This is a genomic window from Psychrobacter sp. NPDC078501 (assembly GCF_044900935.1).
In the GTDB taxonomy this organism is placed as follows: domain Bacteria; phylum Pseudomonadota; class Gammaproteobacteria; order Pseudomonadales; family Moraxellaceae; genus Psychrobacter.
Window position 1 is genome coordinate 1 of record NZ_JBJDOS010000001.1, and the last position, 115,343, is coordinate 115,343.

Annotated in this window: 90 protein-coding genes (1 of these 90 running past the window's edge); 46 read left to right on the forward strand and 44 right to left on the reverse strand. The window is 42.9% G+C overall.

All coding sequences use genetic code 11. From position 1 onward, the window contains the following. Nucleotides 1-60: 60 nt before the first annotated feature. Complete coding sequence (locus ACI2IW_RS00005) at nt 61-1,353, reverse strand: phosphatase PAP2 family protein (RefSeq protein ID WP_404692247.1); 1,293 nt, start codon at nt 1,351-1,353, stop codon at nt 61-63. Nucleotides 1,354-1,674: 321 nt separating this feature from the next. Between ACI2IW_RS00005 and ACI2IW_RS00010 the strand changes: the two genes are divergently transcribed. Next, on the forward strand, nt 1,675-2,691 hold the full coding sequence (locus ACI2IW_RS00010) for a bile acid:sodium symporter family protein (protein WP_404692248.1): 1,017 nt from the start codon (nt 1,675-1,677) through the stop codon (nt 2,689-2,691). Nucleotides 2,692-2,970: 279 nt separating this feature from the next. Here the strand turns inward: ACI2IW_RS00010 and ACI2IW_RS00015 are convergent, their stop codons facing one another. The 4 genes from ACI2IW_RS00015 to ACI2IW_RS00030 are packed head-to-tail and all read right to left on the reverse strand — an operon-like array spanning nt 2,971 to nt 6,932. Then, a complete protein-coding gene (locus ACI2IW_RS00015) occupies nt 2,971-3,765 on the reverse strand; it encodes an SDR family oxidoreductase (RefSeq protein WP_404692249.1) in 795 nt (264 codons plus the stop codon). Between the two features lie 26 nt (nt 3,766-3,791). Then, nucleotides 3,792-4,739, reverse strand: a complete 948-nt coding sequence (locus ACI2IW_RS00020; RefSeq protein WP_404692250.1) for an SDR family oxidoreductase — start codon at nt 4,737-4,739, stop codon at nt 3,792-3,794. Beyond that, nucleotides 4,732-5,619: a bile acid:sodium symporter family protein gene (locus ACI2IW_RS00025; RefSeq protein ID WP_379544243.1), complete on the reverse strand. Its 888-nt coding sequence runs from the start codon at nt 5,617-5,619 to the stop codon at nt 4,732-4,734. The genes ACI2IW_RS00020 and ACI2IW_RS00025 overlap by 8 nt, the downstream gene beginning before the upstream one ends. After that, complete coding sequence (locus ACI2IW_RS00030; RefSeq protein ID WP_404692251.1) at nt 5,616-6,932, reverse strand: flavin-containing monooxygenase; 1,317 nt, start codon at nt 6,930-6,932, stop codon at nt 5,616-5,618. Before ACI2IW_RS00030 ends, ACI2IW_RS00025 begins: the two co-directional genes overlap by 4 nt. A gap of 396 nt (nt 6,933-7,328) precedes the next feature. Here ACI2IW_RS00030 and ACI2IW_RS00035 point away from each other — a divergent pair, with 396 nt between their 5' ends. Together ACI2IW_RS00035 and ACI2IW_RS00040 are read left to right on the forward strand one after the other, a co-directional pair. Beyond that, nucleotides 7,329-9,638 (forward strand): TonB-dependent receptor, encoded by a 2,310-nt coding sequence (locus ACI2IW_RS00035; protein WP_404692252.1) that lies wholly within the window; start codon nt 7,329-7,331, stop codon nt 9,636-9,638. A 164-nt stretch (nt 9,639-9,802) separates the two neighbouring features. Continuing rightward, nucleotides 9,803-11,530: a multidrug ABC transporter permease/ATP-binding protein gene (locus tag ACI2IW_RS00040; RefSeq protein WP_404692588.1), complete on the forward strand. Its 1,728-nt coding sequence runs from the start codon at nt 9,803-9,805 to the stop codon at nt 11,528-11,530. Between the two features lie 169 nt (nt 11,531-11,699). On the opposite strand, the gene ACI2IW_RS00045 is transcribed toward ACI2IW_RS00040, so the two are convergent. Continuing rightward, a complete protein-coding gene (locus ACI2IW_RS00045; protein WP_404692253.1) occupies nt 11,700-13,205 on the reverse strand; it encodes a PepSY-associated TM helix domain-containing protein in 1,506 nt (501 codons plus the stop codon). 435 nt (nt 13,206-13,640) lie between these two features. Here ACI2IW_RS00045 and ACI2IW_RS00050 point away from each other — a divergent pair, with 435 nt between their 5' ends. Next, nucleotides 13,641-15,821, forward strand: coding sequence for a TonB-dependent siderophore receptor (locus ACI2IW_RS00050; RefSeq protein ID WP_404692254.1), 2,181 nt, complete (start codon nt 13,641-13,643; stop codon nt 15,819-15,821). A gap of 66 nt (nt 15,822-15,887) precedes the next feature. Continuing rightward, the gene (locus ACI2IW_RS00055; protein WP_371547316.1) at nt 15,888-16,634 is read left to right on the forward strand and encodes a siderophore-interacting protein; all 747 of its coding nucleotides are present in this window, start codon (nt 15,888-15,890) and stop codon (nt 16,632-16,634) included. A 67-nt stretch (nt 16,635-16,701) separates the two neighbouring features. Here ACI2IW_RS00055 and ACI2IW_RS00060 read toward each other — a convergent pair whose 3' ends face one another. From ACI2IW_RS00060 to hppD, 4 genes are all read right to left on the reverse strand, one after another. Next, nucleotides 16,702-18,105, reverse strand: a complete 1,404-nt coding sequence (locus ACI2IW_RS00060) for a Na+/H+ antiporter NhaC family protein (RefSeq protein WP_404692255.1) — start codon at nt 18,103-18,105, stop codon at nt 16,702-16,704. Between the two features lie 116 nt (nt 18,106-18,221). Next, nucleotides 18,222-18,563: a 4a-hydroxytetrahydrobiopterin dehydratase gene (locus ACI2IW_RS00065; protein ID WP_371547322.1), complete on the reverse strand. Its 342-nt coding sequence runs from the start codon at nt 18,561-18,563 to the stop codon at nt 18,222-18,224. A gap of 149 nt (nt 18,564-18,712) precedes the next feature. Beyond that, nucleotides 18,713-19,660 (reverse strand): phenylalanine 4-monooxygenase, encoded by a 948-nt coding sequence (phhA, locus tag ACI2IW_RS00070; RefSeq protein WP_371547324.1) that lies wholly within the window; start codon nt 19,658-19,660, stop codon nt 18,713-18,715. Between the two features lie 131 nt (nt 19,661-19,791). Then, nucleotides 19,792-20,892 (reverse strand): 4-hydroxyphenylpyruvate dioxygenase, encoded by a 1,101-nt coding sequence (gene hppD / locus ACI2IW_RS00075; protein ID WP_057759888.1) that lies wholly within the window; start codon nt 20,890-20,892, stop codon nt 19,792-19,794. A gap of 178 nt (nt 20,893-21,070) precedes the next feature. Between hppD and ACI2IW_RS00080 the strand changes: the two genes are divergently transcribed. The 5 genes from ACI2IW_RS00080 (at nt 21,071) to ACI2IW_RS00100 (ending at nt 26,897) form a co-directional block, all read left to right on the forward strand. Further along, a complete protein-coding gene (locus tag ACI2IW_RS00080) occupies nt 21,071-22,018 on the forward strand; it encodes a LysR family transcriptional regulator (RefSeq protein ID WP_371547326.1) in 948 nt (315 codons plus the stop codon). Between the two features lie 157 nt (nt 22,019-22,175). Then, entirely contained in the window at nt 22,176-23,372 is a 1,197-nt protein-coding gene (locus tag ACI2IW_RS00085; protein WP_057759885.1) for an amino acid aminotransferase, read from the forward strand. A gap of 311 nt (nt 23,373-23,683) precedes the next feature. Then, nucleotides 23,684-24,985, forward strand: coding sequence for a fumarylacetoacetase (fahA, locus tag ACI2IW_RS00090; RefSeq protein WP_404692256.1), 1,302 nt, complete (start codon nt 23,684-23,686; stop codon nt 24,983-24,985). Between the two features lie 146 nt (nt 24,986-25,131). Further along, on the forward strand, nt 25,132-25,707 hold the full coding sequence (locus ACI2IW_RS00095; protein ID WP_179797180.1) for a VOC family protein: 576 nt from the start codon (nt 25,132-25,134) through the stop codon (nt 25,705-25,707). A gap of 137 nt (nt 25,708-25,844) precedes the next feature. Then, a complete protein-coding gene (locus ACI2IW_RS00100; protein WP_371547333.1) occupies nt 25,845-26,897 on the forward strand; it encodes a TRAP transporter substrate-binding protein in 1,053 nt (350 codons plus the stop codon). A gap of 45 nt (nt 26,898-26,942) precedes the next feature. On the opposite strand, the gene ACI2IW_RS00105 is transcribed toward ACI2IW_RS00100, so the two are convergent. Beyond that, nucleotides 26,943-27,800: an IclR family transcriptional regulator gene (locus ACI2IW_RS00105; RefSeq protein ID WP_371547336.1), complete on the reverse strand. Its 858-nt coding sequence runs from the start codon at nt 27,798-27,800 to the stop codon at nt 26,943-26,945. A 157-nt stretch (nt 27,801-27,957) separates the two neighbouring features. Between ACI2IW_RS00105 and maiA the strand changes: the two genes are divergently transcribed. Together maiA and ACI2IW_RS00115 are read left to right on the forward strand one after the other, a co-directional pair. Then, nucleotides 27,958-28,608 (forward strand): maleylacetoacetate isomerase, encoded by a 651-nt coding sequence (gene maiA / locus ACI2IW_RS00110; RefSeq protein ID WP_371547385.1) that lies wholly within the window; start codon nt 27,958-27,960, stop codon nt 28,606-28,608. A gap of 339 nt (nt 28,609-28,947) precedes the next feature. Next, nucleotides 28,948-30,126, forward strand: coding sequence for a hypothetical protein (locus ACI2IW_RS00115; protein ID WP_371547338.1), 1,179 nt, complete (start codon nt 28,948-28,950; stop codon nt 30,124-30,126). Between the two features lie 171 nt (nt 30,127-30,297). Here the strand turns inward: ACI2IW_RS00115 and ACI2IW_RS00120 are convergent, their stop codons facing one another. From ACI2IW_RS00120 to ACI2IW_RS00130, 3 genes are all read right to left on the reverse strand, one after another. Beyond that, nucleotides 30,298-36,249 carry a YadA-like family protein gene (locus ACI2IW_RS00120; protein ID WP_371547339.1) on the reverse strand — a complete coding sequence of 1,984 codons (5,952 nt, stop codon included), beginning with the start codon at nt 36,247-36,249 and terminating at the stop codon, nt 30,298-30,300. A gap of 429 nt (nt 36,250-36,678) precedes the next feature. Then, nucleotides 36,679-38,307: a sensor histidine kinase gene (locus ACI2IW_RS00125; RefSeq protein WP_404692257.1), complete on the reverse strand. Its 1,629-nt coding sequence runs from the start codon at nt 38,305-38,307 to the stop codon at nt 36,679-36,681. 14 nt (nt 38,308-38,321) lie between these two features. Next, entirely contained in the window at nt 38,322-39,008 is a 687-nt protein-coding gene (locus tag ACI2IW_RS00130; RefSeq protein ID WP_057759848.1) for a response regulator transcription factor, read from the reverse strand. 374 nt (nt 39,009-39,382) lie between these two features. On the opposite strand from ACI2IW_RS00130, the gene ACI2IW_RS00135 reads away from it, so the two are divergent. Then, on the forward strand, nt 39,383-39,910 hold the full coding sequence (locus ACI2IW_RS00135) for a Spy/CpxP family protein refolding chaperone (RefSeq protein WP_227676836.1): 528 nt from the start codon (nt 39,383-39,385) through the stop codon (nt 39,908-39,910). A gap of 109 nt (nt 39,911-40,019) precedes the next feature. On the opposite strand, the gene ACI2IW_RS00140 is transcribed toward ACI2IW_RS00135, so the two are convergent. Genes ACI2IW_RS00140 through ACI2IW_RS00150 form a run of 3 tightly spaced genes read right to left on the reverse strand, consistent with a single transcriptional unit; the run spans nt 40,020 to nt 44,145 of the window. Next, nucleotides 40,020-40,373, reverse strand: coding sequence for a hypothetical protein (locus ACI2IW_RS00140; protein ID WP_404692258.1), 354 nt, complete (start codon nt 40,371-40,373; stop codon nt 40,020-40,022). Between the two features lie 48 nt (nt 40,374-40,421). Further along, complete coding sequence (locus tag ACI2IW_RS00145; RefSeq protein ID WP_404692259.1) at nt 40,422-42,014, reverse strand: hypothetical protein; 1,593 nt, start codon at nt 42,012-42,014, stop codon at nt 40,422-40,424. A gap of 55 nt (nt 42,015-42,069) precedes the next feature. After that, complete coding sequence (locus tag ACI2IW_RS00150; protein WP_404692260.1) at nt 42,070-44,145, reverse strand: hypothetical protein; 2,076 nt, start codon at nt 44,143-44,145, stop codon at nt 42,070-42,072. 339 nt (nt 44,146-44,484) lie between these two features. Here ACI2IW_RS00150 and ggt point away from each other — a divergent pair, with 339 nt between their 5' ends. The 5 genes from ggt to cysE all read left to right on the forward strand — a co-directional run bounded on the left by ggt (nt 44,485) and on the right by cysE (nt 52,892). Continuing rightward, nucleotides 44,485-46,443, forward strand: coding sequence for a gamma-glutamyltransferase (ggt, locus tag ACI2IW_RS00155; RefSeq protein ID WP_404692261.1), 1,959 nt, complete (start codon nt 44,485-44,487; stop codon nt 46,441-46,443). A 294-nt stretch (nt 46,444-46,737) separates the two neighbouring features. Further along, complete coding sequence (gene dnaE, locus ACI2IW_RS00160; RefSeq protein ID WP_404692262.1) at nt 46,738-50,457, forward strand: DNA polymerase III subunit alpha; 3,720 nt, start codon at nt 46,738-46,740, stop codon at nt 50,455-50,457. Between the two features lie 72 nt (nt 50,458-50,529). Then, complete coding sequence (locus tag ACI2IW_RS00165; RefSeq protein ID WP_057759831.1) at nt 50,530-50,910, forward strand: Hpt domain-containing protein; 381 nt, start codon at nt 50,530-50,532, stop codon at nt 50,908-50,910. Next, entirely contained in the window at nt 50,910-51,791 is an 882-nt protein-coding gene (locus tag ACI2IW_RS00170; RefSeq protein ID WP_404692263.1) for an RNA methyltransferase, read from the forward strand. The genes ACI2IW_RS00165 and ACI2IW_RS00170 overlap by 1 nt, the downstream gene beginning before the upstream one ends. Nucleotides 51,792-51,980: 189 nt before the next feature. After that, nucleotides 51,981-52,892 (forward strand): serine O-acetyltransferase, encoded by a 912-nt coding sequence (gene cysE, locus ACI2IW_RS00175; protein ID WP_404692264.1) that lies wholly within the window; start codon nt 51,981-51,983, stop codon nt 52,890-52,892. A 506-nt stretch (nt 52,893-53,398) separates the two neighbouring features. Here cysE and ACI2IW_RS00180 read toward each other — a convergent pair. The 7 genes from ACI2IW_RS00180 to pheA form a co-directional block, all read right to left on the reverse strand. Further along, nucleotides 53,399-53,842 (reverse strand): hypothetical protein, encoded by a 444-nt coding sequence (locus tag ACI2IW_RS00180; RefSeq protein ID WP_101211930.1) that lies wholly within the window; start codon nt 53,840-53,842, stop codon nt 53,399-53,401. A 408-nt stretch (nt 53,843-54,250) separates the two neighbouring features. Next, complete coding sequence (locus ACI2IW_RS00185) at nt 54,251-54,799, reverse strand: 2-amino-4-hydroxy-6-hydroxymethyldihydropteridine diphosphokinase (protein WP_404692265.1); 549 nt, start codon at nt 54,797-54,799, stop codon at nt 54,251-54,253. Beyond that, nucleotides 54,774-55,211, reverse strand: coding sequence for a dihydroneopterin aldolase (folB, locus tag ACI2IW_RS00190; RefSeq protein WP_404692266.1), 438 nt, complete (start codon nt 55,209-55,211; stop codon nt 54,774-54,776). Before folB ends, ACI2IW_RS00185 begins: the two co-directional genes overlap by 26 nt. 41 nt (nt 55,212-55,252) lie before the next feature. Next, a complete protein-coding gene (gene rarD, locus ACI2IW_RS00195; RefSeq protein ID WP_404692267.1) occupies nt 55,253-56,215 on the reverse strand; it encodes an EamA family transporter RarD in 963 nt (320 codons plus the stop codon). Nucleotides 56,216-56,410: 195 nt separating this feature from the next. After that, a complete protein-coding gene (locus ACI2IW_RS00200) occupies nt 56,411-58,744 on the reverse strand; it encodes a bifunctional prephenate dehydrogenase/3-phosphoshikimate 1-carboxyvinyltransferase (RefSeq protein WP_201547255.1) in 2,334 nt (777 codons plus the stop codon). Between the two features lie 110 nt (nt 58,745-58,854). Then, on the reverse strand, nt 58,855-59,997 hold the full coding sequence (gene hisC / locus ACI2IW_RS00205; RefSeq protein WP_404692268.1) for a histidinol-phosphate transaminase: 1,143 nt from the start codon (nt 59,995-59,997) through the stop codon (nt 58,855-58,857). A 105-nt stretch (nt 59,998-60,102) separates the two neighbouring features. Then, entirely contained in the window at nt 60,103-61,275 is a 1,173-nt protein-coding gene (gene pheA / locus ACI2IW_RS00210; RefSeq protein WP_102092477.1) for a prephenate dehydratase, read from the reverse strand. Nucleotides 61,276-61,750: 475 nt separating this feature from the next. On the opposite strand from pheA, the gene ACI2IW_RS00215 reads away from it, so the two are divergent. Together ACI2IW_RS00215 and ACI2IW_RS00220 are read left to right on the forward strand one after the other, a co-directional pair. Further along, nucleotides 61,751-62,695, forward strand: coding sequence for a transaldolase (locus tag ACI2IW_RS00215; protein ID WP_160021849.1), 945 nt, complete (start codon nt 61,751-61,753; stop codon nt 62,693-62,695). A gap of 110 nt (nt 62,696-62,805) precedes the next feature. Beyond that, nucleotides 62,806-63,273: a hypothetical protein gene (locus ACI2IW_RS00220; RefSeq protein ID WP_290175818.1), complete on the forward strand. Its 468-nt coding sequence runs from the start codon at nt 62,806-62,808 to the stop codon at nt 63,271-63,273. Nucleotides 63,274-63,423: 150 nt separating this feature from the next. Here ACI2IW_RS00220 and ACI2IW_RS00225 read toward each other — a convergent pair whose 3' ends face one another. Beyond that, on the reverse strand, nt 63,424-63,990 hold the full coding sequence (locus ACI2IW_RS00225) for an adenine phosphoribosyltransferase (RefSeq protein WP_101204455.1): 567 nt from the start codon (nt 63,988-63,990) through the stop codon (nt 63,424-63,426). Nucleotides 63,991-64,355: 365 nt separating this feature from the next. Between ACI2IW_RS00225 and ACI2IW_RS00230 the strand changes: the two genes are divergently transcribed. Then, nucleotides 64,356-64,520 carry a rubredoxin gene (locus ACI2IW_RS00230; RefSeq protein WP_057759803.1) on the forward strand — a complete coding sequence of 55 codons (165 nt, stop codon included), beginning with the start codon at nt 64,356-64,358 and terminating at the stop codon, nt 64,518-64,520. A 27-nt stretch (nt 64,521-64,547) separates the two neighbouring features. Next, nucleotides 64,548-65,597 carry an alpha/beta fold hydrolase gene (locus ACI2IW_RS00235; RefSeq protein WP_057759800.1) on the forward strand — a complete coding sequence of 350 codons (1,050 nt, stop codon included), beginning with the start codon at nt 64,548-64,550 and terminating at the stop codon, nt 65,595-65,597. Nucleotides 65,598-65,867: 270 nt separating this feature from the next. Here the strand turns inward: ACI2IW_RS00235 and ACI2IW_RS00240 are convergent, their stop codons facing one another. Then, the gene (locus ACI2IW_RS00240; RefSeq protein WP_296134036.1) at nt 65,868-66,890 is read right to left on the reverse strand and encodes a WG repeat-containing protein; all 1,023 of its coding nucleotides are present in this window, start codon (nt 66,888-66,890) and stop codon (nt 65,868-65,870) included. A gap of 481 nt (nt 66,891-67,371) precedes the next feature. Between ACI2IW_RS00240 and ACI2IW_RS00245 the strand changes: the two genes are divergently transcribed. Continuing rightward, the gene (locus ACI2IW_RS00245; protein WP_404692269.1) at nt 67,372-68,304 is read left to right on the forward strand and encodes a DMT family transporter; all 933 of its coding nucleotides are present in this window, start codon (nt 67,372-67,374) and stop codon (nt 68,302-68,304) included. Between the two features lie 151 nt (nt 68,305-68,455). On the opposite strand, the gene ACI2IW_RS00250 is transcribed toward ACI2IW_RS00245, so the two are convergent. Next, nucleotides 68,456-69,880 carry a solute carrier family 23 protein gene (locus ACI2IW_RS00250; protein ID WP_347162262.1) on the reverse strand — a complete coding sequence of 475 codons (1,425 nt, stop codon included), beginning with the start codon at nt 69,878-69,880 and terminating at the stop codon, nt 68,456-68,458. Nucleotides 69,881-70,475: 595 nt separating this feature from the next. Between ACI2IW_RS00250 and ACI2IW_RS00255 the strand changes: the two genes are divergently transcribed. Continuing rightward, complete coding sequence (locus tag ACI2IW_RS00255; protein WP_404692589.1) at nt 70,476-71,912, forward strand: L-serine ammonia-lyase; 1,437 nt, start codon at nt 70,476-70,478, stop codon at nt 71,910-71,912. Between the two features lie 126 nt (nt 71,913-72,038). Here the strand turns inward: ACI2IW_RS00255 and ACI2IW_RS00260 are convergent, their stop codons facing one another. From ACI2IW_RS00260 to xthA, 3 genes are all read right to left on the reverse strand, one after another. Further along, nucleotides 72,039-72,437, reverse strand: coding sequence for a DUF4377 domain-containing protein (locus ACI2IW_RS00260; RefSeq protein ID WP_057759787.1), 399 nt, complete (start codon nt 72,435-72,437; stop codon nt 72,039-72,041). A gap of 361 nt (nt 72,438-72,798) precedes the next feature. Next, nucleotides 72,799-74,022, reverse strand: coding sequence for a bifunctional glutamate N-acetyltransferase/amino-acid acetyltransferase ArgJ (gene argJ / locus ACI2IW_RS00265; protein WP_404692270.1), 1,224 nt, complete (start codon nt 74,020-74,022; stop codon nt 72,799-72,801). 191 nt (nt 74,023-74,213) lie between these two features. Continuing rightward, nucleotides 74,214-75,038, reverse strand: a complete 825-nt coding sequence (gene xthA / locus ACI2IW_RS00270) for an exodeoxyribonuclease III (RefSeq protein WP_404692271.1) — start codon at nt 75,036-75,038, stop codon at nt 74,214-74,216. Nucleotides 75,039-75,243: 205 nt separating this feature from the next. Here xthA and ACI2IW_RS00275 point away from each other — a divergent pair, with 205 nt between their 5' ends. The 5 genes from ACI2IW_RS00275 (at nt 75,244) to ACI2IW_RS00295 (ending at nt 82,089) form a co-directional block, all read left to right on the forward strand. Continuing rightward, nucleotides 75,244-75,828 carry a thioesterase family protein gene (locus ACI2IW_RS00275; protein ID WP_404692272.1) on the forward strand — a complete coding sequence of 195 codons (585 nt, stop codon included), beginning with the start codon at nt 75,244-75,246 and terminating at the stop codon, nt 75,826-75,828. A 9-nt stretch (nt 75,829-75,837) separates the two neighbouring features. After that, nucleotides 75,838-76,677 carry an ATP-binding cassette domain-containing protein gene (locus ACI2IW_RS00280; RefSeq protein WP_404692273.1) on the forward strand — a complete coding sequence of 280 codons (840 nt, stop codon included), beginning with the start codon at nt 75,838-75,840 and terminating at the stop codon, nt 76,675-76,677. A 134-nt stretch (nt 76,678-76,811) separates the two neighbouring features. After that, the gene (locus tag ACI2IW_RS00285) at nt 76,812-77,588 is read left to right on the forward strand and encodes an ABC transporter permease (RefSeq protein WP_404692274.1); all 777 of its coding nucleotides are present in this window, start codon (nt 76,812-76,814) and stop codon (nt 77,586-77,588) included. 460 nt (nt 77,589-78,048) lie between these two features. Then, nucleotides 78,049-79,746: an AMP-binding protein gene (locus tag ACI2IW_RS00290; protein WP_404692275.1), complete on the forward strand. Its 1,698-nt coding sequence runs from the start codon at nt 78,049-78,051 to the stop codon at nt 79,744-79,746. A gap of 642 nt (nt 79,747-80,388) precedes the next feature. Beyond that, the gene (locus tag ACI2IW_RS00295) at nt 80,389-82,089 is read left to right on the forward strand and encodes an AMP-binding protein (protein WP_404692276.1); all 1,701 of its coding nucleotides are present in this window, start codon (nt 80,389-80,391) and stop codon (nt 82,087-82,089) included. 91 nt (nt 82,090-82,180) lie between these two features. Here ACI2IW_RS00295 and ACI2IW_RS00300 read toward each other — a convergent pair whose 3' ends face one another. The 5 genes from ACI2IW_RS00300 to sohB all read right to left on the reverse strand — a co-directional run bounded on the left by ACI2IW_RS00300 (nt 82,181) and on the right by sohB (nt 87,977). Further along, on the reverse strand, nt 82,181-83,050 hold the full coding sequence (locus ACI2IW_RS00300; RefSeq protein ID WP_290175831.1) for an SDR family oxidoreductase: 870 nt from the start codon (nt 83,048-83,050) through the stop codon (nt 82,181-82,183). A 138-nt stretch (nt 83,051-83,188) separates the two neighbouring features. Next, nucleotides 83,189-83,953 (reverse strand): histidine phosphatase family protein, encoded by a 765-nt coding sequence (locus ACI2IW_RS00305; RefSeq protein WP_404692277.1) that lies wholly within the window; start codon nt 83,951-83,953, stop codon nt 83,189-83,191. A gap of 48 nt (nt 83,954-84,001) precedes the next feature. Further along, nucleotides 84,002-85,246: a phosphotransferase family protein gene (locus tag ACI2IW_RS00310; protein WP_165598620.1), complete on the reverse strand. Its 1,245-nt coding sequence runs from the start codon at nt 85,244-85,246 to the stop codon at nt 84,002-84,004. A gap of 241 nt (nt 85,247-85,487) precedes the next feature. Then, nucleotides 85,488-86,738 (reverse strand): acyl-CoA dehydrogenase family protein, encoded by a 1,251-nt coding sequence (locus tag ACI2IW_RS00315; RefSeq protein ID WP_227526716.1) that lies wholly within the window; start codon nt 86,736-86,738, stop codon nt 85,488-85,490. Between the two features lie 258 nt (nt 86,739-86,996). Continuing rightward, nucleotides 86,997-87,977: a protease SohB gene (gene sohB, locus ACI2IW_RS00320; RefSeq protein ID WP_404692278.1), complete on the reverse strand. Its 981-nt coding sequence runs from the start codon at nt 87,975-87,977 to the stop codon at nt 86,997-86,999. 374 nt (nt 87,978-88,351) lie between these two features. Between sohB and aspS the strand changes: the two genes are divergently transcribed. The 4 genes from aspS to ACI2IW_RS00340 all read left to right on the forward strand — a co-directional run bounded on the left by aspS (nt 88,352) and on the right by ACI2IW_RS00340 (nt 93,164). Then, a complete protein-coding gene (gene aspS / locus ACI2IW_RS00325; protein ID WP_404692590.1) occupies nt 88,352-90,178 on the forward strand; it encodes an aspartate--tRNA ligase in 1,827 nt (608 codons plus the stop codon). 67 nt (nt 90,179-90,245) lie between these two features. Then, nucleotides 90,246-91,277, forward strand: coding sequence for a lysophospholipid acyltransferase family protein (locus ACI2IW_RS00330; RefSeq protein ID WP_404692279.1), 1,032 nt, complete (start codon nt 90,246-90,248; stop codon nt 91,275-91,277). Nucleotides 91,278-91,493: 216 nt separating this feature from the next. Further along, on the forward strand, nt 91,494-92,210 hold the full coding sequence (locus tag ACI2IW_RS00335; RefSeq protein ID WP_201547463.1) for a glycosyltransferase: 717 nt from the start codon (nt 91,494-91,496) through the stop codon (nt 92,208-92,210). A 96-nt stretch (nt 92,211-92,306) separates the two neighbouring features. Beyond that, entirely contained in the window at nt 92,307-93,164 is an 858-nt protein-coding gene (locus tag ACI2IW_RS00340; RefSeq protein ID WP_404692280.1) for a hypothetical protein, read from the forward strand. A gap of 69 nt (nt 93,165-93,233) precedes the next feature. Here the strand turns inward: ACI2IW_RS00340 and ACI2IW_RS00345 are convergent, their stop codons facing one another. Further along, on the reverse strand, nt 93,234-94,391 hold the full coding sequence (locus ACI2IW_RS00345; protein ID WP_404692281.1) for a glycosyltransferase: 1,158 nt from the start codon (nt 94,389-94,391) through the stop codon (nt 93,234-93,236). 260 nt (nt 94,392-94,651) lie between these two features. On the opposite strand from ACI2IW_RS00345, the gene ACI2IW_RS00350 reads away from it, so the two are divergent. From ACI2IW_RS00350 to ACI2IW_RS00365, 4 genes are all read left to right on the forward strand, one after another. Further along, nucleotides 94,652-95,653 (forward strand): Stealth CR1 domain-containing protein, encoded by a 1,002-nt coding sequence (locus ACI2IW_RS00350; RefSeq protein WP_290175837.1) that lies wholly within the window; start codon nt 94,652-94,654, stop codon nt 95,651-95,653. Between the two features lie 100 nt (nt 95,654-95,753). Further along, nucleotides 95,754-96,920 carry a nucleotide sugar dehydrogenase gene (locus tag ACI2IW_RS00355; RefSeq protein WP_290175838.1) on the forward strand — a complete coding sequence of 389 codons (1,167 nt, stop codon included), beginning with the start codon at nt 95,754-95,756 and terminating at the stop codon, nt 96,918-96,920. Beyond that, nucleotides 96,920-97,933, forward strand: coding sequence for an NAD-dependent epimerase (locus tag ACI2IW_RS00360; RefSeq protein WP_404692282.1), 1,014 nt, complete (start codon nt 96,920-96,922; stop codon nt 97,931-97,933). The genes ACI2IW_RS00355 and ACI2IW_RS00360 overlap by 1 nt, the downstream gene beginning before the upstream one ends. A 93-nt stretch (nt 97,934-98,026) precedes the next feature. Then, the gene (locus tag ACI2IW_RS00365; protein WP_189584985.1) at nt 98,027-98,794 is read left to right on the forward strand and encodes a hypothetical protein; all 768 of its coding nucleotides are present in this window, start codon (nt 98,027-98,029) and stop codon (nt 98,792-98,794) included. Here the strand turns inward: ACI2IW_RS00365 and ACI2IW_RS00370 are convergent. The 5 genes from ACI2IW_RS00370 to glnE form a co-directional block, all read right to left on the reverse strand. Next, on the reverse strand, nt 98,791-99,891 hold the full coding sequence (locus tag ACI2IW_RS00370) for a glycosyltransferase (RefSeq protein ID WP_189584982.1): 1,101 nt from the start codon (nt 99,889-99,891) through the stop codon (nt 98,791-98,793). The genes ACI2IW_RS00365 and ACI2IW_RS00370 overlap by 4 nt on opposite strands. Nucleotides 99,892-99,955: 64 nt before the next feature. Next, on the reverse strand, nt 99,956-100,822 hold the full coding sequence (locus ACI2IW_RS00375; protein WP_102092193.1) for a glycosyltransferase: 867 nt from the start codon (nt 100,820-100,822) through the stop codon (nt 99,956-99,958). Nucleotides 100,823-100,925: 103 nt separating this feature from the next. Continuing rightward, nucleotides 100,926-101,762: a glycosyl transferase gene (locus ACI2IW_RS00380; protein WP_189584980.1), complete on the reverse strand. Its 837-nt coding sequence runs from the start codon at nt 101,760-101,762 to the stop codon at nt 100,926-100,928. 106 nt (nt 101,763-101,868) lie between these two features. Next, on the reverse strand, nt 101,869-102,798 hold the full coding sequence (locus tag ACI2IW_RS00385) for a branched-chain amino acid transaminase (protein ID WP_404692283.1): 930 nt from the start codon (nt 102,796-102,798) through the stop codon (nt 101,869-101,871). A gap of 376 nt (nt 102,799-103,174) precedes the next feature. Continuing rightward, nucleotides 103,175-106,039 (reverse strand): bifunctional [glutamate--ammonia ligase]-adenylyl-L-tyrosine phosphorylase/[glutamate--ammonia-ligase] adenylyltransferase, encoded by a 2,865-nt coding sequence (gene glnE / locus ACI2IW_RS00390; protein WP_404692284.1) that lies wholly within the window; start codon nt 106,037-106,039, stop codon nt 103,175-103,177. A 408-nt stretch (nt 106,040-106,447) separates the two neighbouring features. On the opposite strand from glnE, the gene tusD reads away from it, so the two are divergent. The 4 genes from tusD (at nt 106,448) to ACI2IW_RS00410 (ending at nt 108,037) form a co-directional block, all read left to right on the forward strand. Next, nucleotides 106,448-106,909 (forward strand): sulfurtransferase complex subunit TusD, encoded by a 462-nt coding sequence (gene tusD / locus ACI2IW_RS00395; RefSeq protein ID WP_404692285.1) that lies wholly within the window; start codon nt 106,448-106,450, stop codon nt 106,907-106,909. Between the two features lie 67 nt (nt 106,910-106,976). Beyond that, on the forward strand, nt 106,977-107,300 hold the full coding sequence (locus ACI2IW_RS00400) for a hypothetical protein (protein ID WP_101204423.1): 324 nt from the start codon (nt 106,977-106,979) through the stop codon (nt 107,298-107,300). A 54-nt stretch (nt 107,301-107,354) separates the two neighbouring features. Beyond that, nucleotides 107,355-107,684: a hypothetical protein gene (locus ACI2IW_RS00405; protein ID WP_404692286.1), complete on the forward strand. Its 330-nt coding sequence runs from the start codon at nt 107,355-107,357 to the stop codon at nt 107,682-107,684. Between the two features lie 8 nt (nt 107,685-107,692). Beyond that, on the forward strand, nt 107,693-108,037 hold the full coding sequence (locus tag ACI2IW_RS00410; protein ID WP_224737920.1) for a TusE/DsrC/DsvC family sulfur relay protein: 345 nt from the start codon (nt 107,693-107,695) through the stop codon (nt 108,035-108,037). A 135-nt stretch (nt 108,038-108,172) separates the two neighbouring features. Here the strand turns inward: ACI2IW_RS00410 and ACI2IW_RS00415 are convergent, their stop codons facing one another. Beyond that, nucleotides 108,173-108,733, reverse strand: a complete 561-nt coding sequence (locus ACI2IW_RS00415; protein WP_404692287.1) for a tRNA (cytidine(34)-2'-O)-methyltransferase — start codon at nt 108,731-108,733, stop codon at nt 108,173-108,175. Nucleotides 108,734-108,989: 256 nt separating this feature from the next. Between ACI2IW_RS00415 and ACI2IW_RS00420 the strand changes: the two genes are divergently transcribed. Beyond that, a complete protein-coding gene (locus ACI2IW_RS00420; RefSeq protein ID WP_057759705.1) occupies nt 108,990-109,130 on the forward strand; it encodes an entericidin A/B family lipoprotein in 141 nt (46 codons plus the stop codon). A gap of 101 nt (nt 109,131-109,231) precedes the next feature. Here the strand turns inward: ACI2IW_RS00420 and hemW are convergent, their stop codons facing one another. Together hemW and ACI2IW_RS00430 are read right to left on the reverse strand one after the other, a co-directional pair. Further along, nucleotides 109,232-110,536, reverse strand: a complete 1,305-nt coding sequence (gene hemW, locus ACI2IW_RS00425; protein ID WP_404692591.1) for a radical SAM family heme chaperone HemW — start codon at nt 110,534-110,536, stop codon at nt 109,232-109,234. Nucleotides 110,537-110,674: 138 nt separating this feature from the next. Continuing rightward, nucleotides 110,675-111,982 (reverse strand): RNA-guided endonuclease InsQ/TnpB family protein, encoded by a 1,308-nt coding sequence (locus ACI2IW_RS00430; RefSeq protein ID WP_372887704.1) that lies wholly within the window; start codon nt 111,980-111,982, stop codon nt 110,675-110,677. A 74-nt stretch (nt 111,983-112,056) separates the two neighbouring features. Between ACI2IW_RS00430 and tnpA the strand changes: the two genes are divergently transcribed. The 4 genes from tnpA to accB form a co-directional block, all read left to right on the forward strand. Further along, entirely contained in the window at nt 112,057-112,455 is a 399-nt protein-coding gene (gene tnpA, locus ACI2IW_RS00435; protein ID WP_372887702.1) for an IS200/IS605 family transposase, read from the forward strand. 158 nt (nt 112,456-112,613) lie between these two features. Continuing rightward, the gene (locus ACI2IW_RS00440; protein ID WP_201547304.1) at nt 112,614-113,093 is read left to right on the forward strand and encodes an EVE domain-containing protein; all 480 of its coding nucleotides are present in this window, start codon (nt 112,614-112,616) and stop codon (nt 113,091-113,093) included. A gap of 390 nt (nt 113,094-113,483) precedes the next feature. Continuing rightward, complete coding sequence (locus ACI2IW_RS00445; RefSeq protein ID WP_179797481.1) at nt 113,484-114,851, forward strand: MATE family efflux transporter; 1,368 nt, start codon at nt 113,484-113,486, stop codon at nt 114,849-114,851. A gap of 240 nt (nt 114,852-115,091) precedes the next feature. Further along, nucleotides 115,092-115,343, forward strand: the 5' portion of a protein-coding gene (gene accB, locus ACI2IW_RS00450; protein WP_102092842.1) for an acetyl-CoA carboxylase biotin carboxyl carrier protein. It continues 180 nt past the right edge of the window; 252 of the gene's 432 nt are visible here — the first part of the coding sequence; its start codon is at nt 115,092-115,094; the stop codon falls past the right edge of the window.

A 115,343-nucleotide genomic window follows, 5' to 3' on the forward strand; every position in this document is an offset into this window, starting at 1 on the left:
GACGTCTGCTTTGAATCGCTTTATGATTATGTTTGATGATCGTATAAGCAGGCATTTAATCTAAATGGCAGTTACACAGAATCTGGGATGGTCTCGTGTGATGAGGCTATCCTTTACCTGATCATCTTTTACCTGACTATCCTCTACCCAACTCTCATTATTAGCGGTTATCGCTTGTGTCTCTGCCGATTGTATCAACGCATCAATTTGTTTAAATAAATCAATATAGTCTTGGAGCAATACGTCATTTAATGGCTGCAAATCCAACAAAGGCAAATACAAATAATGAACTGTCGTACTCACGCTGCTATTAGCAGCTATTTTAAGATTATGGGTGTGGCTAGATATCTCAGCAGCTAAATCAACAACAATAATCTGATAATGAACTGAGTACGGTAGTTTTTCTGGCACAATCGACCGTTCTAGTAAATCGTAGCCAAACAACCAATAAGTTAAATGACTACTTAGATCCATCTGCATCAATCGAGCTGAAGCAACAACTTTGACCTTGTCATTAATAGCATACGGCGTGAGTGGATACTTTTGACTTTTGGAGAAAACTTTAAAATACCACTGCCCTAAAAGTGACATGCCATTGTAAATAATAATGATTGGCGCAAACTTAATCCGAGTATATACCGTGAGTCGACCGCTACTGCATTTTCGAAACCAACGTATATCCCGTATTGGCTTGTCCTGTTGATAAGCACAAGCCAACATTGTAAAACTGATCAACCAATATGAAGCAATAATAATGGCCAAATCTTCTACAACTTTAGACGCTATCATACTCATATTAGCAAAGTAAAACCCTGTCATCGCTATCAATAAGAATCCTATCACCCCCAGTGTCAGATGTTTAATCACCAGTGCATTACGGATTCGATTTGAGAGTATCATCACCAACACTGCCAATACTACCCCGCCGAACATATCTAACAAATGATGCTGATACGTCAACACTGTCGACAGTGCAATCAATGTACATATGCCAGTCAGCAACAATCGATAAGCCGCTGAACCCCATCTCTTTTTAGACGCTACAACATCCCATAATGATACGCCAAGCAACATGGCATAACTGACATGCAAAGATGGCAACTGATTAAATGGCTTGTCCACTAACTGCAAAAACTGATAGCCAAGCTGCGTCCAATCATCAGGTATCGAACGACTGAATGAGAAACGAGCAGGATAAAAATAGAAAATTAAACAGGCAAAAACGGTCGCCAAAATTAGACGATAGGACAGTAAAGATAACTGTATAGACGTACGTACTAAAAAAAAGCTCACCACAAATAAAACCAACGACCAGCTATAAGGAACAATCATAGCGGGAATGAAAGGAATCATGCTATCAAATGGCGTGGCGAGATTATAAATTTGCGATGGGTAGCGTGTATGTAAAGATACGCTATAAACAGTCGTTAAATTATAAAGCAAATAAAATATCGACAACGCAAGACATAGGTGTTTGAAGCGATTTAAATTTGATGGAGTTTGCAACACCTAGTACCTCGTTTGACTGTTGGATAAAAATTTCAAAAATATAATCATAGTTAAAGTTGTCATAATAGCAACTTATTGTTGGCTAAAAACCGCCCAAACCCATTGGAAATACAGTGAATTTGAACTTATACTTGACTATTTTCCGGACTTAGAAGGATTTGAGAAATGCAGTTTTTGAGGATGATAAGTCAGCAGTTGAGTCGATTTACGGCATTGGTTATTATTTTAGCGGCCGCAGTGACATTTATAGAGCCTGCGACTTTTTCTTGGGTGACAGGTGATACCCAAGTCATCGTTCTGGGTGTCATTATGCTCGCAATGGGTATGACACTAGGTAAAGAAGACTACAAGGTGTTGGCCCAGCGCCCGCTTGATATTTTTATCGGTTCAATTATCCAATATACCATTATGCCGATTTTAGCGATTAGCGTGGCTAGATTGTTTGACTTATCGCCTGGGTTGACACTGGGTCTAGTATTGGTTGGTACTTGTCCAGGTGGTGTGTCTTCAAACATTATGAGCTACCTTGCCAAAGGTGATGTGGCATTTTCGGTAGGTATGACCACCGTATCAACCATCATTGCACCGTTAGTGACGCCACTTTGGCTCAATTATTTGGTTGGTCAGTCTGTAGAAATGGATGGCTGGGGTATGTTCCGCTTTATGCTATTAGTGACATTGTTGCCAGTCGCTATCGGCTCTATGTTAAACATACTATTTCAAAACAAACACTGGTTTAATGATGTACGTGCAGTGATGCCAGGCGTGGCTGTATTAGCTTTCGCCGCTATCGTCGGTGGCGTTGCCGCTGTATTTGGTGATCAGTTCTTGCAGTCAGGGCTAGTCGTTATCTTGGCCATTGCAGTACACAATATCGTCGGCTACATATTGGGCTACTACTCAGGTACCTTATTTGGTATGAGTAAACCTAAAAAACGCACCATATCTATTGAGGTTGGTGTACAAAACGCAGGGTTGGCCACGGGCTTAAGCACGAAATTTTTCCCTGGTAATGCAGAGTCCGCCATCGCCGCCGCCGTTGCTTGTATTTGGCACTCTGTTTCTGGCTCTATATTGGCCAATATCTTCGCTTGGTGGGATAAACGTCAAGAAGCGAAAAATCCTACCGTCATCGAGACTGAAGAGACCATGGAGCTTGGTAAACCAATCAGAAATCATTAGTACTAATAAAGATAATACTGAACTAGGTGATATTGAACCAGTTAGTAAAGTTAAAACGCTATGAGTTAAAATACTATGCTAGATCATTGTTTCTAGCATAGTATTTTCTAATAAAGCACCTCTTAATACAGAGTCTTTCAACATAGAGACTTTTAACATAGTGTTTTCTAATAAAGCACCTTCAAATATAGAGCTCTCCAACATAGTATTTTTAGCATAGCACTATCGATAATTTGCATGAACCGCTAGCCTCTCTTCTAGGTTCTCACTTAACGTAGTCTACCGCAACTCATTTCCAAAACGTTTACGCACCTGACGCAAGTACAAAGTTGGCGCAATACGCCACAGTAAACTGCCAAAGCGTGAGAGAGAGTCCGGCAATATCCAACGTTTGCGCCGCTGTAAACCTTGATCGATCTGTTCGGCCATCCACTCAGCACTACGCATATTACCGATCATTGAGCGTGGATGTTTTGCGATACTGCCATCACGGCCGAGCGCGTGGTTCTCGATAGGTGTATCAAGAAAGCTGGGATAGACCATGAGGATATGTATACCTTCAGATTCTAGCTCCAAGCGCAATACTTCAAAGAACTGGGTCAGCGCCCCTTTTGCCGCACAATATGCTGCCCGCCCTGGAACTGGCATCCAGCCAGCCATTGAGCCAATACAGATAATTTGACCTTTAGATTCTCTTAGCATCGGTAGCGCAGCCATGGTCAGCTCTACTGCCCCCTGCCAATCTACTGACATGACTTTGCGGAACACTGCAGGGTCAGTCTGATGTGCTGGTGATCGATGGGTAATCCCAGCATTATTCACCAATAGATCAAGACGGCCAAAGCGTTCGCGAACTTGCTCAATGAGGCTAGCAATATCATCAATTTGAGTAATATCAGTGACGACTATCATAACTCTAGCAGAATCCTCTAACTCACGAGCGCGTGCAGTCAGCGCTTGCTCATCTATATCAGCGAGTACTAAGTGATGCCCAGCGTCATACCAGTGCCGTGCCATCGCCCAACCAAGTCCCGATGCAGCACCAGTGATTAAAGTAACATTTATTGATGACATTGATGGCATCGATGATTATCTCCCTATCAAGGTTTACGCAATCCATTACATTCGATGAAGTACTCAAAGGTTTCAGCAGACGTTTTTGCTAAAGAGTAACCAAATTCTTCTTTGAGTCGCCTGTTACTCAATACTGGGCGATAACGCAAAAAATTAACCTGCTCTGGTCCTGTTGGCTTACCAGCCCACTTTGCCACTTGTAAACCAGCTTTAACCAAACCCACTGGTAGGGTCAATAGCGGTTTGTTGAGTCGGTTTGCGATATCCCTCATCGTCAGTGCGCCATCGCCTGCCATGTTATAGATGCCAGCTTTGTCCTCGCGAATACCCATTCCCATAGCGCCGACCACGTCTTGATCCCAAATAAACACAAAAGGCGACTCACTGCCTTTGAGCGCAAACACGCGCGGTGCCATAAACAGACTGGTAATTTGATTGCGCGTATCAGCGCCTAGTACTGTGCCAGGTCGAAAAATCAGCTGCCGTAATTGTGGATGCTGCTCGCGGAATTCTGCAAGCATTTCCTCGACTTGTCTTTTGTGATCCGAGTAGGCAAACTCAGGATTACCGCGTAGGGCATCTTGCTCATCAATCCATTCAGGATTGTCAGCATGATAGCCGTAGGCAGCACCCGAACTGGTGAGCGTTATATGTGCAATATTTGCTTTGATGCAGCAATCGAGTACGTTGCGCGTGCCATTGACATCGATATTATAGTCACGAGCACGATCTTTTGACGCTTGTAAGATAGAGGCGAGATGCACGACATGGGTGATATCCTCTTCTTTTAGTAACGCTGCCAAACTCTCATCACGCACATCTAATACGTGAATTGGAAAGTCTAGGTCATCGCGCTTGCGAATATCTGTGCCTACTACATGATAATGAGCAGCCAGACGATTGCCCAACTGATGGCCGATGTAACCTGCAGCACCAGTGATTAATATACGTTTATTCATTATGCTTTTATTCATAGGGAATCCGTGCCCAAATTTGTGAAAGTGTCAGTCCTGACACCAAATGCCATACGCCCCAGAATGCCGTAATCAGCATCATGCCACCTGCCTCTGGGAAAAAAGTAAATAAAATAACCAGTCCTAGCCCTGAGTTTTGTATTCCTACTTCTAAAGTCACCGCGCGCCGATCCGCGACTGGCAACTTGAGCATCAGCCCCATGCCATAACCTAACGAAAGCGCCAATAAGTTATGACCAACGACCAGCCAAAAAAAGCTATGAAAACGCTCTAAAAATAGCGCAAAATTGCTAGAAAAAGCGATTGCCACAAAAGCCATCAGCACAAGCAGCGAGAAAATACGTAGCGGTTTTTGGATACGCACGACCAGATCTGGCAAGCGTCGCCCCGTTACCATACCCAGCACTAGAGGTAACGCTAACACTAATAGAACCAGTATCAGAATACTACTAGGCTCAATCGTTATCTTTGTCAGATACTCACGCGTGTGTGGGTTAAGCCAACCATAAAATGCAAAATTGACTGGTGTTAATATAGCCGCAGCGAGACTGGATACCGCAGTCATACTGACTGACACCGCAACATTACCGCGTGCCAGCCAAGTCATAATATTGGAAAAACTACCACCTGGGCAAGACGCGACCAAAATCATTCCTAGCGCCAACTCAGGATCGATATTCAACGCCCATGTAAACAGACACGTGGCTAAGGGCAATAGGAAGAATTGAGCAAAAAGGCCTGCTATCGGCGCAATGGGAGACAAAACGATACGCTTAAAATCTTCGAGGCGTAAGCTCAATGACACGCCGAACATCATCAGCGCCAAGATGAGATTAAGCAGAATCAAGCTTCGTGGCTCAAACGCCACTGCCGCTATCATATCTCTGATGCCAATACAGGCTGTTCTGTTTCGAGCTCAGCGATATGCTTGGACAGCGTTTCTAAGTATTCATCTTTGTTCACGTAATATGCCATACGCGCAAGCTTAATATAATCATAACCACCATCAAGTGTCTTGCCAGCACGCTTGCGTTTCACTTTATTGAACTGTTTAACGGCTGCTGTATGTTGCTGACGGTGCTGAATATATAGTGCAACGAGCCGCGCTTGTTGATTTCGACCCTCCCAGCCCAACCCTGCTGCCTCAACCATACCCATCATAAATAAATTATCATGCTCAGGATGAAAGACATTCATATAAAGCTGCGGCGCGTCATGATTGGCAGGCCAATTAAGCTGAGCTCGGTCAATAAATGGATAATCTAGTAAATACCCAGTCGCCATAAGAATCAAATCATAATCCTGACTTTCACCATCACTAAAGGTCACCGTATGACCATCGATGCGGCGAATATCACGGCGCGCCTTAATATCGCCATGACCCAAATGATGTAATACCAATGAATTGACCACAGGGTGTGATTCGTACATGCGATAGTTTGGGTTTGGCAGTCCATAATCAGAAGGTTTTCCGATGACCATACGAATCATCGCCGCATCCATGCGCTGTTTAACTGGACGCGGTAATTTTAGTTTTCCGCCTAATGTGTCAATCGGCTGACCCTTGATAAATTTGGGCAGAAAGTAGTAGCCGCGGCGCAGACTGATATCTACCGACTTGGCATGATGTACCGCATCAACGGCAATATCAGCACCCGAATTGCCACAGCCAATGATCAATACATGTTTGTCATTAAACGCTGATGGGCTACGATATTCAGAAGAATGCATCAACGTGCCTGCAAACGTACCCGGCAAACTTGGGATATTGGGGGTGTGCAAAGTACCATTTGCCATGAGCACACCATCAAACAGTCGCGATTGCTTTTGGCCATTGCACTCACTGACTAAGCGCCAGCCGTCGCCTTCAGGCACCATGCTGACCACGCGCGTGGAGAATTCATAATGTGATTTTAGATTGAACGTATCTGAAAAATCGCGGAAGTACTGACGGAGCTGGGTATGATGAGGATACGCCGCAACTGAGTCACTCATAGGAAACTCTTTGAACTCCGTCATACGCTTGGACGAAATCAAATGGGCACTTTCATACATGGTACTGTGTGGATTGTCGATATCCCATAGCCCTCCTACATCTGTATGTAGCTCAAAGCCGATAAAAGGAATATTGAGTTTTTGTAAATTTCGGGCTGCAGCGAGACCCATTGGACCTGCTCCAATTACTGCGTACATAAGCGCCACCTTAAAAATCCATTTCAATTATATAAATCAGTCAATTCCGTTTGACTGCACCTCTGGTGGGCGATACCAGCGTACTCCTTGCCCCTGATAAAACAATAGCATACATTGATACATGAACTGGCTCAAATGAATAAATTGTCCATACAGACTACTTATAATAGGTAAACCCATCCTCTGCTTTATACTTCTTTTTTGCTCTCTCTATACAGCCCACCCTACTCCCAAATATAAGACTATAGTCCTATTTATAAAGGATGCTATTAGCACCTTATCAAGCAACAGCCGTACTTTACCAAACCTAGTATATTTAAAATTGACTCAGTAATTCATTGTAATAGAAATGATTATCATTATAATAACGATTTAAATTACATGCTGGAAATATTCATGCAACTGTCTCGCTTATCTGCTGCTTTGTTCCGTCTTAATTCTCTGAATGTGTTTAGCTATTCTCTACGATTAGCGTCCATACCCTCACGTTTGCTATCAACGAAATCGCTACCTCTAAAATCACTATGTTCAGTCATCATACTAACCACAAGTCACTCGGCATGGGCGCTAGTAGATGATGCAGATGCTCAAACCACCCCTAATGTGGTACTGGACACTATCGTCGTGACCAGTAGTGCTGATGCGTCAGCAGATGGGCTACCTAGCGCATATGAAGGTGGACAGGTAGCGACAGGCAGCCGCGTCGGACTTTTGGGCAATCAAGACATCATGGACACGCCGTTCTCTACCACCTCATATACCAATGAATATATCACCAATCAACAAGCACATAGTGTGGGCGATCTACTCAAAAAAGATCCTACTGTTCGTGTGGCAAGAGGTTTCGGTAACTTTCAAGAAGCATATTTTATGCGTGGGTTTGTGACCACCTCAGATGACACGATGTTCAATGGTCTATACGGCATCTTACCAAGACAGTATATTGCAACTGAATTGTTCGAGCGCGTCGAAGTACAGCGCGGTGCCTCAGCGATGCTAAATGGCGCGGCACCGAGTGGTGGTAACGCAGGCGGTACTATCAACCTGTTACCCAAACGAGCGGATAATGAGCCACTACGTCAGCTAACGCTTGGTTATGGTCAAGGCGACCAAGGTAAGGTCGCAGTAGATGTCAGTGATCGCTTTGGTAACGATGATGCTATTGGTGTTCGTTTTAATGCTGCTTATCAAGATGGTGACAGCGCTATCGACGATGAGTCGTCGACCTTGGGTTTGGCTGCCCTTGGTTTAGACTATAGAGGAGATCAATATCGTCTATCAGCCGATTTGGGCTGGCAAGACAATAAACTATCAGAGACTCGTCCTAGTGTGACGCTTGCTGGCGTCTCTGATGTACCAAAAGCACCAGACGGCTCAAAAAACTGGGCGCAACCTTGGAGTTATTCAAACGAAGAAGATGTCTTTGGTACGATTCGCGGAGAATATGATTTTAATGACAACATCACTGGTTATAGTGCCTACGGTATCAGACATGGTGATGAGGACAACTCGTTAGCCAACCTTACAGTATCTGACGCAGATGGCACTGGCTCAACCTACCGCTTTGACAATGTTCGAGAAGATAAAGTACAAAGTGCTGAGCTTGGTCTGCGTGGTCAATGGCAAACAGGTAAGATTGATCACAACTGGGTATTAGCCGCCGATCTTTATGATCAAGAAGAAAAAGGCGCTTACGCTTTTGACTTTGGTAACCAACTCGCGACCAATTTGTACCGCCCGACAGATTATGACAATGCTTGGTCAGATACCGCTTTCTTTGGCGGACGTTTTGATGATCCTAAGCGAACGAGTGAAACTCAACTACAGAGTTTTGCGCTCGCAGACACGTTCTCACTGTTTGATGACAAGCTAAAAACTACAGTAGGCGTACGTCATCAAAATATCAAAACAACCAGCTATGACTACAATACCCAAGCCAAAACAGCTAGCTATGATGAAAGCGCATGGACACCAAGCGTCGGTGTCGTTTACCAGCCAACGATGGACTGGTCTGTATATGGCAACTATATTGAAAGTCTTGCCAAAGGTGCCGCTGCTCCATTGGTTGATAATTCTGGCAATGCCATAACCAATGCAGGACAAAACCTAGACCCCTATGTAAGCAAACAAACTGAGCTGGGTGTGAAATACGACAATGGCGCAATCGGTAGTAGTTTTGCCATATTCCATACTGATGAACCGCGTGCTTATATCAACAACTCAAATACGTTTACTGCTGCTGGAGAAAATCGCCATCAAGGTGCTGAGCTAACTGTCTTTGGTAGTCCAAGCGAAAACATGCGCCTCAATGCTGGTGTTACCTATTTAAGTGCTAAGCAAAAAGATACTGGTGATAGTGCATTAGATGGCAATCGAGTGATTGGTGTGCCTACCTTACAGAGCAATGTCAACCTAGAGTATGATTTGGCCGCCGTTGAAGGATTAACTTTAACGGGCGATATTATCCATACAGGTGCGCGTTATGCTGATGCCGCCAATACCTTAAAAGTTGATGGCTATACTACCCTAGATTTGGGTGCTCGCTATCGCACTATGCTGGCAGGACAAGACGTTACTCTAAAAGGTATGGTGACCAATGTCACAGGTGAAGACTACTGGCAATCTGTAGGTGGATTACCAGGCTATGGCTATCTAAATGCGGGTGAGCCAACGGCCTTAAAAGTATCGGCAACGTTCGATTTTTAAGCTTTATTAGTAGGCTTTATTAGCTTCCATAAAAGGGGTTAGGCGCGACCTAATCCCTTTCTGCTATCAAAAATTTATTTTATTACTGAGTTACTATGTCTTCTCGTACCACAGCGTCTTCTCATACCACAGCGTCTTCTCGTACGACTGCTTCTTTATATCATATGATTTGGGCGAATTATCGTCTGCCTTTTCTCAAAGTCATTCTGCTAAACCTGGTCAATGCCGCTGTCAGTGTCGGTATTATTGCCTATATCAATCATACCTTTATCAGTCAGCCAGTATTTGATACTTTATCTTGGCTCAGCTTGGGGCAGTTTTCCCTGCTGGTGTTGTTACTGCTAGTGACGACATTTTTATCGCAATATGCTTTGACTCGATTGGGACATCGATTTGTCTATGAGCTTAGAACCAAATTGGTCAAACAAATCATCGATACTACCGTTCCTCAGATAGACCATTTGGGTAGCGCACGCTTACTTGCCAGCTTATCCTCAGACATTCAATCGATTACCGTTGCTTTTGTCCGTATGCCAGAACTGGTACAAGGTATTATTTTATCTGTTGGCGTTGGGCTATATCTGGGTTGGTTGTCGTTGCCCTTATTGTTTATTGTGATGTTTTGGATTGTGATGACGATTTGGATAAGTACCATATTGGTCAAGCATGTCTATACGCATTTGACCGAGTTGAGAGAGATTAATGACGCGTTATATCAGGACTATCAATCGATAATAGAAGGTCGTAAAGAGCTGGCACTTAACCAACACCGAGCAGAAAAACTGTATACAGATGATTTTTTGGCTCATGCCAAATCGTACGAGAAGACCGTAACCAAATCTGATACTTTTCATTTATCAGCGGTGAACTGGTCCAATATTATGATGTTCGCATCGATTGGTATCGTGTTTGCAGTGGCCAATTATCTCGATATTCCGATGGGAGTTGCTACTACTTTTTCTTTGACGATTTTGTTTATGCAGTCGCCGCTCCTACATGCGGTTGGCGCTTACCCAACATTGCAGACCGCTCAAGTTGCACTAGAAAAGATACAGTCTTTAGAATTGGCCGAGCATCAGCTAAGCTTTGCGACAGATACTGTTGCACAGGACTGGCAGTCCATAACTCTGAATAATATCAATTATCGCTATGTAGGCAGTAGTCATAATAGTAATGCACCAGACACAGCAGTTAATAATAATGGTCAAAATAGCGATAACAGTGCTAACAGTGATAGCAATCAAAACCCTACCAATAACATCTTAAAGTCCGTCAATTTAACCTTGCAACGAGGTGACGTGGTTTTCTTAATCGGTGCGAATGGTAGCGGTAAATCCACTCTTGCCAAAATCATTACTGGTATCTTTACCCCTACTACAGGAACGGTACAAGTCGATGGACAAAGCGTTAATTCAGAGAACAATGCCGATTTTAGACAGCTGTTTTCTGCGATTTTTAGCGACCAGCATTTATTTAAACAGCTGATTGGAGTTCAAGGCCATGAGCCTGATGCGGACCTAGTGTCTGACTGGCTGCATAAGCTCAATCTACAAGAAAAAGTAAGCGTGTCTGACCATAAGCTCTCTACAGATAAACTGTCGCAAGGTCAGAGAAAACGCTTGGCCATGCTAATCGCCGTCGCCGAACAAAAGGATATATTACTGCTCGATGAGTGGGCAGCCGACCAAGACCCTGCTTTTCGTCGCGTGTTTTACCAAACGCTCATCCCTGAGCTAAAAGCCATGGGTAAGACATTGTTTATCATCAGTCATGATGACGGTTATTTTGAGCATGCTGATCGATTATTACTGATGAAAGAAGGCCGTCTCATTGAGCTAAATGCTGAAGAGCGACAGCGTGCTAGCAAAGATGCCATTGCTATGCTCAAGTAAGCAATGCTTTAACTACTAGCATGAACCGAGCTATTTCAAGCCCATAAAACGTTTGATCAACTTTAAGCTAAGTAGCAGTTAATCTGAGCATTTTTTAAGCAAAAAAAGGAGCGCCTTACGATAAGGCGCTCTTTTACTATATAAGGAATAACAGTATTCTGCTATTCGCTTATTTTAATAACTTCTGTAAAAACCCAACTCGAGAAATCACCAAGAAGTCTAATAGCGCGATAGCCACAATCGCAATAATAGCGGTCGGGAATATGATAGCCACAATTAATAAAGGAATAGCAAGCGGCCACCAGACGGAAACATTTAAGCCGCGAGCTGGTGGGTTTAATCCTACGTTATCACTCGCCTGACGAGGGCGACGCTGCCACCACATGATATAGCCACTGACACAAATAGCGATTACTGCTAGGCAAAACAGCACATTAGCCAGTACGCTCCACCATCCGAGCGTACCCATATGCAGCGCGATACCAGCCGCCATGAATTTACCAAACGCATTATAGTCGTCAAAATGAATATCAGCTAAGACATTACCCGAATAACGATCAATATGTACCGTACGATCTGCTATCGGACTTTTCATATCATAGCTCATTGAATCTTGGCTAATGGTCCAAACGCCTGTACTACCTTGTGGCAAGTTCAATTGATAACGCCCTTCAAAGCCGATTTCACGAGCGTAGCGATCCACCGTATCAATCATAATGGGTATGTTGGCGGCGATACCATCTTTACCCATAGTCGTGCCTGACACAGGCATTGGCGTCAGCTCAAGTACCCAAGGAACTTCTTTGGTGTCGCTTGAGTTTAGAGCACTGCCATGTGTGGGTGCATCAGTATGCGCCTCAGACGCTGCCGCACCATGTACATGCGGCGCTGGTGTAGACTCTTGCATAGCAGCGTGTTGACTGTGGTCAATCGATACGGGAACAGGCGCAACACCCCACTTACCTGCAGGAAACTGGCTCCATGCCTGCACCACTCTCTCACCCCATACACCTGCCCATGCCATGCCCGATATGCAGAAAAACAGTAGCAGCACAGATATCCAACTGCCCAATGTCGCATGAGTCGTACGGATAAAAGAGCGTTTTTTCTTATTGGTTACGCTCTCATTAGGTATCAGCATAGCTTTGACTGATTTACGTTTTTGCCACCACAGATACCAACCAGACAAAATCATTAAAATAGTCAATGATGCCGCCGTTTCTAACAAGTAATCACCAACTTTACCAATCAGCAAATCACTGTGAATATCGTTAAACGTACTATAAAGACCGCTACTGGTAGGCACACTTTGGACGATATCAGCCGTATAAGGGTTGACTGCCACCATATTGCTTTGGTCGTCTGATTTTATCTGAAATAAAGCCACCGTATCGGTATCACGAGGGGCGATATATTTAATCAGCGTGCTATCAGGCAAGGTGCTCAGCGCGTTCTTTGCTTGAGTAGAGACAGGTGCTTGAACCGTAGACTCTGGCACGACAACCGTTAAGCGGTCGTTGTCACGTCCTACTGTGTTGGACATAAACAGCATACCGAGCGCCGTTATCGCCAAAACAACTAAAAAAGGAGCAACAAAAATACCTGCATAAAAATGCCAGCGCCACACTGTGAAATAGCGTTGGTTGTTGGTGGGTTGGTTGGAGGGTGTGTCCATAAATGTGACCTTAAACAATCTTTGGTTGCTCAATAAACAACGTAAACCTATCGATAATAATGGTATATCTGCTTGCAAGACTAATCTTAAAAGGTCTCGCAAAGAACTAGGATAACGCCGATACAGCGATGTAAAAAATCTACTGTAAATAATTGTATTCAGAATGCTGCTGCATAATACGAGAAAAATCTGAGAAAAACCATCGTTTAAAATACATCGTTCAAAACAGTAAGTCTGCATGACTCTATCCGTAATACTGCTTCATTTGCAACACTGCGTCTCTACCTTTTTAAGTTCTGAAAATACTTCTCAAAACTGTCTCGTTGTAATTTTTTAATGATAATAATTATCATTAGTGTTATTATTAGCGTCGTTGCAAATTTGCTTTAACTGTCACAAATAATATTCAATCATTTTAGTCCAAGAGGAAATCTGATGCGGTCTCATCTAACCAATAACGTCATTCGCAAAAAATATCTCACCACAGCAGTACAAGTTGGCCTGATCATGGGTATGAGCCACGCCGCTTACGCTGTAGAGACGACAAACAATACTGAAAATGATGAGGCTGCTACACCCTCAGCCACCTTAGATGCTATTACCGTTTACTCAGATGGCTATCGTAGTACTGGCACCAAAACTGCATTGGATCCAAACGATGCGCCAATGAGTTATACCAGAATCGATCAAGACCTGTTACAAAAGCGTCAGGCAGATAGCATCAATGCTGCATTACGTTATGAACCAGGTGTAAGCGCTGAGAGCCGCGGTACAGTCTCTATCTTTGACGAATACAACATTCGCGGATTTAAGACCTATTCAAACTTTTATGACGGTCTAAGATTGCCTTATGATGGTACATATAACCTGATGCCCCAAGTAGATATCTATGCAACTGAAGCGGTCGAGGTAGTGAAAGGTTCGGCATCTTCATTGTATGGTTATGCAGCACCTGGCGGTATGGTCAATCAAATCGCCAAAGCACCTAAAAGCACTCAAGAAAACGAAATCCAGCTACGCTTTGGTACTCAAAACCTAAAAGAAGTGGCTATCGATAGCACGGGGCCTATCACCGACACTTTGGATTATCGATTTGTGGCGCTAAAACGCCAAAAAGATGGTCAAATGCAAACTACGGAAGAAGAGCGTCTATTGATAAATCCATCGCTTAAATGGCAAGCGACTGATGATGTCTCGGTACTTGCTAACCTCTTTTATCAAGACGATCCCGACATGGTACCCTCTACCCCATTACCTGCTGTCGGTACTGTCTATAATGCCAGCTATGGCAAATTGGGTAGCGATGCTTATGCAGGCGATAAATGGAATAAATTTAGCAAAGAAGTATTTATGCCAAGCGTCACCGTAAACTGGGACATCAATGATAAGTTAACGTTTAAACATATCACGCGCTATACCGATGCCGAAGCGCAGCAGCGCAATATGTATAACAATGAAGGATTTGTAGAGGGTAGTGATACGATTCTAGACCGTATAGCTTACACAACAGATGAAAGCATGAAAAACTGGACCACAGACAACCAGCTGGCCTATAAGTTTGATACCGCCAATACCTCACATAACCTACTGTTTGGTATTGAGTATCAAGAGACAGACAGCACCGCAACTTATTATGACGCTGGCGCAGATGGCACACCAAACCTTGACTTATCGAATCCAGATTTTTCACAAATCAGCACCGATATTCTACCATTAGATACCTTTAGTCGATACGATGATATCGAACAAAGCCAGCTTGGACTCTATGTGCAAGATGAAATGACGTGGCAAGACTGGACAGTGGTGGCAGGCTTACGACATGATAAATTCAAAAGTATCCTTGATCGAACCGATACATCGAAAGGTGTAATCCCTAGCGAAAAAATGATCGACAATGACGCGTCAGAAACCAGTGGACGTCTTGCTGCTATTTATAACTTTGATAATGGTCTATCACCGTTTTTGAGCTATTCGCAGTCATTTCAGCCAGTGGTCGGTAGTAACTTTATTACCAATGAACCATTTGAACCGACCACTGCCGATCAATTAGAAGCTGGTATCAAATATCTGTCTCCAGACCGTGCGACCAAAGGAACGTTTGCGGTATTTGATATTGCCCAAAAAAATGTCGTTGTGTCAGATTACGTCAAATATACAGATCAAACACAAACTGGTGAAATTGAGTCAAAAGGCTTTGAGATATCAGGTAGCCGTATGCTCAACGATTGGGTAGATCTCTCGGCAAGCTATAGCTACACCGATGCTGAGATCACAGAAGAAGAAATTAATCCTGAAGTGGTCGGCAACACTCCTGCCCAAACTGCTAAACACAAAGCCACGCTATGGGCAGACTACTATGCTACGGACAAACTCACTCTCAATGCTGGCATTCGCTATGAAGATGGCATGCAAATTGATAAACAAAACACAGATGAGCTACCAAGTGTGACCTTGGTTGATATTGGTGGCAGTTATCAGATCAACCCTATGCTCGCTGTCGGTGCTAGTATCAATAACCTCTTTGATAAGACTTATGTTAGTTCTTGCTATGACATTAACAACTGCTGGATGGGACCTGAGCGTCAAATGACAGTCAGTCTAAAAGCCAACTTTTAATCAAATTTATCCGTAGCGGGTTGGTTCTATTAGTAAGCCAACTCGTTGTTAGAAGGAAAGCACAATATGGCAAAACCTACTCCAAGAGTACTAGAAGTTATTGGCACTAGATACATTACGCCAAATATGTACCGTGTCACGCTTGGCGGTGCTGGCATGGTTGATTTTCCTATCGATCAAGAAAGTGCTTATATCAAACTGATATTCCCTCAAGATGCAGGTAGCCGCCCACTGATGCGTACTTATACAGTGAGCGTGCAACGTGATGACGCAATAGATGTTGATTTTGCTTTACATGAGACGGAAGGACCTGCATCGGCATGGGCACGAAATGCGCAAGTCGGCGATCAAATTTTAATAGGTGGTCCAGGGCCAAAAAAACTCATTAACAATGAAGCAGATTGGTTTTTATTAGTCGGCGATATGACCGCGCTACCAGCGATTACGGTCAACTTAGCCCAGTTGCCTACTGAGGCTCGTGGTTACGCAGTACTTGAAGTGACGACTGAGGCAGATCGTCAGACGCTCAAAAAACCAGAGAACGTCGAGATACATTGGGTGATTAATGCGCATCCAAATGCAGACGATAGCCCCTTACTGGACTGTGTTAAATCTTTGAGCTGGCTTGATGGTCAACCTGCCGTTTGGGCTGCGTGTGAGTTCCATAGTATGCGTGCATTGCGCCAGTACTTCAAAGTTGAGCGCGCAATACCAAAGACGCATTTATATGTTTCTAGCTACTGGAAAGTCGATAGCACAGAGGATCAGCATAAAATCGTCAAAAGTCAGGATGCGCAAACGGAAGATCAGTAATTACGTATTTCGAAACAAAAAAGGAGGAGCTAAGATTAGCCCCTCCTTTTTTATCAATCATCACTTATCATACTTCGACCACCTTACCCTCTTCTACTCTACTAATCGTCAGCCCCGTAAACCCGAATAGCAGTGTCAACAGTAACGACAAATAACAGAAGAACGCATAAGGCAGATAATCTAATACCGGTACCCCTAACGCCTGACTGATAAACACCCCGCACACACTCCAAGGTACCAGCGGATTAATCACTGTTCCTGCATCCTCAATCGTCCGCGACAGATTCTTTGGATGTAAATGTAGACGCTCAAACGTCGAACGAAAGGCCGTACCTGATAATAGAATACTCAAATACTGCTCACCGATTAGCACGTTAATGCTTAGTGCCGACATCGCTGCAGCGAATATCGCTCGTCCAGATGTCGTCAATGTATCTTTAATACCAGACAGCAATGCTGGCAAAATCCCTAGTGCCGTTAGTAACCCGCCTAGACTCAGTGCCAGTATCACAATCGCCTGTGTAAAAAACATACTCTGCACACCGCCGCGTGACAGCATGCCGCCCACCTCACCCAGCTCTAATGATTCAGCAGGAGCATACCCTCCAAACAGATAACCACCCAATTGACCAAAACTTGGTGAACTGTGTACATAAGTAATAATCAATGCCGCGGCAATAGTACAGATAATCGTATAAATCGCATTGACCCGAAACAGTGCTAACCCAACCAATACCACAAACGGCAGTACCGAATACCCATGTACCAGACCACTGTCTATGAGCTGACCTTGCAATATAGTCACTTGACTCAGATCAGCACTGGTCGTCTGTCCTGAGAACATCCAAAACAAGATCACCGTCAATATCCACGCAGGGACGGTCGTATACATCATATTGCGAATGTGCTCAAACAGATCGATGCCAACGACAGAGGACGCAATCGTACAAGTATCAGACAAGGGTGACATCTTATCACCGAAGAACGCCCCTGATACCACAGCCCCTGCCGCTATCGCCACATTGGCATCGAAAGCATTGCTCATACCAATAAACGCCACGCCAAGCGTTGCTGCAGTCGTCAAACTACTACCCAAGGCAATACCGATAATAGAGGTGAGGATAAAGGCAGAGATATAGTAGTACTCAGGTGAGATCAGATGAAAGCCTACATACATCAGTGTAGGTATAGCTCCTGACATCATCAGAGCCGCAACCATCAGTCCAATGAAGAAGAACAAATAGATGGCACCAATACCGCGCATGACACCTGAGGCCATTTGCGCTTGCATGTCATCAAAGCTGAGTCCTTTGTACATACCGATAGCCAGTAGCACACAGATGGCGAGGATAAGAGACAGATGAGGCACCCAGCCAAAGCCGATCATGGTGATACCCATGATACCGATGACGATGGTGGATATGATAAAGGCGAGCTTGGCACTGATTAATGTGAGGGGTTTTGGTGGCATGACACATCCTTAAAATGCCAGCTCAGGCTGGCATTAGAGTGGGTTTGAATTTGGGAGCGTTAGTTTTATAGCGTTAGAAAACGGGTTTGCTAGCGAATAACCGAATGACTTATGCGTTACTTATTAAGTAAGTCATCGGTCTTAGCTGCCATGACAAAATCATTGCGATGCAACCCTTTAATACTATGCGACCACCAAGTGACCGTAGCCTTGCCCCACTCTACCAATATACCCGGATGATGTCCTTCTGCTTCAGCGATTTCTGCCAGTTGATTGGCAAATGCCATTGCTGAGACGAAACTTTTAAATTTATACTGACGCTGCAATTGCTGAATGCCATCTATTTCGATCAATGACCAATCAGGAATTTGCGGTAATAGTTCTCGTGCTTCGGCTTCATCAACTTTCGGTGCGCCAATGCGGCAAGCTTCGCAGCTGTTTTGTGATAGTGCTGTCATGATAAAATCCTTTTATAGTGGCTGTTTCTAATGGTTGTTTTGATAGCTATTTTCTAATACTCGTACATCGATGTTGATATAGCTGTATTGCTATCTCAATACTTCGTACTGAAGTGATAGTTTTCATGTTTAATTTTAAATTGACGTTTTTAACGAGTTTTTTCTGGATAGGTCGGCTCAAATAGTCCAAGCGACATAGCTTTTTTGACCGCACCCATAATGTCACTATTGACGATATCAAATAAGGTATTTAATTCATCAATGACATAGTAAATCGGCTGTATCTGATCAATACGATAAGGCGTACGCAACACATCAAGCAAATCAAACGCTCGATGTTCAGGTTGCGGTTTAGGCTGATGCTGTGTTGTATATCGAAGGTTTGATCGCTCTTGCGCTGTATAATCAAGTGCATAAACCGTTTCAGAAGGTGAGCTCAATATACCGCCGCCGTAAATCCTACGATTTTCCACGCGACTGCCGACCAATCCAAACTCAATGGTAAACCAATACAGCCTTGCTAAAAACCAGCGCTCCTCTTTCGTTGCGCTAAGGCCAAGCTTACCATACGTTTCATTGAAGGTTGCAAACGCAGGATGGGTCAATAGCGGACAATGCCCAACGATTTCGTGAAAGATATCAGGCTCTTCAATATAGTCCATATCATCGAATCGACGAATAAACGTCGCCACAGGAAAAGATTTATTGGCTAGTAATTTGAAAAATTTACCGAAGCTGATTAATGCCGGCACAGCGGCGGTCTGCCAACCTGTGGTCGCTTGTAATACCTCATCGATATCGTGCAACTGCGGGATATGCGTCGTCGGTAAGTTTAACTTAGTCAAACCCTCTAAATATGCAGTACATGCACGGTTGGGCGTTTGTTCCGCTTGACGTGCCAGCAGCGCTTGCCACATCGCATGCTCATCATCACTATAGTGAATATGACCATGGCTATCTGGCTGATGCGAGATATACGGCTGTTTTTTATTTGTCGCGTTAGAATGACTGGACGCATCGTTGCCTTGCTTATTAGTCGCAACGCTATTGGTACCGATGGCAGTATTAAGAGAATCTATCTGTGATAGGCGTTCCATGCCTGTATTCCTTTTATCGCAATGAGAGCATTACCTTTGCAGTATGCTTTTAGGTAATGCACTTATTAAGGACAACACAAACTCCTTTTGTCTTGTCCATTGATTAAATGTGGTCTAAGCGTTAGATAATATTATAGGGTTTCAGTCTCTGGCTGACCGACTGTACCGCGACGTACTTGGTCACGCTCTATCGACTCAAACAACGCTTTAAAGTTACCTTCACCAAATCCATCGGCATAATCGCCTTTACGCTGAATGAACTCAAAGAACACTGGACTACCCAAAATAGTTTCAGAGAAAATCTGTAGTAGCAGACGCGGTGCACCGCCTTCTGTCGTACCGTCCAACAAGATACCGCGCGTTTGCAAGTCAGCAACATTTTCACCATGGTTTGGTAAGCGCTCGCTCAGCATTTCATAGTAAGCAGCATTTGGTGCGGTCATAAGCGGAATACCAGCCGCTTTGAGCTTATCGATACTGGCAAACAAATCATCACTGGCTAGCGCAATATGCTGAATACCTTCACCATTGAAATGCATTAGGTACTCTTCGATTTGACCACCGCCCTGTTTGGCTTCTTCATTCAGTGGAATACGGATTTTGCCATCCGGTGCTGTCATGGCTTTACTGGTTAGTCCCGTGTACTCACCTTTGATATCAAAGTAACGAATCTCGCGGAAATTAAAGATACGCTCATAGAATTTTGCCCAGTACGCCATGCGTCCACGATAGACGTTGTGCGTTAGATGATCGATAACTTTGAAGCCATAGCCGACAGGGTTTCTGTCGATATCTGCAAAGAACTCAAAGTCGACATCATAGATAGATTCGCCGTCTTTATAGCGGTCAATCAAATAGATTAGTGAGCCCCCAATACCTTTGATAGCAGGCAATCTAAGCTCCATCACCCCAGTTGGCACATCTACTGGCTGCGCGCCCATTTCTACCGCACGCTCATACGCTTTTTTGGCATCTTTTACCCGAAAGCCCATGCTACAAGCACCAGCACCATGCTCTTCAACGAAATAACTGGCTTGGCTTTTTGGTTCGCGGTTTAGGATAAGGTTGATATCACCTTGGCGATATAGCGCAACGTCTTTTGAGCGGTGATTGGCGACATGGGCAAAACCAAGTTGCTTAAACAATGCGTCGACTGCATCAGGCTGCGGAGAAGCAAACTCGACAAAATCAAATCCATTTAGTCCCATTGGGTTGTCAAATAAATCTGCCATTGTAATTATCCTTAATTTCAATTGGTAATAGAAAATCGATGAGTAGTAAAAGTCGATTAATAGTAAAAATCTATAAAACGATTAATAATCAATCTTTATTGTTGACGTTGTATTTATATTAGATTAGCTTTATTTATAAGACTAATTGTTTTTTATGATTTATTTATCAGGTTTACTTATGAATATCAGCATTCGCCAATTGACCGCATTTATCAAAGTCGCTGACAACGGCAGTTTCACTCGTGCCAGCGAACAGATGTATTTGACTCAATCTGCTGTTAGTGGATTGATTAAGGAATTAGAGACTGGCCTCGGTATCGTGCTGTTTGATCGAACCACTCGCCAGTTGTCTCTGTCAGCAGTAGGACGGCACCTACTACCGCAAGCGCGGCGTATCTTGAATGAGATGCAGCTGTTTGAAAATGAAGCAAGTAGCTTGACCAGCTTAGCCCAAGGTCAGGTGCGCTTGGCTGTATCACAGTTTGCAGCGTCTTCTCTACCTGCCGTCATCGCCCAGTTTGCCAAAGAATATCCAAATATCGGCGTCTCACTATTGGACTGCTCAGCCGAGAATTTGCTTAAGCATATCCAAGATATCGAAGTCGATTTAGGCGTTGGCACCGAACTTGGTTTTATAGAAACTGAAGATGATATCGGTGCTGATTTGTTGTATCAGCTACCTTTTTGCGTGGTTATGCCAGACAATCATGCACTGGCACAAAGAGATGAAATTACTTGGCAAGATTTATTAGAAACGCCGCTGATTACTTTACAAGGTCCGTTCCTAGATCAAGTAACCGCAGAGCTCGACGACTCTATCTCCGCTCATGTGCAACAAGCCCGCTACAAGGTGAATTTTATGTCCACCGCGCTTGAGATGACGCGCCAAGGCTTTGGTATTACGCTGTGTCTGCCCTATATGCCTGAAGTTATTGATTGGGTCAGCGCCAATGGTCTGCTGATGCGACCACTCACTCAACCAGTCAAAATGCGGCAATTTTTTATCTATCAGCGTGCCTCACGGGCGCTCTCTCCGGCGACGATTGCTTTTAAGCAGTTTTTGCAAACCTATTTTGCGACTCATTATAACGACCTACATCACTCTGACTCATCGTCTATCGAATGACGTATAGCATGTCAAATGCGCTTGATAGATGGATAAATAATCTATTTGGCTATTTATTTTATTAATTGCCGCATATAACCCACTCTCGTGTTGAGTTCAGCCGCGATTTGCTCTATGATTTTCGGCTGCTCGATTTATATTTTTATAAGGAAATGGCATGTTTGAACGTATCGATTATTACGCTGGTGATCCAATCTTAGGTCTTATGGAAAAATACTCAGCAGATAGCAATCCTAACAAGGTCAATTTAGGCATTGGTATCTATTATGATGAGAATGGCGTATTGCCTGTACTCGACTGTGTAAAAACAGCCGAAGCGCGTATTGCTGATCCTATCGCACCGCGTCCATACCTGCCAATGGCAGGCCTGCCAGGCCACCGTAAAGGCTGTCAGGAATTACTGTTTGGTAAAGACGCCCAGATTTTAAAAGACGGCTTGGTCGCGACCATCGCTACAATCGGTGGTTCTGGCGCGTTGAAAGTTGGTGCTGAATTTATTCATGACTGGTTCCCACAAGCTAAGTGCTATGTGAGCGATCCAACATGGGGCAACCATATTGCTATCTTTGAAGGCTCTGATGTAGAAGTCGGTAAATACCCGTACTACGACAAAGCCAACAGCAGCATCAAATTTGATGAAATGATTGCGTTTTTTGAGACATTGAACAAAAATGACGTTATTTTGCTACACCCATGCTGCCACAACCCAACCGGTATGGATTTGACCCAAGCGCAATGGGACACTGTACTCAACGTCGTGAAGGCGCGTGAGCTGATTCCATTCATGGACATCGCTTATCAAGGGTTTGGCGAAGACATGGACAGCGACGCTTACGCTATTCGTAAAGCGGTTGAGATGGGCCTCCCATTGTTTGTTAGCAACTCATTCTCTAAAAACTTATCGCTATACGGCGAGCGCGTCGGCGGCCTATCAGTCGTCTGCCCAACCGTAGACGAAACCGATCGCGTATTCGGTCAGCTAAACGCAACCGTACGCCGTATCTACTCAAGCCCGCCGTCACATGGTGGACGTGTGGTCGATATCGTTATGAACGATGAAGCACTACATGAGCAGTGGGTTGGCGAAGTTTATGCAATGCGCGACCGTATCAAAGCCATGCGCCTAAAGCTAAAATCGGTATTAGAAGCTAAAATCCCTAACCGTAACTTTGATTACATCACTCGTCAAAACGGTATGTTTAGCTTTACTGGTCTCACGCCTGAGCAAGTCGAGCGTTTACAGACTGAGTTTGGTATCTATATGGTCTCTAACTCACGTATGTGTGTGGCTGGCCTAAATACCAGCAACATCGACTATGTGGCCAATGCCATGGCAGACGTCTTAAAAGACTAATTAGTCCAAGTTACTTAACATGTTAATCAATACGTAACTTGATAAAAAATAAACGCGTATAAGAAAGGCTGAGCGATTGCTCGGCCTTTTTTTGTACTTAGCATTTAATCAAAATTATTTCGTCAAAATTATTTTATTAAAATCATCTAGTCAGAACCGTTTAGTCAAAACAACGACAACCACTTTTCAAAGCAGCCTTTTCACAAAAGACATTGCACAAAAAACTTGCAATCCATATATCAATAAATTACATTATACGTAAGTAATTAATTATAACGTAATTCATAATGTATATTAGCAAGGAGCAAATCATGTCAACGACTGACAGCACCCTCACCTCTTTTATCGATATCGCTGCTGACTCTGACTTTTCTATTCACAACCTTCCTTATGGCATCTTTAGCGAGACCAAAGACGCTGCTGGTGATAGCAAGCGCCGTGCAGGCGTTGCCATCGGTGAGCATGTACTGGATCTATCTGTACTCGAAGCCGAAGGATTATTAAGTTTGAACGGTGGTCCTTATTTTAACCAATCCACTCTAAATGCTTTTATTGATTCAGGTCGAGACAATTGGACGCAGGCACGCTCGACTATTCAAACGCTACTATCTAACGACACTGACACCTTACGTGACAATACAGACTTGCAAAAAAAGGCGCTGTTCAAGCAAGCAGACGTCACCATGCATTTGCCAGTGCAAGTACCGGGTTTTACCGATTTTTACTCATCGAAAGAGCACGCGACCAACGTCGGCACCATGTTCCGTGACCCAAACAACGCCCTGCTACCTAACTGGACCGAAATGCCAGTTGGTTATAACGGACGCGCCAGCACTGTCATCGTCAGTGGAACGGATATCGTACGTCCATCAGGTCAGCTAAAGCCTAGCCCTGATGAGCGTCCTATTTTCTCTGCCTGTAAGCGTCTTGATTTTGAGCTAGAGACCGCCTTTGTCGTTGGTAAAGGTAATCATATCGGTCAGCCAATCGCCGTAGATGATGCTGCTGATCATATTTTTGGCATGGTGTTGCTCAATGACTGGTCAGCCCGAGATATCCAAAAATGGGAATACGTGCCATTAGGTCCATTTAATGCCAAGACCTTTGCCTCCGAGGTGTCTCCTTGGATTGTCACTATGGATGCATTGGCTCCGTTTAAAACAGCTTGCCCAACTCAAGAACCCAAGCCGCTTGCTTATTTAAATGAAAAATCGAGCGACAACAGCTTTGATATCAATCTATCAGTTGAGCTACTGCCTGAAAATGCAGAAACAGCAACAGTCATTTGCGAGACCAATTTTAAATACATGTACTGGTCAATGGCACAGCAGCTTACTCACCACACCATCACTGGTTGCAAAGTTGAAGTCGGTGACATGATGGGCTCAGGTACGATTTCAGGCCCAACACCTGACTCTTATGGCTCAATGCTAGAGATTGCTTGGAACGCTACCAAACCAGTCACGCTTGAAGGCGGTGAGACGCGCAGCTTCATCGAAGATGGTGACACGGTCATCATGAAAGGCTATAGCGAAAAAGACGGCATCCGTGTTGGCTTTGGTGAAGTACGCGGCAAGGTATTACCAGCACTGAGCTTTGATTTTGATAAATAGTATTTAAGAAATAACATAGACAGAGAAATAGCAAAATAGGCGTGAAAATTCTCATGCAGGCGGATAGGAAAACAAACGCATTCACCTACTCATAGTTATGTGAATAAAGCCAAATGAGTAACACGTCTTATCAAAAGGACATTGATATGAGCTTTCAAATTGAGAAAATTCATCATGTGGCTTACCGCTGCAAAGATGCCAAAGAAACCGTCGAATGGTATAAAAAAAATCTAAACATGGATTTCATTTTAGCATTCGCAGAAGACCATGTGCCTTCGACCAAAGCCTTTGACCCCTATATGCACGTCTTTTTGGACGCTGGTAATGGCAATGTCTTAGCATTTTTCGAAGTACCCAATCAACCTGAGATGGGCTTTGATCCAAATACCCCAAGCTGGGTGCAGCACTTAGCGCTAAAGGTTAAGGACCGTGACGAGCTAATCGTTGCCAAAGAGCATTTAGAAAATGCCGGCATTGATGTCATTGGCGTGACCAATCACGGCATCTTTCACTCGATTTATTTCTTTGATCCCAATGGTCATCGTCTAGAGCTGACCTATGATGATCCAACCTCAGAAGACAAAGTATCGATGATTACAGATGCCATCAAGCAAGACATGCTAGATGAGTGGTCTCGTACCAAACGCGCCCCAGCACATACACAGTTTTTGCATAGTGATGAGTTGGCTGAAGCACGCGAAGTTGCTCCTGTCGGCGAGTAACTCTCCTGTAATCCTGCTTGCTACGTTTTTAAATGATTAGTTAATCATCGCTTTAATTATAAAGGTGCTAATTGACGACCTACTCTAGGTATCAATAAATAGCGAACCATATATCACCATCATGAAAGGACTCTATGATGAAAATAAGAACCCCTCTAGGAATACTCTTAGCCGCCTCGCTTGCGATGACTGGTTGCTCCAATAACGACCAAACAACAGGCGCGTCTACAGATGCAGGTGAAGTGACAACGTTGCGGTTCTCACACTTTATGACTGCCACTGACAATATAAACACCGAAGCGTTAGAGCCATGGGCAAAGAAAATTGAAGCGGATTCAAACGGCCGCTTAAAGATTGAGATCTACCCTTCTGCAACGCTCAGCAAACCAGGGGCTACCTATGACGCTACGGCGAAAGGTAGTGTGGATATTGGTATGCAAGCACAAGGATATACAGCAGGACGATTTCCTTTGACTCAAATTGTAGAGTTGCCAGGCATCACTAATACTGCACAGCAGCAGAGCTGTATACTTCATAAGCTATATAATGACGGTATCATTAAAGACGAGTACGAAGACACTCACTTGCTCGCTTTGATAGGGACTGGTCAAGGTGCGCTTCATACGGTTGATAAACCGATTCGCACGCCAGCCGACATGAAAGGTCTACGTATTCGCCAACCTTCTGCGGTTGCTAGCCATATTATCGAAGCAACTGGTGCTGCACCTGTCGGCATGCCTGCCAGTGATACTTATACCTCTCTGCAGCGCGGTGTCATTGACGGGCTCAGCTTTACTTGGCAACCCATTCAAGCATTTCGCCTTGATGAGCTGATCAATACGCACACCAATATTCCTTTTTATAATTCTACCTTTGTAATTAGCATGAACAAGGAGAAATACAACCGTTTGCCCGATGACCTCAAAAAAGTAATCGATGATAATTCTGGCGCAGAGCTAGCAGCGCATATCTCTAAAGTATTTGACGTTAGCAATGCCAAAGCAATGGCCGCTGCCAAAGAAAAAGGCGATATTATGATTGATATCCCTGATCCACTCAACGACCCAGATTGGAGAGGTCCATTAATGGAAGGTTCGCAGCATTACCTTGATGAAGTAAATGCAACTGGCCTAGATGCTGACAACGTATACGAAAAAGCAAAAGCGGCCAGTAGCGGCTGTATGGTTTAGAGGCTGAATTGAAGGATCGCCCTAGCTTATAGCATCATATACTGGCTAGGCAATTTGATAACGCTGCGCTATCGCCAGTATTTGCTCAACCACATTATGTTGCTCACTCATAGGCAATTGCTCTGTTGTTCCAATGATAGTAATAGCATATTCTAGCGGTAAATCCTCACCAGCAGTTTGATCACTACTCGTGGATGGTTTAGCAGCACTATTGGCAATCTGTGGCAATATCACAGGTATCGTAATGGCGTTAATCCCTATGAGCATATCGCCCGTCACTGTCGCATAGCCTTGAGTACGAATTTTGGCCTGTAGCTGGGTAAAGTACTGCCACTTATCGGCCATATCTACGGTAGTATTACTCGTATGCCACTCAGCTGCGACCAATGGCTGAATGACGGCATCAGGTTGATAACTGGCAAATAACTGCCCTGTGGCTGATGTCGTCAGAGGCATACGTGAGCCGATGCGAGTAATGATACTAATCGGACTGTCTGGCTCAACGGACTGAATAATAATAGGGCCTTCGCTAAACCATTTGGCAATTTGCACACCACAGTTTAAGGTATCTTTGATTTCATTAGCCACTTGTGTGAGACGTGCCAAAAGATTGTTTTGGTTAAGTTCCGTATGTCCTAATGATGCCAATGCATTGACTCTATCGCCAAGCCCATAGCGACCATCATCAAGCTTACGCGCGTAGTTTTTGCGGATGAGACTGACTAAGTAACGATGGGATTTTGCTGGATGCATTTGCATGGCTTCAGCGATATCCTTTAGCATCATAGGCTCATTACGGTCGATCAGCACATCGAGTAACGACAGCCCAATCTCAAGCGACTGAACCCCACTTTGGTTTTTATTGCTGATAGAACTGTCTACAAGGGTTTTGTCTGCTGGCATGATTTGCTCGATTCTGGTGTGCTTGGTTATTTTTTAATTTTGCTTGTTAGTGGTTTGTTCAATAAGGGTTTGCCCGATCAAATATCACTGAGATACAGATCTTACTTCATAGTATTTACTCTTTTCAAAACACATATACATAAGGACATGAATCATGATGACACTTTATGGCTACTTTCGTAGTAGCACGTCTTACCGTACTCGTATCGCTATGAACCTAAAAGGCTTAGATTACGATGATATCACGATCAATCTGGCACAGGATGAACAGTTAGAATCTGCCTTCAAAGCAATTAATCCACAAGGATTAGTGCCTGTCCTACAAGCTGACGATTTATTATTATATCAAAGTCCAGCTATCTTGGAGTGGTTAGAAGAGGTCTACCCTGAGCATCCATTATTGCCTAACGATGCTGCTGGGCGTATGCAAGTACGCGCACTGAGCGCCATGATTGGTTGCGACATCCATCCAATTAATAATCGCCGCATTTTACAGTACCTACGCAATGAGCTGTCAGTAAATGAGGAAGATGTGATTGCATGGTGCAATCGCTGGATCAGTGAAGGTTTTGCCGCTTTAGAAACACGCTTAGCTGCGGATAACAATCGCGGACAATTCTGCTATGGGGACAGTCCTACTCTCGCAGATTGTTATTTGATTCCGCAAGTCTCTTCTGCTCGCCGCTTCAAAGTAGATTTGAGCGCTTATCCCAATATCGTCGCTATTGATACTCATTGCCGTACACTAAAAGCGTTCGCAGATGCCGATCCTATGATGCAGCCTGATGCACCGAAACGTGATGCCTAATTTGAGACAGTTTTTATAGGATACCTATCTTTATAGAATATTTATCTTCTCGGCCAAATATCAAGTGACTTAGAATTAACACTTAGTATTTGGTCTGGCTTTATTCTTCACACCTTCATATTTTCGCAGCTTAACCTCTAGCTTTATCGCTTAACTTTGCCTCATTGATTATTATTTATTCAATTTTTACAATATAATTTTTAATATATTTATATTAACGGTTGTATGGTGGGCAGCTGTTGGTTATTCTTTATATAAGCATTTGTCATCGCTCAAATTTGTACTTTATTAGCTATAGAAAAAAGTACTGTCTTATTCATCACAATAAGGTTGAACAATATGAATGATATATCCTCATCAGAGATAACCACCCTACCATCGGATGCAGCAAACAAGATTTATGCATCAGCAATCATGTTTAGAGATGAAACAGAAAGCGCTAGAAAAATTGCACCCGTGGTAGTCAATAAACTTTCAGAATTTGCATTATTTAGAATGGGGTTGCCTAAATCGTTAGGAGGATGGGCAGGCAACCCAGTAGAAACGCTAAAAACTTATGAGACGTTGGCCAGTGCTGAGGCCTCCGTTGCTTGGATCGTTTGGAACAACCATTTGGCCTGTACATTCGGTCGATTTTTGGACGAGTCCAGTATGAAAGAAGTATACAGTGACCCATCTCATATTTATGCCAATTCAGCACGTCCTGAAGGCGTGGCCCAAACAGTAGATAATGGCTACATGGTATCAGGACAATGGACACTCGTCTCTGGATGCCAATTGGCTGACTGGTTTGTACTCCGTTGTCTCGTTATCTCCGAAGGCTCTCCTACAACCCTTGGCCCAGGTGCAAATTTAAAGCTATTTTTTATTCCCAAAAAGGATGTAAAAATCATTGATACGTGGGATGTGGGCGGCCTAAATGGTACAGGTAGCCACGATATAATCGTCAAAGACACTTTTGTCAAAGAGGCTTATGCAGTTGACTTTGATAGTCCTGTGGCTGTCGATACTGCCTACAGTCGTCTGCCTATCGGTTGTATCAATGCTGCTGGCTGTGCGGCGATGGCGCTAGGCGTATTGAAAGCCGCTATGGATGACTTGGTTGATATGTGCCTTGAGAGGGTAACGCCTGGTAAGAGTCCAGATCTACGCGACCGTGCAACGGTACAGGCTACTATTGCTAAGAGCAAAACAATACTAGCATCGAAACGCGCCCAACTGCATTATAGTGTCGAGGTACTGTGGAAAGAGGCACAGCAGCAGAACACCTTTACTGATATACAGCTTGCAGATGTATGGGCCGCTTCTTGTGAAGGCGCAAGAGAAGCTCGTGACATGGTATCTGAAATTTACGCAGTCGCAGGCACAGCCTCCCTATATAAAAAGCATAAGATAGAAAGGGCGCATAGAGATATTCATGCGATTTTGCAGCATGGCATTATTCAACCTCACTGGATGAATCAAGCAGGTATGGCCTATGTTGGACTGAAACCGAATGGTGCAATGTTCAGAATATAGAAGCCCTTAATTATAAATAATAAGCGCTTGTGAGACACAATTTACAAGCGCTTATTTTGATTCATCGACATTATTGCTGCATCAATTGTTTATCTTTAAGCCGTAAAAAAGCAAAACATTAGATGTCTTGCTTTTTTATAGTCTACCGATAGCTACAATTGAGAGGTTTTGTTAGTCAAAATGGAAACCTGCACCCACTGCGCCGCCTACGTTTCCTTGAGTATCTGCCGAACCATTTACCTTAATGACCCAGCGACCGTCGTTAGATAATTTAGAGAAACCAATTGCTACAGCACTTTCTCCGTTATAGGTACCGACACCGCCACCAATCAGTGACTTACCTGCGATATAAGCCTGAGGCATTGCCGACATTGCCATTGCCCCGGAGATACCTGCATTTGCATCATCTTCTACTTCGTCGATTTTGTAGCCAAGATCGCTCATATTGTTATTGAGTCGACTATCAAGCGCACTAAGCTGACTATAATTGACGGCGTCTGTTGCTTCGACCCCATCGGCGACACCAGTCATACGTTGGTTGCCAGCATATAGACCTTGAGACGTCATACTTGGCCCATCTTGCATACTGATACCCTCACTATTGATAACCGTTGTCCCAACTGTGACACTATCAACGCTGATATTACCGTTTAGATCAAACTTAATACTACTGCCATCTGCTGTGGTGGTGATGTTATTGCCACCAGTGAAACTGAGGACACTCTCATCGCCAATTGGTTTATTGATATTAGCGCCACTGTCTGCGCCAAAATTGAGTCCAGCATCTAGCTTATCCGTATTGGTTTCGATATTCGTAGTATTGGTCGTGATATTGCTGGTATTCGTAGCAATATTTGTCGTATTGGTCGCGATATTGGTTGTATTAGTGGTAATGCTCTCTGTGTTAATTTGAACATTTTCACTAATTTCAATCGTGCCTTGTCTGATAGAAGCAATCGCACCATCAATATTGCTTTCACCCGTTCCACCAATGTCACTGTTGGTAAAAGTACCATCTTCGGCATTGTAAACAGTGTCACCACCGATAATACTGCTGATACCAGTGCCTTGGGCATAAAGCTGACCACCGTTTATGGCGTCCTGACTTGTCGCCGAAACTTCTCCATTTTGAACGTTGGTAATTTTGGTATCAGCGGCATCAATACCACTTTTCGTAACACTCGGACCACCTACAATAGTCAGTCCATTGTCATTCATAACCGTACCCCCAGTGGTTACGCTATTCAAAGTAATATCTGGGTTAAGATCAAAGCTAATATCATTAGCATTGGTAGGTATGGCTGCAGCCTGCAATGATGGACTACTATCGAAAGCAGCCACATCACTCACTGATTTCCTAGATACCTTGATATTACCGTCTTTACTACTGAGGTCGACAGCATCTCCTTGTTTTACCATCGTAGCGATATCACCTTGAGCGGTGATGCCCCAACCTTGATCCAAGGCAATGGCGACATCTTTTAACTGCCCAACATTGACAGCATCCGTATTTAGCACACCTTCCCCAACGTTGCGAATGGTGTTGCCTCCATTGTCTAGACCACGGCTACTCAATGAGACCTGAGAAACCATTCTATTCACGCCATTTCCAACGAAGGTAAAGCCTGCATCACTCATGATGCTGTTACCTATCTGTATACTGCCATCATCTCCAAGGTCTAACTGATTATTCAGTTTTACTTGGACGCCAGTCGCAGAAGCGACAGTAGTCAGATTGTTATCTCCTGTGACATTGATCGTATCGCCTAATGCAAATTGCTGATCATTAGCACTATTGCCGTCACCAATTTTGATACCTTTAGCAATTTCATCATTAGTCATAGTGAGCTGTGCAAAGTTTACGGCATCGGTTGGGGCAATTCCCTTATCAACTTTGATAATTCTATTATTACCATTATCAAGACCTTCGTTGCTTAACGTAATGGTCTGATTAGGACCATCAGTGATGGTGACGCCTGCATTGTTAAGCACCGTGCTTTCCATTCTCACGCTACCGTTTTTACCAAGCATGACATCTTCAGCCAATCTAACATTTAGATTGCCATCTTCATCAGCGATCACACCGATATTGTTTTCAGTTACGTTGGTAGCACCTCCTTGGAGTGTCAACGTTTGACCTAACTTGCGATTGACGACAACATTTGTATCATCTCCTGTAAAGTTCAGTCCTAGGTCCACTGTATTGTTGGTTGCATTTAATTGTCTAACATTGACAGCATCAGTATCTGCATCACCATCATCTACATTGATGATTCTGTTGCCGCCATTATCAAGACCTTCACCACTCACACGAACTGTACTATCAGTAAAGCTAGCACTAGTGAAAGTGACATCCTCTTTTGTAGCGACTTTAATACCACCATCCTCAGCAGTGAGAACAATGTTATCTCCTGTTAGGAAATTCGCCGTATTGTCCGTTTGGTTAAGCGTTTTAACATCAACGCCATCTATTTGAGCAACAATGGTCTGCATGGCACTGTCCGCTTTTACCAGACTGGCTTTGCTATCTACACTTAAGTCAACGGCATAGTCGGTCATGTTGGTAAACTCGTCTTTGTCACCTGCTGTGACCGTGACGGCAGAAGAGCCTGCTGAAGCAGTAACACCATCTGCATTGACGGTATAGACATCTTGACCGTTACCACCTGTAGACTTCACAACACCCGCAATATTAGTACCTGCGGCGACCTCTGTTTTAGCAGCGGCAGATGAGCTATTTAGCTGACTAACGTTGACAGCGTCTTTATCTAAGACACCCGCTTTAACGTTTGTGATCTTTTTATTGCCAGCATTGATACCACCAGATCTGGTCATGCTTGGACCATTCAGAATGGTTAGACCATCACTGGTCAACGTGGCATTAGATGGGTTAAAAGGGTTTATACCTGTTACGGTCACACCAGCGCCACTGACTGTAGTGACGCCACCCATTGCCAGACCACCTGTGACCATGCCCAAGCGATTAACTTGAGTGCCACCAAAGATATTACCTGTGCTGACGCTGCCGTTATTACCTAGATCAAGATCGTTATTGAGCTTGACTTCGATTTTGCCATTTCTTACTCTTGTGTCGATATTATCATTAGAACCCACTACCTCGACTTGTTCTCCTAGCTGTTTCATTACAGTTTGACCATCGGCAGCTTTTAAACCAAAGCCTTGGTTAACCTTGGCATTGGTATCAAATAGCTGACTACCATTAATTGCATCAGTACTATCTTCGCTTATGTTCCCGACAGCGACATTAGTCATTGTGACTGGGCCAGTTGCTCCAACGCCACCTAAAGTAACAACATCTCTAGTAACAGCATTGTCATACTGTACTGAGTTGTCCGCTTTAACTAGACTGTCTTTAGTAACTTGACTTAAGTCAACCGCATAATCAGTTAAGTTGGTTGTATCAGTAGTTGCGTTTATTTCTACTGCTGTAGATCCTGCTGAGGTTTTAGCACCATTAGCATTAACAGTATAAACATCTTGTCCTGTGTCACTGTCGATTGAGAAATCAACACTAGAAACATTGGTTCCCTTTAAGACTTTGGTTCTGGCAGCGGCAGACGAGCTACTTAGTTGACTGACATTGACAGCATCATTTGGGTCTTCACCGTTATCAACATTGATAATCTTTTTGTTACCAGCATCGATACCACCAGACCTTGTTACGCTTGGACCACCAATAATTGTTAAACCATCCATGGTTAGAACAGTACTAGGAATACCTAGTGGACCATTCACCAATACTCCTAAGCCATTAACTGATGTACTAGCCAGTGCATTACCGGTTCTAACACCTAAACCATCTACAGTTGTACTAAAGTATGAGTTACCTGTTGTTAGACCAGAGCGATCAAGTGTCGTGGTATCACCAAAACCGAACGGAGAGCTTGAACCCATTTCTACACTACCGTTATTACCTAGGTCTAAGTTATTGTTGAGTTCGAACGAGACATCATTACTAGTAGTGTCTTTAGAAACAGTGATATTGCTGTTTTTACTGTTGAAGTCAACTGAATCTCCAGGTCCTACCGTACTTGCGGTAGCACTATCACCTTGTGCGCTGATATCCCAGCCTCTATTGGCTGTTTCTGTAACCACTTTTAGCTGAGATACGTTTACTGCATCCGTATCTGCTGAACCACCTGCAACGTTAATGATACGACGTTCGCTTGCAACAGCGCCTACTGAGACGGTGCCGTTATTGGCATCAGCAGCAACGTTGGTTAAGAAAGATGCGCCGCTTTGTACAGCTGCAATAGAGTTTTGACCTAAAGCGACACTGTTTAGTGCATTTGCTCTAGAACCTTTACCTAGTGCAATACTACCTAACGCTTCAGCTCGTGCATCAAGACCAAGTGCAATAGTGTCTTGGGCGGTTGCTTTTGCTTCATAGCCTATCGCAACTGCACGACTTGCGGTTCCGTTTGTGGCTCTTTGACCTATCGCCACTGAATTAACACCCGCTTTGGCCTCCTGACCACCAGCAAAGCCGTTGAACGAAGATCTTGCGCCTTCACCGATAACGGTTGCATTTGCGTTTGCAAATGCGCTCTCTCCAACAGCGGTTGCATTATTACCTTTTGCATTGGCATTCGAGCCAACGGCAAGAGCGTCAGTACCTGTTACTGACGTGGTGTATGGCTGTGCACTGCTAGAACGGATAGGGAAATCAATGCCAGCAACGATAGTATCTAACGCTTTTAATTGAGATACGTTTACTGCATCACTGTTTTGAGTACCTGCTGCGACATTAATAATTTGGCGAGTACCATTAGTAGAGCTACCAACAGAAACTGCACCAAGGCCTGTACTATTAGTTGCGGTAATAGCTGCTTTGTCTACGACACTAGCACTTGTTGGAGCAAACCCAACCGCACCACCTGCAACGTTAGCCACAGATTGCGATCCTAGTGCCACACCATCTTGAGCATTAGACTGAGCGCCAGCACCCAGTGCCACGGCCCCTTTTTCAGTAGCAGAGGCAGCCACACCGAACGCTGATGACGCGGTTGCAGCAGCATTCGCATGCGTACCTATTGCAGTTGCAAGATGACCCGCCGTACGAGCTTTGACACCAATTGCTATGGAAGCTGCCCCGCCCGATTCAGTATTTCCTGTATATGGGTCGCTTGCATCCAGTAGATCTCGACCCGCATATTCATTAAAAGCCGTATTGACTGTGCCACTGTTTAGCTCAGTGCTAGTGATACTACCGTCGATATTGTATATCGATGCTAAGTTTAGGTCATCGCCACCGATGGCAATAGAAGAGCCGCCTCTTGAAACGACATTGGCACCAATAGCAATAGATTGTTCACCACTTGCCAACGTTTGTTGTCCAGATTCCGAGCTACCAATAGCGATGGTTTGGCTGCCAGTCGCCTTTGCGTTGCCACCCATGGCCATAGCATTATAACCTGTTGCGCCATCGTTATTGGCATTGCCAATAGCTTCAGAGTCAACACTATAATATTTCGTCTTGTTATCCTTGACTATATTAACCAGCCTATATAGCTGCGAGCCATTAACTGCATCTTTACTCCCTGCCATCACAGCACCATTGGATACATTGGTGATTTTGTTATTACCATTGTTTAGGCCACTATTGCTCAAAATGACACTATTGGCTGGATTTATGGCTGTAATCTTAATGCCAGAGTTATCGACTAAGGTATCACCCGTTTTAAGACTACCATCAGTCCCTAAATCGACATTTTCATCGAGCTTTATCGTTAGCGACTTATCATGTCTATTGGCAGTCACGCTAATATTTTTGGTATTGGGATCGCCAGTGACCGTTTCTCCACCCTGCACCGTTAGTGTTTGGTGAAGGAATGAATTGGTATGTATTTTAGGCGTTGGGTCGTCACCAACAAAGTAGGTACCCAATGCATTCACCTGCATGCCAAAGCCAGCAGCTAGTAGCCCAAGCGCTATAGTGCTCAGACGTAACGTATGGATAACGGACAGGTTAGACGTTGTATTTATGGTAGCGTTAGAGCTAACGCTAGATTTGGAAGATTTGCCACGTCCCTTCGCGTATTCACCAACGGCGGTAAAACAACTTAAGGCTTCATTCCAGATGACTTTATAGATGCGGTTCATGATGCGTACTCCCTTACAGACTTGTCAGATTTAAAAAATCAGAGATAAGATCTATGTCAGAGAAACGATGTGACAAAATAAAACGGGTTATAAGCTTATAATAACGAGACCTTGTTCAAATAATAGTTGTAGTAGTCTTCAAGGAATAAGACGTTCTGTTTTGTATAATCTTTATCACTCTCTGTATATATTAGTATTACCGAATATATACAGAGAGACAATGCCGTTCATCCGTGTTTTGATACCGTTCGTCGGTTATATTCATATAAACGAATATAAATTCGTTTAATTCTTGTCTATTTATAATAAATTACGTCGGTTTTAAAAAGAGTCAGCTTTTATCTACTACTAAATATGCGCTTATACACATTAAAAATACATGATAAGCGCATGTTGGTTACATAAATTGTTTCTGCATTATTTATCTTTTTATCTGCTAGGTAGCACTATTTGAACCACCAACCCTTGAATACCATCTTGCCGGTTATAAGCATTGATATATCCTTTATGCGCCATGACCACAGCGTGGACAATAGCCAATCCAAGACCATAACCGCCAGTATCACGATGCCGAGCAGTATCGAGCCGCACAAAGGGATGAAAAATACGTTCTAAGTCTTTTTCTGCGACACCGCCACCTTCGTCTGTTATATTAATTTGAACAGCTGATGCCTTATTGTTCATTTGTACTGCTTTGATTTCCGCAATCACTGTCGAACCCGCTGCCGTGTGCATAAAAGCATTGCGAATGACGTTTTCAAGTGCGCTATACAACTGCTCTGCATTACCTTGGACGGTCCAAAAACCTTCCAAATCATCCAACGCTGAGGCTACAGGCGGTTGCCATTGCCAATGTACGTCTTTATGTTGAAACTCAAAGCAGACATCCTCTCCGATATTGCTAATGATGTCGGATATGTCGACTGCCTCACTCTCCAAGTTATCAACGGTATATTGCTGCATTTGTAGGGACTGAATATGAATGATTTGCTCAATCAGCTCATTCATTCGTGTAGATTCTTTATCGATACGGTCTAAATAGCGATTGGCATTGGGCGCAAAGTCTCGAGTCAGCTCAGTCGCTACATCCAGACGAGCAAGTGGCGAACGCAGCTCATGTGAGATATCACTAAGCATTTGCTTGCGTGCCAGCTCACTGTCGACGAACCTCGTCGATAGATGGGCGACGTCTTTGGCAAGTAGCCCCAACTCATCATCGCCCATCTTGGACAGTTCTGGGTTGGCTTGATAATTACCATCAATCATACGGTGTACGGTATTTTGTACACGGCCAATTCGCTGGGTCAGCGTACGACTGAGCCATATGCAGACCAGTACACTAAAGATAACGATTAATAGCAAACGTATTGGAAAATTCCCGTGCTGTATCTCTACTACGTCTGAAAAACGCAAGTGCGGACGCAACTGTATGATGATTGACTGACCATCAGGTAGTTCAACAGACATATCAGCCAGTTCAGGACGAGTATCGATATCAGCTACTGCTGCACTACTTGCCGTTCTTGGTTTTAGGAATTTTTGCCAAAAAGACAGCTCATCTTCTGGTATTTCATTGTCGTGCTCACGCAGTCTATTGTCAGCATTGCGGCCTTCTACGCCATAAACGTTATTCTCTACTCTAGGCGGTATTTGCTGCAACGGTTGTATTGCACGATCCATTAGCTGCCGACCACTTTGCAGTTGTCCTTGCGCGCGCTCATCTTTGTCACGGTAACGCGGGAATATAATAGCGCCCTGCTCATCATAGACTCTGATTTGATTCATCAACTGGCGGTCTTGACGATACATCTGCCTGACAGACTCTACATCACCAGCCCGTAGTGACGCGACCATCTCTTCACGCTTTATCAATAGACTATCGATTTGCACATCCATACGAGAGGTCAGCTCTTTTTCAGCTAACCAGCGTTCTACCACGATGGACAATACAGAGGTGATTAAAATCGTCAATAGTAGGCTCAGGAATAAACGCCAAAACAAGGTGATGCGCACCTTAAACTTAGGTGCTTTTTTGAGGGTCTGCTCAGAAGCTTTCATCGATATGTCCGTCATTACAGCACCAGTTGATAACCTTTTCCACGCACCGCTTTTATTGGCTCATCGTGAAAAGGTTGAAGTTTTTTACGTAAGCGAGATACATGCACATCGAGACTACGATCAAATGGCTGCAATTCACGCTGCAAGACATTCTCTGACAGCCATGCTTTACTGACCACCTCGCCCTTTTGTTTGAGCAAGGCCACGAGCAGATCAAACTCTGTACCAGTGACTTGTAGCGTCACCCCATCTATCTGACAGGCACGTTGGTTTTGATCGAGGTGCAAACGACTCTCTGGCAACGGAGTATGCTCTGATGCGGTCGTATTGGTACGTTTAATCACTGCATTAATACGTGCCAGCAGCTCTCGTGGGTTACAAGGTTTGGTAATATAATCATCGGCACCAAGCTCTAGACCAATAATACGATCAATCTCTTCCCCTTTTGCCGTCAGCATAATGACTGGAATATCGATAATATTTGGTAATTGGCGCAGGACACTCAATCCATCCAGTTTTGGCATCATAATATCGAGCACGAGTAAATCATAAACCGTATCTTCGTGTGCTACCGCTTTGAGTCGTTGTATGACTGCTGCACCATCATGCACGCAGTCACAGCGAATACCGTGATTGTCCAAGTACTCTTGCAATAACTGAGTCAACTCTTCGTCGTCATCGCCTATCAGGATGTTTGGCATACTTCTCTCCTTTAATTTTTATTTATCTCTATTTACTCAATCCAATCACTCTATAATAATCATGACGCAGTAAGTCCGCGTACAGGTGTCATTGTGATATGGTTAGCGAGATTGTCGCCGTGGTATTTTTATTGCCGGTAGACTGTAGTTAACCATATTATCAGGCAAGCACTTGCCAATTCACCAGAAACGTTACCTTTCTTAATACTTCATAAATGTTCGTAACCTTTAACTGTCGTAATATACTCCTATCAACAGCAAGTATTGCATTTCTAAGATGGCTGACCATAACGAGCGATAACGTTCAACAGATGGTACTTGCGAGATAAAAATTTAGTGTTTATGAAATCAAACTCAATGTAATCAAGGATATTATGATGAAAAAATTACTATTAGGCTCAGTATTAGCAGCGTCTAGCATATTTACAGTAACCGCTTGCACCAGCGTTAACGCAACTACTGATACAACGCCAACTGCGCAAATGCAAAAGAACCACAAAGATGGCATGAAAAAAGGTGAGATGAGAGGCCCAATGTCAAAATTGGATCTAACAGCGACACAGCAAGCGCAAATCAAAGCCATCATGCAAAACAAACGTGGCGATCGCACTGCTGACCGTGCAGAACATCAAGCGGAACGCGCGCAAATGGATCAGCAAATACAAGCACTGACCAATGCCAGCACTTTGAATACTGCTGCTTTAAACCGTCTGGCTGATCAACGTGCGGCAAAAGAAAAGCAACGCTTTATCGAACGTGTACAAACCCAACATGCCATCGCTCAAGTGTTGACTGCTGAGCAACGTGCAAAGATGGAACAGATGAAGTCAGAGAGACAAGAAAAAGGTCGCAAGCATTCAAAAGACCGTAAAGGTCATGACAAACAGCATCAAGGTATGTAATAAGCCACTCCGGAAAAAGTGTTATTTTATCTAGCTGTATACGTATAAAATGAAAAAGCGCGCCGTTGATAGGTGCGCTTTTTTATTTACTTTTTATCGTCTATATATTTTAGTTGCATCCATATTGATTGCATGAATAGTTAAAGCTATTACCATTACTATCACTACCATTATGATAAGTATAAGAACCAATCTGTTGAGAAGATTTATTCCAAGAACCACCATCAGCACTGGTACCATTAGTATATGAAGTATTACCAATTTTATTGGTACTTTGGCTCCAACTACTTCCTGTACTACTATTATAGCCAGAGGTATATGTAGTATTCCCTATTCTATTATTTGTGTATGTATTTCCACTAGCATCAGAACATGTGGAGAACGATGAGTTGCCAATACATCCCGCTTGAGCAGAGCTAAAAGTGATGACAGCAAAAAATATACCTACTAAATATTGTTTCATACCTATCCTATTCGAATGTAGAAAAATCATTTTTACGAAACTCGCTATTTACTCAACCGAACCAAAACGCTCTCTGACCATCGGCAACATGTTAAAGACCATTTTACCTACTGCCGTGCCATTACCATCTTGGTAATATTGCAGCAGCTCTGGAGCATACTTTCGTAAATCAATGCTATTGCTAGCGTTCGGCGACTGCACATTACTTGGTAGGTTAGGGAACGCCAAGTCCTTAGTGCTAACAGCGGAATACTGCTGCAACACATCTATCCTCATGCCTTTGTTGTTATTCGCTTCGCTAGTGTTATCTAACTGACGGCGTAAGTGCTCCCATTTGAGTTGACCACGTTTATCAAACCCGTATAGTTCCTGTACTTCTGTATTGGCAACGGTCTCACCCGTCGTTGCTTCCTCATTCATTTGATCTTTTATCATAGCCAGTATTTTTTGCACAACAGACTTACTGGTGAATGCCTTTGGATTTTGAATCGACTCAAACTCTGTCATCGATTCGGGTTCTTGTACCAGCTCTGGGTATTTTTCACTGATTCGATCATAGAAAATCTGCATATATTTCTGTTGCGACGCTTGATAATCCTCAAAGCTTTGTACTCGGCGAATGATTTGATCGCTTGGTAGCATAGCCGATAACTGGTGCGCGGGCAGCTTTGGAGACAGGGAAGCAAGTGAGTTAGGGGCAACATAATTAAACTGGCTGACAGGCGCCGCGTCATAAGTCGCATCTAACGCTGCAAAGTGGCTTTTGATTACTTCACTACCAAACCCTTTAGGCAATGTACCATCATCAATGGCTATTTTTAACCACTTGTTTTGCCATTTTGTACCAAGTTTATCGTCCAACAATTCTGAGTTTAAAATCGCAAAATTATCTGCCCATAGGTAAATATCACCGTTTTTAAAATCCATATAAATAGGCTGGTTGATGCTGCTGTGATGATTACGTGCTTGATATTGCGCGCTGGCGAGCATCGTAGCCTTGCCTGCCATCGGTTGATAGATCCCTTGAGAATCGATAGAAAGCGGCTTTAGTAGGTACTCATCTAATAACTGTGCTTTCTTCCTATCTAACGGTCTTTGTTTATCCTCATAATTATCAAATAGCGCTTGATAATCTGGTGCTACTTTTACATCGCTATCGTATTGATGGTCATCCCATGCATGATAGGCAGCTACGCACTCAAAATACGACTGCCTTATGCTGTCACGCTTAGTAACGTAATCCACCGCTAAGACATCTTTGTTTTGCTGTTCTGCTTGCAGGATTAGAGCCGCGTACGCTTGGTCATGTGCCTCTTCGCAATGTTCATCTACATAGTCTGATGCCGCCATTTTCTCCGTACCAGTATTAGTATCAGCATCTATAAATTGTTGGTTATTGTCAATTTCAAGATTGCTATGGTAGCTAAATGACTGACGACGCTGTTTTTGTAGTGCTGTTTCTAATGTATTTTTGGCAACGCTAGGCGTTTGTTTTACAGCCGCCGTGCTGGACTGGCTCAAACTGGTAGACTGGCAACCTGTTAACAACAGTGCCCCTGTCAAAAATGCGCTGGTGATTAACAGATTATTTTTAGTCTTAAATGGCAGACGTTGTGCAATGGTGTGATGTACTGTTTTCATTTTTTATCCTTAATAGATATGAGCGTAAATGCAATGCGATGATGTCATTTGACTTCTATTTTTCATTCATATCATCTTGAGCATCGTCAACTCGGCTCTCATCGACAGTGTCTGTGCCATTGTCATTATCGTTACCGTACTCATCGCTGCTATAAGCACCCTCGTTGCCGCTATCTTGATAGTCGTAGCGTGCATAGCGGGCCGTTTGTAATCTGTCTTTTTTCTCGCGCTGCGTAGCTATCCATGCATTGCCATCTATAGGAGGCATAGCGTCTGGACCAAAAGACTCAGCAAGCAGTGGTGTCAAGGCATTACGGTTGAAGCTGGCTTTATCGTAACGTACTTGGTTTAGCATGGTTGTGGTCGACCCCATCAAATCACCACCGATATTGACACGTTGCTGCTTAGCCAGCAGTCGATCTGAGCTGTCTAAGTAATAGTAGTTGATTTGATTAAACGAGATAGGACCGATAGCTTCGATAAGCTGCAATAGCGAACCGACATCCGCGCTTTGATAGCCTTTATTGTATAACTGCACTTTAGCAAGTGCTGTCTTTAGTGCGGCACCATCAGGATATTTATCTGGATTGGCATCTACGTATTCTTGCAGTGATTTAGTCAAATATTTGAGCGTCTTGCCAATTATTTCACCGCTTTGTTGGCTACCGAAATAGACTTTTACGGCGCGAGTCGCACCGACTTCTTTGGCAAACGCATCACCACTGATATCTACTGCGCTAAAATGCTCAGGCGCGAGCTCAGCCATGCTGCTCTGTATCGCATTGAGCACCGCATCGTAGAGCACCGCTGGTGGCAACTGTGCCGTGATGCTTTCAGGCAAACCAAAGCGTACCGTATGCGAGGTCATCTGTGATGGTAGTGGCGTATTCTCAGGGTTGACAAGTGCAACGATCGGCATGATGGCTGATGGATCTACTACGACACTGCTATTATTAAAATCAAATGCTAACGGTATCTGTATCGATGAGCTAATCGTTGGTGTGGCGTAGTCGTAACTATAGACGCTTTGTAGTTGGCGCTGCTTGGGACGATATTGACTGACACTATTGAATGTTAGATGCTCATACTGATAGGCATTGGATGCAGCTATTTGCTCAGGAGTACGGTGGAACATGTCAAGTATATTGCCAATCATGCCTGTAGATGACATTGGTAGGCTGCCACGATTTACCGTCTCTGTCTTAGCTTGCTGTTTTGCCATTTGCATGGCTTCATACTTTGCAGCCATTGATTTGGGACTTAACCCTGACATCCCTGAGAGCATACCTTCAGCACCGCTACTGTATTCATTATAATTATCATAGTCGTCACTACTGTAATCATCGCTACTATAGTCATCTGCTGTATCGTAGGCATACTCGTTATCGCTGTTGGTATCACTGCTTGTAGGCTCATTCTCCCCCGCTTCAGCCAATATAGCTGCAATGGCTCTTCTTTCTGCTTCAGCGTCTGCTCTAGATTGATCATAATCACTAGGATAGTAGGACTCTATCGAATCTTTTGCGTCATCATAATTGTTATAGTCATCATTATATGGCTCATCATCACTTTCGCTATATGCACCTTCAGGCTGATACACATAGGTTTCTATAATCGTTCTAAGCAAGCTACTAGATCCTGCGTCGATACTATCTGGGTCAATGAATGGTGCTGAGCGATAGTTGGCTGTGGCGACTGCGACATGCTCGGTCGCCAAGTGTTGACGAATGGCTGCAAGCAAGTGTGATTTAGCTTGGTTTTCGGTATTTGGATACCTCTCTTGATCAAACAGCTGCTCATAACGCGCGGCCTGAGCATTTTGACTGGCAGTAAAGGCTTGACCCTGACGTTGGCTCTGCGCGGCGTTTGCGACACTAAAGTCCATCATGGTACTAGAGGCGCTACTATTCGACGACAGATTGGAAGATGAGCTAGCTGGAGTTGATTGGCAACCTGCGAGTACAATTGAAGCACTACCAACTAGCAATGCGATAGAAGTCAATTTACTGGTTAGATATAAATGACTGTTATTTTTACTATTATAGTTTTTATGATCAGTGTTAGATAAATAAGCAGGCGCAGTCTCAGAGTAGCGCTGTCGATTGCGGTTATTAGTATGATGTGATGACATAGTAATCTCTTTGTATGAATAGACAGTCGATAATGAGTGTACAGTGGTACCGTTATTTATATCACAAGACGTTACAATTTAGTAATATTAGCGAATATTTTTAAAGAATTTCTTCATTCATAAATAATTTTCTCTGTATAACAGCTTTCTTATCATTAGATTCATTTACTTGAAAATTAGCCCCGTTTATTTGAAATAGAGCTGATACAGCTAAACGCTATAAAAACGCACACCACAAAAGATAATAAACAACTTTCTACTATTTCATATTTTCGTTACTATTTAGGCTTATCTATTTCCTAGCTCTATTTTTTCCACTCGCGTAAAAGGGACTTTGCGATGTCACAGTTATTATCTCGCCACCATCGAACCGCTCAGCAGCGTAAACCAAAAATTAATACCTTACTCAAATCTAGCGTCGTGCTCATTACCAGTACGCTACTACTATCTATATCCGCACAGGCCGTAGAGCCAACGACCTCAGTAAGTAATGCGACGGTCAACAATACATCAATCAATACCAGTGCCATAAACTTGGCTATTATGGCTGATAGTCCAACGGTATTATCTGAAACCCAGCGCATCACGCGAGCGAAAACCAATACCCTTAGCACCACATCGAACAATGCTAACAATGCTAACAATGACCAAGCTATTTACTCTGAAGACGCCATTCATCATCCAGTTTGGGCAAAGAACGGCATGGTCGCTACCCAAGAAGCGCTTGCCTCTGACATCGGTTTACAGATTTTAAAGGACGGCGGTAATGCAGTAGATGCTGGGGTTGCAGTGGGTTTTGCCCTAGCAGTAACCTTGCCGCGTGCGGGTAATATCGGTGGTGGCGGTTTTATGATGATTTATGATGCCAAACAAGGCAAAACGGTGGCGCTTGATTACCGTGAAAAAGCACCGAGTAGCGCCTCACGCGATATGTACCTCGATAAAGCAGGCAATGCTGTCAGCGACTTATCTCGTTATCATGGCTTGGCAGTGGGCGTGCCAGGAACAGTAGCAGGACTACTAAAAGCATTAGAAGAGCATGGTACGATGAGCCGCGAGCAAGTTATGGCACCAGCGATAGCACTGGCTGAAGACGGCATAGAAGTCACTGCTGGCTTGTCCGAGTCACTCACGGCGCTGAGCGATCGCCTGCAAAAATGGCCAAGTACCAAAAAAGTGTTTTTTAAGCCTGACGGCAGCGCTTATCAGCCGGGTGAACGTCTAAAACAGCCTGAGCTTGCGCGTTCACTAAAGCGGATTGCGATACAGGGCGCAGATGGATTTTATAAGGGCGAAACCGCTCAAAGACTGGTCAAAGCAGTCAATGAAGCAGGCGGCAGCATGAGCCTGGAGGATTTGGCCAATTATCAAGCCATCGCTCGCGAACCTGTCAAAGGCGACTATCGTGGCTATGAGATTGTCTCTATGCCGCCGCCCTCCTCTGGTGGTATTCACATCGTCCAGATTTTGAATATCTTAGAAGGCTATCCGCTCAAAGACTACGGACAAAACAGCGCACAGACTATTCACTTAATGGCGGAAGCGATGCAGTTAGCGTATGCAGATCGAGCTGAGTATCTGGGAGATGCCGACTTTATCGATGTACCTGCCAGCGGCTTAACCTCACAAGCCTACGCAGATAAACTGCGTACGTTGATTGATCCCAATAAAGCCACGCCAGCATCTACCATCAAAGCCAACAACCCGCTACCTTATGAAAGCGATCAAACCACACACTTCTCTATCGTTGATAAAGATGGCAATGCGATAGCCAATACTTATACGTTGAACTTCTCTTATGGTACTGGTCTCGTTGCGGACGGTACAGGTATTCTGCTCAATAATGAAATGGATGATTTCTCTGCCAAACCAGGCGTACCAAATGGCTACGGCTTACTTGGTGGCGATGCCAATGCGGTGGAAGCCAATAAGCGTCCACTGTCTTCTATGAGTCCAACGCTCGTATTCAAAGACAGCAAACCTTACATCGTTACTGGTAGCCCAGGTGGTAGCCGTATCATCACGACTGTCACTCAGATTATCTCCAACGTCATCGACCATGATATGAATATCGCTGAGGCAACACATGCGCCGCGTATCCACGATCAATGGCTACCTGATGAGATTCGAGTCGAAAAAGCACTGAATATCGACACAGTGAAAAAGCTCGAGTCAATGGGTCATACCGTCAGTCCAAAATCCGCGATGGGATCTACACAATCGATCATGCTCACACCAAACGGTGTTTACGGATCGTCTGACCCACGTATTGTCGATGCAGCAGTGGTTGGTTACTAAAAAACTGACTTTAATTATCAATCACATAGCCCTCTATACCTCGTTGTATTGAGGGCTTTTTTCTGTGGTCTATAACCGAGTTTTTATACCTTAATGACTTAACTTACGCAGATTAAACCCTTTGAACCTGTGGCTGTCTGCGGCAAACAATGCTATTATTGACGACCCCATTTAAAACGTATCAATATGGCTATCGAGGTCTTATCGGCCTCTAGATATCAGTATAATTGATTGATAGTAATCAATTATTTTATCGCTAGCTTATTTCTTTGATCGTACCAGTAAGAGTCTTCTATGGCATTTGTACATCTTGGCATTCACAGCGAATATTCCATCACCGATTCTATTGTGCGTATTAAACCGCTGGTAAAAGCTGCTGCGGCTGACAATCAGCGCGCGTTGGCATTGACCGATTTGTCCAATTTATATGCCACGGTGAAGTTTTATCGTGCCTGCTTAGGTGCGGGTATCAAGCCTATCATTGGCAGTGAAGTCATCATGGATAATGAAGACACACGCCTCACCCTACTTGCGATGAATAACGAAGGGTATCAGAACATTACCCGTATCGTATCGCTTGGGTTTACCGAAGGTCGTGCTGATCCTATTAATCATGGTACGCCGGTTATTAAGCGCAGTCATATCTTAGAGCATGCAGCAGGTGTGATTGTACTGCTCACCGAAAAGTCAGACGTGGGTCAAGCATTGGTCGGCTCGATGCCAGAAAAGGCCGATGAACTACTTACTGAATGGCAGTCAAAATTTGATGATCGTTTGTACTTTGCGATCAAGCGTACCAATCGTTCAGGCGAAGATGCTTTTATTAGAGCAGCTATCCATTCAGGTACCAAACACAACATCCCTATCATTGCGCACAATGACGTGCGTTTCTTAGAGCAAGATGATTTTGATGCTCATGAAGCCCGCGTCTGTATTGCAGGCTCTTATGTCCTTGCTGACCCAAACCGTCCGCAGACTTACTCAGATGAGCAGTACCTAAAAACACAAGCTCAGATGGAGCAATTATTCGCTGATATTCCGCAGGTCATTGATAATACCTTGCGCTTAGCCACTCGCTGCAATGTCACCTTAACACTTGGTATTAATGTCCTACCTGATTTTCCTGTGCCTGAAGGCGAGACGATTGAATCGTTTTTCCGTGCCGAGTCACAACGCGGTCTTGAGCAGCGCTTAGACAAGCTGTTTCCTGTCGAAGCACGTACGGACAATTGGAACGATTTCCGTCAGAGATATGATGAACGCCTAGCATATGAGTTAGATATTATTCTATCCATGGGCTTCCCTGGTTACTTCCTAATCGTCATGGACTTTATCCGTTGGGCAAAAGCCAATGGTGTACCAGTAGGCCCTGGACGTGGTTCTGGTGCAGGTTCATTGGTCGCCTATGCACTAAACATTACCGACCTTGACCCGATTCATTACGATCTACTATTCGAGCGCTTCTTGAACCCTGAGCGTGTATCGATGCCCGATTTCGATATCGACTTTTGTATTGAAGGTCGTGACCGCGTCATTGATTATGTCGCGCAAACCTATGGTCGTGATGCCGTATCGCAGATTATTACCTTTGGTACTATGGCCGCAAAAGCAGTTGTGCGTGATGTGGCACGCGTACAAAGCAAATCGTACTTCTTGGCCAATAAAATATCCAAGCTGATTCCAAAAACGCCTGGCATCACACTGAGCCAAGCGCTTGAGCAAGAACCACAGCTCAAAGACTTGATCTCTAATCCTGATAATATGGATTATGAAGATGCCATTGAGATTTGGGAGATGGCGATTAAGCTTGAAGGCGTCTGCCGAAATGTCGGTAAACATGCTGGTGGCGTATTGATTGCTCCGCACAAGATCACTGACTTTAGTGCCATTTACTGTGATGACGAAGGTCACCGCGTCAGCCAGTTTGATAAAGACGATGTAGAAGCTGTCGGTTTGGTGAAGTTTGACTTTTTGGGTCTACGCAACTTAACCGTCATCAACGCAGCGGTTGAAAATATTAATTTGCGCCGTGCAAAAGAAAACGTACCTGCCTTAGTTTTAGAAGATTTGCCGTTAGATGACAGCAAAGCCTATAAGCTGCTGCAAGACGCTAAAACCACGGCGGTCTTTCAGCTAGAAAGTATGGGCATGAAAAAATATCTTGCCAAACTACAACCAACCAATATCGAGGATGTCATCGCTATGTGTGCGCTGTATCGTCCCGGCCCACTCGATGCAGGCATGGTAGAGATGTATATCGACCGTAAGCATGGTCGCGAAGAAGTCATTTATGACCATCCCAATCTTGAGCCGATTTTAGAAAACACCAATGGCGTTATTGTCTATCAAGAACAGGTGATGCAAATCTCGCAGGTGATGGCAGGCTATAGTTTGGGCGGTGCTGACATGCTACGCCGTGCGATGGGTAAAAAGAAACCTGAAGAGATGGCAAAGCAGCGCGATATTTTTGTCACGGGTGCCACCTCACAAGGCATTGATGAAGTCACGTCAGGTGGCGTATTTGACTTGATGGAAAAGTTCGCAGGTTACGGTTTTAACCGCTCGCATTCTGCGGCTTATGGCGTATTGGCTTATCAAACGGCCTACTTAAAGCAATACTACCCTGCTGAATTTATGGCAGCGGTCTTAACTTCAGATATGAACAACACCGACAACGTCGTGTTCTTTATCAATGACTGCCGTGAAAACTTTGGGTTGACCGTAGTCAATCCTTCGGTCAATCGTAGTGAGTGGCATTTCGTTGCCGATACTCCGACCAATATCATCTATGGTCTTGGCGCAATTAAAGGCGTGGGTGAAGGCGCGGTAGAGTCTATCGTAGATGCACGTCGCACGGATGGTCCTTTTAAAGACTTATATGACTTCTGCCGCCGTGTCGACATCAAAAAAGTCAATAAGCGCACGCTTGAAGCGTTGGTCAGTGCTGGCTGTTTTGATGACTTTGCCGCCACGCTACGACCTGACTTGCCAACCGATGAAGCTTACGAGATTCGCGGTGCCTTGATGAGTCAATTGCCAAGCGCCGTACAAGCCGCTGAGCAAGACCGTCAAAACCGTGAAATCGGTATGATGGATTTGTTTGGTGAAATGGATGGTGTGGTTGCAGCGCCGCCATTAGTCATGACGCCAGAACTCATTTGGGGTGACAAACACCGTCTAAAAGCCGAAAAAAACACCTTGGGACTGTATTTAACGGGACATCCAATCAATGAGTATTTGGATGAGTTGAAACGCTATACCTCTGGTGCGCGTCTCGATAAGTTAACCGATACTGGCTATAACGGCAGCTGCTATTTCTCGGGGCTTATTATAGATATTGCTAACTTTGGTAATCGCAATGTGATTACTTTAGATGATGGTACATCGAGACTCGAGGTCAGCTGCTACGCTGAGCGTTTTAATCGTGTCAAAGAACAGTTGAAAATCGATGAGGTCGTCATCATCAAAGGCAGTATCCGTGAGCGTGATGGACGTTTGTTTGCACGTCTCGATAGTGCCATGAGCATGGTAGATGCCAGACTACGTTGGCTCAAAAAAATCAGTATCAAAGTTCACGGTAGTGATATTAATCTGCTCACACGTCTACAACCACTACTTAAATCAGCCCAAGCTGACATTATTCCCGAGCCGCGTCTGGCTTATAACCAAGAGCAAGACGAACAAGGTAGCAGCGGTAGTAACGTCTACGACACTGCAATGGGTGGCAGCTTGTATGATGAGAATGGCAATGATTTATTGGCATTAGAAAACGAAATGAACCATGACGCGGCCAATCAAAACGGTATGCCAGCCAGTTATGCCAATAACGCCCTGAGTAATACTGACGCTTCTATCAATGATAATTGTCTGCCACTTGGACTAAGCATTTATGAAGTCTATGGCATCGCAAATGTTGGACTGTCTGAACACTGGCGCGTTTACCCAAATGACGACAATCTGCAGACATTGAAGACTTTGGTCAGTGAAGAGAACTTACATTTCCATTACAGCTAAGACGTACATTACGTTTTAAAAATTCATTATAGTAATCTTATTGCTTTAACTTTTATAAATTGGACAACCACCATGGATGACACTACAAATAATAATATGCTCGGACAAACTGATGAAGAAATTATCAATCATGAACAGTTCGAGGACATGCGTGACTTGCTTGAAGAAGACTTTGTTGATTTGATACAAGTATATTTTGCTGATAGTAAGCAAAGAGTTGCAGCGCTGCGAATTGCTCATCAAAAAGACGATAACGCCAATGGCTTCGAAACTGCTCATGCTCTAAAAGGCGCCAGCGCCAACTTAGGTACAACTCAATTAGTCCGTCTGAGCAGCCAGTTACAAGAATACTGCCGTGAACGCCGTATCAATGAGCAAGCCGTCCTTATCGAAGAGATTGCCATTGCATTACACCGTGCTGAACAAGAAATCAATCAGAGACTGGGACAATAATGAGTAACGACGCTTCATTAGCCGTATCATCGCATTCAGTGAACGACTACCTTGCTTGCCTACAAGTGGTCATGGTTAATACAACTTTGCCTGCCAATATTGGTTCGGCTGCCCGTGCGATGCATACCATGGGCTTGTCTCGTTTAACGGTGGTCGATCCCAAATTACCGATTGACGAAACCAGTGTATCTCATGCAGCGGGTGGCAGTGAGTTATTATCGTCAGCTTTAATTGCACCTACTTTAGAATCTGCTATCTCTGGCTGTCAATTGGTATTTGCTGCTAGCAGTCGTAGCCGTCATATGCCGCGCCCTGTCGTGACACCTACGCAAGCCGCTAAGATTATGTTTGACTTTATCGATGCACAGGCAGCTTTAAGTGCAGACGATAGTAATGTTGATAACTCATCTACCGCGACTTCTAGCAAACCAAATATTGCTATTCTATTTGGACGTGAAGACCGTGGATTGACCAATGAAGAATTGGCTTATGCCGATTATCATATTCAAATCGATGCCAATCCTGCTTACCCTGTGCTAAATGTCGCATCAGCCGTGCAAGTCATCGCCAGCTTTATTTTTGCGTATGCTCAAACGCACATTCAGACAGCTGATAGTTTAGATTCGGATACAAGCACAGACGCCCAATCGACAATCAATGTGAATTTGCGTCAGCAATGGGATGAGCCTGCTATTAATCAGCAGCAGCTGCAACAGCTTACTCAGCGCACCACTGACCTTATGGTACAGCGTGGCCTAGCCAATAACGAACATCTAAAGTCATTGCCATCGCGCTTGTCTAGACTTGGGTCACGCCTACAGCTTGATCAAAAAGAATATCAGCTATTAAGCGCTTTGATTGCCAAACTATCGAAAGACTAAAACAAGCCGTAGTTTATGAGCTTGCCTTTGTTTGACAGCTTTTTACTATATTTTGCCGTATAAAGCTGTTATAACTTGCAGAAGCTTAGCGAAAATATATATTCCTGATTATCCGAACTTTATGACCATAGATTAGAGACATCGCTGTTTTCGCGACGACACTCTACCGACGAATAGATAGGACGCTTTATGTCATTGCCATCCAAATTATTCAAATCACTTGTTACTATCAAGAATGATTTGAAAGAAGATATTGATGCAGTATTCACCCGAGATCCTGCGGCGCGTAATAGTCTGGAAGTGATCCTAACTTATCCGGGCATACATGCCCTTGTTTTGCATCGCGGTGCACACTGTCTTTGGAACAATGAACAGAAACTAGCCGCTCGCGTGATCTCTTACGGCTCGCGCATCATGACAGGTATCGAGATTCACCCTGCTGCCAAGATTGGTAGACGCTTTTTTATCGATCATGGTGTCGGCGTCGTCATCGGTGAGACGGCTGAGATTGGTAACGATGTGACGCTATACCATGGTGTTACTTTGGGCGGTGTGTCTTGGAATAATGGCAAGCGTCACCCAACGTTAGAAGACGGTGTAACGGTCGGTGCTGGTGCAAAAGTTTTGGGGCCGTTTACTGTCGGTAAAAACGCTAAAATCGGCTCAAATGCAGTGGTAGTCAAACCAGTACCAGCAGGTGCTACGATGGTCGGCAGTGCCGCGCGTATGATCTCAGATCATCACGATGAAAAAGGCAACCCAATCGCGACAAAAGTACAAGACGCTAAGCAACAAGAAAAAGTGGCGCAGGCTGGTGAGAGCAACGATCAAACTAAAGATACTGCCCCTACTGCCAAACGTACCAATACCTTCCGTGCTTATGGTATCGACCCTTATTCACAAGACCCTGTCGCAGAAGCTTTTGCTAAAATGCTCGAGCACATTCAACAATCAGAAAATCGCCTCGATCAACTGCAGTCAGCGATGTGTGATATTGATCCCAATTTTTGCAAAAAAGAGTATGACAAACTGTGTCTAGAGGATTTAGATGTGATTGGTCGTGCTGATGTAGAAGATATCAATGATGAAAAAAATCGCTAAGACAATCGTTAGAAGTAGGCAGTACTGTTACCGTATAAACTGATAACAAATGCTTATACGAATTGTAGAAAAGACACAATAAATTCAAGGCAGTCTTAGATAAAATCTACCATATCCGTATACATGGTAGATTGACTTGCTTGACTTCCTAGCAAATTCCAATCTTTCGAATCGCTGACTTTCATCTCAGAGTAAGCTGCACAAGCTAAGAAGTTCTCTGATGAGTTGATAACTTAGAAGACCTTTGTTCGTCCTGTATATCCAATATTACTCAATGTATACAACAACGATATAATCAAAATTAGATTGTGCTATATCTCTGTGCCTGCGCTATACCAGATATTTAATAGTTTTTACTAAATAAATATATCCTGACCTCACCGCTTCTTGTGAGCTTTGATTTATCATATTGTTAAAATTAGAAAAAATTATTTAGCAGCCTTTCCGCACTGTTTACTTCACTAAAGCTATCAATTATTTCATTTTTAACCGTCTGCGACATGTATTTAGTACTTTTTAGTATTAGTAGTAGGTTTGAAATCGCCCAAGTAATCGTAAATAAAAATCTTTCTAGTAATTAATAAATTGATATCGACATACTGAATGGGGTGGCACTTCTCTTTATTGTATTCAAGATATTGATAAAACTCGTCCCTCTGTTGACCATTCCACTTATATCCATAAGGCATATTTCCTGAAAACGTTCTATGACTCTCAACTTTATGACCATCTATGGTCAATCTTAATATCTTCATTTTACTTGTGTCGGTATAACTACTTCGTAGATACAAACACCCTTCCTTTATATTATTTGGTTTTTCTGCTTTTCTTTCAGCGATATAGCGCACACCCCAGACCTCAAAAATAAAGTATCCGCATAATAAAGTTATGATGATAAGTTTTTGATGTCCGAGATAGATACCGCGGATTTTTTTACTATAACTTTTCATCCTTCTCTTCTTATAATTTTTAGGTTTCATCAATAACTGGGGTTAGTTTAAAACTAGCTATATTTAAATGTAATAGACCAACGTTCTTTACCACAGGGTATTTGTCTTCGGTAAGGTTTTTAAGGTGCTCGGAAGGCGTGTTATCGCAGGCAGATAAAGTAGAGATTATTATTACTAATAAACTCGTGACTATCTTTTTCTTCGAAAAGTTCATTGGTTTTTGCATAGGTAGTAGTGTCTTGAAGATTACATCGTCACTTATACTAACAATTGCCTATATAATCGCATAGTTTTTATTAGATTTTTGTCTAGGAAACTGATGCGCTGAGGCAGAGTGAATGCTGAATAGCGATAGTTTTAGGTGAAAAGATATAATAGCAGTTAAGATATGGCTACTCATTAGAAAAATTAGAGCTTGATTAAAATCAATTCTTCAACCCCTGCTTCCTCATGAGCTTTAAATGGATAACGATCTGCCATTACTATCCAATTAGGCGTAAGTTTAGATGTCGATTTTTTGCTTAGGCTATTTTCTTTATCAGCCAATTTAATCATCAAAATATCAATATCCATTGTCACTCGCCGTACTTGATTTGGCTTAGTCTGTCGACATCTATGACAATCGCCTTCAAGAGTTTTGAAGGTTTGCTGTAGTTGCTGCAGGCTTATCGGTGTGGTCAATGTTAGATGGACACATTGATTGGTATAGTCAGGCTTTGGTAATTGGATAGTCGCGGTAAAGTCAGGATTTTGAAAAGCCGTAGATAAACTTATCTCACCTAGCGCTGCTAAGCTCTCTCGAACAAGCGGTAGATACTTGTCAGCTTGGTAATTACTACCCAGTGCTAACACTACCTCTACCACGGGATGCGCTTGCACAGTTTCAGGTGCGCATTGTGTGAACATTGCCAAATTCAAATCCACTGACGTTTTATGCATCATCGACTTGGCTGTCATTAACTTCTTTGGCAGCTTCTTTAGTAGTTAGCTCGTTGGTTGATGCTGGCGCATAGCGCGTTATTTGCACCCCGACCGCATCAGCTTGAGCAATAGCGGTAGGCTTAGCAATGCTCAACGTTATTTTTTGACAACCATATTTTGCAAATATCTTATCAGAGATCTGACCAGCCAAATGCTCAAGTAGCTTTGCTTGAATCTCTTTGCACCACACACTCACATCATCGCAGACTTCTTTATAGCTCAGAGCATCGCTGACATCATCTGACACAGCAGCACGGCTAATGTCCGTTTCAAGCGCAATATCAATGAGTAATGGCTGAGTAATGGCTCGCTCCCAATCATAAACACCGATGACTGCCTCAATTTTTAGACCTTTTATAAATACTACATCAGACTGAGTATGAAACATGCTTTCATCCTTGTTTGCTAATTTTTTCGTGTTTTTAGTGTTTACTTAACTGTTTTTAGCGCTTCTTCACGTAGGCGCGCCGCTTTTAACACTTTACTTGGACGATGGCGCCACAGGTCAATGCTGAATAATAGCAGACCTAACCAAATCAGACCAAATACTGCTAAACGATGTAAATCGAATGGTTCTTTATAATAGAACACTGCCAAAAAGAAAATGAAGGTCGGCGTCAGATAATTCATAAAGCTCAGAATACTGTATGCCACGAGCTTGGTAGATTTATTGAATAATAAAAGCGGTATTAGCGTAATCGGACCTGCGATCATAAGCAGCCAAATGTTTGAGCTAAACCAAAAGCTCAGTTGATGACTTGCCACATCAGACTGCCAAAACCACCAAAGACATAAAGGTACCAACATTGCGGTCTCGACAAACATGGCATCAACAGCAGTCAATGGCGTTTGTCGTTGAATCGTCCCGTAAGTACTGAAACTAAATGCCAAAATCAACGATATCCACGGCAGACTACCAAGCATCACCACTTGAATGACCACAGACAGCAGTGCAAATCCAATAGCGACCCATTGTAGCGTGCGCAAACGCTCTTTGAACAAGATCATGGATAGCGCAACGCCGACCAATGGCCCGATAAAGTAACCCAGACTGGCCTCAAGGATACGGTCGTGATTGACCGCCCATACATAGGTCAGCCAGTTGGTTGCGATAATTAACCCAGAGACGAGTGATAGCGCAATCCATCTTGGGTTTTGCTTGAGTGTTTCTATCCACCCCCAACGTTTGGTAGCCACCAACACAATCAGTAGGCAACAAAACGTCCAAACGATACGGTGACCAATGATCTCTGTCGCATCATAATCAGATAGCTGTTTGAAGTATAGCGGAAATCCACCCCAGATAAAAAACGCGATAAGCGCAGTAATAATGCCGCGTCTGGTTGTGGTTATCGGGGCAACGGGTTTTTTGATGACATTTTGGGTAGTCATAATATAGGACAACTTTTTAGAGCAAAGCGCGCTCCCACCTAATTCTAATTATTATTGTCAATCGAATCGTGAAAGCGCAGGGTTACTACAGTGAGATTATAAGGTAAAAAGCAATGTACTCATACCATTAGTGACATGAGTACATTGCTAACGATGTTAGATTAAATCTTTAAGAGTTAATGGTAGCTTAGCGACTTATTCAGCACCAGTATCCACTTGGATAGACATACCGATTTGGTTGGCAAGTTCAGCAAATCCTGGGAAACTGGTATTAACCGTTTCAACCCCTTCAATGGTAATTTGCTGGGATGCACGCAGACTGGCTACAGAGAAGCTCATCGCAATACGGTGATCATGATGCGAGACAATATGACCACCACCAAAGACAGGCTGGCTATTGTTGACTTCACCGCTTTCAGTAGCGGCGCCTTTGCCTTCGATAATGAGACCATCATCAGTTACAGTACAATCAATACCAAGTGTATGTAGCCCTTCTGCCATCACAGCAATACGGTCTGATTCTTTGACACGCAGCTCTTTAGCACCAGTCAATACCGTCCGACCTTGGGCACAGCTAGCCGCGATAAATAATACAGGGAATTCATCAATGGCCAGTGGTACAAGATGCTCTGGTATCTCAATACCGACCAAATTTGAGCTGCGAATCGTAATATCAGCAACTGGCTCGCCGCCCACATGTGTCTCATTGCTTAGGCTAATATCTGCATTCATTAATTTTAGAATATCAATGACGCCAGTACGCGTAGGGTTGATACCTACTTGGGTCAAGGTCAGCTCACTGTTTTGACTGATGGCGGCTGCTACCATAAAAAACGCTGCAGATGAAATATCGGCAGGAACCGCGATATCGCCGCCTGTTAGTGTGCCGCCGCCAGTGACACTGATACGATTGCCTTCTACGGTTACCGGATAACCAAAGGCTGATAGCATACGCTCAGTATGGTCACGGCTGATCTCAGGCTGTGTGACCGTTGTCGTACCCTCGGCCCATAGACCTGCTAGTAGCAAGCAAGATTTTACCTGAGCTGAAGCAACCGGCATATCATATTCAGTGCCCTGTAGTGGCTTACCAGCTGTATCACGACCAGTGATACTAAGCGGCGCAGTACCACTATGACCAGTGCTCTGAATCACAGCTCCCATCGTGCGTAGCGGTGCCGCCACGCGCTCCATTGGGCGTTTATTCAAGCTAGTATCACCTGTCAGCACGCTATCAAATGATTGCGCTGCCAAGATACCTGACAGCAGACGCATACTGGTGCCAGAGTTACCCATGTACAGTGGAGTTTTGCTAGGTTTTAAACCATTCATACCGACGCCATGAATGGTCAAGTTGCCATTGTCAGGGCCTTCGATAGTCACACCCATATCACGGAATGCTTGTAGCGTTGCTAGCGCATCTTCCCCTTCCAAAAACCCAGTCACATTTGTCACGCCTGTGGCAAGACTGCCGAGCATAATGCTGCGATGCGAGATAGATTTGTCACCAGGAATCGCGATGGTGCCAGAAACAGTATTGCTAGGGGTAATATTATAAGAAGCTGACATAGCAGAAGTATCCGTATAAGGGGTGCTGGCTAACATATGGCCGAAATGTCGCCGTGCGGCTTGCGCGCGGCCCAAAAGTCCCATCAGGGCAGTTGAATCTTTATCAATGATAAGCTGGCGCATGGTCTGTAAATAGACACCATACTCATCAAGAGCGCTGACAATCGCGCTTTGGTTGGCAAAAAATATATCATGCCACATTTTAGGGTCACTGGCAGCGATACGCGTAAAATCGCGGAACCCACCAGCGGCATAACGAAACATATCTAAATTATCATCATGGCTTGCCAGTTGCTCAACCAAATTAAAGGCAAGCAAATGTGGCAAATGGCTGGTGTGCGCTAATATGCGGTCATGATGCTCAGCATCCATTGACATGACATTTGCGCCTACTGATTCCCATAATAGTCGCAACTTTACAATAGCAGTTGCACTGGTTGTCGGTAGCTCGCAAATAATGACGCTATGATTGACAAATAAACTGGCGCGGCGCGCATGATACCCTGAATTTTCAGCCCCAGCAATTGGATGCGCTGGCACTAATCCTATCGGCAGCGAACCAAACACTACTTTAGCGGCATCAATGATATTGACCTTAGTACTACAGACATCCGTCATGATGCAGTCACTGGCAAGCTGTCCGTTATCCATCGCTTGTTTGATATCAACGAACACTGCTTGAACTGCCTGTACTGGCACTGCAATAATAATTAAATCACTGCCAGCGATGACGTCCTGTAAGTTTGCACTACCTGCATCTAGCAGACCATGCTCGATGGCTTCTGAGATACTTGGCGCATGTCTATCGACTGCTACCATACGCGCGCTTAAGCCATTGTCTTTGATGGCTTGCGCAAAACTGGCACCAATCAGCCCAAGTCCAATCACACAAACTTGTTTAAATATAGGTAGCGTAGTATTTAGAGACGATTGAAGTTTATTATTTTTCTGACTACTCACGGCTTTTCTCGTTGGACACACTAAGACATAGATAGAGCCAGTCTTAGTGTTATAAATTTCAATGGCTAATTAAGAACAATTTTTAAGTTAAAAAATATTAATAGATGCGTTTAGTCTTCAGTCAAAATAGAACGCAGAGTATCAATCAAACGCAGATTATCTTCAGCCACACCTACTGTGATACGTAGCCAGTTAGGTAGTCCATAAGCATCCAGCGGACGGACAATAACGCCTTGTTCAAGTAGCGCCTGATGAATCGAAGCCGCAGTTATATCTTCCATCTCAACCTGCACTTCAACCATAATAAAATTGGCATGCGACTTCACAAAACCCAACCCTAGCGCGTCAAACTGCTTTTCTAACCAACGCATTTGCTCATCGTTTATCAGACGAGTTTTTTCGATAAAGTCTTGATCAGCAAGTGCAGCAGCAGCAGCAGCTAAACCAACACGGCTGACGTTAAATGGCTGACGAATTCGGTTTAGTAAATCCGCCACTGCCACCGAGCTTAGAGCATAACCGACGCGTAAACCTGCCAGCCCATAAGCTTTAGAAAAAGTACGCACAATAATGACATTATCGAACTCATCTAATAGTGTGCGGTTGTTACTCTCAGGACTATACTCGATATAAGCTTCATCTAGTACCACCAAGACTGAGCTTGGCATACTGGCAACAAATTGGCGCAGCTCTTTTTGCTCTAGCTGCGTACCCGTTGGATTATTCGGATTGGCAATAAAGACGATTTTGGTATTCGGATTATCTTGTACCGCTTGGCTCATGGCTTTTAGATTATGCCCAAAGCGCTGAGCAGGCACTTCAATGCCCGTGGCACCTTGCATCTTCGCTAGCATAGGATATACCACAAAAGCATACTGACTATAGACGATGGCATCATCAGCACCCACAAAGCTGCGTGCTAAAATATCGAGCAAATCATCAGAGCCATTACCCAAGGTAATTTGATTGGCATTGACATCGTTAAAATCAGCCAGCGCTTGCTTTAGATAGTAACCATTGCCATCAGGATAGCGCGACAACTGCCCTAGCTGCTCAGTCACTGCTAGCGTCACTCGTGGGGAGCATCCCATTGGATTCTCATTGCTAGCCAGCTTGACCACGTCTGAGACACCATACTCACGTGTCAGCTCCTCAATTGGCTTACCGGTTTGATAAGGTGCCAATGCCAAAATACTGTCGTAAGCTGGCGTTAACGGCGATAGATCTGACGCGGTCAATTGAGTAGTCTGCATGGTTTATCCTTAGATGGTGTCTGTAAATACTTTGTTTGAATACTATCTGCAAAAGTTAAGACCCATCTATTATGTATGAATACCTGTGAGTAAGCCTATAGTTGTCTATAGGACAGCTTTTGGATATGAGCCTAATATGCGCAAATCTTTGACCAATGGACGAATATCATTGATAGCAGCGCTAACGTTTGGATCATTAACATGACCATTCATATCGATAAAGAATACGTATGCCCACTTGTTAGGACGCTCAGGACGCGTTTCAATACTGGTCATCGATACGCCATGATATGACAGAGGTTTCAAGATCTCGATCAGTGCGCCTGCTTTGTCGTGAGCTGAGACGACGATAGAGGTTTTGTCTTGACCAGATGGCGCAATTGCTTCATGACCAATAATAAGGAAGCGTGTGGTGTTACTTGGATTGTCTTCGATATTTGAGTAAAGCTTATGCAAGCCGTACTCTGCAACAGCGACGTCACCTGCAATTGCAGCTGAATGCCATTCGTTTTTAAGGCGGCGAGCAGCTTCTCCATTACTTGATACTGCAACGCGTTCGACATTAGGGAAGTTTACATCTAGCCAATGACGGCACTGAGCAAGCGACTGCTGGTGCGAATAAATACGGCTCAAGCCATCAATCTTAGTATGCTCAGCGACCAAGAAGTTTTGATGAATTGGCAATTCAACTTCGCCAATGATTTTCAAAGTAGAAGATAAGAAACCATCTAGAGTATGGTTGACTACGCCTTCTGAAGAGTTTTCGACAGGAACCACGCCGTACATCGCTGTACCCGCTTCGACTTCGCGAAACACATCAGTAATGGTCGTCATCGGTACGGTATCAGCGGCTTTGCCAAAGTGCTTGAGCGCAGCGGCATGCGTAAAGGTACCGACCGGGCCCAAGAAGGCAATACGCTGCGGGGCTTCTAAATCCAAGCATACTGACATGATTTCACGGAACAAGCGCGCCATTTTTTCATCAGCGATTGGACCTGCATTACGCTCCATGACAGCTTTTAGTACCTGTGCTTCACGCTCAGGGCGATAAAAGATAGGATTGCTATTATCATCAGCAGCGGTATGATTTTTCTTTACCATGGCTACTTGCTGAGCTAACTTTGCACGATTATTGATTAACGTTTGGATCTCACAGTCTACTGCGTCAATATTTTGGCGAATATTGTCTAAAAACTCTTTTTCAGTTGCGGTATCGCTAGCGCCTGTAGTGGTTTGATTTAGATTATCCATTGTTTGCTCTGGTGACTGCTCGCTCATTACCGCCCATCCTTTTTAGATTTTATCGCTGTTAGATATTACTATTATTTAAATATCGCTATTACATTGCTATTACTTAGGTAGCTCTATTGCCAAATCTGACTGTTTTCTGTTTTTAGTTAAAGGCTAAGCCTGATAATAGAAACTATATTCAAAATCAACCTCAAAACAGTCTATCAAAAACACCTTATATTGCTAGTGCCATTTAGCGTTAATGCTATATTTACTGCCAAATACAGCAGCTTGATACATAGCCGGCTCTACTATAGCAAAAACTAAGGTCAGTGCCCATTCGTAAATGCGTATAAATATACCAACTGTTATTAATATTAGCACAGTTGAGCCAGATAACAGCGATGCATAGCATAACTATGAGGCAACACCTGCCCAAAACTGTGTTACAGTTCCAGTTCAGCTCCCTACCCTGTTATATATAAGAGGAGCATCATGTGATTAATAAAAAAAAGGATACCTGATGAGCGCATTACAACAGCTACGTACTATGACCACGATTGTTGCTGATACTGGTGACCTTGCCGCTATTGCCCGTTTAAAACCTATCGATGCAACCACCAACCCAAGCCTTATTACCAAGGCTCTGATTCATCCTGATAACCAAGGTATGCTGTCAGAGACCATGAGTCGTCACAATGGTGACGTGGATGCCGTGATCGATGCGCTGACCATTCAGGTTGGCTGCGATATTTTAGAGCTGATTGAAGGCCGAGTCTCTACCGAAGTGGACGCTCGCTTATCTTATGATACTCAAGCGACGATAGATAAGGCACTGGCTTTTATGGATGCTTACCAAAAAGCGGGCGTCGATTCAGAGCGAGTATTGATCAAAATGGCGGCAACTTGGCAAGGTATCGAGGCGGCGCGCTATCTTGAGACTCAGAATATCCACTGCAACCTGACCCTACTGTTTGGACAACACCAAGCGATTGCCTGTGCAGATGCTGGCGTGACCCTGATATCACCTTTCGTTGGCCGTATTCTAGATTGGCAAAAACGCCAACAAAGCCGTCAAAACGTACCGGCTTCTGATGACATGGGCGTACAGTCAGTCAAGCTCATTTATCAGTATTACAAACAGCACGGTTACCAGACGCAAGTAATGGGCGCTAGTTTCCGCTCTACCGAGCAAATTTTGGCATTGGCAGGTTGTGACTTGTTGACGATAGCTCCCAACCTCATTGATGAGTTGGCAGCCATGGATACTGAGGTAACTCGTCAACTGTCTCCGAGTATGTCGATGGATATGAAGGCGATGACTCAAGTAAGCTTGACGCATGAAGAGTTTAGTGCTGCGTATCAGCAAGACAAGGTTACACAGGACTTGTTACCTAAGGGTATTGACGGTTTTATCGGTGCGCGTGACGAGCTGGCCAAGACATTGGCAGCCATTCGCGGACAATAATAGCCACACGACAGAGCACGACGGATACTGAGCTGGCACAAAAGATATTTGCCTACTAATAGTAAGTTGGCTATCATTACCTACTTCAAATGACAAGAAGCAAGGCTTATATGAAACGGCTATCAATATTATTGGCAGGCAGTGCTTTAGCGATCAGCGCCCAGGCAGTCAACTGGGTAGAGGTGTCCGAGAGCAGCTCTGGATCAATTTTTAGTATAGATTTGGATTCTATTGAAAGCTCTGACATCAATATCATAGATGAAAAAGACGTCGAAAATATCACGGTATCTATCCTTAGAACCTATCCTAAAGACAAAGACACCAAGTCCGATGACCAGAAGGAAGAAAAAAGCAATATTGACCATAGTGAGCAGCAACTACTCATTTCATGTAAAGATGCCAGTTACTATAGACGAGCCTTTGTTAACTACGATGCTGAAGGCAAAGTAACCAAATCATGGCAGTCAGAAAAACCAATATTGACCACAAAAGACTTTAAAGTCACCACACCAAAGACAGTCGGTCGTACAGTGATAGAGCAGTCTTGTAAGGACTACGAACAAGACGAAGAGCAATAAATACAGCCTACTTAACACAGTACTAAAAAACATCAGTACAGTACCAAAAAAGCGCCCTGACATAGTATCAGGGCGCTTTATTATTTGGAGAATCGTTTAACTATATCGACAATACAACGTGTCTAGTAGTCAAAGAAATAGCAATTCATTTTAAGCTTTTAGTACCGTATAGACAGGTACTGGGAACTCGCCATGCAAATCGACCAAGTCCAATAACACTAGCGCACCGACCACAGTATGGTCAGCCGATTGACACAGCTCGTAAGCGGTAGTCAACGTACCACCAGTCGCCAAGATATCATCGACCAATAGTACGCGCTCAGGCGGTAGATTGTTTTGCATCTCAAGCGTGTCTTTACCATATTCCAGTGCATAGGCTTTGTTGGCTACAGGGGGTGGTAGCTTACCTGGTTTACGTAGCAAGATCATGCCTTTGCCCAAGCGGCCTGCTAGCATACTGGCAAAGACAAAGCCGCGCGCTTCCACTGCTCCCAGACAATCTACCTCATCCATAAGCCCTTCTGGCAAAGCGGCAAGTAGCGCATCGATAACAGCGTCAATATGACTGCGCAGTAACGGGGTAATGTCATAAAAATCAATGCCAGCTTTTGGAAAGTCTGGTACTGTGCGAATAATCTGCCAAAACGGATGATCAGTATTGAGCATATGTGACGTCTCATTGTTGGTAGCGGATGTGGCGGCGGCATTGGTACTCATGATGACCCTTAGCTTATGTATTTAGATGGTTTAGTTAGTTTAGATAAGACAACAACTGAATGATATATTAGCGATAAATGCTAAGCATTACTGTGAATTTAGCGGCGATTATTATAGCATAATTGGTTTTCGTATGGCGGGCTGGCGTCCAGTCTTGTTATTAAGCGCTAATAAGGTCGCGTATGTGATTGACTTGATAAAAGAAAAGTCATCTCAATATACAAGTGTAAACTTAACTATGAAAATTGCGGTTATATGCTAAACTACGTGCGTTTTTGCAGTCTAATATAATAGCTGTAATATTAAAAATGAGCGTTTATAGCACGCTGTAACTATAATACTGGTAATGATCGATAGGACTATTTATGAAACGTTATGAATGTATTGTCTGCGGCTGGATATATGATGAGGCGCTTGGCTGCCCAGAAGAAGGTATCGCACCTGGTACTAAATGGGAAGACATCCCTGATGACTGGACTTGCCCTGAGTGCGGTGTCGGCAAGCTTGATTTTGAGATGCTTGAGCTGTAGTAGATGACCCTCTAATTAGGACACTTCATGACAAAATCAAATGACATCAATAGTGCCAAATTGCCTGAAACGCTAGATAATAATCTAGAAGATCATCTGAATAACTACCCTACTCCTGAGTGGCGCAAATTTGGGGAGCATCAATGGCGCGACTCTGACTTGAGTAAGCATCTTCGTCAAGCAATGATTGACATCGGTGATGGTATTGAGTTGTGTGTCGAAGCTGGCGGTAATCCCAATAATCCGCCGCTGCTGATGATCATGGGGCTAGGCTCACAAATGATATTTTGGCCAGACAATTTTATTAAGCGCTTTATCGATGCTGGTTTTTTTGTGATTCGTTTTGATAATCGTGATATCGGCTTGTCTTCTAAAGTACAGATAGAAGGCTTACCGCGTATTAGCCAGCTTAAAATGATGGTACGTCTACAGACAGGGCTGTCTAATAAAAGCACACAGGTTGCTTATAACTTGACGGACATGGCTGAAGACACCGCACGTCTAATTAAAGCGCTAAAGCTTGGTAAGACACATCTGCTTGGGGCTTCGATGGGCGGTATGATTGCACAAATCGTGGCGGCACGTTATCCAAGCTTAGTGCAACGAATGGCGCTTATGTTTACCACGACCAATCGTGCGTTTTTGAAGCCGCCAAAGCCTAAACAGCTATACACCCTTATCAATCGTCCAGAGAGCCACTCTGAGCGTGATATCGTACGTCATAGTGTTTGGTTTATGAAGACCGTTGGTACACCAGGTCATGTGAATGTGCGTATGGTCCGTGAAATCGCTAAGATTCGTTATCAACGCAACTTCCACCCGCTTGGTACAGTACAGCAGCTCAATGCTATCTTAGCATCAGGCTCTATCAGCCGATTTAGTAAGCAAGTCAAAGCACCAACGATTGTATTACATGGTAGCGCTGATGGACTCCTGCCGGCTTCGCAGGGCCGAGTCGTTGCCAAGACCATCCCTAATGCTACGTTCCATCTTATCGAAGGCATGGCACATGATATTCCAGAGTATTATCAGCCTTATATGGTTGACTTAATCAGCAATCATTTATCGAGCAACTAGCTTTAAACACTTCAGTGTCAAAAAAAAGGGGTAAAACCTAGCGAAAAATCACAGGTTTTATACTCTTTTTTATTGCCTATTTAATCCTAGGGCGTGTCCTCAATTCAATCGATAGTTATCTAAATGGGTTAAAAATGACTAAATCTTGCCAAATGGCGTCAAATAGCTGACTAATATCTCGATATTATCTGCGCTATTTTCCTTGTTTGACTGCGATTTATCTCATTTTTATCACCATTTTTAAAATGAGGACACGCCCTAGTAATTGTATCAATCACAAGCAACACCAGCCCCTTCTTTATCAATACACATTTTATTCCCGTTCTTTAGGTTACCAATCCACGCCTTACCACCTGTAAATACAAAGGATTGTTTACCCTGATAGCTATCGTTAGCGTTCACACCACTATTAGCAAAGCGAAAAGGAATCACCAGCTCACCGCCTAAATTGACAAAGCCCCACTCTTCACCGATACGCACACCAGCATATTCCTCAGAGAACGGACGCACTTCGTCAAATGAGTAGGTAATCATAGTGACATTATTGTCATCGACGAAACCCCATTTGCCATCTTGCTGACGCGATTGAAGCGTCGTAAAACGCGCTGGTACAGACTGTGATGCTTTGCTAGATTTTTCGTTAGAAGAAGTAGATTTATTTACTGCCTGAGCGTCAGTCTGGGCATTTGGGTCATTCGCTGCATTGCCGTTTTTATCTACCCAACTGGTTGCACGGCCTTTGCGTACACGCGCCACCCCATTACGATAATTGTCGATATCATCAATCGCTGCAGAAAACGAGACAACAGTACTATTGGCTGTGTTAATCACACCATAGTTACCCTCTTTTTTTACCACGATACGTCCATCCGATACAGGGCGCGCCCAACCTTGACTCTCTGTCAATATATCGTACATGGCAGGCACCACTTCACGGCCCTGCATATTGAGATAACCGACGCGACTGTTGCGCAGTACAGGCAACAGACCGCCTGACAGTTTATCGGCATCGACTTTTTGATAACGTGACAAATCAACGACTCGTTTGCCTTTTTTATCGATTAACGCCACTGGCGCACCAAAATCTTTGATCGCCAAAAAGTAACTGCTACTGGCCGTGCAGGAGACGTTTTTGTAATAACTTTTTGGGATTTTACAACTGGCGGCGTGTGCGCTAGGCATCAAAAACAATGCGCTAGATAGCATCGTCACGACGACACTGTATCGCGATATTTTTGGTAGCAAGCCAGACAATGTATGTGGCTGTTTTTTTGATAGCAATCGTTGAAGCATAAATAAACCTAGACAAATAATATAGATTGTTTGGTATAACAAATCAGACGTTGAGTACATTATATCGTCAATCTACTATACATGTGTTGCAGCGTTAATGTCGCTTAAAGTGCTACACACATATCCTCCGTGCAGAAATATCACTTGTATACATTATGCGCTTTCCTACTCCTACGAATCGTCGCCCTGATACAAATTTTTTGATATAAGTACTATTACCCAACTGTCATAAGTCTATTTCTAAAAACGCAGCCATATCAAATACTTTGATTGTTTATTTGCGTCTAACATGCCCAATAATTTTCCGCATAGCGATAGTATTTGTATTCAGCATAATAAATTGTGGTTTTACCATTTCATTTTGCGTTTAAAACCACGACAATATGGCTCTATGTCAACATAAGTTCTGACATGATGCAATGATAATAAGAATGCTGTTATTCAAAATGCTGTTATTCAAATACTGTTATAAGGACAAATTATGGCTATTGCTTCAACGCGATCTGCACCTATTGGCTTAGTCATTGGTTGTATCATTTTTGGATTGGGCAGCTTAATTGTCGCTCACGTCGATATTGGTGGTTGGGCCATGTCGTTTTGGCGATTGGCTGTTTCTGGTATTGTATTTGCGGTATTGGCTAAGCTAATGGGCCAACGTATGCCCAAATCAAGACGTGCTATTTTTTATGCGCTATTATCGGGGGCGTTTTTAGGATTAGATTTGGCGCTGTGGCATGAGAGTATTTATGCGGTTGGGCCTGGTATTTCGACGCTGCTTAATAGTCTGCAAATATTTTTCTTGGCCGCGATTGGGTTTATGTATTTCAATGAGCGTCAGTCTATCGTACAGCTTATTAGTTTGTTTTTAGCCATGATAGGCGTAGCGATGATAGGTAGCCCTGAATTCGCACACAACAACGCGGCGACTTGGGGCTTTGTCACTGGTATTGTATCGGGTGCCATGTTAGCTGCATCAATGACATTTATCCGCAAAACGCATGACACTGAACCGACACCTATATTTATGCTAATGCAGCTAATCAGTATCGGTGGCGTCTTAGCCATGATTATACCGATGTTTGTATTTGACACAGGTAATATCCTACCCAATACATGGTCTGAAATTGGTTGGGTACTTATCTATGGTACGGTAATGCAATGCTTGGCATGGGGATTGATTGCCTACTCTATTCCTAAGCTATCTCTGGCACTGACTGGACTGCTATTATTGACTGAACCTATTGCAGCCCTTGTCATTGACTATAGCTGGCTGGACAAACCGATTAATACTTTGCAGTGGAGTGGCGCACTATTAACGATGTTTGCTATTTACTTAGGCTCGTTGAAACCAAAACCACGCGCCCTTCGCCGCTATCGATTTTTTTCAAGATTTTATAAGCGCGATTATAAATAGTTCCGATACTGTTGTTCGCTACTACTGTTGCTCAACACTGCCATACAAAAAAGCGCCCATACTATCGATAGCATGGGCGCTTTTTGTTAGATGAGATATTCTTTGACCATCTTTATTTGATAAGCTCAAACTTCAATCTCATCAGCCTTACTTATTTAGTTTCAGAGCTTTGATTAAACAAAGCATTTAACACGATAGCGGCTAAAGTAGCCGTACCGATACCGCCTAAATCAAAGCCGCCTAAGTGCAAGCTAAAGTTACCAGTACCCATAATGACCGTCACTGCCGCGATGATTAGGTTGCTGTTTTTACTAAAATCAATATGGCTATCGATCCATATTTTTATCCCAGCAACCGTGATAAGACCGAAGACAACAATAGAAGCACCGCCCAATAGAGCCGCTGGGATGGTCTGAATAATCGCACCAAACTTTGGTGACAGTCCCAATATGATAGCAACCAATCCTGCTACGACAAATATCGTCGTGCTATACACTTTGGTAACCGCCATGACACCGATGTTTTCAGCGTAAGTAGTGACACCTGTACCACCAAATCCTGCCGAAAAAGTCGTGGCTAAACCGTCTGCCAAAAATGCTCGACCCATATAAGGGGTCACACGAGCCTTGGTCATGCCCTCTACTGCCTTAAAATGCCCTAGGTTTTCAGCCACCAAAATAAAGGCCACAGGTGCAATTAGAATAATAGCGCTCATCTCAAAGCGCGGCGTATGAATGCTTGGTAATCCAAACCATGAAGCGGCAGCTACTGTACTAAAATCAATCGCAGTACCAAAGCCTAGAATATTGGTCATGACAAAATAAGCAACGTACGACAGTACCAGACCAACGAGTAGCAATAGACGACGCAACATACCGCGAGTAAATACTGCAACACCACTAATGAGCAGTACGGTCAAGGTGGCCATCCAAGCATCAAACTGATTGGCAGACACGCCTTGAATGGTCACTGGCGCCAAGTTAAGACCGATAATCATGACAATCGCACCCGTCACGATAGGCGGCATCAAGCGCTCAATCCAACCTGTACCCGTCTTCATCACTAGCAGACCAATCAATGCATAAATGATACCGCAGGCCATAATACCGCCTAGCGCAACATTTAGATTGTCATTGAATCCTGCGCCTGCATAAGCGGTCACCGCGATGACTGGACCAATAAAAGCAAAGCTTGATCCCAAGTAGCTCGGCATGCGCCCACCGGTAATCATAAAGAACATTACCGTACAGATACCAGACATCAAGATAGCTAGGTTAGGATCAAACCCCATCAATAAAGGTGCAAGCACGGTTGCACCAAACATCGCAAACGTATGCTGTATACCGAGCAATACGCTTTTTGACGGAGGTAGATAATCGTTGATACCGACTGGATCACGATCCAAGTCGCCCTTATAAGGACGCCATGTCGGGAACCAACGGCCATTTTCAAAATCTGGATTATGCGGATAATTGATAGCGGCTGAATCAATGCCTGCAGACTCCAAGGCATTTTGAGTCGATAGATCTTGAGCGCTATTGTCTGACGCTGATGAAGGGTCTTTTTGAGATGGCATGCGCGCTTGTCCTATGTGAGCTAAGCTAAAGTAATAGGCTGGGGCGTGTTGAATATTCGACCATGGCACTGACAGAGACTATTTATGAATGTTCAATACGCCCTTGAATAACTGATAAAATAAGAATCAGATGGATATATTAGTAAATTGACATATTTCTAAGGGCTTGTATAAATAGCAGAACGTTAAGTCTTTCTATCTATAATATGTCATCCCAATTCATTCATTTATGTTGTAATATGACAAACCAAAAGTATTATTTGGTATGATAGCCATATCTTGCTAGATGTATGAATAAGAATGCGTCTGACTGAAAAGATTAGTCTTTTTTTAATCCGTCTTATTTTACGATGATAACCAACTTACAGGATGTTACATAGTTGTTGACTGCGAGCATGATAACGGAGTTTCAAAATAAATAAAAGTTATTATTCAACTGCCCTCAGTGCTCATTTACCTTATAACCTTCATAAATAGTGTCTCGCGCCCACCTATCAATGGTGACTAGGAGCGATGGCTGTCTATTATATTTTTCACAAAAGCGCCCAATGTCATAGATAAAATAGGCTAAAGCGCTTAAAATTTTTGGTGACTTATTATGATCAGTGTTTTTGATTTATTTAAAATCGGCATCGGCCCATCCAGTTCGCATACCGTCGGACCGATGGTCGCTGCAAATTTATTTTTGACCTCGCTAACTGAGCAGATGGAACTGACTGCGGTTAAGACCATTGAAATTGAACTATATGGTTCTTTGGCGGCGACCGGAAAAGGCCATGCAACAGATACCGCTATCTTGTTAGGACTGCTTGGACATACGCCTAGCACGATAGACACACGCATGACCAGTAGCTACCTATCTCCTATTTTCTCTGACAAGATTCTCAATGTATCAGGCACGCATACGATTGCTTTTGATACAGAGCAAGACATCTACTGGTATGACGATACTGTGCTGCCTTATCACCCTAATGCATTGACGCTACGCGCTATCTCAACTGAAGGTGTTCGCTATCAGCAGACTTATTATTCAGTCGGTGGCGGTTTTGTCATTAATGAAGAAGATGCAACTAACCCAGACGAAGATCATGCCAGCCCGACCATCGATAGAGTTCCCTACCCGTTCAATAACGCAGCGGAGCTACTAGAGCAATGTCGTGAGCATGACTTGAGTATCAGCGAATTGGTACTGGCAAACGAATGTCACTTTCATGCCAAAGAAGAAATATTTGCTTATCTAGATAGCATTTGGGAAGTGATGCAAGACTGTGTCAAACAAGGCTGTGAAAATGGCGGCATCTTGCCGGGCGGATTAGATGTAAAGCGCCGTGCCCAAGATTTGCATAAACAGCTGTGCGCTGAAAAAGACCAACCTATCACCAAAACTGATAAGTTAGCCGCTATGGACTGGGTCGATTTGTACGCGCTCGCCGTCAATGAAGAAAATGCCAATGGCGGCAAAGTAGTCACAGCGCCAACCAATGGCGCAGCAGGTATCATTCCTGCCGTACTGCACTACTATCGTGACTTTTTGCCCAACTACAGCCAAGATGGCGTTCGTAAATTTTTGCTAAACGCCACTGCTATCGGTAGCCTTATCAAACAAAATGCTTCAATCTCTGGTGCTGAAGTCGGTTGCCAAGGTGAAGTTGGTTCTGCGTGTGCAATGGCAGGCTCTGCACTGGCAGAAATCATGAATGGCACGCCAGCCAAATGCCTAAATGCGGCAGAGATTGGCATTGAGCACAATCTAGGTCTTACTTGTGATCCTATTGGCGGCTTGGTACAAGTGCCTTGTATCGAGCGTAATGCGATGGGCGCAGTTAAGGCAATCAATGCAGCACGTCTAGCCTGTAGAGGTAATGGTCAACACTTTGTCTCTTTGGATAAAGCGATAGAGACGATGAAACAAACAGGTGCCGATATGTCTGATAAATATAAAGAGACGGCACGAGGCGGTTTGGCAGTCTATGCTGATAATAGAATCCCTACGGCAACGCGTGGTGTTAGTGTCAACTACAGTCAATGCTAATTTGACTTCTCAAAAACTAATTTACTAACAATAAACACATAAAAAGGCCCCTAACAAATTAGAGGCCTTTTTATCATGTATGACTGCTTTTGTAACTGGTTTATCGTCTATATATTGCTATCAATATTATTCAGCAGTTTTTGATACCACTTCGTTTAGAATCCAAACTGGCTGCACTACATTTGAGCCTTCTGCTGTTACTGCTTCTTGGCGTACATCTAGGACATAACGATAGTTCGGCTCATAGGTAAAGCCTTGAATATTACCATTTAGTGTGGTGTAGTTTTTCTGATAGGTCTGACGATACTGCAAGCACTGTGATTCGACCATGCTGCCATCAGTAGCTGTCAGGTCACATACTGCTTTACGCGGTGCAATTTCTACTTCAAAACTTGGAATGTTTACTACTTTTACATTCATAGGTTGTCCTTCAACAACCATCGTGCGCTCATTGTCCATACCCATCGTAGAGCAACCAGAAAGGGCAAAAGTTGTCATCAATGCTGCAAGTGCTAATTTCTTCATTATTCAATCCTCAGATAATTTATTATTGATTCTTTATTGATAGCTTAGTTATTGGCTCATTTATTTGCTTAGCTACTGACTTATTGTTACTTAGAAGAACTTATTATTTTGAACATCTTATCTTGCTTTGCTACAAGCTAATAAGGTTGTTTGCTTCTTACTGAAACCAGTATAGGTCGCTAATCGTCCTGCCCTCTATAACTGCTTTGTAAAGTAACGTCAGCTTTTGCAACTGATGTTAATGAAGCGTATTGAATAGCGGAGTTATTTGCTACTGAGGAGATGATTGACATCAAAAAGCCAGAACAATATTTGTTCTGGCTCTTATACAACTATGCAAATTCTGTTTTGTTAAGAATGACTAGCTACGATAATCAGCGTTTATTTTGACATAATCGTATGATAAGTCGCAGGTATATACGGTATCGCTAGCATCACCACGTGCAAGATCGATATGGATAGTAATCTCAGGTCGACTCATGACTGTTTTGCCCGCCTCTTCTGTATAGTCAGGTGCAACACCGCCATTTTGGCAAATCATTACCTCATCTAGATATACATCGACTTGCTCTGTGTCTAGATCTTCGATACCAGCATAGCCCACTGCTGCTAATATGCGTCCCCAGTTAGCATCACTAGCAAAAAATGCCGTTTTTACTAAGGGTGAATGTGCGACTGCATAAGCCACATCGCAGCATTCTTGCGTGGTTTGACCGCCAGTCACTTTGACCGTCATGAATTTAGTAGCGCCTTCTCCATCACGTACAATCAGTTGTGCTAGACGGACAAACACATCAGCTAATGCATTGAATACAGGCTGATAATGTGGATGCTCTGGACTATCAATCACCTCTGAGCTAGTAGCACCTGTTGCAATCAACACACAACAATCATTGGTTGAGGTATCGCCATCGACAGTAATGCGGTTGAAAGACTGTTCATTGATAGCGCTTAGCATCTCTTGCAATAAGTCAGCTGCGATATTAGCATCTGTCGCCACATAGCCCAGCATAGTCGCCATATTTGGGCGTATCATTCCTGAACCTTTAGACATACCAGTAATATGATAGCTAGTACCTGCTACATCAACTTTTTGGCTGGCCAATTTAGGAATGGTATCTGTCGTACGAATGCCATTAGCAGCGGCTAGCCAGCTATCAGGCGCTAGGTTAGCCAATGCATTATCCAGACCTGCGATGACCGCATCACTATTTAACGGCTCGCCAATCACGCCAGTAGAGAATGGCAATATCGTATTGGTATTTACACCGGCCTTTTCAGCCAACGCTGTACAGATATCAATAGCGCGGCGCTTGCCATCAGCGCCCGTACCTGCATTTGCGTTACCCGTATTGGTGACTAAATAGCGCGGACTAACCTTAGCAAAGTGCTCACGCAATACTCGCACTGGCGCGGCACAAAAGGTGTTTTTAGTGGTCACAACTGCAGTAGTGGCCTTATCCGATATTTCAATGACTACTAGATCATCGCGGTCTTTGTAGCGAACGCCTGCCGCTGTGGCACTGAGCTTGATGCCGTCGATAGGATAGATAACGTCAGGTACTGATACATTTCCAACAGCCATAATAAAATCCTTATTTTTCAATTTTTATCGTTATTTACGGAATACGCAGTGATAAATATACAGTCAGTTCAAGATTATTCAAATACAAGAAGAACTAGCTAAAATACTACGACCAGCAGACTGAGCAAGCTAATCATCGTATCTAATTGACATGAGAATTGACTATATATAGGTATCACAGTATATAAGTATTACGGTTTTTTTAGGTCAAATGCTGACCAAATTGGTGCATGGTCAGATGGTTTTTCCATAGCACGTAGCTCATAACTGATACCAGCATCGATACATTTATCGATTAAGTCTGAGGTACATAGAATATGATCAATACGTAACCCGCGCTTAGGTTCATCATTGAAGCCGCGACTGCGATAATCAAACCAGCTGTATAACTCGGTACTCGTTGGATAATGTAGACGGTAAGTATCTGTCAGCTCACGTGACATCAATGCTGAATACCATTCGCGCTCTTCCGGCAGAAATGAGGTTTTTCTGTTTTTCAACCAGCGTTTGGCATTGACTTCACCAATACCAATATCGATATCTTCTGGTGCGATATTCATATCACCCATGACGATAATCGAACGACCTTCAGATTTTAGCGTATCAATATAAGCCATCAAATCGGCATAATAAGCGCGCTTCATAGGAAATTTAGTCGGGTGATCTTGGCTCTCTCCTTGCGGAAAGTAACCATTGAGCACATCCACTTCACGACCTTCAAACTCATAACGTGCATGGATAAAGCGCTTTTGGGCTTCTTCGTCTTCGCCAGGAAAGCCTTTTTGTACAAATACAGGTGCAGCTTTGGATAAGAGTGCAACGCCGTAATGCCCTTTTTGTCCAAAATACTCGACGTGGTAGCCCAGCCCTTCGATATCGCTAAGCGGAAATTGGTCATCATGAACCTTGGTTTCTTGTAGGCCCATGACATCAGGATCGATTACCTCGCGCACCGCCTCGAGCTGATGCTGACGTGCACGGATACCATTGATGTTAAAACTGACAAAACGGGTCATAAACTGTCCTATACTGATTGGTTAGAATATAGCGCTCTATAAATGGGTGAGATATAAACGGCTATGATAACAAATGTAAGCGGTTCTAGCGGTTGCATGGCCTGAAATCTTGAGCTAGAGTAACTCTATTATAAGCACTATCTATTATTGGTCTATCTGAAACACTTTTATTCAACAATACTTATTAAAAATATCGAGCATCACTATGACAACAATTAATCAAAAAAATACGACATCAGCCATGAATGATGACACCAAACCATTATTTGCTAAAGATTATAACGTCTATATTAACCATACTGATGCTGGCGGTATAGTCTATCACGCCAATCATTTGGTGTTTTTTGAAAACTGCCGACGCGACTGGTTTACTGAGCTGGGCTTAAATGGGTATTTTTTGCAGACTGATAGCGGTGAAGTGCAGCATTTTGTCGTGAGTCAGGCCGACTTGCAATACAAAAGAGCCATTCTATTAGATGAGGTAATTAGCGTACGTATTGATAAAGTGGAGCTAAAACCTGCCAGCATCATATTTTACCAAAGCATATATCGCAATCTACCAAATCACAGTACTACCGAAACAGATGATAGCCAGCTACTAAGCAGCACCAAAATCGTCATTGCCTGCGTACAAAACCTCGTCAAACCAGAGCCAATGAGTAATGACGAAATAGGCAGCGATAAACCAGATACTTCAGCGACAACCCCACCAATGCGTCCTATTCGTGTACCAAAAAAACTGCGCGTTACGATCGAACAAGCTATCGACGAGCAAGTAAATGGGCAGTAGTAGAACGCTATGAGCATAGATACGGATAAAGTGTTGTTTGAATTTGATAATCTATGGGTACATAGCCAACGAACGATAAATGCTCATAGCATTAAAGATAGCAAAGAAGCTTCCAATAAAATCTCTATGCCGTCTAGCATTTATCAAAAATGGACAAGCAAGCTAACCGGTAACGCCTCACTGGATAAAGAGCCATCAACTCCTGATCGAACGCTAATAAGCGGTGCGAGCGGTACGCTATTGTCAGGGCAGGTCACTGTTTTGACAGGAGTGTCTGGTAGCGGTAAATCAGTACTATTGCGAGTATTGGCAGGATTATTACCAATGAGCGGTGGTACTGTTCGTTTGCATTATAATGAGACGTCAAATAATGATTATTCTAATATTCATGAGACTGCACCTACACGGTGGCGCAAGCAGGTCGCCCTACTCGCTCAGCACCCACAGTTGTTAGACGGCAGTGTCCTTGAAAACTTACAAATGCCTTATCAACTGCATGCTCATCAATCGCAGACTTTTGATAGAGACTGGCATGTTGCTCAGCTTGAACACTTAGATAGAAGTGCAGACTTCTTACAACAAGACGCCAAACACTTATCTGGTGGCGAGCGCCAACTGGTCAATACATTGCGTCTATTGCAACTCAGTCCAAAAGTTCTATTGCTAGATGAACCAACTGCTGCTTTGGACATGGACACTTCAGCACAGCTAGTCAACTTACTCATCAGTTGGTTGCACGCAGATGCACAGCGCACACTCCTATGGGTGACTCACGACACAAAAGATATCATGCCTTTGGCAAATAGACACTGGCATATGCAAACAGGTGTGCTCACCGCAGACTCTTGAAGAACTTTTATACAAGAATATTTAATCAAGTGATTAAGTCGTCGCTTAGTTTCTCAGAAGTTTGGCACGTTAATAACCTCAACCCTCACCTTGTATTACTTCCTAAATAAGCTCATATGAGTGGTACGAATGATATGCAAATATTTCTCACTTATGGTGATATCGCTCTTGCTAGCAGCCTGATTATCATTGTATTACTCATTTCTTGGCGCTTACGTTTAAAACTAAGCAAGACCCTTTTGATAGCGGCATTTCGTACGATCATACAGCTTAGCTTTATTGGGCTGATACTGGCGTGGATTTTCGCACGTGAACAATGGTATGAAGTGCTACTTATCTTAACGATCATGACTCTAATTGCAGCAAGTGCCGCCAAAAATCGCGTTAAACGCAGCTATAAAGGGTTATTAACAGATACGTTATTGGCAGTCGGTATCTCAGCAGTACTAGTAACGGCGATTGCGATTATAGCGATTTTGAATGTGCAGCCTTGGTATACACCGCAATTCATTATTCCTATATTGGGTCTGATATTAGGTAACTCTCTGACTGCCATTTCGTTGACGAGCAATCAATTGATTGAATCCTTTCACGAGCAATCAGGACGTATCGAGATGATGCTCAGTCTATCTGCTAAGCCATTCGAAGCCGTCCATGAGCAGATAAAAGCAGCTATTACTAATGGCATGACTCCAACTCTGAACTCTATGCTAGTCGTCGGTATTGTTAGTTTACCAGGCATGATGACCGGTCAAATCCTAGCGGGTGCCGATCCCACTCAAGCCGTACGCTATCAAATAATCACTATGTTCCTGATATGTGTTAGCAGCACGCTTGGCTGTACCATCAGTGCATTACTTATCTATCGAAGATTCTTTAATAGAAAAGATCAATTCATTTTACCGCAATAATTTTGGCATCTACATTCCTATGTATTTTATCAGCTTACCAATATTAGTTATCTAATCCTTCTTTTGTCAGCTAACAAAGTCAATATATTCTTATAAGTTAATATATGTACTGCTCAGTATCGCTTCCTGTTATTGTTTTAGACTAAATTCATGCTAATGTATTGCTCAAATGTATCGTTTTTTTGATGCTTTATTTGTAAGCAGCAGATAAATAGTTTTAGAACGAGCATTATTTTTATTATTGAACTTTTTATTTATTTGTTTTATTTAATGCTTTATCTAAATGTTTATTAAATAAAATGCTGTGATAGCAGCAAAAGACTACCTATTAATCAATAGACAGGGATGCTATTGAATCCGGTATTTACCACCTAAATAAGTGATGGTTTGTACTACTGATAAATTGACAACTACCTTTTCAAAATACTTTAACCTATATCAAATCGCAAGGATGCTAACTATGATATCGAACAAACCTTGGCTTTCTCAATATCCAGCCGGTGTGCCAAAAACCATTAATCCCGATAGATATAGCAGCATCATGGAGCTGTACGAAGAATGCTTCGATCGTTTCCGTGGACATCCAATGAGCATTTGTATGGGAGTGACTCATACTTATGGTGATATTGATAATGCTTCGATGGCAGTTGCCGCTTGGCTACAGAATCAAGGCTTGCCAAAAGGCAGTGTCGTCGCTCTCATGATGCCAAACGTTCCACAGTATCTGCCAACAATGATTGGGATACTGCGTGCAGGCTATGTATGCACCCCTGTCAACCCACTATATACTGGGCGAGAATTACGCCATCAGCTTAACGATTCTGGTGCTCAAGCAATTTTTGTGGTTGATAACTTTGCCCAAGCGCTTGAGCAAGTCATTGAAGAAACGTCTATCAAACGTATTATCCTATCAAAGATGGGCGATATGATGGGTTTGAAAGGTATTTTGGTCAATACGATTATCCGTCAGGTCAAACGCTTAGTACCCAAGTACAATCTTAATGACCCTAAGTACCATGTCACTAAATTCCCTGAAGTATTGAAAAAAGGTAAAAACCTACCTTTTCAGCAACCAAAAATGTCTTTGGATCAAAAAGCATTTTTGCAATACACAGGTGGTACCACAGGACTTTCGAAAGGCGCTATTTTGTCACAGCGTAATATCGTAGCAGCAGCGATGCAATCAGAAGCATGGACTCGCCCTATTACATCAGAAATTAATGAAGTGTATATCAATATGGTGATGGCGCTGCCGTTGTATCATATCTTCGCATTCATGTTGAGTTTACTTGGTATGCGCTCAGGCTATACCTTTATACTAGTACCTAATCCACGTGATATTCCTGGATTTGTTAAAACCTTATCAAAACAACCGTTCCATATTTTCCCTGCAGTTAATACCCTCTTTAAGGGGCTGCTCGATAATCCTAATTTTAAAGATTTGGACTTTAGCGCTTTGCGTATTTCACAAGCTGGTGGTATGGCAGCTACTGAGCAAACTGCGAATCGCTGGTTAGAAGTGACGGGCTGCGCGATGATCGAAGGTTGGGGTATGACAGAAGGCGTTGCAGTTGGCACCGCCAACGTTATTACCAATCGTGAGTTTAACGGTACTATCGGTGTACCAGCCCCTGGTGTCGATGTCATCATTATTGATGAAGATGGCAAGCATGTAGGTTTAAACGAAGGGGGCGAGCTATGTATTAAAGGCCCTAACGTAACCTCTGGATATCTCAATAGAGACAGTAGTGCTGATTTTACTAGCGATGGATACTTCCGTACTGGTGATATCGTCAGCATGGATGACAAGGGTTATATTAAACTGCTCGATCGCAAAAAAGACATGATCTTGGTTTCAGGATTTAATGTATTCCCTAATGAAATCGAATCTGTGATGCTTGACTGTGATGGTATTCTTGACTGTGCGGTAATTGGTATTCCTGATAGTCATCAAGGTGAAGCGGTTAAAATATACGTAGTACCTGAAGACAATAACGTTACCAAAGAAGTCATTACAGATTTTGCATTAGATAATCTAACGGGTTATAAGTGTCCACGTCACATTGAGTTTGTGAGCGACCTACCAAAGAGTAATGTTGGTAAAGTACTGCGTCAAAAATTACGTGAAAAACACAATGTCGACCACCCACAAAGATAAAAGAACATCAAAATTTTAATTTTTCAAAAATTTGATTTTATTTTCACTGAAGAGCATTTTACATTTAATGTAAAATGCTCTTTTTGTATATTCACTTTATGTCATTCAATTATGAAACTACCCTACTATAATTACTGCAAATCTACTTTTATATTCATTTATATAACATTTTTTGAATAAATTTCATGTTAATTACTTGATGAGAAAGTAAATTATTTGTCTAGGTATTTTCTGATTATTCAACATATATTGTTTGATTTATCAAATTTAACTGTAAACTATCAAGTTCTTGTATAAGAATAACAGGCACGGTTGTAGTTATGTTAATGTATTGTCAAAATGTGTCACTATACTTTCTGTTATTTTGATCTTATATAATGATGACTCATATCGATTGATTAGCAGTATTACTAGTAGCTATTTTCATTACCAAAACATTAATTGGTTTTTTAATCTGATGAGATATTTATGCTCTGTGGTTAAATCAAACTTTATAAGGGCCTCGTATTTTAGCAGTATGTGAATATATAGGATAGCACTCGACAATTTCTTGCTAACGGAACAGCAACTTGAATTGTTGACATGGATGTGACTACTTTTTTATAGAGCCTTAATTTATTTTAATATTTAAGGACGCTAATCATGACTGTAGATAAACCTTGGCTTGCTCAATACCCAGAAAACGTACCTAAGACGATTAATCCGGATCAGTATGAAAGCCTCATAGAGTTATATGAAGAGTGTTTTAACCGCTTTCGTATGCATCCGATGACTATCTGTATGGGTGTGACGCATACTTATGGTGATGTTGATAACGCTTCACTGGCAGTAGCAGCATGGTTACAGGCTCAAGGTTTACCTAAAGGCAGCGTAGTAGCTCTTATGATGCCGAACGTTCCACAATACCTACCGACTATGATTGGTATTCTGCGTGCAGGTTATGTTTGTACGCCGATAAACCCACTATATACGGGTCGTGAACTGCGTCACCAATTGAATGACTCGGGCGCTCAGGTTATCTTTGTTGTTGACAACTTTGCCCAAGCGCTTGAGCAAGTTATTGAAGAGACCAATATCAAACGTATCGTGCTATCGAAAATGGGCGATATGATGGGTCTGAAAGGTATTTTGGTCAATACGGTTATTCGTCAGGTTAAACGCTTGGTTCCAAAATACAACCTGAATGACCCTAAGTACAATGTCACTAAATTCCCTGAAGTATTAAAAAAGGGTAAAAACCTACCGATTCAAGCACCAAAAACCACCCTACAACAAAAAGCGATTTTGCAATATACAGGTGGTACGACTGGGTTATCTAAAGGCGCTGTCCTAACACAACGTAATGTCGTTGCTGCTGCTATGCAATCAGAGGCATGGTATCGCCCTGTGACCTCAGGTATCAACGAAGTATACATCAATATGGTTATGGCCTTACCGCTGTATCATATTTTTGCCTTTATGCTGAGTTTGCTCGGTATGCGTTCAGGTTATACCTTTATCTTAGTACCTAATCCGCGCGATATGCCAGGGTTTATTAAAACGTTATCAAAACAACCATTCCACATCTTTCCTGCAGTCAACACTCTATTCAAAGGGTTACTTGACCAGTCAAACTTTAAAGACTTGGACTTTAGCTCGTTACGTATCACTCAAGCTGGTGGTATGGCGGCAACTGAGCAAACCGCAGCACGTTGGTTAGAAGTGACTGGCTGCCCTATGGTTGAAGGTTGGGGTATGACTGAAGGCGTGGCTGGTGGTACTGCCAACGTTATCACTGACCGCAAGTTCAACGGTACTATTGGTATACCTGTACCGAGTGTCGATATTATCGTGGTTGACGAAAACGGTGAGCGTGTTGGCATGCATCAAGCAGGCGAGATGTGTATCAAAGGTCCAAACGTCATGTCAGGATACTTTAATAAAGACAATAGCAATGACTTTACTCGCGATGGCTACTTCCGCACTGGCGATATCGTTAGCATGGATGAGAAAGGCTACTTTACTCTACTAGATCGTAAGAAAGACATGATTTTGGTTTCAGGATTCAATGTATTCCCGAATGAGATCGAGTCAGTTATGCTCGATTGTGATGGCATCGTCGATTGTGCTGTGATCGGTATTCCTGATGAAAATCAAGGTGAAGCGGTTAAAATTTACATCGTACCTGCCGATAATAACGTCACTAAAGAATTCATTAAAGAATTTGCGCTGGACAATTTGACTGGTTATAAGTGTCCACGTCATATTGAGTTTGTTAGTGAACTACCAAAGAGTAATGTTGGTAAAATACTACGTCAAAAACTTCGTGAACAGCATATGTCAAATAATCCTCAAACGTTGTAATACTTGCCCTGCTATTTAGAGTAAATAAAAGAAGAAGCCCACTACAATAATAGTGGGCTTCTTCTTTTCAGCATTAAGAAAACCGATTTGATTAGCTTAGTTTATTCATTACCTGTAATGGCAAGTGCTTCATCGCATGACTGACCATAGACCAAGGCAGGCTCGGCACACAGGCTTCATCCACACCCGCTTCGATAGCCGCGACAATGGCTTTAGTACCAGTATCTGTATCGACTTCAAATGGCAATGGCTTAGAGCCTTCGTTGATTTCAGTGCGAATATAACCTGGGTAAATTGTAGAAACTTTGATAGGAAGATTGGTCAAAAGCATATCAGCACGAATGCCTTCTGCTAAATGGGCCAAGCCAGCTTTACTTGCACCATAGGTTGTCAGATGCCTAGGCAATCCACGCATGGCTGACATGCTCGATATCACGACCAAATGCCCACTATTCTGAGCACGGAAGATATTCATAGCGGCTTCACACTGTGCCAGTGCTGCTACAAAATTGACATCAGCAGTGCGACGGTTGGTTTCAAAATGCCCTTTACCAATGCGGCGACTATCACCAATACCTGCATTAACCACTACTCGCTCAATGCTACCGAAATCATCTGCAAAAGCATCAAACACTTGAAAAACCGTATCATAATCACTTACATCTAGTGCTTGGTATTCGACTCGAATATTAGGATACTTGTCCATCATTTCCGATTTTAGATGCTCTAAACGATCAGTGCGACGCGCACATATGGCCAAGTTGTAGCCAAGGCTAGCAAACAGTCTGGTCATACCCTCGCCCAGACCTGAACTAGCACCTGTGATAAGCACCGTTTTACCTGTGCCTACTTGCTGCTTACTCAGGTCTTTTAGATAGCTTGCAGGTCGAACCGCGCCTACTATCTGGTTTTTGCTATGGCGCGCACTTTTAGCAACCAATTTTATTAATTTATTTTGCATGTACCATCCTTTGTATATCGATATTGTACAGAATCAAATTGGTAACTTTTTAGTATAAACGTCGATAAGGCTTATACTTTAAGCAGATATGACACTACCTTACCTTACCTTACCTTACCTGTATAATCATGCGCAAATTTAACGCCATGTCACGAATGGTTTGCCATCAGAGAATAAATGACTATATTCATTTAAAGACAACAAGCGAGAGCTTTGATTCTTTAAAGTAATAGAGGTTACACCCGTATTGACCAAGCTTTTATTCAGCTGATAAGCAGTCTGACTACCTTGTCGCAATAACTGTGCAGTGATTGCAGCGATGACACCGCCTGAAGTGAATACGAGCACGGTACTGTCCTGACCTAAGCTCATGCTTGCTACTTTTGTACGTACTTGTTCAAGGGCTTGCTGTGCACGATTATTAAACTGTGGCCAACTTTCAAGATAATCTTGATCATTGTCACCAGCATGCCAACGTTGCATCGCTTGATCAAATAGCTCAGCCAGTCGGGTGGCTGGGAATTCTGCTTTAGCGATTTCAGCTGAGATGTCAGTTCGATTACCAGATGCCTCTGCTGACTTAACAAACACGTCTTTATGATTAAACTCATCAAACTGCGGCAGAATATAACTATCAGGCTGATCAAAGTTGATTACAGGCGCAACAGCTGTGCCATTGCTATTACTGGCATGTACAGATGACTGGTAACGCTCCCAAAAATGACGTGCTGAGTCTTGCTGCCGAACCAACCTACCAGTAAATATGGCATCAATACGGCGCTGCGTAGCTGCATAGTGCTGACCTAGCATTTGTGCTTGGACAGTACCTAGCTCTGAGAGTTGATCATAGTTTTCTTGTCCAAAAGACGCTTGGCCATGACGTGCTAGAAGTATGGTTGTCATAAATTATTACCTTTTATCCTATTTGCTAAAGTACGGTTTGCTGAATGCTTACGCTTCAGGAGAGTCAGGTGCTTTTGCAAAATAACCTTTTGGTAAAATACTTTTGACAACTTTTTGAACAGGGCTTGGTAACTGCTCAATAGCAGCAGCATCTACGCCTATGTCTTCTAAATGCGGCTGCACATGCGCATTGAATAAGGCTTCGCCTTCATATTGCGCAATCAGTTTCAAACATTTAGCATGCATGACATGTATAACGAGCCAAGCGTTTTTGAACGCTGGATTGGTGGTTTGCTTATGATAATAACGATAGTAGATCTGTTGAATGATACCTGAGAGGCGGAACAAACCAAACACTTCATAGAAGGTCCAGTTATCTATCTCTAAACCTGACTGTTTTAGATAATATTCAACCACTTCATCACGCGTCATCATGCCTTCTAAATGTGTTGGCTGACGACGGAACTGCTGCATGATGATATTATCATCTTCTTCAATCCAGTAAGCCAACGCACTACCCAAGTCCATCAATGGATCGCCAAGGGTTGCCATCTCCCAGTCGAGCACGCCAATCACTTTGGTCGGCTCATCTGCATCAAGTATGACATTGTCAAAGCGCCAATCATTATGAATGATACAAGTTTTGCTATCAGCAGGCGTATGCTTAGCAAGCCATTGTCTGACCAATGCAAAGCTTGGTACGTTTGGCGTCTTTGCTTTGACATAACGTTTATCCCATCCACTGATCTGGCGTTCACAGTAACCTTCACCGCGGCCCAAATTGACCAAATCAGGATGCTCGGTATAGTCTATCTGATGTAGCTCTACCAAAGCGTCTAATACATTGGTGCAAAGCAGACGCGTTTGTTCTGGATTTAGATCAATACCTTCTGGTAATTCTGCACGAGGGATAATACCTTCCATCCGCTCCATTACATAAAAGTCAGCGCCGATAACAGCTTCATCCGTACATAGTGCAATCATCTCAGGTACATAAGGATAAGCATCTTTTAATGCTTTTTGAACGGTGTACTCACGCACCATGTCATGGGCAGATTTTGCTTTGGTACCTTTTGGTGGACGACGTAATATGAGATCTTGGTTTTTATCTTCACCTTCATATTGTAGTCGATACGTCCAGTTTGATGCGCCGCCTGAGAACTGAGTGACTGTAGGCTCGCCTACCACGTCGACACCTTGACCGCGAAGCCATTCACTGACTGCTTTGGCATCAAGCTCTTCACCTTCGCGTACGGCACCGCCTTTGTCTAGTACTTTATTATCAGTTGCCATGAGACATTCCTTATCATGTGGTCATTTATTTTTATAACAGATATGCGAGCTAGTTCTCAATTCAATTTATCTCATTCTTCTCACTATTTTTGAAATAAGGACTCGCTTTAGTGATGAAAAATTCACTACTAAGTTGTTAATAGTGAATTCTTAATTAGCTTGTTGATTGGTTTATTCTTGATAGTTGCGTGAGCAAATCAAAACTAACTCACACAACCGTTTGTTAAGATGAAACTTAAGGCTAAGCTTTGTCAGATTTAGCAGAACGACTAAAGCCCTGACGTTTTAGTTCTAGCTTAGCAATCATGGTTTTATGTACTTCATCTGGACCGTCTGCTAAACGTAGTACACGTGCTTGCGCGTAGAAATTCGGTAGCAAGGTATCTTGGCAGACGCCCATACCACCATGAATCTGAATTGCCATATCGACGACTTCTTGTAGCACAGTTGGCGCCACTACTTTAATAGCAGAGATTTCAGTCAATGCGGCTTTGGTGCCTTGAGCATCCATTTTTTGTGCGGCGTACAATGTGAGCAAGCGTGCTTGGTCGATTTTGATACGGGCCTCGCTGATACGCTCAAAGTTACCACCCAATTGTAGTAATGGCTTACCAAAGGCAGTACGTGACATGCCACGTTTGACCGCTAATTCAAGAGATTTTTCAGCAGCGCCGATACAGCGCATGCAATGATGAATACGGCCTGGCCCTAGACGACCCTGTGCAATCTCAAAACCTTTACCAGGTCCACCAATAAAGTGGCTGACAGGTACACGTACATTTTCAAAGCTAATTTCACCGTGCCCGTGCGGTGCATCATAATCACCAAACACTTTAAGCATACGTTTAATGTTCACACCCGGAGTGTTGACTGGTACAAGCACCATCGAATGCTGATGATGACGGTCTGCACTTTCATCCGCGGTATATGCCATCACAATTAAAACATCAACCGCTGGATCGCCAAGACCAGATGACCACCATTTGCTACCATTGATGACAATCTCATCACCATCTACTACCGCTGTTGCTTGCATATTGGTTGCATCACTTGACGCTACATCAGGCTCAGTCATACAAAACACAGAACGCGTCTTACCTTCTAGGATTGGCGTGAGCCACTTGTCTTGCTGCTCTTGAGTACCGTAGCGCCATAACAGCTCCATGTTACCGCTGTCAGGGGCATTACAGTTAAATACATGAGGTGCTAGCAAACTGCGACCAGTCAATTCTGCAATAGGCGCATAATCAGTGACTGACAGTCCTGCACCTAGTGTGTCATCTGGCAGGAATAAATTCCATAAACCTTCTTCACGTGCTTGCTTGCGCAGGTTTTCGTAGGCTTCTGGCCACTCCCAGTTTTCCCAATTACCATCAGGGTTTTTCTTATGACAATCTTCCCAGAATTGGGCTTCGATAGGCTCAATATTCGTTTCGATGAACGCTTTGACTTTGGCATGCATGGCTTGACCATGTTCTGTTGCGGTAAACATTAAATTGTCGTTAGACATAAATGACTTCCTTTTCTTTATTGATTGTCTAAATCAAATGTTGATAAAAAGCTCTACTAGAGCTTTAGTGCACGCACGTATACTGTTTTCCGTGTGCTACATTTATAACACAGCAATTGTCAATAAACAGCAAAAAGGCGCGACCAGCTAGGCCACGCCTTTTACAAAATATAAACAATGTATCCAAAAACTTCTGAGCACTAAAATACCATTATTTAACTATCATAATGATAATTAACATTATTTCAGAATATTTAGGCGACTATTCAAATCAAAACGTGCAAGTGCATCAGGTAGTTTATCTACAGCCATGCTCAGTGTCGCTTCTGCTGCTTGAGCCAGTCCTAACTTTTCTGCTAACGTCGGCTTCTGACGTGAATATAGTGCGTACACTTCGTTGTCTTCCATACGTTCCAAAATATAGCTGTCTGAAGTTTGTAGACTATCAATTAAGTTAAGCTTTAACGCATCTTCGCCATACCAATGCTCACCCGTAGCTACTTTGGCAACATCAAGTTCTGGACGATATGTATTAACAAAATGCTTAAATAGCTCATGCGTCTGCTCTAGCTCTTCTTGGTATTTGGCACGGTCTTCGGCATCATTTTCACCAAATACAGTTACCGTACGCTTGTAGTCACCAGCGGTAAACATCTCATAATCGACGTCATGGTTTTTTAGCCATTTATGGAAGTTTGGCAGCTGCGACACCACACCGATTGACCCAATGATAGCGAATGGTGCGGCTATTACTTTGTCTGCAACGCAGGCCATCATATAGCCACCGCTCGCCGCCACTTTATCAACACAGACCGTCAATTTTAAACCAGCATCTTTTAGGCGAACCAATTGCGCTGCGGCCAAACCATAGCCGTGTACCAGACCACCGCCTGATTCGAGACGGACGATAACTTCGTCACCTTTATTTGCAGTACTAATTAAAGTACTGATTTCTTCACGCAAATGTTTGACTGCAGTTGCTTTGATATCACCGTCAAAATCGAGTACAAAAACTTGCGCCTTATCATCGGTATGTTTTTTCTTATTTTTAGTTTTTGCTTTTAATGCTTGCTTGGCGTTTTTGGCCATGGCTTTTTTGAACTGTTTGAGGGCAGCTTTGCCTTGGGTGGCTTCCATCAAATCTTCGCGGCGCTGCTTTTGAGCATCATTCAAGTGGCATATCTTAAGCTCAACAGGGTTTTTAGGGGGATGAAATAGCATGGTTACAAATCCTCAAGTCAGTAAATATATTGATATGGCTGTTTTTATTAGCGTGCGGTTGATATGTGCACACTAAGCGGTGTTTTCAAGCATGATGACAATATTTAACCCAATATAAATAACGCAGAATAAATACGTCAGATACTTGCAGACTCCCGTTCTTTGATTGAACTCAGCCGGTTGTATAACAAGGGCAGATTAGGCATAATATGCGTTTATAACAAATTTTCTGCAGCCAACGTGATGACCATATGTCTTAATCGCGTTGTTTGTGTGTTTTTTTTGCAAATAGCTTGAAACGCACAACAATGGCTGCATTATTGTACTTCGAATTGGGCTGATAACTGGATAACCATATTATGACGCAAAGCACTATGACGCATAGCGAATACCGAGACGAGTATTGCGGAGCTGTAACCGAGAGCTTGCTTGAGCAAACCATTAGTATCGTAGGCTGGGTACATCGTCGTCGCGATCACGGTGGCGTGATTTTCTTAGACATGCGTGACCGCGCGGGTATCTTACAGGTCGTAGTCGACCCTGATACCCCAGAAGCTTTTGCAGCAGCTGATGCTGTACGTCCTGAATACGTGCTAAAGATAACTGGCCGCGTACGTCGCCGTTATGAAGGTACTGAAAATAATAATATGACCAGTGGCCAGATTGAGCTATTGGGCAAAGAAATTGAAGTACTGGCTAAGTCTGAAACACCGCCATTCCCATTGAATGACGAAAAAACGACCGTATCAGAAGACTTGCGTCTAAAGTATCGTTATCTTGATATGCGTCGTCCGCAAATGCAAGAGCGTATGGTGTTCCGTGCCAAGGCAACTTCAGCGATTCGTCGTTATTTAGATGATCATGGCTTCTTGGATGTTGAGACACCTATCTTGACTCGTGCAACGCCTGAAGGTGCGCGTGATTATCTTGTACCATCACGTACCCGTCCAGGTAACTTCTTTGCCTTGCCGCAGTCACCACAGTTATTTAAGCAATTATTGATGGTGTCAGGTTTTGACCGTTATTATCAAATTGCTAAATGCTTCCGTGATGAAGATTTACGTGCCGATCGTCAGCCTGAATTTACTCAGGTGGATATTGAGACTTCTTTCTTGAACGAAGAAGAGATCATGAACATCAACGAAGGTCTTATCAAGCATTTGTTTAAGACAATGATGGACGTTGAGTTTGAACAGTTCCCTCGCATGACTTACGCAGAAGCCATGCGTGACTATGCATCAGACAAGCCTGACTTACGTATTCCTTTAAAGTTGGTTGACGTTGCAGACTTGATGAAAAACGTTGACTTCAAGGTATTTGCTGGCCCTGCAAACGATCCTAAAGGTCGTGTGGCTGCCCTACGCATCCCTGGTGGCGCATCATTAAGCCGTAAGCAAATCGATGCTTATACCAAGTTTGTTGGTATTTATGGCGCACGCGGTTTGGCTTATATCAAGGTCAATGACGCTAGCAGCATCAACAACGGTGTGGATAAAGAGTCAGGCCTACAGTCTCCAATCATCAAAAACATGACTGATGACGTGCTTGTGAGCCTAATCGAGCGTACTGCTGCAGAAGATGGCGATATTATCTTCTTTGGTGCGGATAAAGCCAGTGTCGTGAATGATGCAATTGGTGCATTACGCCAAAAAATCGGTCTAGACCTTGAAATGACGACTTGTGAATGGGCCCCACTATGGGTGACCGACTTCCCAATGTTTGAAGAGACTGACGATGGTCGCTGGACGTCGATGCATCATCCATTCACTAAGCCTAAAGGCTCAGTTGAAGAGTTGAAAAACAACCCAGAATCTGCCCTTTCTATCGCTTATGACATGGTATTGAACGGTACTGAGATTGGTGGTGGTAGCTTACGTATCAATACTTATGATATGCAGCAAGCTGTACTTGAAGCCTTGGGTATTGGTGAGCAAGAAGCTGAAGACAAATTCGGTTTCTTACTTGATGCCCTAAAATTCGGTGCGCCACCGCATGGCGGACTAGCATTTGGTTTGGATCGTTTGATTATGTTGATGGTAGGCGCAAGCTCTATCCGTGACGTTATCGCCTTCCCAAAAACCAAAACAGCTGATTGCCCATTGACCCAGGCACCTGCTGGCGTTGATAGCAAACAACTACGTGAGCTTGGTATCCGTGTGCGTGAAAAAGCACAAGCTGATACCAGCAAGTCTGCTGAATAAATCGTTTGATGATGCGCGGTTGCTGTCTACAGTACTTGTTACGTGATTCATTACCATGTGAGTGGTCATGAATCCGTATCATATTTTCAAAGTCGTGCCATTGTCTGTATTGCAGATGCTGGCACGTTTTGTTGCGTGGGTTATCATTAAGATACCCAGTCTAAGTATCATGCGTACCATTCAGATCAATCTGGCGCTGATTACTCATACATTATCTGAGCAGCAAAAGCGCGCATTGACCAAAGACATTATTTATCATCAATGTCTGACCAGTATTGAATCTATAAAAAGTTGGGCGATGCCACCTGAGTGGAGTATCGCTCAGATTCGTGATGTCCATAATAAAGACATTCTTTTAGAAGGTCTTGCCAATCCAAATGGCATGCTTGCTATCGTCCCGCATCTCGGCACTTGGGAGATGATGAACGCGTGGCTCAACCAGTTTGGTGCGCCAACCATTATGTATAAGCCAGTTGACGGCAAATTCGCTAACGAGTTTATCCTTCAAGGGCGAGCCCGACTTAATGCCACTTTGGTACCTACTGATGGAAGCGGCGTTAAAGCCGTGTTTAAGACGCTCAAGCAAGGTGGTTTTAGTATCGTACTGCCCGACCACGTTCCAGAGCCATCAGGCGGCGTTGTCGTTCCGTTCTTTGGTATCAAAACTTTGACCAGTACCCTCGCCTCCAAACTGGCCAGCAAAACCAAATGTGCGCTGGTTGGCTTATCTTGTATTCGCCGTACCGATGGACGCGGTTTTGACATTTACTGCTACAAACTCGACGATCCAGCCTTGTATGACCGTAATGCTGAAGTGGCGACTCATGCTCTCAATCAGGCCATGGAGCGTATGATTACAGACAACTACAGTCATTATATGTGGGGCTATCGACGTTTTAAGCGTATTCCAAACTTAGGCAATCCTTATAAAAAAGATAAAGAGACTTTAGCAGCCTTTATCCAATCTCACCATTCTAACGTTTCTAGTCGTTCTGCTAGCGATATCAACGATAGCGTTCGAAATAACAACGTTAAAAGCGACAATGTTAAAAACGATAGTACTGTTAAAAGCGATAACACTAAGCTCGACAATCATTAGTCATCACCAACCTAGCGTTGCCTATTTAGACATACCAGCAGTCACAGCTATGCTAATATTGGCTGAACTCTATATTCCTTTACTTTTATTAGTCCTTCATTTATCTGACTATTATCTCAATACGAGTGCATTATGACATCTGACGTAACTAAGACCTCATCTATAGACCCTAATCAGACCAGCACAAATGTTGCTGAACAGCGTTATATCATCTGTATGAAATGGGGCGACAAATATGGTCCTGAATACGTCAATCGTCTCTACAACATGGTTAGTCGACATCTAACCTTAGATTTCCAAATGGTTTGCTTGACTGATGACAGCACAGGTATTGACCCTGCGATTGCCTGTTACCCGATACCCGATATGGATTTGCCAGCAGGTCCTGAACGTGGTTGGAAGAAACTGACTACCTTTAAGCCTGAGCTGTATGACTTAAAAGGTGTGGCCCTATTTTTAGATATCGATATCGTCATTGTCGATAATATCGATGCGTTTTTCACTTACCAAGCAGAACATGAAGACAGCGTCGTCATCATCCGCGACTGGAAAAAACCTTGGCGCATGATTGGCAATAGCTCCGTCTATCGCTTTAATATTGGTATGAATACCTATCCTGATTTGCTGTCCAATTTTGAGCGAAACTTTGAAACCATTCGCACCCAAGTACGTCACGAGCAGGCCTATCTCTCTAACTATTTGCGTGAGCATCATCACCTAGAGTATTGGGATAAAACATGGTGTGTCAGCTTTAAGTATCAATGTATTGCGCCGATTCCTTTTAACTTTGTACGCACACCTACTCTGCCGGATGATGCAAAAATCGTTATCTTCCATGGTGAGATTAACCCGCCAGATGCAATTGCTGGCAGTGGCGGTAAATGGTATCGACATGTGAAGCCAAGCCCATGGTTAAAAGACCATTGGCAATAGATGCTTAGCAATTAACCATATTTAGACAATTTATAATTAGCATAAAGGCCGTGTATTAAGATATAAGATAGGTGAAATAAACGACTGGAAAATAGTATGGCGCTATATTTGAGATTACCTGCTACCGCTGGGTTCAATATTGATAATGAGCTCATCATTATCAATGCTTTTAATGCCAATGAACCAGCACAAAGCCTGCATGGAAAAGACGTCAATATTATCGCCTCAGGGCCATCTATACAGCAGCTGCCGTTAGCAGAGCTACTAGATACGCCTACTATTTTTGTCAATGGCAGTATCAGCCTGATTGGGCAGCATCAGTTTACCGATATTGTTGGTTACGTCATCAGTGATGCGCGCTTTATCAATCATCAGCCTGAGATTTTACAGCAGTACTATACGGGTCAACCTCTATATGCAACGTTAGCTGTCTTTGAAGCAATGGCAACCACGCACCCTGATATTATGCGAACGTATCATCATGCCATGCGAGTGTTGTATCCCGTAGATAGGCCATGGGGAGTGAAGTCAAACAAGCTATCTTTTAGTAAGCTTATCTTTAAGAAAAAATTACTCAATAAAAAAATGCCGCTATCGTACTTTATCAATAATCCAAACTTTATCATTGATAGCGATCATAAAGCGGCTGACATCGGCGTCTCTCTTAACATTACTCATGGATTTGTGGAAGCAGGAACCGTTGCTTATGTCGCGGCGCAGTTAGCGTTTTCGCGTCAAGCAGCGAGTATTCATCTGTACGGTATTGACCTGCTTAACAGTAAGCAACCACGGTTTTATGAAAATAAAAACAATAGTGCGCCAAGTATGCTCAGCAAAGTCATGCACGAGCGGATTGTCCCTTCGTTTAACTTACTCGGCAGAATCTATCAATCGCATGGTGTACCCGTCGTCAACCACTCTCCTATCTCTAAATCGCTATTTGACACTTTTTAATTAATGACTCGCAATTAATAATCTCTACTTGATGGCGTTTAATTAAGAACTACTACACGTTATAAACCTTCATTTTTTATCTGAATCTAAAACAGAACCCAACGCTAAGTACTGTCTTGCAATATGTTCAGGCAGTAACTGCTGGTTTAGCGGCACGATATAATCTGTAAGGTTGTCTATGGCTTGGTCGATAAGCATGGCCAACCCATCAATATCACCTACCGCAATCAAGTTCTGCTCAGGTAATAGCTCTCGTGGACCAAAAGGACAATCCGTACTGATTACTGGCACACCCAGTGCCTGCGCCTCTACGATGACATAACCAAAACCTTCAAACTTAGAAGTAAGCACCATTAGTGCAGCTGACCTAATTAATGGATAAGGGTTGGTCTGAAAGCCTAAAAATTTAATACTATCGCTAATATTTAGTTGGACAGCCAACTGTTTAATCTCTGCTTCAAGCCTACCTTTACCCACTAGTACTAACGGCAGCTTTCGTTCTGTTTTGGCATATGCCTGTAGCAAGTCTCGATGACCTTTCATGCTATCAAAAGAGGCAACATGTATAATGTACTCTTTATCTACTAAGCCGAAATCTTCAAGATGGCTAGACGCTGCTGCTTTGGTATTTATATCAGTAGCATCACAAGGATTGTAGATTGTTGTGGTTTTGGTGATATTTCCTATAAGATCAATCAAATCTTGGCGTGCACCCTTACTTACACAGCTACAAGGATGAGCGCCATAGACCGTTTTCAAATGATTTATAGTCTGTACTGACGACTCTAATAATTGGTTTTGGAACTGCTTTGATAGCGCTGTATGCAGTACATTTACGATATTTGGCAACTGGCTATATGCCATAATCCAGTTTATTTTATAGATATTGGCCAGTATCAAATCTGGCACTCCTATTTGGCTAAGCACGTAAGTATCAATACGTTTAGCAACTGATTCGTAGGCTTGTGCTTGCGTAGATTCTGGGTCGAGATTCTGCTCAGAAAACATCTCATCATATGGCACGATATGATATTGCACACGAGCGTCTAGTAGCATATCTTGCGTCGCTTCCAAGCATAGGATATGAGTACGATAGCCCATATCTGCGTAAGCGCTTGCCAACGTCGTAACCATACGCTCAGCACCACGACCTTCAAGCGCTTTTAAAATAAATAGAATAGTAGGTGGCATCAGTGTCTCAGCTTGATTTTTTAACGGTATAGGCATGATAGGTTAGCCAAATGAATGCAACTATGGTCATAATTATTGCAGCGTTCTGACTTTATATGCTAGTCTCACCTACCGCTGGTGCTCGGCATTTACTTAGTAAAGTACGAGCAGGATTTAACGGTATCTCTATAAAAAATTATGATTAGTCTAACTATCTAAATCGATTAAACCTTGTTAATAATCGCATCAGCAAATATCATGGCTGATCTAATATCGCTACTAAAATAGATGTGTATCCGCAAAGAACAGGATCAGTTATGAAGCAGCCTAATGAAAATACATTAGACATCGTCATTGCTTGGGTAGATGGTGCAGACCCTATACTCAAACAAAAGCGAGAACAGTATAAGCCAACTAAAGAAGTGGCATCTGACGCAATAACTGACACGCGTTTCGCTAGCGACGATGAGATATATTATAATATTGCTTCTATCATCAAATATGTGCCTTTTTGTCGTCATATATATATTGTCACAGATCAACAAAAGCCAGCGTTCATCGATGAGTTTGCCAAGCAAGGTATTTGCTCAGCAGATAAAATACGCATCGTTGATCATAAAGACATATTTTCGGGTTACGAGCAGTTTTTACCTACGTTTAATACCCGATCGATTGAGTCGATGATATGGAATATTGAGGGGCTATCTGATTACTTCATCTATATGAACGATGATTTCTTTTTTAACCAACCAGTACAAATAGATGACTTTTTGAATGGTAAAAAGCTGAACATTCACGGCCACTGGCGTAAAAGTGCGGCATTAAATGCTAAGCTTAATTTCCGAAAATCTCGTTTTAAATTGTTTGGCACACCGATTCAGCCAAGGCATACTATCGCCCAAATGCTAAGTGCCAAAGTAATCGGTATGGATCAATTTTTTGAAATTCATCACTATCCTCATATCGTCGATAGGAACATATTGAAAGATTATTTACTAAACCAGCCTCAGCTGCTGACAGAGCAGATTAGATATAAATTTAGAGATGTGGCGCAGGTGAACCCAATAACCCTGATGAATCATCTTAAAATTCAAAAAGATGAAGCGAATCTAAAACCCGATACCTCTGTCAACTATCTAAAAAATGAAAGTAGTGTCGAGGGTTTTATTGCTGCTTTAGAAGATAAATCTATCAAGTACGGTTGTATCCAGAGCCTAGACCTTCTGGAACCAGATTTACACAACAAAATCAGCCAAGCTATGAAGCATAAATTTTTAGCGTATCTCCCCGCTTCTGTGACGGGAACATCAGGTCTCTGAGCTAAGGTGATCTGACACAGTATCGTGATTTTGAATCTTATTTAGCACAAACTAATTTTGGATTAGATCCATCAAAGCATAAACATCAATTGGATATATTATGAAAATAACAGTAGTAGGTACAGGCTACGTAGGCCTATCAAATGCAATGCTATTGGCACAGCATAATGAAGTCGTCGCTGTCGACATTGTTCCTGAAAAAATCGACTTATTGAATACTCAGCAGTCCCCTATTGAAGATGAAGATATTGAAGACTTTTTATCAAATAAAAATCTCAACTTTTCTGCGACACTTGATGCAGCGGCAGCCTATGAGGGCGCTGATTTTATTATTGTGGCGACACCAACTGATTATGACGCCAAGACCAATTACTTTAATACATCAACGGTAGAAGCAGTGATTGAGCAAGTACTTTTGGTCAATCAACAAGCAACCATTATTATAAAGTCTACCGTACCAGTAGGATATACGGCGAGTATTAGAGATCGTTATGCAACTGACCGTATTATCTTTTCACCCGAATTTCTGCGAGAAGGTAAAGCGCTGCATGACAACCTTTACCCTTCTCGAATCATTGTAGGTGAACAGTCAGAACGGGCTCAATTATTCGCGAATTTATTACTTGAAGGCGCGATCAAAAAGGACGTGCCGCTACTATTTGTAAAGCCCACTGAAGCTGAGGCAATCAAGCTGTTTTCTAATACTTATTTAGCAATGCGCGTGGCCTATTTTAATGAACTTGATACTTACGCTCAAACCTTTGGACTTGAAACCAAACAAATCATAGAAGGTATTGGTTTAGACCCGCGCATTGGTGATCATTATAACAACCCATCATTTGGCTATGGTGGCTACTGCTTACCTAAAGATACCAAACAGCTATTGGCAAATTATGATGAGGTGCCAAGTAACCTAATAAAAGCCATTGTCGACTCCAACAGAACTCGTAAAGATTTTATCGCTGATAAAATTATTGAAAGAAAACCAAAAATTGTAGGTATACACCGATTGGTTATGAAAAGCGGATCAGACAACTTCAGAGCTTCTGCCATACAAGGCATCATGAAACGTATTAAGGCAAAAGGTATTGAAGTCATTGTTTACGAACCAGTATTAAAAGAAAGTACCTTTTTCAACTCACAAGTTATTCAAGACCTAGAAGCGTTTAAATCAATGAGTGATGTCATTGTGGCAAACCGTTTATCTGCTGAAATCGAAGATGTGGCGGACAAGGTCTTTACCAGAGATTTATTCGGGAGCGACTGATGAATATATTAGTCACTGGTGCGGCAGGTTTTATTGGTTTTCATTTAATCAAAGCTCTACTAGAAATAGAGCTGCCTAATAGCAATAATTGCATCGTTGGTATTGATAACATCAACGACTACTATGACGTGAGCTTAAAAGAAGATCGCTTAAAACTACTAAACGAAATATCGGAACCAGAATACTTTACTTTCATTAAGCTAGACCTTGCTGATCGCGAAGCCATGTCTGATCTTTTTTCTACCTATCAATTCGATATTGTCATTAATTTAGGTGCACAAGCAGGTGTCCGCTACTCTATCGAAAACCCGAATGCTTATATTGATTCAAATGTGGTTGGCTTTGTTAATATACTTGAAGGCTGTCGCCATCATGATATTAAGCATTTAATCTATGCCAGCTCCAGCTCGGTCTACGGTATGAACATAAAGCAGCCATTTACCACTGCTGATTGTGTTGATTTTCCTATCAGCTTATATGCAGCCACGAAAAAATCAAACGAGCTCATGGCTCATAGCTACAGCCATTTATATAATATCCCTACGACAGGATTAAGGTTTTTTACCGTTTACGGTCCTTATGGTCGACCTGATATGGCATATTTTTCTTTTACCAAAAAAATTCTAGCTGGTGAGCCAATCAATGTCTTCAATAATGGTGATATGCAGCGTGACTTTACCTACATTGATGATATTGTAAAAGGTATCATTCGGATAATGGATAAAGCCCCCTCTCCTCAATACTCTACTATCACTACAGCGACCGCCCCTTATAAAATATATAACATTGGCAATAATCAACCAGTAACTTTACGCCGTTTTATCACTGCCATCGAAAACGCTTGTGGCAAAAAAGCGCAAGAGAATTTATTGCCGATGCAAGCAGGTGATGTGCCTATTACTTATGCGGATATAGACGAGCTAGTAGATGATATTGATTTCAAACCTGATACCAGTATCGAAGATGGCATCACAAAATTTGTCGAATGGTACAAGCAATACTATTCAGTTTAAACAAAAGTATTTTATAAACCACTTTGGTATCAATTTTTTCGACAGACCTTTAAGCTCTAATTGCATCATACTTGTTCAAAGGATTTTAGTGACATGACTACACCTTCAAACTGGCAAAGAAAACTGCTATTGATATTTCTAAGTGAAAAAAGATTGAATGCGGGTAAGATTGTCAAAAACTATGATGGTAAAAGCTTTAATGAGATGAAAACGACAATAATCACTGAGTCATCGTGTGATATTGAAGCACTGACAGATGAGCGTAAAAGTACAGACTTAGAAATCCACTTAAATAACTTAAAGTATCAATCTTTAGGAGAGTCTGAGCTCTGCTTTTATCACAATACGCTTATTATATTGATGCGCCGCAAATACAAAATAGATAAAACTTTTGCTGAATTTGAAAAGCTTTGGGAGTCAGAAAGCGATTATTTATTAGAGCATCTTTCGCTGCGCTGGATTGTCTCAGCCTGCGATACTTTCATTGATCACTCAAACAACAGTCTTAGAGCTGCTATTTTAATGAACGTCATCACTCTAATGAATACCTTAAGAGTTCATGAGACCAAAAACTTTTTACAACTAAGCGCTAATGCTGAACCTAAGCCGTTATTAGACGAAAAAACCGACATACTGTATGCCGGCGATTTGCCTCTATACGATGGACTTACTTATTTCCGTATTGGTACCGACGATAGCTTAAGAAATATGCGTAAACGCTATAATAAATTTCAGAAAGTCGATAAGTTAGCTACAGCTATACTCCTCGCTGTATTTGAAAAACTACAGAATAACCAAAGTGCTTTCGCTACTCTACGGCAATTGCATAGAGATGATTGGTCCAAATGGTGGTTAGATTAAGACCTTTTATCTGTATTATTAACATTCGATGCAAATTCGATATACTTCTTGGCTATTGTGACAGGAAGGAGTGCTTCGCTAAATTCAGAGTGAAATTGCTCTGGATCTTTCATGGCTAGGCTTAACTTAGCTGCAATAGCATCTATGTCTCTCATAGGCATTAGGTTTTTTTGAGGTAACAACTCACTTGGCCCAGATTGGCAGTCAGTACTGATAACTGGTGTTCCTAAAACTAAAGACTCTGCAATCACTAAAGCAAAACCTTCCCAATCAGAAGTCAATACTTTAAATTTCGCATGCTTTATATACGGAAAAGGGTTTTCATGGAAACCTAAAAAGACAACTTTATCTTCTAGATTGAGCTCTGCTACCAGCGCCTCTGTATTGCTTTGAAGCTTCCCTTTACCCAAAAGAAGCAACGGCAAAGACTGATCTGTCTTCGCGTAAGCTCTCAATAGCACATCATGACGCTTTGCTTCTTTAAAACTGCCAACGTGAATAATATAATTTTGATATTCTGGAATGAAAGCATCAGCTAACTTTTGAATACCATCTCTATCAATAGGATTATGTATTGCTGTAGTTGAGGTAACATGACCAAAGTTTTCTACAAAATCCTTTTCTACTCCGTTACTGACACAGGCACAAGGATTTTTGGAATAAATTCTCGTAAAGTTTTCTTTTCTCTGATGACCAACATCTGTTTTTGCAAACTTATACAGTAATGACAAAGTATTATGAATCACGTAAATGATGTTCGGCAGGCTACTGTAGCTAAAAATACTGTCTGAACGATCAAGATTAGACAAAATGATATCAGGCTGTCCGATATTTTTTTTGACATAACGATCTACCGCATGAGCGAAAAATTTATCGCGACGCTGTGTTCCTGGTATCATCTTGTAGGGTTTGAATTTGAGCACATGATAAATAAGGTTTGGATTAAGATCATATTCAACCCGTGGTTTGAATCTTAAAATATGTACTTCGTATCCTAATTCGTAAAACCCCTGCCCCAAAGTAAGAACGACTCGCTCTGCCCCTCCACCTTGTAAACAATTAATAGCGAGCAACGCTACTTTTTTATCCTGCTTCATAAACGACAACCTATGGATGAATTTCTATTCATTTAATGTGTGAAATATTATTATATTAAATGAATCAACGTTTAAATAATTTTGCAAATAGTGATTTAGAAGCCTTTGGTCGAGTCACTTTATTGCCTATATATCCTTGTTGTGATTTTTTTGGAAAACTACCAAATGGCTCAATTCGATAACTTTCTAAATCATATCCAGCAGTAAGCGCTTCATTATAGTAGGTATCGAAAAGATCGACCAAATCCTGTCTTGGATGTGGTAATACTTCACCATCAAACCAATGCTCAATCCCTTCCTCACTCACTCTAGGTAAGGAGTACTTATGGCTGAATTGTGTGCCCATATCCGAATAATGCAAAATTTTGATTTGTTCTATTGCTAAGTCTTCACCATCGATACAGTTATAACTATTTTGATAAGGCTCAATCAGTTGCGTATTTTTCTTAAACAAAGCCATCATTTCTTTGTGACTTTTGGGATCTTTTTTAAGTTTCTCAATAGGCAAAACCACATTTTTTGCAGCATCGCAATCCCAAACACAGGTACATAGACGAGTCATATCGGCATTTGCTTTAGCGGCTACTATAGACTGTCCTTTGATAGGATGCTGCCATAGCTTTGCTAGATCGTCTAAAATAACAACATCAGCGTCCATATAGATCGCACGTCCAGAGTAATTGCAATACTCTGGAATCGCCCATCTAAAACCAGAAAAAGGCGTTGACCACTTAGTAGTATCCCAGCCCTTACCAGTCTCAGGATTTGAATACCAGTAGCTATCCGGATCGCGCGATAACTGCATCCATACTATTTCCACTGGCATACTAGTATGTTTATGAATACTATAATCTAGAACCATCATCTGCTCTAAATCACAGTTATTTGGGTCACAGCCAACAAAGACTCTGATGGTATCATTTGTTTTCATAATTCTATCCATTCACTGGGTCATGCTTCTATCTTCACGAATATAAAGATAGAAAGCATCAATACTAACGTTTGCTAATATGGTAATAACTATAAAGTTAAATCTATTCTTTCCAGTACTTTTCAATCCACCCTACTGGTAAGATAAAATGACGCAAATGGCGCAATGGGCGTTTCAAGTTTTTAGGCTCAGTAAGTCTTTTTAGATGGTCTTTAGCATTATTGGCGGCGTTTTTATTGTATCTGCCTTCAATAGCATGCGTAGGATACAAATCACCTGGGAAAATGACAATACGAGCGCCTTTAGGAATCTTCGGTTCTTTGATGTAGTTAAGCGGAAATGGTTGGCGACATTTACGTCTAAAGTGTGCCACCCAAGCTTTTGGAAATAGTTTTACACCACCTGGTGCATTGCGGGTGACAAAGCGCTGCTCAAAACGATATTCATCAGCGATACCTTGTGGATCAGCTTTGAACTTCTCTTGGAGTGAAACAAGTGACCCTATCTGAAATCTAAAACAAGAAGTCTGTCCTAAGCGCTCTAATGGATTACTCGGGTTGTAAGACAAGATAACATCATCTGGCTCGCCATACTCAAAGAAAGGATCGAGGCTATCGACGATAATCACATCCAAGTCTACAAATAATACTGTCCCTGTTAAATCGCCAAGTTTTTCGCCCCACAAACGAGATTTAGGCCACTTTCCTAACGTATTCGTTGGCATAGTGACATCTAATGGTGGCAGTTCTTGACATTCGATTTCTGGACGTACATCAGTCGTATCATCCGTAAAACACACAAAACGAAACGGCGGGGTGATATTACGAGATACCATACCATATAGTTTATTGGCGTAATCAGCACCGTACTTTGTACCCCATTTAATACAAATAATTTGTTTGATATTATTATTATCGGCTGTACTAGAATCTATTGGCATTGACTGCTCACTTTAATCGTATGAATAAATATGATGGCTATATTAGCATAAAAAAAAGACTGAACAATTATGTTCAGCCTTTTTGATCTTTAAAGTAACGTCATTATTAATCAATAAAGCTCAACCAGTCCATATATTTCTCATTACGACCATGAACTACATCAAAGTATAGGGTTTGTAGTTTTTCAGTCAACTCACCGCGGCTACCATTACCGATGATGCGATCATCATATTCACGAATAGGCGTCACTTCAGCAGCAGTACCTGTCATAAATATCTCGTCAGCCAAGTAAAACTCATCACGAGTGATACGGCGTTCGATAACATTGATACCTAGGTCAGCCGCGAACTGTAAGATAGTACGACGGGTAATACCGTCTAATGCTCCACCTGATAGGTCTGGCGTATGTAGCTCACCATTTTTTACCAAGAATAAGTTCTCGCCTGCGCCCTGACATACAAATCCTTGTGGATCCATCAAAATAGCTTCGTCATAGCCATTACGCGTCACTTCTTGGTTTGCCATAATAGACACAGGATAGTTACTAGAGGCTTTAGCCTTACACATAGTCACGTTTGGCATGTGGTGCGTATATGATGACGTTTTTACACGGATACCGTTTTTGATACCTTCTTCACCAAGGTAAGCACCCCAATGCCAAGCAGCAACCATTGCATTGATGCTGTTGTCACGTGAAGACAGGCCAAGTTTTTCTGCACCTACCCAAATAAGCGGACGAATATAAGCTTCTGCCAAGTTGTTTTGCTTGACCACATCCTTATGTGCTTGCTCTAAAGTGGCAGCATCAAAAGGTACGTCCATTTGGAAGATTTTGGCTGAGCCAAGTAGACGCTCGGTATGTTCTTTTAAGCGGAAAATAGCAGTACGATTATCAGCTGTTTGGTAAGCGCGTACGCCTTCAAACACAGCCATACCATAATGCAAGCTATGTGTAAGCACATGAACTTTAGCATCTGGCTGTTCGATCATCGTGCCATTCATCCAAAGCTTACCATCTTGTGTTGCCATATTCATTTTATTGTCCTTATGCTAGCACTGACGTCTAACTTTTTTTAGGTAGGTTTTATTTAACAGTATTGATCAACATCGTATGATAACACCGCAGCGTCAATTTTTATTGCCTAAACAACAGCTTCATTATGACGAACGACTGACAGTATTATGATGATGTGTGACCGATTATATCACTGGCCGTCTTGGCAAATGAAATCTTTTGGTTTAGCACCATATGGTTTTTAATTATATCGTTTCTAGCTACCAATTCTATCCATAGTTTTCGTTTATAGCTTTTATTGATAGCTTTTGTTCATAGCTTCTATTTATCGTAACGCATGACAGTTTAAGTGTCTCTTGGACTATCGGCAAGGCCTTAATCATACAAGTTTCGATATTACTCGTCGTCTGTCTCCACGCCCATGAGATGCTGCCACTGTGACTGTACTAACGCTCGCGTCTCCTGCCATAATGACTCATCAACGAGCAAAGACTGCTCTGATAGTGCTAACTGATGCGTAGCAGCACGTATTCTTAGATAGGCATCAGTCAAATCCTGACAGACTTGGTCATCCCAAATACCAAGCAAGGCAACTTCTGCAAAAATTCGCACATTATCGCTCCATTTGGTCAAACTTGGATATTCATGCGAGTAAGCCAATACGGCAAACTGTGCTAAGAACTCAATATCTACAATCCCGCCTGCATCTTGCTTAAGATGAAACTTGCCCGCTTCCTGCTGCCATTGGCTCGTGCCTAGATGTTTTTGCATTTTGATACGCATGCTGGTGACTTCACTACGTACTTGATCCATTGTTCGTGGCAACGACAATACATCGCGGCGAATATCACAAAAGCGTGCAGTGACTCGTTTGTCTCCACAGATTGCGCGAGCACGTACCAGCGCTTGGTGTTCCCATGACCATGCTTTATCCATTTGATAGGTTTCAAAGGCATGACAAGACACGACCATCATGCCAGCATTTCCTGAAGGCCGCAGGCGCATATCAATCTCATAGGCACGGCCATCACGGGTTTGAGTATTGAGATAATTCATCAGTTTTTGTACAAGACGCGCGGCAAACTTCATACCACTGACTGATTTTTCACCAGTGGTCATGCCTTGCTCTTTTATCTTGTGTAAGAATACCAAGTCCAAATCTGAAGAATACGATAACTCTAAGCCACCAAGCTTGCCATAACCGATAATCGCAAAACCGCAGTCCGCTTCAGTGACCGGATCGCCATCTTGGCCAATAGGATACCCATAACGGTTAACAATCTCTGCAAAAGCGCGCTCTAACGCTGCTTCTAGTACGACTTCAGCGATATAAGTCAATGAATCCGATACTTTCATAATCGGACGCTCAGCCAATACATCACTAGCAGCGACCGCCAACACTTGATTCTTTTTGAACAGTCGCAGGACGGTCAACAGCTCTTCTTCATCGTTTGGCTCGACGCGTAGCAACTGTTGGCGCAAGATATCACGCAGCTCACGTTTATCTGGCAGATGGCGATAACGCTGCTGCAAAAATGTATCCAATAATACAGGATACTGAGCCAACTCTTTTGCGATCCACGGGCTAGCAGACAGCATTGGAATCAGCTCAATCGTTGCATTGGGGTTCTCAGCAATCATGACCAAGTAGATAGAACGGCGGCAAATCGCTTCAAGCAGTGAGATCAATCTCGGTAAAGCAGTATTGGCAAGTTGCTGCTGCTCTTGATGCGCTAACAATGCATGGACAATGACAGGATATGCGTCGTCTAAGCGCTCTCTGGCCTCATCACTTAAGTTAGCCACCATTTTTGATTGCCAAAAGTTCTGTAATAACTCGCGATTTTCTTCTGTCAGCACTTCATTTAAACGGGCAATTTGCTCATCTAAGTGCTCTGGATCTAGATCGGTGTCTTCGTTATCAGGTACTTGGCGCTCAGTGACCATACGCTCAAACGGGTCATTGACATGCTCTCGATGATGGTTAAGCTGATCTAGCAATGCACGCCAATTTGCAAAATTCAGCGTCACTGCTAGATTATGCTGCCACTGCTCATCGTGAGGTAAGCGCTGGGTCTGTTGGTCATTAATCGCTTGAATAGCATGCTCAAGCCGACGTAAGAACCGATACGCAGCTTGTAAGTTATCGTAGGTTGACTGCTCTAGATAACCAAGCTCACGCAACATTTGCATTGCTTGCAAACAAGGTTTGATTTGCAGCTGTGGATGCCGGCCACCATATATAAGCTGAAAGGCCTGTACGATAAACTCAATATCTCTAATGCCGCCCGCGCCAAGCTTAATATTGTCCAAGTCTTCACGCTGTGCAACTTGGTTTTGAATAAGAGACTTCATCTCTCTCAGTGCAGAAAACGCACTATAGTCCACATAATAACGAAAAACAAACGGTTTAATCAGCGCTTGTATCTCTTCATAAAATGGCTGGTCTATTTGTCCGACTACGCGTGCTTTTAACCAAGCAAAACGCTCCCATGCACGCCCATGCATCGTAAAGTACTTTTGTAATGCGGACAGATGAATGGCCAAGTCACTTCCATCACCCCATGGACGTAAGCGCATATCTACTCGAAAGACAAAACCATCAGCGGTCTTGTTATCAAGCAGTTTAATAATGCCTTGACCCAATCGAGTCATAAAGCGTTTGTTATCTATGCTACGTGTGCCTTTTGCTTTACTGCCATTGGTCTCGCCGCGCGCTTGATGCACAAAGATTAGATCAATATCACTCGATAAATTCAGCTCTTGCGCACCAAGCTTACCCATGGCCATAATCGCCATATCATCAATCTGTACATTGCCTTGTTCATTGATAAAGGTCGGCTCGCCATATTTAGCAACCAAGTGCTGATAAGTGTAATCTTTAGCAAAAGAGATACAGCCATCTGCAAACTCAGACAACTCATCGGTCAGTTGCTCCAGACTGATCGTCTGCAAGGCATCTTGCCAAATCCAGCGCATCATCAGTAGCGTGCGCAAGTGACGCAGACCACTCATGACCTTGATTTCATCAGCGAGTTGATAGTTCTCATCTAGCGTATAATCTTGTATCAGATCATCGATTTGCTGGCGGGTCAGCGTACTATTCAATGGATAGCTACGCAAAAACGTCTGACATGAAACGGTCCGACTTTCCCAAATCTGATAAGCAAATTCGCTCGCTGTCTGCAGGACTTGCAGTTGTTCTACGGTAGGCTGATAATCTGTACCATTGTTCACACGTGAGGGCATAGCAGGTAACATAGTGACAAAAACTCCTTACATAGAATGGTAAGACTACGTGAACCTAGCTCATAAGTTTATTGTTTTTTCTTACGAGGCAGTCACAGCATCAAATAATAATACTCAGTGTGCCTACACTTGAGATAAAACCACGTTAAATAACAGTGACTCTATTTGGTTTGCGGCGCTTTATGTTAGCATAAACAACTTTGATAGAGACGACGCGCCGCTCTTTTATGACATAACGATATTTGACGTGACAGTATGATCCGCTGTATGTCGCATTATCAGTATAAATTCTGTTTTCTGTCACGCAAATTTGCACACAAGCACTATAATAATAACGACCAAATTACTTTATACAAAGCATTTATAGCAACTCGGCCATAATTTTTAAACTCTTATTTACAATATGTGATACCGCGCCCTATGACGACCACTCCCCCGTTACTACTGATTACTGCTGACCCTAGTCACCCATTGGCACGCTTGGCGTTACGTTATGCACGCGCCTACCTGAAGAACGCAGCGAATAGTCATGATATTGATAACAATGACACTAATAGTACACGCAGCAGCGATAATGCTACCTCTGAACCACCTCTGCTCAATGTCTTTTTTTATGGCGATTCGGCTCATATAGCCAATCGATTGCGTTGGCAGTCAGCCGATCAATTAGACTTGACCAAAGAATGGCAGTCTTTGGCTGAGCAGTATCAATTACCCCTGCCTGTCTGTGTCAGTACAGCACTTAGCCGCGGTGTGAGTGATGTAGACAACAGCTCACGCCATCAGCTTGACGGTGCCAATCTTGCGACAGGGTTTACGTTAGTGGGACTCAGTGAGCTTGCGATGATGATGCAGGATAACTGTCGTTTGATACAGTTTTGATAGCGTGTCGTTTGATAGTTTGTCTATTGAGATCACTGGTAGCGGTAACTATTTTTAGGAATACATAATGAGATTATTAATTCAGCTGCACACGCCCACTGAAGCAGCAAGCTACGAAGGTTGTGCACTTGCGCTAACTCTAGCGACATTTGGTCATGAGGTGCAACTGTTCTTAGATGCGCCTGTCTTTGGACTATTGATGCAATCTGACTCGCGGCTACATGGCATGATTCAGTCACTTGAGCTTTACGATATGCCTGCAGCTTGGCTACCTGATGATGTCTTTAGTGGCTGGGTCACTGGTATGTTGCCGACAGATCTGGCATCACAGCTCACACTCGTGCCAGAGGTCATCAATTCGCAAGACTTTGAGCAGATACTTACCTTTTAAGACGCTGTATAACTTAGATTTATAAAATAATAAAGCACGTAATCGGACACTTTTATGGCAACTTTATATCAATTGCATAGCACGATGGATACCCTTAGACGCAGTACTGAAGAGATGTCTCGCACTTGGCGCACGGGCGACAGTATCCTCTTGCTTGGTGCTACCCCTGCTTTTATCGATTGGCTCAATGCTTATTTAAATGATAGCGATATAGATGGTATTGCTGGTATTTACGCATTAGCAGATGACATCGAACAGCTCACAGCAAATACAACTGGCAAGCTTAATTTAGAGACTAAGTTAACTGCTATTTTAACCGACGCAGAATGGGTGAATCTGATTCAAGACAGTTCGTTTGACAAAGTGGTGACGATTGCCTTATGAATAATGACATGACCACTCACAACGCTGCATTATCAGCGGCTGATATCGAATTAGATCAAGATGGCCATCTATGTGACCATACGATTTGGACACCTGTTATCGCGCAGCAATTGGCAGACACACTAGAGGTCAATCTGAGCGATGAGCATTTAGAAGTTTTGCAACAAGTGCGCGCGTTTTTTGACAAATTTAACCACGCGCCAGCAACCCGTCCACTAATCAAATGGCTACAAAAGACTTTGCCAGAACTTGATATTAGCAATCAAAAGCTACAGCAATTGTTTAATACAGGTTTAGTCGCGCGTCATGTCAATCGCTTGGCAGGATTACCCAAACCACCAAACTGTTTATAAGTACTTTATAAGCGATAAGATATGATCGACGTCGCACTAGAAAATTATCATATGTGCATGAGCAGCATCTAATATTTTACTGCTCATTGAGTACGCAAATACTTTTAAGTCTATAGTTATTGCTTTGTAGAATCGCTATTTTGGGTCGTAGACTGTCAATGTCTCATACCCAATACTACGACCTTCATCGCCTGAAAATCCTTGCTGTCGCCATATCTCGTACAGACAAATGGCTACGCTATTTGATAAGTTCAAACTACGCGAGTCAGCTAGCATGGGCAGTCTTAGCCAATTATCAGCACCAATATCTTCACGTATATCATCTGCCAGACCTGCTGTCTCAGAACCGAAAACCAGCGCGATATTGGGCATAGTAGCCTTATTAGATGCTTCAGAGTCCGAGTGCTTACCAAAGTCATAATCGTAGAATGGTTTGCTCAACTTAGTCGTCAATGCCGTTACGACATGGCAATCAGCGGCTTGTAGAGCTTGTCTCGCAGCTGTCCAATCGTCATGCACTTGCAAATGAGCATATTCATGGTAATCGAGACCTGCGCGGCGTAGCTTTTTATCATCAAGCTCAAACCCTAACGGTCTCACTAAATGCAGCTGTGTTCCACTATTGGCACACAGTCTAATAATATTGCCAGTGTTGCTCGGCATTTTTGGTGCTACTAGCACGATATGGATGGTCATTCTTACTCCACAAATATTCAGCGCTCTATTATTTAAATTTATGAGCGGTAGGTAATCGAAAGTTACAGTTTACTGCCAATAATTACATTTTGATACTGTGCAGCGTTTTTAACTTTCACTATGATGTCTGTAATGGATAACGCGATAGTATTTATGTATGACTGTCTCATCCAATACCCCTTCAGTGAAGCTTAAGCACACGCTTAGCGTCACTGTTGTTATTTATAACCATTCATTTATCTTTGAGGATACTATTATGAAAAAAGTAATCATCGCATCTTTAACTGCTATGTTCGTTCTAACTGGTTGCAACACGTTCAAAGGCTTTGGCCAAGACGTATCAAGCGCTGGTGATGCTGTAACTGGCGGCGCACAAGAAGTACAAAACAAAATCTAAGGTCTGCTTTTTTTAGATTTTCAAAAGGGCTTATCATTCACTTGATAGGCCCTTTTTGTGTTCTTACTTCGCTGTTATTAAACAATCGCCCAAGCACGATTTTATAAAAACGCGCGTAATATCTGATTGAGATAACGCTGTCCTAATACGGTCGGTTGCAACTGCGTATCACTATCTACCAACAACCCTTGTTTGACCAAACTGTTTACTTGTTCAGCAATACTATCAAGCGTTAACCCAGTTCTCTTTTCAAACAGTGACCAAGCAACGCCGCCATGTAAGCGTAGTGCGTTTAGCATAAATTCACTCACTAGCTCTTCTTGATCAATCGCTTGCCAGCCAACCATTTTTGGTACGTTTTGAGTGCTCTTGGATTTTTCTGTCTCTATATCTCCTACATAATCTTTTGGCAAACGTGATTTGCTAAAACGATAGATGCCAGATTCTGCTAATAAATCGTTTTCCGATTTATCATTTTCTTTTGACGGTGCGCTACCTCTGTCTGCGTGACAATCAATCGTCACTTTACCATGTGCACCAGCACCTATTGCTAAATAGTCGCCAAACTGCCAATAGTTGATATTATGACGACATGGTTTGTCTGACGCACCTGCCCATGCCGACACCTCATAATTGCTATAACCTAATTGCTGCAATAGCGCTTGCCCTGCTTGTTCAATATCTGCCAAATTGTCTTCATCAGGTAAAATAGGCTGGCTACGGTAAAATACGGTATTTGGCTCAATAGTCAGTTGATACCAAGAGATATGCGTTGCACCAGCATTATGCGCCATTTGGATATCTTCTAGCGCTTCATTCATGGTTTGCTGCGGTAGACCGTGCATCAGGTCGACGTTGACCCGTACAAATCCAGCCGCTTTGGCAGCGCGAATTGCTGATAACGCTTGCACAGGATCATGGATACGCCCCAGTACCTTTAGCTTATCAGCGGCAAAGCTCTGTACACCGATAGACAGACGATTGATACCAACCTCTAAATACTGCGCAAATGGTGCATGCTCAAGCGTGCCAGGATTGGCCTCCATCGTGATTTCAATGTCTTCTGCAAATTCAAAACACGTACGTAAACCAATAAACAGTCGCTGATACTGAGCAATGGGTAGCAAAGACGGCGTACCACCACCAATAAATATCGAACCAATCTCTCGGCCCTGAGTTAAAGGTTGCTGCATCGCGGCATCTAACAGTAACGTATCAACATATTCTTCATACATGGATAGCTCACTGTCCATCGGTAGCTCATGCGAATTAAAATCGCAATAAGGACACTTCTTCACACACCACGGAATGTGAATGTAAAGAGACAATGGAATGTCGATCACGTCTACCGCGATAGTATCCGTCGTTGGTTCAGTAAGACTTAACGTATTCAGGTCGTTCGGCATGCTGTCTGTATTCACTTTGGGCATAAATAAACTTATTTTGTAGTGAGCAATAATGATCGATATCAAAAGTAACGCTAGGTTGACATACTCCCACCACTTTCGCGAAGCTCAAGTGGGGAATTCTAAAAGCAAACGCTCTTAGGCGACTTTCTCACGAAGGTCGCTTGTTTTCTGTTTCAACGGGCGACCTTTACTGCATCCTCCCTCCGCAGACAAAACGGCATGTCCTGCCGCTAATATGTTACGAGCCGCATTAAAATCAGCGTTCGCAACATACCTACATTTGATGCACTCAAATTTTGACTGAGTTTGTCTGTTATCGACAGCGATATGTTGGCATTCAGAGCAGGTTTGGCTAGTGTAGCGTGGGTTTACCTTAATCAGTATCCCACCGCGCCATTGCTGCTTGTACTCAAGCATATTGACCATCATGCCCCAGCCTTGATCTAGGATGGATTTATTTAATCCTGACTTGGCTTTGACATGACGACCTTTATTCTCCACCGTACCACTGGCTGATTTCGACATATTGGCGACTTTTAAATCTTCACAAGCAATCATGGCGTGGCTTTTGCTGATGCTGGTGGTGATCTTATGCAAGTAGTCATGTCTGATATTGGCAATGTGGCTATGGAGTTTTTGAATCTTGCGGTTTTGCTTTTTCCAGTTTTCACTGAATTTTACTTTTTTCGCCAATCCACGTTGCAGTTTGGCAAGTTTGAGTTGATTGGTTTTAAAGCTGTTTTTGGGTTTAATATATTCACCGTTTGAGGTGGTGAGTAGTTTACTGATGCCCACGTCCAAGCCAATAGCGCTTTTAGAGGGGTGACGAGGGTTCTCTGTCAGCTCGTGCTCTGTGCCAAACGACACATACCAGCGACCTGATTTCTTGCTAATGGTGACATTTTTAATCGTGCCAATAATGTCTTGCGATTTTCTAAACTTCACCAAGCCCACGCCATTCGGTAGTTTTACTCGATTGCCCTTAACACGGCAGTATTTATCAAACTGAACTAACCGAATTGAGTCACGCCCATCGGATTTGCGCTTAAATTGTGGCATCAACGGGCGTAGCTGGATTTCTGTGCCATCAGCCAGTTTAAAAAACTTGGGTTTACGAGGTTTCTTTTTATTTTCTTTCAATCTGGCATGTACTTTAGGATTAAAGAAACGTGACCAAGCCGATGCAAGATCACGTACTTTTTGTTGTAAAGAGACAGCGTTTGAGCTGCTTTTTAAGAACTCGAAATCAGGATTGCTCTTTAGATCCATGATTTTATTAACGAGGTTCGTGGCATTGATAAACTCATCTTTAGCAAACATCTCAAATGAGATCACTAGCATTTGATTCCAAACAAAACGTGCAGAGCCGACAAGATTATTTAGAACAATCTCCTGCTCTGCATTAGGCTCAAGCCTAAATTTATACGCTTTGTTGATTTTCATAAATGCGTTCTTTATTAATGAGTGTGTGTTTGATATTATGCTTATAATACTAGCATTTAAGAGTTTTTATTACAATGAGTGAGATATATAAAAACCGCCATGCTGCCTTTAATCTCCACGTTCATTTGGTTTTTATTACTAAGTACCGAAAAAAAGTTTTAGGTGAGCTGCATCATAAGTATTTCAGTGAGTGTGTCACTGAGGTATGCAAGAGCTTTGATGCTGAATTAAGAGAATGTAACGGTGGAGCAGATCATATCCACATGCTTATCCAGTACCCGCCCACGGTGCAATTAAGCAAATTGGTTAATAACTTAAAATCAGTCACAAGTAGACGAATGAGGGGTGATTTTATTGATTTAAGAGCAGCTTATTCCAAGCCTGTGCTTTGGTCACGCTCCTACTTTGCAAGCTCTTGTGGCGGTGCGCCATTAGATATTATTAAGCAATACATTCAGAACCAGCGAGGTTAGCCAGTGATGCGAAATTCACCTCCACCCTAATGTCAGGTGGAGTCCTCTTTGCTTTTTTAAGATAAACTATTCAAGACAAGTTTGAAAGTGAGTTAATAAAAACCTCGATAATTTTAAGAACGAATTGAAAAATAAATAAAAAATCAAAGGACAGATGTATGGCGTATTGGTTAATGAAATCCAACCCTAAATTTTTTGGTATTGAAGATTTGCAGCGCTTGGGCACCGACGGTTGGGACGGCGTTCGTAACTACCGTGCGCGTAACTTTATGCGTGATGATATGAAAGTTGGTGACAAAGTGTTCTTTTATCACTCTAGCGCCAAGCCGTCTGGAGTCGCTGGTATCATGACAGTTACTACAGCAGGATATCCTGATCCTACTCAGTTTCACCCTGAGCATCGTCATTATGATCCTATTGCGACTGAAGAGGAACCTCGTTGGTATATGGTCGATCTCACTTTTGAGCAAGCTTTTACAGAGGTGTTACCACTATCAGAGCTAAAATTTTTGCCAACTTTGGAAGATTCGTTATTACTAAGGAAAGGATGTCAGCAATTAACAGTGATTCCATTAGAGCCCAAACATTGGCGAGCAATTATGGACATGGTGGAGACACTTGAGTTGTTGCCGGAGTAAACTTATTAAATCATCTCTGAGCTATTGGCTATTGGCTATTGGCTATTGGCTATGAAATAGAGTACAAAAAACCTAAGATTAATACTTACATAGCGGTGCTAAAGCGTTGACATCATAGTGTGGCTTCTTTACCATCTTACTATGTATATGACCTGTCAATCCACTACTTGGATCGACGGGTTATTTTTATTTTAGTGTCTTTACTTTTATTTTCATACTCTGCCTATCTACTCATGCAACATTATAAGCTTGCTCATATTATTTATCGGAGTATTATCGTCGGCACTACTCTCCTCGCTGCGTCAACCTTAGTCGATTGATAGCAGTGTTTGTTTATTAATAATAACTACCTTAATAACAATTACCGCAAAGAATAAAAAGTTGCTTACCATGGTTTTTCCATTGTCTTTCAAAGATTTTAAAAGCTATAGCTTACGTCTAGGCGTACTTGCCCTCCCTATCTTAATTACTCAGTTTTGCCAAGCCGCACTTGGCGTGGTCGATGCCATCATGGCAGGTCAAGTTTCGGCGCTTGATTTGGCTGCGGTAGCCGTTGGCTCTGGTATTTGGCTGCCGCTGTTTTTATTGGCCACAGGTGTGCTTATCGCAACCACGCCTCTGATTGGTGAAGCGATTGGTCAAGACCAACACGGGCAAGTACCGCATATCACGCAGCAGTCCTTATGGACCGCAGGTGTCATTGGCATTATCGGTTTTATCATTGTCAATTTGGCTCCCAATGTTCTTGGCATTATGGGTGTACCAGAAAACATTCAGCCGATAGCGACACAGTATTTACATGGTGTCTCATTTGGTTTCCCAGCGCTCGCTGTATATGCCGTTCTACGCAGTTATTGTGAGGCATTGGGTCGCCCTGAACCTGTGACTGTCATTAGCATCATTGGCCTGCTTGCAGATATTCCTTTGAACTATATCTTTATTCATGGGTTATTTGGCATGCCAGAAATGGGCGGTGCAGGCTGCGGGGTGGCGACAGCATTGGTGTTATGGATAAATGTCCTATTGCTTGCAGCCTATACTAGCTTTACAAAGCGCCGCGAATTTGTGAGTACGCGATTTTTTTATGGCTTCTCTAGCCCCAATCGTACACAGATCAAAAAACTGCTGAAACTCGGTATCCCTATTGGCATCTCTATTTTCTTTGAAGCCAGTTTATTTAGCTTAGGCGCACTCGTCATTAGCCCATTGGGCGAGCTAGCAACAGCATCGCATCAAGTGGCACTGTCAGTGACCTCACAGCTATTTATGATACCGATATCGGTCGCCATGGCGCTCACTATCATGGTCTCCAATCGATTTGGCCAAAAAAACCTATTAGCACTGCGCCAAGTGCAAGCTACTGGACTGGTATGGACCGTATTGATCGCTTTGACCTGTATGCTTGGAATATGGCTATTCAGACCAGAACTGGCAGCAGCATTTACGGATAACCCAGAGGTCAGAGCCCAGTCTATGCATTTGCTTATCTTTGCACTCGCCTATCAGTTATTTGATGGCTGGCAGGTTAACGTCGCTGGTATATTGCGCGGCATGCAAGACACTACCATACCGATGTGGGTAACGCTCTTCTGCTATTGGTTAGTTGCCCTACCACTTGGCGTCTATCTAGTGCGTTTTACTGACGTTGGTGCACAAGGGTTTTGGATGGCGTTGATTACAGGTTTGTTCTTATCATCTATTTTACTTACTTTGCGTCTACGCTATCAGCAAAAACGCTTAACTGTGCTATGGGGTTAAGCCAATTGCTTATGGATTGAATTTTATAATCATTATTAGCGTCATTTGATCATACAGACTATGAAAAATCGTGGATATTTTCTTGCTAAAGAGATGGCTTACGTCAAAATATGTAAAAATTCTCAGTTAACAACTGTACATTGATTGCTCATTGCCCTGAATCTAGGTATCATTAGCAATTAATTAGACAATATTTAGTTACACTATTTCTCGAATTTAGTACAAGGCCAGATAAAAACTATGGATATTGAAAAAATACGCACCCTCATCGCCCTTATGGAAGAAAGTGAACTGGTTAATTTAGAAATCAGTTCTGACGACGAGCATATCAGCTTAACTCGTCACTATGACGCGCCTGCGCCAACTATGATGGCTGCCCCAGCTGCGAGCGCTGCTCCTGCTGCCGCTGTCGAAGGCAAACCTGCAGAAAAAGCGGGTAGCGTTGAGTCTTCACCAATGGTTGGTGTTTTCTATTCAGCACCAAGCCCTAAT

Coding starts and splice junctions, on each gene's coding strand:
- ACI2IW_RS00005 (WP_404692247.1), bottom strand. CDS start 1,353: ATGATTCCTTTCATTCCCGCTATGATTGTTCCTTATAGCTGGTCGTTG.
- ACI2IW_RS00010 (WP_404692248.1), top strand. CDS start 1,675: ATGCAGTTTTTGAGGATGATAAGTCAGCAGTTGAGTCGATTTACGGCA.
- ACI2IW_RS00015 (WP_404692249.1), bottom strand. CDS start 3,765: ATGTCATCAATAAATGTTACTTTAATCACTGGTGCTGCATCGGGACTT.
- ACI2IW_RS00020 (WP_404692250.1), bottom strand. CDS start 4,739: ATGAATAAAAGCATAATGAATAAACGTATATTAATCACTGGTGCTGCA.
- ACI2IW_RS00025 (WP_379544243.1), bottom strand. CDS start 5,619: ATGATAGCGGCAGTGGCGTTTGAGCCACGAAGCTTGATTCTGCTTAAT.
- ACI2IW_RS00030 (WP_404692251.1), bottom strand. CDS start 6,932: ATGTACGCAGTAATTGGAGCAGGTCCAATGGGTCTCGCTGCAGCCCGA.
- ACI2IW_RS00035 (WP_404692252.1), top strand. CDS start 7,329: ATGCAACTGTCTCGCTTATCTGCTGCTTTGTTCCGTCTTAATTCTCTG.
- ACI2IW_RS00040 (WP_404692588.1), top strand. CDS start 9,803: ATGATTTGGGCGAATTATCGTCTGCCTTTTCTCAAAGTCATTCTGCTA.
- ACI2IW_RS00045 (WP_404692253.1), bottom strand. CDS start 13,205: ATGGACACACCCTCCAACCAACCCACCAACAACCAACGCTATTTCACA.
- ACI2IW_RS00050 (WP_404692254.1), top strand. CDS start 13,641: ATGCGGTCTCATCTAACCAATAACGTCATTCGCAAAAAATATCTCACC.
- ACI2IW_RS00055 (WP_371547316.1), top strand. CDS start 15,888: ATGGCAAAACCTACTCCAAGAGTACTAGAAGTTATTGGCACTAGATAC.
- ACI2IW_RS00060 (WP_404692255.1), bottom strand. CDS start 18,105: ATGCCACCAAAACCCCTCACATTAATCAGTGCCAAGCTCGCCTTTATC.
- ACI2IW_RS00065 (WP_371547322.1), bottom strand. CDS start 18,563: ATGACAGCACTATCACAAAACAGCTGCGAAGCTTGCCGCATTGGCGCA.
- phhA (WP_371547324.1), bottom strand. CDS start 19,660: ATGGAACGCCTATCACAGATAGATTCTCTTAATACTGCCATCGGTACC.
- hppD (WP_057759888.1), bottom strand. CDS start 20,892: ATGGCAGATTTATTTGACAACCCAATGGGACTAAATGGATTTGATTTT.
- ACI2IW_RS00080 (WP_371547326.1), top strand. CDS start 21,071: ATGAATATCAGCATTCGCCAATTGACCGCATTTATCAAAGTCGCTGAC.
- ACI2IW_RS00085 (WP_057759885.1), top strand. CDS start 22,176: ATGTTTGAACGTATCGATTATTACGCTGGTGATCCAATCTTAGGTCTT.
- fahA (WP_404692256.1), top strand. CDS start 23,684: ATGTCAACGACTGACAGCACCCTCACCTCTTTTATCGATATCGCTGCT.
- ACI2IW_RS00095 (WP_179797180.1), top strand. CDS start 25,132: ATGAGCTTTCAAATTGAGAAAATTCATCATGTGGCTTACCGCTGCAAA.
- ACI2IW_RS00100 (WP_371547333.1), top strand. CDS start 25,845: ATGAAAATAAGAACCCCTCTAGGAATACTCTTAGCCGCCTCGCTTGCG.
- ACI2IW_RS00105 (WP_371547336.1), bottom strand. CDS start 27,800: ATGCCAGCAGACAAAACCCTTGTAGACAGTTCTATCAGCAATAAAAAC.
- maiA (WP_371547385.1), top strand. CDS start 27,958: ATGACACTTTATGGCTACTTTCGTAGTAGCACGTCTTACCGTACTCGT.
- ACI2IW_RS00115 (WP_371547338.1), top strand. CDS start 28,948: ATGAATGATATATCCTCATCAGAGATAACCACCCTACCATCGGATGCA.
- ACI2IW_RS00120 (WP_371547339.1), bottom strand. CDS start 36,249: ATGAACCGCATCTATAAAGTCATCTGGAATGAAGCCTTAAGTTGTTTT.
- ACI2IW_RS00125 (WP_404692257.1), bottom strand. CDS start 38,307: ATGAAAGCTTCTGAGCAGACCCTCAAAAAAGCACCTAAGTTTAAGGTG.
- ACI2IW_RS00130 (WP_057759848.1), bottom strand. CDS start 39,008: ATGCCAAACATCCTGATAGGCGATGACGACGAAGAGTTGACTCAGTTA.
- ACI2IW_RS00135 (WP_227676836.1), top strand. CDS start 39,383: ATGATGAAAAAATTACTATTAGGCTCAGTATTAGCAGCGTCTAGCATA.
- ACI2IW_RS00140 (WP_404692258.1), bottom strand. CDS start 40,373: ATGAAACAATATTTAGTAGGTATATTTTTTGCTGTCATCACTTTTAGC.
- ACI2IW_RS00145 (WP_404692259.1), bottom strand. CDS start 42,014: ATGAAAACAGTACATCACACCATTGCACAACGTCTGCCATTTAAGACT.
- ACI2IW_RS00150 (WP_404692260.1), bottom strand. CDS start 44,145: ATGTCATCACATCATACTAATAACCGCAATCGACAGCGCTACTCTGAG.
- ggt (WP_404692261.1), top strand. CDS start 44,485: ATGTCACAGTTATTATCTCGCCACCATCGAACCGCTCAGCAGCGTAAA.
- dnaE (WP_404692262.1), top strand. CDS start 46,738: ATGGCATTTGTACATCTTGGCATTCACAGCGAATATTCCATCACCGAT.
- ACI2IW_RS00165 (WP_057759831.1), top strand. CDS start 50,530: ATGGATGACACTACAAATAATAATATGCTCGGACAAACTGATGAAGAA.
- ACI2IW_RS00170 (WP_404692263.1), top strand. CDS start 50,910: ATGAGTAACGACGCTTCATTAGCCGTATCATCGCATTCAGTGAACGAC.
- cysE (WP_404692264.1), top strand. CDS start 51,981: ATGTCATTGCCATCCAAATTATTCAAATCACTTGTTACTATCAAGAAT.
- ACI2IW_RS00180 (WP_101211930.1), bottom strand. CDS start 53,842: ATGAAAAGTTATAGTAAAAAAATCCGCGGTATCTATCTCGGACATCAA.
- ACI2IW_RS00185 (WP_404692265.1), bottom strand. CDS start 54,799: ATGACAGCCAAGTCGATGATGCATAAAACGTCAGTGGATTTGAATTTG.
- folB (WP_404692266.1), bottom strand. CDS start 55,211: ATGTTTCATACTCAGTCTGATGTAGTATTTATAAAAGGTCTAAAAATT.
- rarD (WP_404692267.1), bottom strand. CDS start 56,215: ATGACTACCCAAAATGTCATCAAAAAACCCGTTGCCCCGATAACCACA.
- hisC (WP_404692268.1), bottom strand. CDS start 59,997: ATGCAGACTACTCAATTGACCGCGTCAGATCTATCGCCGTTAACGCCA.
- pheA (WP_102092477.1), bottom strand. CDS start 61,275: ATGAGCGAGCAGTCACCAGAGCAAACAATGGATAATCTAAATCAAACC.
- ACI2IW_RS00215 (WP_160021849.1), top strand. CDS start 61,751: ATGAGCGCATTACAACAGCTACGTACTATGACCACGATTGTTGCTGAT.
- ACI2IW_RS00220 (WP_290175818.1), top strand. CDS start 62,806: ATGAAACGGCTATCAATATTATTGGCAGGCAGTGCTTTAGCGATCAGC.
- ACI2IW_RS00225 (WP_101204455.1), bottom strand. CDS start 63,990: ATGAGTACCAATGCCGCCGCCACATCCGCTACCAACAATGAGACGTCA.
- ACI2IW_RS00230 (WP_057759803.1), top strand. CDS start 64,356: ATGAAACGTTATGAATGTATTGTCTGCGGCTGGATATATGATGAGGCG.
- ACI2IW_RS00235 (WP_057759800.1), top strand. CDS start 64,548: ATGACAAAATCAAATGACATCAATAGTGCCAAATTGCCTGAAACGCTA.
- ACI2IW_RS00240 (WP_296134036.1), bottom strand. CDS start 66,890: ATGCTTCAACGATTGCTATCAAAAAAACAGCCACATACATTGTCTGGC.
- ACI2IW_RS00245 (WP_404692269.1), top strand. CDS start 67,372: ATGGCTATTGCTTCAACGCGATCTGCACCTATTGGCTTAGTCATTGGT.
- ACI2IW_RS00250 (WP_347162262.1), bottom strand. CDS start 69,880: ATGCCATCTCAAAAAGACCCTTCATCAGCGTCAGACAATAGCGCTCAA.
- ACI2IW_RS00260 (WP_057759787.1), bottom strand. CDS start 72,437: ATGAAGAAATTAGCACTTGCAGCATTGATGACAACTTTTGCCCTTTCT.
- argJ (WP_404692270.1), bottom strand. CDS start 74,022: ATGGCTGTTGGAAATGTATCAGTACCTGACGTTATCTATCCTATCGAC.
- xthA (WP_404692271.1), bottom strand. CDS start 75,038: ATGACCCGTTTTGTCAGTTTTAACATCAATGGTATCCGTGCACGTCAG.
- ACI2IW_RS00275 (WP_404692272.1), top strand. CDS start 75,244: ATGACAACAATTAATCAAAAAAATACGACATCAGCCATGAATGATGAC.
- ACI2IW_RS00280 (WP_404692273.1), top strand. CDS start 75,838: ATGAGCATAGATACGGATAAAGTGTTGTTTGAATTTGATAATCTATGG.
- ACI2IW_RS00285 (WP_404692274.1), top strand. CDS start 76,812: ATGCAAATATTTCTCACTTATGGTGATATCGCTCTTGCTAGCAGCCTG.
- ACI2IW_RS00290 (WP_404692275.1), top strand. CDS start 78,049: ATGATATCGAACAAACCTTGGCTTTCTCAATATCCAGCCGGTGTGCCA.
- ACI2IW_RS00295 (WP_404692276.1), top strand. CDS start 80,389: ATGACTGTAGATAAACCTTGGCTTGCTCAATACCCAGAAAACGTACCT.
- ACI2IW_RS00300 (WP_290175831.1), bottom strand. CDS start 83,050: ATGCAAAATAAATTAATAAAATTGGTTGCTAAAAGTGCGCGCCATAGC.
- ACI2IW_RS00305 (WP_404692277.1), bottom strand. CDS start 83,953: ATGACAACCATACTTCTAGCACGTCATGGCCAAGCGTCTTTTGGACAA.
- ACI2IW_RS00310 (WP_165598620.1), bottom strand. CDS start 85,246: ATGGCAACTGATAATAAAGTACTAGACAAAGGCGGTGCCGTACGCGAA.
- ACI2IW_RS00315 (WP_227526716.1), bottom strand. CDS start 86,738: ATGTTTACCGCAACAGAACATGGTCAAGCCATGCATGCCAAAGTCAAA.
- sohB (WP_404692278.1), bottom strand. CDS start 87,977: ATGCTATTTCATCCCCCTAAAAACCCTGTTGAGCTTAAGATATGCCAC.
- aspS (WP_404692590.1), top strand. CDS start 88,352: ATGACGCATAGCGAATACCGAGACGAGTATTGCGGAGCTGTAACCGAG.
- ACI2IW_RS00330 (WP_404692279.1), top strand. CDS start 90,246: ATGAATCCGTATCATATTTTCAAAGTCGTGCCATTGTCTGTATTGCAG.
- ACI2IW_RS00335 (WP_201547463.1), top strand. CDS start 91,494: ATGAAATGGGGCGACAAATATGGTCCTGAATACGTCAATCGTCTCTAC.
- ACI2IW_RS00340 (WP_404692280.1), top strand. CDS start 92,307: ATGGCGCTATATTTGAGATTACCTGCTACCGCTGGGTTCAATATTGAT.
- ACI2IW_RS00345 (WP_404692281.1), bottom strand. CDS start 94,391: ATGCCTATACCGTTAAAAAATCAAGCTGAGACACTGATGCCACCTACT.
- ACI2IW_RS00350 (WP_290175837.1), top strand. CDS start 94,652: ATGAAGCAGCCTAATGAAAATACATTAGACATCGTCATTGCTTGGGTA.
- ACI2IW_RS00355 (WP_290175838.1), top strand. CDS start 95,754: ATGAAAATAACAGTAGTAGGTACAGGCTACGTAGGCCTATCAAATGCA.
- ACI2IW_RS00360 (WP_404692282.1), top strand. CDS start 96,920: ATGAATATATTAGTCACTGGTGCGGCAGGTTTTATTGGTTTTCATTTA.
- ACI2IW_RS00365 (WP_189584985.1), top strand. CDS start 98,027: ATGACTACACCTTCAAACTGGCAAAGAAAACTGCTATTGATATTTCTA.
- ACI2IW_RS00370 (WP_189584982.1), bottom strand. CDS start 99,891: ATGAAGCAGGATAAAAAAGTAGCGTTGCTCGCTATTAATTGTTTACAA.
- ACI2IW_RS00375 (WP_102092193.1), bottom strand. CDS start 100,822: ATGAAAACAAATGATACCATCAGAGTCTTTGTTGGCTGTGACCCAAAT.
- ACI2IW_RS00380 (WP_189584980.1), bottom strand. CDS start 101,762: ATGCCAATAGATTCTAGTACAGCCGATAATAATAATATCAAACAAATT.
- ACI2IW_RS00385 (WP_404692283.1), bottom strand. CDS start 102,798: ATGAATATGGCAACACAAGATGGTAAGCTTTGGATGAATGGCACGATG.
- glnE (WP_404692284.1), bottom strand. CDS start 106,039: ATGTTACCTGCTATGCCCTCACGTGTGAACAATGGTACAGATTATCAG.
- tusD (WP_404692285.1), top strand. CDS start 106,448: ATGACGACCACTCCCCCGTTACTACTGATTACTGCTGACCCTAGTCAC.
- ACI2IW_RS00400 (WP_101204423.1), top strand. CDS start 106,977: ATGAGATTATTAATTCAGCTGCACACGCCCACTGAAGCAGCAAGCTAC.
- ACI2IW_RS00405 (WP_404692286.1), top strand. CDS start 107,355: ATGGCAACTTTATATCAATTGCATAGCACGATGGATACCCTTAGACGC.
- ACI2IW_RS00410 (WP_224737920.1), top strand. CDS start 107,693: ATGACCACTCACAACGCTGCATTATCAGCGGCTGATATCGAATTAGAT.
- ACI2IW_RS00415 (WP_404692287.1), bottom strand. CDS start 108,733: ATGACCATCCATATCGTGCTAGTAGCACCAAAAATGCCGAGCAACACT.
- ACI2IW_RS00420 (WP_057759705.1), top strand. CDS start 108,990: ATGAAAAAAGTAATCATCGCATCTTTAACTGCTATGTTCGTTCTAACT.
- hemW (WP_404692591.1), bottom strand. CDS start 110,536: ATGCCGAACGACCTGAATACGTTAAGTCTTACTGAACCAACGACGGAT.
- ACI2IW_RS00430 (WP_372887704.1), bottom strand. CDS start 111,982: ATGAAAATCAACAAAGCGTATAAATTTAGGCTTGAGCCTAATGCAGAG.
- tnpA (WP_372887702.1), top strand. CDS start 112,057: ATGAGTGAGATATATAAAAACCGCCATGCTGCCTTTAATCTCCACGTT.
- ACI2IW_RS00440 (WP_201547304.1), top strand. CDS start 112,614: ATGGCGTATTGGTTAATGAAATCCAACCCTAAATTTTTTGGTATTGAA.
- ACI2IW_RS00445 (WP_179797481.1), top strand. CDS start 113,484: ATGGTTTTTCCATTGTCTTTCAAAGATTTTAAAAGCTATAGCTTACGT.